Here is a 115,343-nt window from a genome sequence, read left to right on the forward strand (position 1 = left end):
CTTTGGGGAGCTGGACTGTCAACTTAAGCACAATTGTAAAGAAAATTCAACAAACTTGCCATCACCGGGAATCAAAGGACTGGGTTAGGATTGGGGGAGAGGGGAGTATTTTCTCCCTAGTCACTGATTTTTCGGCTTCAACCGCAGGCCCAAGCTATTTCCTATGTCCCCTGTTTATCTTTGGATTGTAGCAGGCACCATACTCTGCCTTGTGGAAGTTATTTTCCCGGTGGATTTTGTCGCCGTTGTGATGGGATTAAGCGCTGTGGCTACCGCTGGGGTGGCCCTGCTGGTACCCGGCAGTTTTGCCCTCCAGTCCCTTTGTTGGCTGGGGTTATCGGTGTTGTCAATTATTTTACTGCGGCGCTTTCTCCCCCATCCTCGGCAGAAAAGTATTTTGCGGGATGCGGTGGAAGGCCAATGTTTAATGGCTATTTTACCGGGGGAAACCGGTCGAGTGCTCTATGAGGGCAACTCCTGGCGAGCGGAATGTCAGGATCCAGATGTGGCGATCGCCATTGATGAAAAGGTTTATGTGGTGGGGCGCAGTGGTAATACGCTATTGGTCTATCCGGCCAATGCTCTCCAAGGGCGATCGGACATCCAAGACCAGAATTTTTGATGAGAATTTAAGTCTGCCCTAACTAAAACATTGGCAATGGATGTCAACTTCTGCTTTAACGGCATTCAATTTATTTGGAATGATGAGAAAGCAAGAATTAACCCACTCAAACATGATGGAATTACTTTTGAGCAAGCCGTAGAAGCTTTCTTTGACCCTATGCTTGTGGTAGTTGATGTCAGTCGCAATTAATGAAGCAAGGGATTCTGTGATTGGCTTAGATCGACGTTGGAACTTGTTGTATGTTGTTTTCATTGAACGCGAGAATGACACTATAAGAATCATTTCAGCCCGCAAAGCGACACGTGAGGAGAGAAATCTTTATGAAGGCTGAGACATTAAAGAAGCGGGTAGACAAAAATCGTCCCATGACGACCATTACAGTCCGCATACCAGAAGACGTAATGGAAGATTTGAAGAGAGTTGCACCTTCCCTTGGCTTTTTTGGTCATCAACCTCTAGCAAGAGCTTATATTGGGCAAGGTTTACGGGCCGACTTGGAACTCTTAGAAAATGACACGGTGTTGGCGTTGATTGCTAGCCTGAAGCGCCATGGTGTCACTGAGCAATTAATTCAAGAAGCTTTGGTTGACATTGCCCAACGCTAGATTGGCCTTAATTTAGGGACAATGTTAAATAAATATTGGCGTGAATTTTGGTGATCAACCCAGCCCCCATGACCTGTTTACCCCCCTGGATAATTATTGACCCTTGGCTCCAGCAATGGTTGGCAGAGGACATTGGCCGGGGAGATTGGTCTACCCAGGGTCTTGGTTTACAGCATCGGGGCCAGGCCCGCTGGGTGGCGAAGGAAAATGGCGCGATGGCGGGATTACCCATGGCCGCTCGGATTTTTCAGCTTTTGGATCCCTCCATAGAGTTCCAAGTTTTAGTTGGGGAGGGGCAAACGGTAACGGCAGGCACTGTGGTGGCCACCATGGCCGGAGATTTGGGCAGTTTACTGACTGGGGAAAGGGTGGCCCTTAATTTGGTAATGGGTTTGAGCGGCATTGCCACTATGACCAGACAATACGTCCAGGCGATTGCCGACTATCCCACCCGTTTTGTGGACACTAGAAAAACCACCCCAGGCTTGAGGGTATTGGAAAAATATGCCAGTCGTTTGGGGGGAGCCATGAACCATCGCCTCGGCTTGGATGATGCTGTGATGGTCAAGGATAACCATATTCAAGCGGCGGGAAGCATTACTAAAGCAGTGCAGACCCTACGGCAAAATTTGCCCTATCCCCTGGCCATTGAGGTGGAAACCAGCAACTTGGGGGAAGTAGAAGAGGCGATCGCCGCCCAGGTGGAAATTATCATGCTGGATAACATGGACACTGAAACCATGGCCACTGCGGTCAAATTAATCCGCCAAGCCAATCCCCTCATTCGCATTGAAGCTTCCGGCAACGTTACCCTGGCCAATCTCACGGCGATCGCCAGCACTGGGGTGGACTTTATCTCCAGCAGTGCCCCCATCACCCGTTCCCCCTGGTTAGACTTGAGTATGCAAATTGTGCAAAATTGAGCAAATCTGGCTAATTTATGCCCAGCCTTGGAAACTTAAACCGGAGTCGAGCCATCTTCAATAGGCAGTGACGGCTTACCCCCGGCCCATAGCCATTGTCTTCTGCTTTCCCCCAGCCCTAAGTTTTATGAATAATTCCGATTTCTTGTCTTTTTTCCCTGAGCCTGACAATAATGGCACGGCGGACGTCAACGCCGAAGAACTGGCCCTACTATTCAATGGGATAAGCGGAGAGGTGCAGGCGCAGGCAAATCCCTCTGACCAGGAGCACTTGGGCACCATACTAGACGGCATCGAAATGTTAGAAGAAATGCTCGTGGAAACAGAAGTAGCTGGGGAAGCGGCCCTGCAGGAAATGACCCTCTTGGAGCAGGAAACGTCCGTTATGTTTGAGGGAGACGATTTGCAGTACGAAGAGGTGGACGACCACAACCCTGTGACCCTAATTCCACCCTTTCTTCGGGCCCATGAAGCCTTACAGGAGCAGGTTATTAGTCTGGGAAATCGTCTAGCTTCCACGGAACAGGAACTCCTGGGGCACCAGCGTCGGGCTTCCAGTGCCGAAAATTTAATTCAAGACCAGGCGATCTCCCTCACCCAGGCCCAAGAACAATTAGCCCATACGGTGGCGGAACTGCAAGTTTACCAAGAAGCTTGTAAGCAACAACAGTTACAGGTGGAAACCCTGACGGAACAATTGGCCGCCAGCCAGGATTTGATCATTGCCCAACAAAATCAGTTGCACAGTGGGGAGCATAGCAATAGCAGTAATACCAATGAGATAGAAATTCAAGGACTTCGCACCGAGGTTAATAGTTTGAAGGCGGAAAATGAACAATTAAAAGGGCAGATCGGCCGCCATGACTCGGAAGTAGCCCGCTTTGAGCAACAACTCCAGGAACTAAGTGCCCGTCTGCAACGGCAACAACGCTACACCCTCCAATATAAGTCTGCCCTAGAACAATACCTGGCCCAACCCGATCTGCTTCCCTCAGAGGATGTGGGTGAGGTGGTGGCCAAGGTGACGGCCCAGTCCAAGGAAGTGAAACCCTGGGCCAGCGTCGGTGATGTGTTAGCTTCATTCTCCAGTGTGAACAATGAACCGCCCAGTGCTCCTGTGGCCGACCTAACACCGGGCTTGGTAAACTTTTCCCCTTCCCCGGATAGAGAACCTGCTAACCGGCCATCGGTAAGCAAGAAGGAGCAAAAAGAGCAAAAGAATCAAGCAGAAGAAGTTCCTTGCTCCCCTCCCTTGGAGCCGGCTAAAACCGTTGCCCCCATCTCCGCCATTGACCGACTCAGTTTTGCAGTTAAGGAGCCAAAACCTTCCCGTCGCCCCATTGATTTACCCGGCTTTTTACCCCGCTCCACGCCGATGGGGTAATCTTCAGCGGTAATCTTGAACAAATACGGTAGAGATTGATTTTCTTACTGTTGCTTGGGGGCAGTTTATTTTTCTTAGATATTCATGAGTAATCTTTCGATCGCCGATGGGATACGCCTCGGTATTGCAGTGGGGGTGGCCAAGATTGTTACGGCCGTGGTTAAAGCTCTTCGGCTGGGGGCTGCCAGTGTGTTACCGGGGGAGATTGCCCGTCGTTTACATCCCAAGATGCTGGGGCTGTTAGCTCAACAAGTGTCCCAAGGGGTGATTTTAGTGGTGGGTACCAATGGCAAAACCACCACCTCATTGCTGTTACGGAAAATTTTGGTGGACCAGGGTTATCGGGTGACCCACAATGCCACCGGCGCCAACTTAATCAATGGTTTAATTACTGCTCTGCTGGCCGATGCCAACCTATTTGGGCGTTTATCCACCGATTTTGCCATTTTGGAAGTGGATGAAAATGTGCTTCCTTTGGTGCTAAAAGATTGTCAACCCAGGGCAATTTTGGCCTTGAATCTTTTCCGGGATCAACTAGACCGCTATGGGGAAGTGGATAGCATTAGTCAGCGCTGGCAAAAGGCGATCGCCTCCCTGGCGGAAGATACCATCATTGCTGTCAATGCCGATGATCCCACCCTTTCCCATCTGGGGCAAAAGTTGGCCCAACAGGTTTGTTACTTTGGCTTGAGCGAACCAGATTTATATCTGGAGGAAATTCCCCATGCGGTGGATTCCATTTACTGTCCCCAGTGCGGTACGTCCCTAGATTATCAAGGGGTTTACCTTTCTCATTTGGGGGATTTTCAATGTCCTAGCTGTGGATTTCACAAAAGCCAGCCTGCTTTCCATAGCAGTGAATGGCCGCAAATTCTCATCGGTGTTTATAACAAATACAACACCCTGGCCGCCGGTCTGGTAGCTCAACAGTTGGGCATCAACACAGAGAAAATTTTCAACAACATCCGCAGTTTCAAGGCGGCTTTTGGTCGGGCAGAGGAGTTAGACGTGGAGGGCAAACATGTCCGCATTCTCCTGTCAAAAAATCCGGTGGGCTTAAATGAAACTATTCGGGCCGTCAATGACCTTAAACTGCAGGGACAATGCTCCACTACCCTGTTGGTGCTCAATGACCGCATTGCCGATGGCACCGATGTTTCTTGGATTTGGGATGTGGATACGGAACCTCTGGTGGCTTCCGGGGGTACTTTTATTGTTAGTGGCGATCGCCTTTATGACATGGCCCTGCGTTTGCAATATAGCCAGGAAAATTTAGTGCAACCTAGCCAGGGTGAGGAGCCGTGGGATAGGCAGACCGCAAGGCTGATTTTGGAGGAGAATCTTGAAAAAGCGGTGCAAATTGCCTTGGAACTCACCCCGGCCGAAGAGACTCTCCATATTATCCCCACCTATACTGCCATGTTAGAAGTGCGGGGTATCCTAACGGGCCGAAAAATTCTCTAGGAGCCGGCTGGAAGCGTCCCCCTGGCCCCCCAATTATGGGGGGACTTTCTTCAGGTTTCTTGCCAGGCCAACATCAGTAACGCATTGATAATGCCAGCGGCCACAGGGGAACCGCCCTTATTGCCTTCCACCCTAATTTGGGGACAGGGCAAGGTAGATAACGCTTCTTTGGCTTCTAGCACCCCAATGAAGCCCACCGGCACTCCGATCACTAAGGCTGGTCTGGCCTCACCGACGGCGATCGCCTGAGAGAGGGTTAAAAGAGCGGTGGGAGCATTGCCAACAACGTAGATAGCTTCTGGAAATTGGGCAATACAGTGGTCCATGCCAGTTTCAGTGAGGGTTTTGCCAGGGGCGGCTGTGGGGGCAAAATCAATCGCCGTTTGGATGGGGTTCTGGAAAGTGCGTTGCACTAAACCTTGAATGCCCTGTTTGACCATATTCACATCCACCACAATGGTCTGACCATTCCGTAAACTCTCCATCCCCCTGGTGATCGCCCGATTGGCCAGCAAATCTGGATCAAATTCAGCCTTGGCTAAAGCCGGGGTAAAACGGATCAGGTGGAGAAAATCAAAGTCGGCGGTGCTGTGGATCACCCGACGAGCAATGGCATATTCCTGGCCAGAAAGATTATGGCCCCCCACAGAACGGTCGATATGGGCAAAGCTTGCCAGCAAAATTGGATGCTCTAAGGGAATCATGGGTTTGTAGATTCCGGCAAAATTCGACCGATGGTACTGTTCTCCGGGCGGAAAGTTTCTTGGGCCACCCGTTGAATGTCCTCCGGAGTCACAGCGGCGATCGCCCCTAGCTGGGCAAAGAGATTGCGCCAATCCCCCGTGCGGACGTTATATTTCACTAACAGTTGGGCCATGCCCATATTGGAATTAAGGGATTGCAGAGCAGAAATTTGCAGTAAATTTTGGGCCCGTTCCAGTTCTTCCTGGGTCACAGGCTCCGTTTTTAGCCGTTCAATTTCCCCATGTAACGCTTGGCTAAGTTCATCTAAACTGCGACCGGGGACACTCTGGGCATAGAACATTAACAGGTTGGGAAATTTATCGGCCGGAAAACCGTTAAAACCTTGGGCCATCAACGCCAACTGTTGTTCCTCCACCAAGGATTGATATAAACGGGAAGTGCGGCCACTGCTGAGAATAGTCGTCATCACATCAAACACCGCACTATCGGGGTCATCAAAGGCCGGGCTGTGGTAACCCTCGAAATACCATGGCTGGGAAGGTAGGGTTAAATTAATTTCCTTCTGCTGTGTCTGGGGGGGCTCCACCACCGTTACCTGGGGCGTAGGGGGGCGCTTGGGGAAACGACCAAAATATTTCTGCGCCAAATTTTTCACTTGGTCAGCCTTCACATCCCCCACTACCGCAATGGTCATATTGCCAGGGGTGTAATATTTTTCGTAAAAATCCGTCACATCTTGGCGGGAAAGGTTGCGGATATCCTCGTCATAGCCAATCACCGGGCGACGGTAGGGATGTTTAGTAAAAGCCGTGTCTAAAAATTCCTCTACCATTTGCCCCACCGGGTTATTTTCCGTACGCATGCGCCGCTCTTCTAGAATTACCTCCTGTTCCTGGTAAAATTCCCGAAATACTGGTTCCAAAAACCGCTCCGACTCTAAGGACATCCACAGTTCCAATTTGTTGGCCGGCAAACTGTAGAAATAAAACGTGGCATCGGCACTGGTGGCTGCATTTAAGCCCACTCCCCCGGCCATCTGGATGATTTGCCCAAATTCATTCTGTTGGACTAAGCTCTGGGCCTGTTGTTGGATTTGCTCAAATTTCTGTTGTAACTTTTCCTCCGTCGTTTTATCTCCCTTGGCCCTGGCCTGGGTGATTTGTCCAAACACTTCGTCCAATTGGTCTAGTAGCTTTTGTTCCTGGGCAAAATCCTTGGTGCCAATGCGTTCTGTGCCCTTAAAAGCCATGTGCTCCAGAAAGTGGGCCACGCCGGTTTTTCCCACCGGTTCATCCACTCCCCCCACATCAAAATAGGTGTAAAAGGAGACCACTGGAGCCTCATTATTCTCCATAACGATAAATTTCAAACCATTATCCAGTTGAAACTCCGTTACCCGCTCGATCGCCTGGTCGAGGTAGGGTTTGAGGGTTTGGCTATTTCTTTCCCTAACGAGGCTGAGGTCAGCGGCGATCGCCTGGGTGGGCAACAGCAAAGGACTGTGCAGAGCTAACAGTAACACCAGGGCACAAAGGGAATGGGGCAAGGAACTCAAGACCGGCAGGGGCATGGGGAGCAATAAACTATGAACGCAAACTACTTCTACCCATCACTTTAGACTATCGCGGCGGAGAACTTGGGCGCTTGCCGGGAGGGTTTAAGGAAGATTAAAATTTGTAACAGTGCTAATTTATCTGGCAAAGTTCAATCATAGGGTGAAGCCGAAATGCGTGTTGCAATTGTAGGAGCGGGATTGGCGGGGATGGCCACCGCAGTGGAATTGGTGGATGCGGGCCACGAAGTTGAACTTTACGAAGCCAGGAGTTTCATCGGCGGCAAAGTGGGCAGTTGGGTGGACGGCGACGGCAACCACATCGAAATGGGCTTGCATGTCTTTTTCGGCTGTTACTACAATCTTTTCAACTTGATGGAAAAGGTGGGGGCTAAGCAAAATTTGCGGCTCAAGCAACATACCCACACCTTCATTAACCAAGGAGGACGCATTGGCGAATTGGATTTTCGCTTCTTCACCGGCGCTCCATTCAATGGCTTAAAGGCATTTTTCACCACTTCCCAACTGGATACCCAGGATAAAATTGCCAACTCCATTGCCCTGGCCACCAGTCCCATTGTGCGGGGCTTAGTGGACTTTGACGGCGCCATGAAAACCATCCGGGATTTAGACAGGATTAGCTTTGCAGAATGGTTCCTCAGCAAAGGGGGTAACGAAGGTAGTTTGAAAAAAATGTGGGACCCGATCGCCTATGCATTGGGTTTTATCGACACGGAAAACATTTCCGCCCGGTGCATGCTGACCATTTTCCAACTGTTTGCCGCCCGTACGGAAGCTTCGGTGTTGCGGATGTTGGAAGGCTCACCCCAGGAATATTTGCATAAACCCATTCAGGAATATTTGGAAAAACGGGGGGCCAAGTTTTACACCAGGCATCGAGTCAAGGAAATTCACACCAAGGTATTTGACGGAGAAACTAAAGTAACCGGCTTAGTGATCAACGATGGCTCTGACACCAAAACCGTAATCGCCGATGCCTATGTGGCCGCCTGTGACGTGCCGGGCATTAAAAACCTGTTGCCGGAAAGCTGGCGTACCCAATGGGACTTTTTCAACAAAATTTACTACCTGGATACTGTTCCCGTGGCCACAGTGCAACTGCGCTTTGACGGCTGGGTAACGGAAATGAATGACCCCGCTAAACGCAAACAGCTAGAACAAGCCTTTGGCTTGGACAACCTGCTCTATACCAGCGATGCCGAATTTTCCTGTTTTGCCGATTTGGCCCTCACTAGTCCCGCTGATTATCACCGACCCGGGGAAGGTTCCCTCCTGCAACTAGTGCTTACCCCCGGTGATCCCTTCATGAAAGAGTCCAACGAGGCGATCGCCTATCGGGTACTGAAACAGGTTAAAGCTCTGTTCCCTTCGGCGGCGGATTTGAACATGACTTGGTACAGCGTGGTTAAATTAGCCCAATCCCTATACCGGGAATCTCCGGGCATGGATCTTTTCCGCCCCAGCCAAACAACCCCCATCGCCAACTTCTTTTTAGCTGGCAGCTACACCCAACAGGATTACATCGATAGTATGGAGGGGGCCACCCTTTCCGGTCGCCAGGCCGCCCAGGCCGTTTTGGCTAACCAAGCCCGTTTACAAATCCCTGTCCCTTCCCCCCAATAATTTTTCTGAAATCCCATGGCTAATTGGCTAGAACATAGTGTGCAGGTGGAAGTGGATGCTCCCATTGAATTGGTGTGGCAACTGTGGTCTGACCTGGAGCAGATGCCCCGCTGGATGAAATGGATCGATTCTGTCAAAGTACTTGAGGATAATCCCGACCTTTCCCGCTGGAAGCTGGCCAGTGGTAGTTTGGAGTTCACCTGGTTATCACGAATTACTAAATTAATTTCCCAGCAAATTATCCAATGGGAATCAGTGGACGGTTTACCCAATCGGGGCGCTGTGCGCTTTTACGATCGCCAAGGGAAAAGTATTGTCCGCCTCACCATTGCCTATAACGTACCAGGCTGGTTGGCATTGCTAATGGATAATCTCTTCCTCGGTCGGGTGGTGGAATCTACCATCCAAGCAGACTTGGAACGCTTCCGGGAATACATCAATAAGTTACAGGCTTCCTGAGCTAAGTTTAATCTTTATCTTTGGACCTGATATTTTAGGATGAAGTAGATGGGGCACAAATACCGGGAATACTAGTTTTGATTTCTACTTCTGTGTAGCCTGTTCCCCTAAGTAGGCCACCCACGGCAATTTCTGCTTGTTCATTGGCCTGGTCTAAAATGCCTTGGTCACAGGCAGCAGCGGTGATTTTAGCCAGGGTTTGTCGTTGGGCTAAACTTTGTAACTCCGGAGCGGTGTCGGGGCCCAAATTAAGAAATCCCCGGTCATACTGGTAGATACGGGAGCGTTCCACGTCAATTTTTTGGTCTAGGATTTTGGGCGCAGGCAGGGTAACAATCAGCTTTCCACTCTTTTGTTCAATGTTTTGTTCACTTAACTGTTCCAGGTCGATGCCGGCCCGAACCTCCCCATAACCGATATAGAGCAAATCGGTACGCCCCAGGGTGAAATTGCCCCATTGCCGTTCCTGACTGGTGGGTATCACCGTTTCCATGGCAAAAATAGTGGTGCTTAATTCACTGACCGCCCGGATTTGTTGCACCACGAGGGTAGAAATTTCCCCTTTGGCTTCACTATTGCCGATGCGGAGCCAAGGGCTAATGGTACGCAATCCCTGGCCAATGAACATAACGGCGATCGCCATGGTTAGAACTATGCCCCCAGCCCCTAGAAGGGGAAGCCACTGAAAATTTTTGCGGGCTGGTTGTAAAGAAGATAGTTTTTCGGCCATGGTGCAAGGAATCTTTGAAGAAGGAATAACTTAATTGTAGTAGCTGGGGATCGCTATTTTAATGAATACTATTGCCGTGGCTGTATGGGACAATGGGAGCATCTCCATCGTCGTCTAGCTCGTAAATTAAACCAAACAAGGGAGTGGGTTAAATTCCGCAATCCTTGGTTAGGGACTTGCTGGTGTTGGAGTTAATCTTTAGTTCGGCCGTTAACGGTGATTGGAGTAGCCATGCCCACGGCGTAGTCATTGGTCAACCTAGGCAGGGTATTGCCAATATTCTGAGGACAAAATTACGACATAGATTTAAACGCCATTGCTTAATGCTTGCAAGCAAATTTAATAATTTCCAAAAATTTAAAGATTAATTTTCATTAGCATTATTCCTATTAATTGATAAATTAATTTTACTTGGTTTCATAAAAATTATGACAGATAGCAGTCAGAGTCTGACCCTAATTAAGTGCCCCACTGGAATCCAAGGTTTTGATGAAATTACCAACGGTGGTTTACCCCAGGGACGGCCAACCCTCATTTGTGGCTCAGCCGGTTGTGGTAAAACTCTGTTTGGAGTGGAATTTTTAGTGCGGGGAGTAGTGGAATATGGAGAGCCAGGGGTTTTAGTTTCCTTTGAAGAAAGTTCCAAAGAAATCATTCAAAATGTGGCTTCTTTAGGTTGGGATTTACAGGATTTAGTTGCCAAGGAAAAAATTTTTATTGATCACATTTACGTTGAAGCTAGCGAAATTGAAGAAACGGGAGAATATGACCTAGAAGCCCTCTTTATTCGGTTGGGTTACGCCATTAATAAAATTGGTGCAAAACGGGTCTTGTTAGATACAATTGAAGTCCTTTTTTCTGGTTTAAATAATGCCAATATTGTCCGAGCAGAATTACGACGTTTATTCCGTTGGTTAAAAGAAAAGGGCGTTACTGTCATCATCACTGGTGAAAGAGGCGACAAGAATTTAACCAGGCAAGGCTTGGAAGAGTATGTGTCTGATTGTGTTATCAAACTTGATCAAAAAACAGTAGAAGAAGTTGCCACCAGAACTATTCAAGTGGTCAAATATCGAGGCTCACGCCATAGCAATAATGAATATCCTTTTTTAATTGAAGAAAATGGTATTTCAGTGTTGCCCATCACCTCCCTTGTGCTTAATCACACTGTTTCCCAAGAGCGAATTTCCACAGGCATTCCCCAGTTAGATGAAATGTTTGGCGGGCAAGGTTATTACCGGGGTAGTAGTATTTTAGCAACGGGCAAGGCTGGCACCGGAAAAACTACCCTGGCGGCATTTTTTGCCCAAGCCACTTGTCTGAGGGGAGAACGGTGTTTGTATCTCGCAACGGAAGAATCCCCCCAACAAATTTGCCGTAATTTACGATCCATCGGTTTGGATTTATCTCCCTATTTGGAAAGTGAACTACTACAATTTGATGCTATTCGCCCCACTAATTACAATTTGGAAATGCGACTCTTTAAGATCCATAGTTGGATCAAGAATTTTAAACCGAGTTTAGTAATTGTGGATCCCATGAGTAATTTGATTACGAGTGGAAGCTTAAATCAAGCAAAAAATTTTTTTATGCGCTTAATTGATTACTTAAAAAGCCAACAAATTACCGTTTTTTTAACTGATTTGACTGGAGGAAATGTGGACTATGATAATGAACAAACAGAGATTGGAGTGTCCTCTTTAATGGATACCTGGCTGGAGCTGCAGACCCTGAAAGTAAATGGAGAACGAAATCGCATTCTCTATATTTTGAAATCCAGGGGAATGGTCCACTCCAACCAAGTGCGGGAATTCATTCTGAGCAGTGATGGAGTAGATTTAATCGAAGCTTATATTGGCGAAGGGCAGGTGCTAACAGGTACCCAAAGGATTAATCAGATGCTACAAGAAGAGGTGATCGCCAAAAAGCACCAACAGACCCTTGGTTTGAAAAAACGCAATTTTGAGCGAAAAAAATATTTACTACAAGCCGAGATCGATGCCCTGCAAATGCAATTAAATAGCCAAGATGAAGAACTAGAACTATTAGCGTTAGAAGAAGAAGAAACTAAGCGAGCGATTTTAGCCAATCGTAATCTGATCCAAAAATCTCGTCACATTCACCAGACCCTCTGAGGACTAAGGAGCCGTCCACTATGACAAATTCAAACGATTCACTTGATAATCAAAACCCAGAGATTTGGCAAATGCGCCTGTACGTAGCGGGACAAACCCCCAAATCCCTCACCGCTTTTGCGAATTTAAAAAAGATTTGTGAGGAATATTTAAACGGCAAATACCAAATTGAAATCATCGATTTGACCCAACACCCCGAGTTGGCGATCGAGGACAGCATCCTTGCGTTGCCTACTTTGGTGAGAAAGTTGCCCGAACCGATCAAGAAAATTATTGGTGATTTATCCAACACGGAAAAAGTATTAGTGGGGCTACAAATTTTTTCTGGCATGGATTAAAAATTTGGAATTTTTAGGTTATCAAAATCTGGAATGACATCATACCGAGGTCTCCCCCTGAAAAAAGAATGAGCGCCACATTACAAAACCATATTTAGACAAATGTTTTCCCTGGTCTACCCCAGGCGATCGCCAATGGTAGGTAGGACTGGAAACTATTGGGCATCTAGCTTCAACACAGCCATAAAAGCTTCCTGGGGCACATCCACCGTCCCGATCGCCTTCATGCGTTTTTTACCTTTGGCTTGTTTTTGTAACAGCTTTTTCTTACGGGAAATATCGCCGCCGTAGCACTTAGCCAACACATCTTTCCGTAGGGCAGGAATATGCTCACTGGCAATGACCTTGGCCCCGATCGCCGCTTGGATGGGTACTTTGAATTGATGGCGGGGAATTAATTCTTTTAACTTACTAACCATGGCCCGCCCCACATAATAGGCCTTATCCCGGTGGACAATCATGGCCAGGGCGTCCACCCCATCCCCATTCACTAAAATATCCAATTTAACTAAGGGATTTTCCCGGTAGCCAATTAATTGATATTCCATGCTGGCATAGCCCTTGGTGCGGGATTTAAGCTGATCAAAAAAGTCTGTCACCACCTCCGCCAGGGGTAATTCATAGATCAATGCGGTACGGGTTTGGGTGAAAAATTTCATATCCTTGAATACCCCCCGCCGACTTTGACAAAGCTCCATCAAAGTACCCACATAGGTTTCCGGGGTAATCATTTCCACCTTGATGAACGGTTCTTCCACCTTCAATCGTTTTTGAATGGGGGGCAATAGACTGGGATTATCCACCTCAATCACTTCCTCCTCGGTGGTGGTGACTCGGTAAATTACCGACGGGGCAGTGGTGATCAAATCCAGGTTATATTCCCGTTCCAACCGTTCTTGGACAATTTCCATGTGCAGTAAACCAAGAAATCCGCAACGGAAGCCAAAACCCATGGCGCTGGATGTTTCCGGTTCATAGGACAGGGCCGCATCATTGAGTTTTAACTTTTCCAACGCATCCTTTAAATCGGGATACTGATCCGCATCAATGGGGAATAACCCACAAAAAACCATGGGGTTGGCTTCGGTATAGCCCGGTAAGGGTGCCGCCGCCGGACTGTTGGCCATGGTAATGGTGTCCCCTACCCTGGCATCGGCCACCGCCTTAATGGCCGCCGCAAAATAGCCCACTTCTCCGGCGTGTAGTGCTTCCACCTGCACCTGGGTGGGGGATAAAACCCCCAATTCATCAATGACATATTCCTTATCAGAGGCCATTAGGCGCACCTTATCGCCCTTTTTAACCTGACCGTCCATCACCCGGAAATAGACTATTACCCCCCGATAAGCATCGTAATAACTGTCAAAAATTAAGGCCCGCAGGGGTTGGTCCACTGTATCGGCCGGCGGAGGAACCTGTTGGACGATCGCCTCGAGGATGTCGTTCACCCCAATGCCTGCCTTGGCGGAAGCTTGGATGATATCAGTGCAATCTAGCCCCACCACTTCTTCGATTTCCGCCGCTACCCGGTCTGGCTCTGCACTGGGCAAATCAATTTTGTTTAACACCGGAATAATTTCCAGGTTATTGTCCAACGCCAGGTAAACGTTGGCTAAGGTTTGGGCTTCCACCCCCTGGGACGCATCCACCACCAGCAACGCCCCTTCACAGGCGGCCAGGGACCGGGACACTTCGTAGGAAAAGTCCACATGGCCCGGGGTGTCGATGAGATTCAGCACGTAATCCTGGCCGTCCTTCGCTTTGTAATTCATGCGGGCGGCTTGGAGCTTGATGGTGATGCCCCGCTCCCGTTCTAAATCCATATTGTCCAGGAACTGCTCCTTCATTTCCCGTTGTTGCACCGTATCTGTCACCTGCAACAGGCGATCGGCCAAGGTAGATTTACCGTGGTCAATGTGGGCAATGATGGAAAAATTGCGAATGCGGCTAACGGGGACGTCGGTCATGGGGGCAGGACAATGGGAGTGTGATCAATTAAATCGCCTTCACATTGTAATCCCTTCCTCGGTTAGAATTGCGGACTCCATCCTTGCAGTAATTTCGCATCGGGCATTTGTGCTTCAAATAGGGACGCAGTTTCGTACAGAATATTTATGTGATTCTCCCAGCGTTAAGCAATGGAGAGGGAAGACCATGACTGTCAAGGGCTTCTTCAGTTTGCTCAACATTGGCCAAAGTTAGCAAGTCCAGTTGCTTGGCAAAAATTTCTTCGATCGCCAACAGTTGATAATCGGTGGTTAAAAAGCGGTGATCAGGGGTGGCTCGGATCACAGAACCATCGGCTAATTCATATTCAAACACTTCCTGCTCTCCCCGGTCATGCCATTGGGCGATCGCCTGGGTGTAAACTCTCCCCTCCGAATCAACGCTATACACAGAGCAATTAATTTCCTGCTCGACAATTTGGCCGATTGGTAAAGGCCCATATTCCACCGTTAAAATTTCGGTATCAAAGCTGAGGCAATATTCTGCAAACTTAACCATCTGGTCAAATAAGTTTTCCGCCGTGCGGGAAGGTACTCCGTTTTTAGCAGAGCCATCAACAAATTTAGCCCGATGTTTTTGCATTTCTTCAGCTTTCTTTTTGCCCATAGCCCGCCGCAATAAATCCGCTTCCCCTAGGGAATATCCCGCTAAATCTTGGGCCATTTTCATGATCTGTTCTTGGTACACGAGCACCCCATAGGTCTCGTTAAGAATGGGTTCCAAAAGTTTATGTTGATAGGAAATTTCTTCCCGGCCGTGTTTACGGTTAATAAAAATAGGAATTAACCCCGCATCCAATGGCCCAGGACGGTACAAAGCCAAAATAGATGAAATATCCTCAATGCCGGAAGGTTTTAGATCCCGCACAATCTGTTTCATTCCCTGGGATTCCAATTGAAAAATGCCTTCTAAATCCCCTGCTTCTAATAATTTGTGGGTATTTTTAACGTCATCGGGTAACTTTTTTAAACCGGTGCGGGCACGAATTTGTAAGGCTTTTCGTTCCTGTAAGGGTAAGTCATCTAAATCTAATTGGACGCCCTTAGTTTCTGCTACTAACTCCACTGCTCGCTGTAGGGTAGTTAGATTTTTCAAGCCCAAAAAATCCATTTTCAACAGACCCATGGCTTCTACATCTTCCATGTAATACTGGGTAATTACAGCTCCATCATTATTTTTTTGCAACGGTACAATTTGATCCAATGGTTCGGAAGAAATTACTACCCCAGCCGCATGGACACCAAAGGTTTTGTTAGTTCCTTCAATGCGAATGGCCATATCGATCCATTTTTTTACCCAAGGTTCGTTATCATAGCGGGCTTTAAATTGGGGCTCAGGGGTTTGATCGGAAATCATCACCTTTAATTTAGCCGGTTTACCCCGGGAAACAGGGATCATTTTCGCCATTTTGTCCGATTCTGCATAGGGAATATCCAGCACCCTAGCCACGTCCTTGAGCACTGCTTTGGAAGTCATGCGGTTAAAAGTAATAATTTGGGCAACTTTATCTTCCCCATACTTTTGGGTCACATACTCAATCATTTCATCTCGGCGATCAATGCAAAAATCCGTATCCACATCGGGCATCGATTTTCGTTCTGGGTTCAGGAAACGTTCAAAAATTAGTCCATGATGTACCGGGTCAATGTTGGTAATTTTCATGCAATAGGCCACCAAAGAACCCGCCGCTGACCCCCGTCCTGGCCCCACAGGAATACCATGGTCTCGGGCATATTTAATGTAATCCCAGACCACCAGAAAATAGGTACAAAAACCCATTTTTTCTAGCATTCTTAATTCATATTCCAAACGCTCTTTATACGCCGCAGGAATGTCAGCCCTTTCGCGACATTTCAACCGTTCCAACAGACCATCCCAAGCAATGTCTTCCACATAGGTTTCGGGGGTATGGTTGGGGGGAATGGGATAATGGGGGATGCGGGGTTCCCCTAAAATGCTGTAGGCTTCAATTTTGTCGGCCACTTCCACTGTGTTGGCGATCGCCGTTTCGATGATATCGTCCGGTAAATGATCCCGAAAGAGCAAACGCATTTCCTCAGCGGATTTAAGATATTCTGTGCCGCTGTAACGTAATCTTTTTTCTTCAGTAATTAACTTACCGGTTTGAATACAAAGGAGGGCGTCATGGGCTTCCACATCGTTGCAAGAAATAAAATGGGAATCGTTAGTGGCAACAATTTTAATATCTAATTCCTGGGCAATTTTGACCAAGTTAATGTTAACTAAGCGGTCTTCCACAGAACCGTGGTCTTGGATTTCTAAATAGTAGTCATCGCCAAATAAATCTTTATACCATTTGGCTACTTTTCTGGCTTGGTCTAAATCGCCTTTTAAAATGGCCTGGGGCACTTCTCCTCCCAGGCAAGCACTGGTAACTATCAACCCTTCCTTGTATTGCTCTAGCAACTCTTTATTAATGCAAGGACGGGCAAAAATGCCGCTACCCTGGATTCCTTTCAAGTTAGAAATGGTGGTGAGTTTAACTAAATTTCTGTAACCCTGATTATTTTTTGCTAAAACTACTTGGTGGAAACGGCGGTGACGCTTATTAATTTCAATGTCACCATTAATCACATACATTTCGTTGCCGATGATGGGTTTAATCGGTTTGCCCCGGCAGACTTTCAGCAACTCCACCGCCCCATACATCACCCCATGATCCGTCAAGGCGATCGCCGGCATCCCCAACTCAATGGCCCGGTCAATCAGGGCGGGTAATTGGGAAGCCCCATCCAGGAGGCTATAGTCACTGTGGATATGGAGACCGACGAAGGACATGGCTAGAAATATAACAATAGACCCCCATGATAAACCTTTTACAATGGGAACCATCGCCGGAATGCTTAATTAAGCTCATTCAAGGGCAAGAATATTGTTAAGATTTCCTCGATTATATTCTGAAGTAATATACAAAAAAATATCTCATTTTATGTCAACCCTACTTACCGACCCCCATTTAAAACGTAGACAAATTTTCCTTTCCTTAATTAAAAAAAAGGGTTAAACCTGGTACTGGTAGTAGCCTCATTTTTTCAAATATTAAGGCTAACTTCCTATTGGGGCACCACCAGCATTTGTTCCAATTGGTGAAACAGTTCGGGATTCCTTTGTAAATAATCGATGATGCCGGCCCCTTGGCGAGCCATCTCATTCATCAGCCCTGGCATGGCTTGGATTTCTTGAATGAGGGTGGGATTATTCCTCAATATTTGCTCCATGGTTTTAACCACCAAGTCCGGATTTTCCCGCAACAATTGCTCTGCCTGTTGAACCAATTGGGGATTTTGCTCCAGTTGCCGTTGCACTTCGTTGAGGTTGATCGCCTGGGCCTGGAGCGTGGGGATATTAAGTTGAATCGTTGGCCCCGGATCTCCAGCTTCCACGGGAAAAATGGCCAGAGCGAGGGTTAAACCACCGGAAACAAGGGAGGAGAACATGGAACTTGGGAAACGGTGAAAAAGCTTCCCCAATTCTAGCTTGAGTGATTAGTGATTGCTGTGATCCATGGGTTGCTCCATGGGCTTTTCCATCACAGGCATGTCCTGGGCTGGCACTGCTCCATGACCCTTACCCCCTTTGTGGCCACCAAAATAGGACATACTTACGTCGCCAAAAGCTACCATTCCCATGGTGACAAATCCAGCGGCGATCGCCCCCATGCCCACCATGCCGACGGAAATTACCCCCATCGGAACAATGCCAATGGCCACTACCCCCATGGGAGCCACCCCCACCGCCACATAACCCGTTGGAGTGATGCCAAAGGAAAACAGGCGGGCTTGGTACCATTTACGGGAAGGGTCAACATTGCCGCAATCCATAGACTGATTGTCCTTTGGCGGCTTGGTTTCAAGGGGACTTTCCATAGGGAGGGGGAACTCAGTAAATTACTTCTAAAAGAATGTTCCCCATCCTAGGCAAAGTATTGGCCAAGGGTCAAAAGACAGCCTGTCAAACTTGCTTTTTGATTAATGAATCCATTTGCGGGGTTCACTGGCCCGGCGGATATTGCGCCAAATTTGGGTAGCGGCCAGGGTGCCATCGGCCACTGCCACGGACACCTGATTTAAGCCCTTTTTCAAATCTCCCAGGGCAAAAATGCGCGGATGGCTAGTTTGGGCCATGTCATTGGTAACCAAATTTTCCCCGTCCCATTCCAGGCCCTCTATACCCTTAAGGTAATGGTTGTGGTACACAGAACCCATATTGATCAAACCTGTTGTCGCTTCCACCACAGTGCCATCCACCAATTGCACCCCGCTCATTTTGTGGTCCTCCCCTAAAAACTTGGCGATCGCCGCTTCGTAGAGGGGATAACCATGGTCTGCTAACTTGGCTTTCATTTCATCACTGACAGTGCAAAGTCCGTGGGTCAACACGGAAATATAGGGGGTAAACCAATTCAAAACAAAGGCGGCATTAATTTGCCCTTCGGTACCCGCAATCAAGACAGCCTTTTGATCCCACATATCAAAGCCGTCACAAATCATGCAAACATGCAGGGTATAACCAGCATAGTCATAGACATTTTGCATATTTTCCAACTGGGGCAGATTGTCGATAATGCCCGTGGCGGCGATCACATATCTAGCCCGAAAAATTGGGTACTGACTATCTTTTTTGCCCACCTTCACCTTTACTGCGAGGTTATCTCCCTCATCGGTCACATCTTCCACATAACCCCGCAACAAATCTGCGCCCCAGTGAAGAGCTTGTTGGGTGCTGTGGGTGATAATGTCCCGCCCTGGGGTATCAGGGTCTAGCCCCACATAGTTGCGTAAATCTTGCATCCAGAAGGATCGGCCCCGCCCTTTTTCCACCACCAGACATTTCAGACCATAGCGGGCTAGATATATGGCCGCAGACAGCCCCCCCATGCCTCCCCCTAAAACGATGGCATCGTAAACCGTGTCGAGACGGGCATCTATGTTTTTGCTGGATAATTTCATGGGGCGTCTCCTCGGCTTAATGTTGGCTAATTATTGACAGAGTGAACGAAACGACGGACATGGAGCTAGGTTTTCGCTCGCCCATAGTTTCCATTTTTAGTATAAATCCCTAATTTTGCTCGGGGTCGATGGGCTTTTCCGCCGCTGGGGGGGCCGGCAGGTTGGGCTGAGTCCCGGTACTGGGATTTTCCGGTGGGGGGATCACTGGCACCGTATTGCCGGGCTGGGGAGTGGGGGCAATCTGGGGAGGAGTGGTCGGCTTGGGGGTGGGAGAAGGACTGGGTTTTGGTGTAGGAGCAGGGGTAACGGGAATAGAAATAGTTGGTGATGGTTGGGGGCTAATGGTAGGGGATGGACTAGGCTTGGGCTCGGGTATGGGGGCAGGATTGTCCAAACTAGGTTCCGGCTCCATGGGAGTCAGTTTATCTTCTGTCGGAGTTGGAGTCGGTTCTGGGGTGAGACTGGGAGTTGGCTCCGGGCTGGGGGTTGCTGGAGTGGGAATAGGGCTAGGGGTTTCAAATAAATTGGGTCTGGGTTCCAAAGAGGGCAGTGGAATGGGAGTTTCCTCTGTGGGTTCTTCCACCGCTGGAGGAGGATTATTGCGCCGTTGACTGGTTACCCAAAACCCCGCCGCCATGCCACCGCCAATAACTAGCAGTACGACAAGGGGCATAACAACCCATTTCATCAGTGGTGAACCCTCCTGGGTTTCGGTATATCCAGTAAATTCCTGACTGTAAACTTTAGTGGCTTGGGTGTCGTTGGCATTGTAGGGGGTGCCCACCACTAGGGTTGGGGCAGTGGGTTGGTGGCTAGGTTTGGCCTTGCCATTGGCAACGGTATTTCCCTGGCGATCGCCTTTGGTCATGGGCACAGTACTAAAATTGCCCTGGAGGGCCTGGGCCATGGCGGTAGCGGAACTAAATCTTTCCCTGGGATGGTAGCGCACTGCCTGGTCTATGACCTTAGCCAGGGTAGGGCTGACTTGGGGCGCTCCCTGTCGCCAAAGAATTTCTCCAGTGCGACTGTCACTGGTCAAATATTGGGGGGTTTTACCCGTAAGCAAAAAAATAGCCGTTAGGCCCAAACTGTACAGATCGCTGGAAAAAACGGGCCGTCCAGCGGCTTGCTCTGAAGCCATGTAACCGGGGGTACCCAACGCCACGGAATAGGCACTGCGGCCATCGGGATTGACCAATGTGCCCATGGTTTCTTTAATAATGCCAAAATCAATCAAAATTGGCTTACCATCGGTTTCCCGCAGGATAATATTGTCGGGCTTGATATCCCGGTGGATAATGCGCCGTTGATGGATAAACTGCAACACCGGCAAAATGCCTAGTAGCAATTCCTCCACCGCTGTGCTGGAAAAATTCCCCCTTTGGACATGGGCTTGGGTGAGGGTCAGCCCAGGAATCCACTCCTGCACAAGGTAGAAATCTTCCCCTTCACTGAAATAGGCATATAGTTGGGGAATCTGTCCATGGTTCTCTCCCAATTCTTCTAAGATGGCCGCTTCTCGGTGGAATCTGTCCCTTAACCATGAAGGAATTTCCGGATTTTCCAGCACCGGCTTCAGGTGTTTGATCACACACTTCCGGGCCGAGGGCATGTGGGTATCCCGGGCTAAAAAAGTTTCCCCAAACCCCCCTCTTCCTAGGGTTTCAATAATTCGGTAGCGATTGTTGAGTAGCTTTAGTGGGGTAACCATAGCAATGCCCTATGCTCCTAGCTTGTCCAGCTTTCAAATAAACCATTCTGCGGCCCTGGCCCCAAGTTCCAGGGGAATACTAACTGCTTTACCTAGGCGGGGTTTTTCTTTGGTTTGGGCGATGAACTGTTGCACCTGTTCCCCCCCTCCCCAGGCCTGGAGATACTGGGCGATCGCCTCTAGGTTAGCGAAATAATCCTCTTCGGAGAGGGGAAAGGAGGCCTGTTCGAGGTACCGCCACATAATCTGTAGAAAAATGCGGTCTTTGATGCGTCGCAATTGCACATCGAAGGAATAACCCCATTTGTCCACAATCAACTGGTGTAACTGTTTACCGGTCATGGCTCAACACCGAAATTGCCCTAGGCGATCGCCGCTTGATGCCCATGCCTAGACAGGTTTGGATTTTTCAGCGACAATTTTCCCTAGTCCCATTAAAGCATTCCATGACTGTCAGCACCGCCACCCCTGCCCCCACTGCCATGAGTCATGTCGTCAATGGCCTATTGGCCGTCAAGCCCCTGTGGAACGTGGCCAAATGGCAAGCCCGCTCCATGATGATCAAGCGGGCGGAGCGACTCGGCATCCCCTGGCGGGAGACGGTGAAACAATACCAACAGCAGGATTGGCAAGGGGATTGGGGATCAGTCGTTAACCAAGACCTCACCTATCCCGACTATTACAACGCCTCTTTCCATGGCTATGACCAGGGCCACATGTGTTGGGATGCGGCTTTTGAATTTGAAGTGGCCGCCAATGCGGTTCATTCCAGTCTTTATCCAGAAGCAGGGGCCCAGGGGGACGCTCAGTTACGGCGTAGTTACCACGATGTTTTACTGGCTCAATTGCCCCAGGCTCCCCAAACCATTCTTGATTTGCATTGCACTGTGGGCCTGAGTAGCTTCACTTTGCAAGCCTGTTACCCGAAAGCGGCATTAACCGGGTTGGACTTTTCCCCCTACTACGTCACCCTTGCCCATCATCATGGCCAGGAAAAAGGAGCCGACATTAATTGGGTGCATGCTCTACCGGAAGCCACTGGACTACAGGCTCAAAGTTTTGACCTAGTTTCCGCTTTTCTGCTGTTCCACGAAATGCCCCAGGAACCCACCCGGCGCATTTTTCGCGAAGCCCGGCGCTTAGTAAAAACCGGCGGCCATTTCACTTTTATGGATATGAATCCCCGCTCCCAGGCTTATCTGACCATGCCGGCCCATATTATGACCCTGCTGAAAAGCACAGAACCTTTTATGGACCAGTATTTTGCTTTGGATGTGGAGCAGGAATTATTGGAAGCCGGTTTTGACCAGGTAAGTATTCAGTCCAATAGTCCCCGGCACCGCACTGTCATCGCTTCCGTACAACCTTAGTGGCCATTTCTGACTTTGACCCGTCGTAACTTGCTATGGAAGAAACTTTTGTCGCACCGAACGGAGATAGTGATAGCAATTTTGGCTTAGCCCTGGCCGCCCTGACCCAGGCTTTGCAAAAACTGCAAACCCGTTACGATGAGGTTCAATCCCAGAGAGCCAAGCAACAACAAATTCAGGAATATCGTGCCGATGTGGAAACCAGGCTCCAGGGGGAAGCCCAGGCGGAATTGGAGCAGGAATTGGCCCGTATTCGCTCGGAGTTGGAGGCTTTGTCCCTGGAATTGGAGAGTGAATTATTGACCGATCGCCAGTTGCAAAAAATGTTTTGGGATGGTCTACGGCGGGGCTTGATGGGGGATGTGTTTTGGCAAATAATCCGCTTTGGTGGCCTGGGTTTGATACTGGGTTGGGCCCTAAAAAGTTGGGTTGGGTAAACAATCTGTCAAGAATTGAGGCTAGCATCGGCCAAGTCCGGGAAAGTTTTGCTAAGGGTGAATTGTGTCTCCCAATGAAGTCGCTGAGTCTCGAGGGTTCTAGGGTTTGTCTTGGTTTCCCCTAACTTCAAAGTCGTTGTGAAGCTAGGGGACTTTTCAAACACAGTCTAGTGGAGGAAATGGCGTAGGCCAGTGAAAATCATCACTAAGCCCAATTCGTTGGCCGCTTGGATGGAATCCTGATCCCGCATAGAACCTCCTGGTTGGATGATTGTGGTAATGCCCGCCGCCGCGGCGGTGCGGACAGAATCGTCAAAGGGAAAGAAGGCATCACTGGCCAGGCAAGCTCCCTGGGCTTCTGATCCCGCTTGTTTCAGGGCAATTTCCACAGAGCCAACTCGGTTCATTTGCCCTGCTCCCACCCCCAGGGTAGTTTTATTTTTGGTAATGGTGATGGCGTTGGATTTAACGTGTTTGCACACTTTCCAGGCAAAGGCCAATTCCGCCAACTCTGCCGCACTGGGTTGTTTTTCCGTCACCACCTGCCAGGTACTGGGATCTTCCCGTTCATCGTCCGATGATTGTACTAAAAATCCTCCGGCGATCGCCTTAATAGTTTGACTGGGGCCGGTGGCCAGATCGGGGAGAATTAAGACCCGCAAATTATTTTTCTTCGCTAAGATTTCCCTGGCTTCAGCATTACAACTGGGGGCGACAATACATTCCAAAAAGGTTTTGACCATTGCCGCCGCCGTTGGGCCGTCCAGGGGTTGATTCAGGGCCACAATGCCCCCAAACGCGGAGGTGGCATCGGCATCAAAAGCCTTTTGATATGCTCCTACCAAGGTGGGAGCCAAGGCCACGCCACAGGGATTGGTATGTTTTAAAATCACCGCCGCCGGTTCACTGGAGTCAAATTCGTTAATGATGCGCCGGGCCGCTTCCAAATCCACCAAATTGTTATAGCTCAGTTCTTTGCCCTGGAGTTTCTCGGCCTTAGCCCACCCCGTCGCCTCTCGTCCTGTTTGATACCAGCCAGCACTCTGGTGGGGATTTTCCCCGTACCGCAACGGCTGGCGCAATGTACCACTAATGCCGAATCTGGCCGCCCCATCCCCAGCTAAACTGCTGAAATAATTGGCGATCGCCTGGTCGTAGGCATTGGTGAGGGCAAAGGCTTCTCCGGCAAATTGTTGGCGCAAAGCTAAGGGAATTTCCCCCTGTTCTCGCAAAGTAGTCAAATAAGCTTCGTACTGGCTGGGGTTGGTGAGGACGGTGGTATGGGCAAAATTTTTGGCGGTGGCTCGAATCATAGCAGGGCCACCGATGTCAATCTGTTCCACCGCTTCGGCCACCGTTACCCCCGATTTAGCAATGGTCTGCTCAAAAGGATAAAGATTAACCACCACCAAATCCAAAGGACGAATATCGTTGGCTTGTAAATCCGCCTGGTCGCTGGCTAAATCTCGCCGGGCCAAAATGCCCCCATGGATGCGGGGATGCAATGTTTTCACCCGACCGCCCAAAATTTCCGGTGCCCCAGTGTAATCACTCACCTTAGTGACAGGAACCCCGGCTTCTTGGAGGGTTTTGGCGGTACCACCACTACTGATCAGGTCAAACTGAAATTCATTCACTAGCCGTTGGGCCAGTTCCACAATGCCACTTTTGTCGGACACACTCAGCAGGGCTAAACGGGCCATTGCCTTCTCCTCTTGGTAATTTTTCCGTCCCCCATTATCCCCCAGGAGTTGGTCTCCCTTAACCTTTTCTGTTTCTGTTCAGACTAGGGGGTTGGAAGTGATACACCGCCTCGATCGCCTGACGACAACCATCGGCCAGACAATCCAACAAAACTTCCCCTTTCTCTTTGGTGGCTACAGTGGCATCCCCCATCACCCCACTGCAACTCACTTCCTTAGTTAGCCAAGCAAAGGGCAAACTTCCTTCCATGCTCAACAGTTCACCGTCGGCGGGAATCCCCTGGGGAAATTCTTTTACTAAGCGATCTTCTCGCACAAGCTCCGGCCAGATGGCCATCATCAAGCTGGTTTCCCCATCCCCCGCATGGATGCCGTGGGCCATCTCCTTGGGAGTAAGCAAATCCGCCGCACAATGGGGCATGCGCCAAGTAAAGAAAGGGAAAATTTGCAAATCTGGGTAAGTTTGATGCAGATCCCGAGCCGCAATTTCCAACACCTGAATCTGACCGCCGTGGGAGTTGAGCAAAATCCATTTCCGGAAGCCCGATTGATACAAACTAGCCGCCACTTCCTTAAGAATAGCCAACAAAGTTTCTGCACTGAGGGTAATGACCCCAGGGAAACCAATATGTTCGTTGGACTTGCCATAGTACAAAGTTGGGAGGACATAGGCCGGAATTTCTGCCCCCAAAGTTTGCAGAGCCTTACCCAAAACCCCCTCCGAAATGGCCGCATCCACCACCAATGGCAAATGGGGGCCGTGCTGTTCAATGGAACCCAGGGGCTGAATAATAATGGTTTTATCCTTATCCGGCAGAGCCTCAATGTCCGTCCAAGTCAGGTATGCAAAATAACGCTGGGGAGGAATGACGGCGGAATGTAACATGGTCAGACTTTTAGAAGGGGAAACATAAATGAAACTTTTTATGGGATCTATTCTCAATAAGATTCCACTATTGCAACTACCGAGGCTAGCGACTATGATGGATCCCATCGCCCAGACTGCTTCTAAGCGCCCCCATAGAACATGTCCTACACCGCCGATTCCCTCAAAGCCGAACTCAATGCCCGTGGCTGGCGACTGACTCCCCAGCGGGAAAAAATCCTCAATATTTTTCAAAATCTACCAGAAGGGGAACACCTCAGTGCCGAGGAGTTACACCACCGTCTGGAAGAAGAAAAGGAAAAGATTAGCCTTTCCACAGTTTATCGCAGTGTTAAGTTGATGTCCCGCATGGGCATTCTGCGGGAGTTGGAATTGGCGGAGGGGCACAAGCACTACGAACTACAACAAGCTTCGCCCCATCACCATCACCATGTGGTCTGTGTGCAATGTAACCGCACCATTGAATTTAAGAACGATTCCATCCTCAAGCAGAGTTTGAAGCAGTGCGAAAAAGAGGGCTTTCAGTTGATTGATTGTCAGTTAACCGTTACCACCATCTGTCCCGAAGCCATTCGCATGGGTTGGCCTTCCACTTTGCCCAGCAATTGGGCTTGCACCCGCAGTATTTCCCTAGCCTAGGGCCGGGTTTTGGCGGTAATCCAAGGTGTTGTTTTCCCACTGAGTAGGTAGGTGTAATTAAACTAAGCATAAGTTTTGCACTCTATCCCCCCAACCCCCCTTGATAAGGGGGGATTCCGTAGGACGGGGAGATTTTGTAAATATTTAGATTTAGCCTCACCTACTTAGTTCAATAACTAAATAGATTCTCCTAGGCATTACGCAAGGCCACAATGGGGTCTAATTTCGCCGCTTGACGGGCGGGGACAACGCCAAAAAAGAGACCAATGCTGCCGGAAATGGTCAGGGACACTACCACAGCGGTGGGGGAAATAATGGTGATTAGGGGGGAAAGGGCCCCAACGATCGCCACAATGGCCATGCCTAATACGACACCAATTACCCCGCCACTGGCGGAAACGATCACTGCTTCAATGAGAAACTGACTGAGAATGTCCTGTTCCCCGGCCCCGAGGGCTTTACGCAGGCCAATTTCCTGGGTGCGTTCTGTCACGGACACCAACATAATATTCATCACGCCAATGCCCCCCACAATCAGGGAAATACCGGCGATCGCCGCCAGGAGAATGGTCAATCCCCCGGTGATAGTGTTGACAATATCTAGCATTTGTTTAGCAGAACTAACGCCAAAGTCATCTTCTCCGTTTTGGATATTGTGGCGCAAACGTAGGAGGTTTTCCATTTGGAAAGTGGCCGCCCGCACGGAATCCCCATCCTGGGCTTTAACGTTGATCCAACTTAATTCGATACCGTAGGGGGAAGTCCGGCCCACCAGTTGGGCCACCATGGTATCCAGGGGAATGAAAATAAATTCATCTTGGTTACTACCCAAAGAAGAACCCTTGGTTTCCATGACGCCAATGACTTCAAAGGTAATATTGTTGATGCGAATATTCTGACCGAGGGGAGTTTGGGTTTGATAAAGGCGATCGGTAATTTCACTCCCCAGTACGGCCACCCGGCGATGGCGCTCCAGATCCAGAATATTGAGAAAGCGGCCCTGGGCCACGGAAAAATTACGGATAGCGGGATATTCAGGGGTAGTGCCCACCACCGTTGCATTAGTGTTCAAGCTCCGATGGGACACCAATAATCTGCGGTTAATTTCCGGGGCCACCCCGGCCACACTGGGTACTTGAGCGGCGATCGCCTCTGCGTCACTCAAAACCAAAGTTTTCGGTAAATTGAAACTAGCTCGACGGTTACGTTGGGAACCGGGCAATACAAACAACACATTGGGGCCCAAATCTTCCAACTGGGAAGTGGCCAACTCCTGGGCTCCCTGGCCAATGCCCAACATGGCCACCACGGACGCATTGCCAATGACAATGCCCAACATAGTCAAACTGCTACGAAGCTTATTGGCCAGCAACATGCTAGTGGCCATTTTGAGACTTTCCCGAAATTCAATCACCGTTACCTCGGTTCTAGGATCTTCAGCTAGTCTATTTTATCGATTCGCCCAATTTGACCGCCCCTAGGCCTAGGATTAAGTTAGAATTTTTTCCCGAGCATCTAAGATAGAATCTCCTTCTGTAATCCCCATACATCCATGGCTAGCACCAATATTTCCGACCGTGAAAAAGCCCTCAACGCCGCCCTAGCTCAGATTGAGCGGAGCTTCGGCAAGGGAGCCATTATGCGCTTGGGGGATGCCACCCAAATGCGGGTTGAAACCATTTCCACCGGCGCCCTAACTCTGGATTTGGCCCTGGGAGGGGGGTTGCCCAAGGGTAGGATTGTGGAAATTTACGGCCCGGAAAGTTCGGGAAAAACCACCTTGGCCCTCCATGCGGTGGCGGCCACCCAACAGGCAGGGGGAGTCGCGGCCTTTGTGGATGCAGAACATGCCCTTGACCCCGTTTATTCCAAAGCCTTGGGGGTGGACATTGATAACCTCTTAGTGGCCCAGCCCGATAACGGCGAGTCGGCCCTGGAAATTGTTGACCAGTTAGTGCGTTCCACTGCGGTGGATATCATTGTGGTGGATTCGGTGGCGGCCCTGGTACCCCGGGCGGAAATTGAAGGGGAAATGGGGGATACGTCGGTGGGTTCCCAAGCTCGCTTGATGAGTAAGGCCATGCGGAAAATTGCTGGTAACATCGGGCGATCGGGCTGTTTGGTGATTTTCCTCAACCAGTTAAGACAAAAAATTGGCGTCACCTACGGCAGTCCTGAAGTAACCACCGGAGGTAATGCGTTGAAATTCTACGCCTCCGTCCGTTTAGACATTCGCCGTATTCAAACCCTGAAAAAAGGCACCGAAGGGGAATACGGTATCCGGGCCAAGGTAAAAGTGGCCAAAAATAAGGTGGCTCCCCCCTTCCGCATTGCTGAATTTGACATTATCTTTGGCCAGGGCATTTCCCGCATGGGTTGCACCATTGACCTAGCGGAAAAATGTGATGTGATTACCCGCAAAGGGGCTTGGTATAGCTACAACGGCGAAAACATCGCCCAGGGTCGGGATAATGCCATCAAATATCTAGAGGAAAATCCGGAAATCGCCGCCACCATCGACCAACAGGTGCGGGAAAAATTGTCGTTGATCAATGCCGTTTTTCCGGTGGAAACGGAGGATGGGGCGGAAGAACACGGGGAAGAGGGGGATTTTTAGGGGAAAGAACCCAAGGAATCTATAGATGGGAAGCAGAAATCAGAAACCCTGCTAAAAACCCAATAATGGTGGCATAGGCCACGGAACTGCCCCCTAATTCGTAGGCTTCCGGCATCATGGTGCTGGCCAACATGGCTAAAATTCCCCCGCCGGCGATCGCCTGGGCCACGGCCACCAGTAATAGGGTGCCACTCTGGCCAATGGAGTAGCCCACGATGGCAATGAGACCACTGGCCACCACCGCCCCAAACCAGAGAGTTAAAATTCTGCGGTTGGAAATGCCGGCCTGCTTCATGCCAAAGGAACTGGAAAGGGCTTCGGGAAAATTAGAAATAAACACAGCAAACAAAAAAGCGCCCCCCCAGGGAGTGATATGGGTATTCATGCCGATCACCATGGATTCCGGAATGTTATCAAACAGTGTGCCCACCAAAATTGCCATGGGGGCAGAACTTTGGGCCAATTTGGCCAACACCTGGCGATCGCCTTCTGCCAATGGTTCCAACACCGAAACCGTATCTGTGGGAGGAACAATTTCTTCAAAGTCCGTGGCCAACTGCAAACGGCGGGCGAGCTTGCGACTCAGGGCCAGGGCCAGATGGGGAGACTGGCTGAGAATATGGGCAAAATTTTCCTTGTCCAACTGATACAGTTCCATGGGAGTGACGGCCACCACCGTGGCGGATCGGGGCTCCCCAGTGAGTAAAGACATTTCCCCAAAAATATCGCCGGATTTCAGTCGATTAACCCAGGTTGTCCCCTTATACACGTCCGCTTCACCGCCACCGATCAAATAAAAATAATCCCCCTGGTCTCCTTCTCGGCAGAGTGGTTCCCCCGGTGGGGCGTGGTGGGGAGTCAGTAGGGCCGCTAGCTGATGCTTTTCCTCCTCGGGCAAGGCGTTCATCACCTCACTATGGGCAAGGTGGTCCACCAGCTCATGGGATTCAATAATTTGGTGTTCTACCACATAGCGACGACTAACGGCGGGTTTGCGTAAAAATCCCCCATGTTCATCAATGTATTTACTTAAACTAATAAACAACACTCCCCCGAACAAAAAACCTCCCACCAAGACCACCACGTTGGCACTACGGTAAACAGAACTGGCAATTTCCAAGGCGATCGCCGCCATCAAAGTACCACTGCCAAAGGCCATCACCGCCGCTAGAAATTTTCGTCCCGGTTGCCAAGCCACAGCAATTAAAGCCCCCAAGGCCATGCTAGAAGCGCCCAAAATACCCTGAAAGAAAGCGGTCAAAGCAAGGTTTTCCACTGTTCTAAGCAAATTTATGGTTATCGGACTGAATCTTTCCCAGTTCCATTAACTGCTAGAGAGTGGGCTAGAGGCAAGGGCCATGGGGCATGGGCAACCAGGACAATGCTAATACCAATCTATGGGAATGGAGTCGTCCAAAACTGGTTCCGGTGCAAAACCCCCCGGTTCCTGGGGAACTGGGGTTGGTGGAGGTGGATTAGGAGTCACAGGGTTATTCGTCGGGGCTGGAGCGCCTGGCATTTGGACGGGGATGGGAATGCCCTGCAAAGGAGGGGCAGGGGTACCTTGGGAAGTGGGGGGCGGATTGCTGGGGGGAGCAGAAGGAACAGGGGTTGCCGGTGGGGGCGGGGCAATTCTAGCTAAACTGCGGGGGGCTGGGGAGGCAAATAGACGACGAAAGGACTGAATACGATAATCCTTTTCCTCTGGTGCAACGTCCCAGAGGGTTTGGTAATAGAAAAAAGAAGCCCCCATGCCCTGGGCCCGGGCCGCATAAACCTTGTCATTCACCAGGGGCATGGAAATTTGCTTAGTGGGCAATCCAGTGAGGATGCCGACCGCGGTGGGAATCAGGGTTTTAGCTTCGCGAAATTCGGGGCGTTGAATCGGTTCGGTGAAGTTGGGCAAGCTTGTGCGGTAAACCTGAACTATCACTTCGTCAACAATGCCTTTGCGGATCCAATCCAACCAATCCTGCAAAAAAGTGTTGTAAGCCAAGTTGTAAGTGGCGGGGGAAACGGATAGGAGAATGTTTGGTTTAGCGGCTTTTATGCGAGCATTTAACTGCACCATGAAGGCAGTAATTTTATCGGCTCGCCAGCGAATCCAGGCTGGATCTTTGGGGTTGCTTGGGGGCGCTTTTTTCATTTCCTGTTGGTATAAGGAAACGGTGTAATTATCATAGCCAAATTCGTTGGGCAGGGCGGTGTGATCGTCGAACTGAACTCCGTCCAAATCGTATTTATTGACCGCATCCATCACCAGTTGGGTAATAAAAGCCTGTACCTGGGGGTGAAAAGGATTCATCCACATCACTTCTCCGGCGGCGCTCACAGACGTTTTACTGCCATCTCGCTTTTGGGTAAACCACCAAGGATGGCGTTTGACCAGTTCCGACATCGGGGGAGCCTTAAAGCCAAATTCAAACCAGGGCAAAACCAACATATTGCGGCGGTGGGCTTTGGCGATGATATCTGCTAGCACGTCCTGACCTTGATCTCCCCTGGGGCTAAAGGGTTGCAATCCTTCCCTTTTGGCAAATTCGCTTTCGTAGAGCACATAGCCGGAGTTCCAGACTACGGGGTAGATGGTGTTGAAGTTTAAGTCCGCCAACAGGTTGATGGATTCCTGGGTGCGGCCCTCGTCTAAAAATCTAACAGTGTCGTTATTGGTGATCCATACCCCCCGGATTTCTGGAAAGACGTTTTGGGCTTGGAGTTGGCTAAACAGGGGAAAAGGGTGAACGATCGCCAAACTTACCAGCAGACCTAAAAGGAAATTGCGCCAAAATGGTTTCTTGTAATAGGGCAAAATCCCTTGAAAGATTGAGGCGATCGCCATGGTGCAATGGTGGGGGGAGTAAATTAAAAAAGGTTGAGTAAAAGACAAAGTTAGGGTTGTCTTAAATTTGCCCTATCCTAGCGGTTTTTCTTGGTCAAAATGGGCAATTTTAGAGCTGAACCAAGGTTGGGGAGAAGTTTCCTAGGCAAAGTATTGTAACAAGGGTTCTGGGGATAATCCCGTTGGTGTTTATCATAAAAGGTAGAAAAGCAACCGGGGATCAATGCAGAGCAGGGATAAAAACGCGGTAAAACTGCCCGGTTAATCATATTTTGAGCTGGTGTCTGAGCTCGATAAGTTCATCAATCAAACGGACGTTGCCTTGGTCGGAATGGTGACGGCGTAGTCCATTGTCCGGAGGAAAGGGGTTTATGGTTACAAATGGAATTACTGACAACCGTCGGCGAGTAGTGATTTTAGGGGCTGCAGGGCGGGATTTTCACAATTTCAATCAAGTTTATCGTGATAATTCCCAGTACGAAGTGGTGGCTTTCACTGCCACCCAGATTGTGGGCATTGCCGATCGCCGTTATCCGCCTGGTTTAGCGGGGGCACTGTATCCCCAGGGCATTCCCATTATTGAGGAAGAAGAGTTAGAACATTTTTGCCGGGAAAATCGAGTTGATCAGATAGTGTTTGCTTACAGCGATGTGTCCCACCAACAGGTAATGCATCTCGCCTCCCGGGCCTTGGCGATCGGAGCGGATTTTGTCCTCCTGGGGCCCGCTCAAACCATGATCAAAGCCACATTGCCGGTGATTGCGGTGTCGGCGGTGCGTACCGGCTGCGGCAAATCCCAGGTGAGTCGCTGGTTATCCCAACGTTTACGCCAACTGGGTTTAAGGGTCTGCGCCATTCGCCATCCCATGCCCTATGGAAATCTAGAAAAGCAGACGGTGCAAAGGTTTGCCACCCTAGAAGATTTAGACCGGGCAAACTGTACCGTGGAAGAAAGGGAAGAATACGAACCCCATATTTTGGCAGGCCATGTGGTCTATGCCGGGGTGGATTACGGTTTAATTGTCGAGAAAGCCTCCTTGGAAAGTGATGTCATTCTCTGGGACGGGGGCAACAACGATTTTCCCTTTGTGCAACCAGATTTACACATTGTGTTGGTGGACCCTCTCCGACCTGGGGATGAGAACCTATACCATCCAGGGGAAACGGCGCTCAGGATGGCAGATATTGTCCTAATTCCAAAAACCGATGTGGCCACGACAGCCCACATTGCCCAGGTGCGGGACTCCATCGCCCAGTTGAACCCCAGTGCCAAAATTATTCCAGGGCGATCGCCATTACGCCTAGAGCCTCCCTTGGATCTGCGGAGCAAACGGGTCATTGTCGTGGAAGACGGTCCCACTACCACCCACGGAGGCATGGGCTATGGTGCAGGCTACCAGGCAGTTAAGGACATTGAAAACATTGCAATAGTAGACCCCAGACCCTATGCTGTGCCGGAAATCGCGGCGGTTTACGCTAAATTTCCCCATTTGAGCCAAATTTTACCTGCTATGGGCTACTTTCCTGCCCAATTAAAAGCTTTGGCCGATACACTCAATGCTGCTACGGTGGATGTGGTGGTATCCGGCACTCCCAGTGATCTGGGTCGTTTAATTGCATTGAATAAACCATTGGTGAGGGTTTTCTACGATTATGCTGAGGCTGAAGAACCAGGTTTAGGTGAGGTTGTTGATACGTTTTTGGCCCATTGGGGGCTAGGGGGCAAAACCCATGAATTCTCCTAATAAACACTCCAACCCCAAACCTGTGATCATTGCCCTCGGGGGAAATGCCCTACTGCAAAGGAATCAACCCCCGGAAGTGGAAATTCAAAAGGCTAATATCCACATTGCCGCCCTGGCGATCGCCAAAGTGGTGCAAAAATATTCCGTAGTAGTCACCCATGGCAATGGCCCCCAGGTCGGTTTACTGGCCCTGCAAGGGGAATGTGAAAAATCCTGTAAGCCCTACCCCCTAGACGTTTTAGGGGCGGAAACCGAAGGCATGATCGGTTATCTATTGGAGCAGGAATTACGGAACCAGTTACCGAGTCGAGATGTGGTGACGTTATTGACCCAAATCACTGTTGATCCCCAGGATCCTGCTTTTCTTAAACCCACTAAGCCCATTGGCCCGGTTTATCCCCTGGAGCAAGCGCAACAGTTAGTGCAGGAAATGGGTTGGGCGATCGCCGCTGACGGCCAAGGTTATCGTCGGGTGGTGGCTTCTCCGGAACCACAACGGATCATCGAACTACCCACCATCCAATTGTTGGTCAACAGTGGTGCTCTGGTGGTCTGTGCCGGGGGCGGGGGCATTCCCATTGTGGTGGATGAAGCTGGGGGAATGCAGGGGGTAGAAGCTGTGATTGACAAAGACTTGGCCGCCGCTCTGTTGGCCAAAAATCTCCAAGCCCAAGGGTTACTACTCCTCACCGATACCGATGGCGTGTACAAAAACTGGGGTACTAACTACGCCCACCGTTTTGACCAAACTACTCCGAAAAATCTGCGCCGTTACCGTTTTGCGGAGGGTTCCATGGGGCCAAAGGTGGAAGCGGCCTGTCGCTTTGTGGAAAGCACTGGACAGTGGTGTGGCATTGGCAAACTCGACCAAGCCCTAGAAATTATTGATCTAAAAGCAGGGACAGTGGTGATGCCCCAGATTACCGAGGAAAAAAAATAGCAGTTTCCTAATACCAAATCTCAAAATAATAGATAAGTATTATCATGTCCTCCTGTCCATCGGCTTCCCCCCTTGAGAAGGGGGGCTAGAGGGGATATCTCTTAATTTGTCGCTAGAATTTAACGAATTGCTGACATCCTCCCGAGACTGATTGCAAGCAATACAGTGCGGATTTCCCAAATCAACCACCAAACTTATCAAGCAGGCTGTCGCTTACGTAAACTCTCTAGCAATATTTCAGGCATCTGTTTTGCCCCAAAAGTCGAAGCATTTGGGGAGACCACCAGAACCCAACTAGATTTCATCCCAACCAGCTACCCCAGAAGACATCACATAGCTAGTCACCGTTGCTTCAAAGAAATTCGCCTTAGTGTGGGCCTCTTTTTTCGTATCGGAAAAGCGTTCCAAGTGGGTGTAGGGACTTTTGCCATAGCGGGGTTCAGTGTAAAGAGGATCCAAACCGATCGCCCGTAGACGGCTGTTAGCCAGGTATTTGGTGTACTGTTCCGTACTAGATTCTGTAATGCCGAGGATATTATTGCCCACAATATGGTTAGTCCAACGACATTCAAACTCCACCGCCTTATCAAACATTTCATAAATTTGATCTGTGGAGTGGGTGAATACCTGCATCGCTTCGGGAATTAGCTTTTGGTAGAGACGCACGTGGCTCAACTCATCCCGGTTGATCATTTTAAAAATGTCGGCGGAACCGGGCATTAACATGCGGGAAGCCAGATTGTAAAAGTAAATGAAACCATTGTAGAAATATAATCCTTCCAACAAATAGTCCGCCATTAAGGCGACAAAATAATTTTCCTGGGTGGGATGATCGACATATTTTTGGTAGAGCATGGCGATGTACTCGCACCGTTCTTTTAACACCCGGTCTGTGCGCCAAAATTCGTACACTGTATCCCGCTTTTCTGTGGGAATAATCGTCTCGATCATGTACTGGTAGCTCTGGTTGTGCATGCCCTCCTGGGAAATTTGCTCCGCCATACAAAGGCTAATTTCTGGAGCGGTAACGCTACTTTTCAAATGGGGAATGTTACAAGTTTGGACAGAATCTAGAAAGGTCAAATAAGACAAAATCCCGTCGAAAGCATACCGTTCTTCGTTAGTTAAGTTCCAGTAATCTGTAACATCCTGGGTAATATCTAGTCTTTGAGGTCATTCCTGTTCAATTAGGGTCGCTACACCTAATCCGCTTTATTCAAGCTGCCCCATGTCGCCATAGGGATCGGACTATATCATCATCCTTATAATTAAGGAGTCCCCCGCTTCGACAGTCAATGGCTTACTGCCTACTCTACTTGGTCAAACAATTGATGTTTGCCTTTCGATAGTCTCTACACCTTCTGCTGTTTTTCCAGCAGCTTGGCACGGTATTGTCTGTGGTGCAAAATTCTATGAGAGTTGGAGCATAAAAGTACACACTTATCCAATTCTTTAAAAACTTTATCTTTCCTCAACATCAACATATCCGAAGGTGTATATTCCTTTTCAGATGGGTTAATGTGATGAAAGTCAAAGGCAGCAATTGTGTCTTCTGTCGCCTCAAAACCACACTCAGAACAAAATCCTCCTTTATAAAGACAAAATTCAAGTTTGCGCTGATTCTTGAATTGAGAGTCCCGATATTTTTGGGAATAGAGTCTGCTATATTCTGATCTTCTCTTTGCATTCCTTTGATTGTAAGCCTTAACCTTTGCTTTACCTTCTTCAGATTCGTAGTACGCTCGCTTGTATTCACAAGTACAAACTTTACATCTGGAAGTAAATCCGGTCTTTAGCCTAGCATCTCTATGAAACTCAAAGATTGGTTTGGTTTTGTGACACTTTGTACAGGTTTTGCTGTCCATTTGTCATCTTGTTTAATTTCTTTTGATGACAACAAGCATTTTTAGAAATGGAATGCAGAGTTTCACCGTTTTCAAGGGATTTAATCTGGACTACCTATTTAATCCAGAAGTTTTCACGCATTTGCTGATAAAGGCCAACGGCCCAGTTATAGCGCACGTCATTCAACTGCATTAAGTTGGTCGTGTTACCAAACCAAATAGTACGGTTCTCGACGGAATCGTTGCCGGTGGGATTGAAAATGGGGGTCACAGGCATGGGCGCTGTGGGATTAACGGTGCTGACAACCATGAAATTTGGGCAGGGAGATTTGTGAACTGGCCTATTCTAACCTCGCTAGCAGATTTTTTCGAGCGCTTGAATTAATGGTGGTTGCAAAAATCAGCACACTGTTTTCCCATTGGTTCAGAGAAGCCTGATTAGTTCACACGATCCAACTATCTCGACAAAGGCCACACAACTCTATACAATTCTTGTTTAGCTCGGCGCCGCCCCGCAATTTTTTAGAATTTTTTATGGCTCTTTCGCTACCGACAAGGGTGAACTGGTCCCCCATTCAGCGCTACTTGGAACTTTTACAGATATTAGTGGAGCGCAACCTGAAAGGCCGTTACCGGGGTTCCTTTTTAGGGGTTTACTGGTCTTTGCTAAACCCCCTAATTATGACGGGGATTTATGCGGCAATTTTCGGCGCGGCCTTTGCCTCCTTTTATGGTTCCGCCCTGAACTATGTCCTGGCGGCCTTTACGGGGCTGTTGGTGATTAACTTTTTTTCCGCTTCCACCAGTCAAGCTCTGTCCAGTGTGGTGGCCAGTGGGGGGCTAATGAACAAGATCAAACTGCCCATCAGCGTCTTTCCCCTGTCCATGATCATTGCCAACGTTTTCCAATTTGTGGTGGGACCACTCCCCCTATTGGCGATCGTCACCATTTATAAGTCTTGGGAATCTGGCTGGTGGTTTGTCAATGCCCTTTCTCTCTTTTTTCCCCTCTTGGCCCTGAGCCTAGTGTGCACTGGAGTGGGCTTTTTTGTCAGTGCCCTTTATGTATTTTTCCGAGATTTGCCCTACTTCTATGAGCTAGTTACCTTCATGCTCTGGATTGGCTCGCCTATTTTTTATCCATCGGAAATTGTGCCGGAACAAGTGCGTCGCTTTTTGGTCATCAACCCCCTGTTACCGATCATTGACAGTATTCGTCAAATTTCCCTGTCAGGGGATTTGCCTGAGTCTGGTTTGATCGTCCATGGACTATTAAATGGTTTAATCTTATTGGCCTTGGGTTGGTTATGCTTTCGCTCCTGGCAAAAGAATTTCATGGATCTGTTGTAAAGCTAATTTTAGATGTCTGAAGTTATTCGTCTTGATAAGGTTTCTTTGTACCGTCGAACCCAGGAGGAGTTTTCCTACGACCTGAAGCGCACCGTACTATCTTTTATTGAAGGTAAGTATCGTAAGCCTTCCCGTAAGCTGATCCTAGACAACATAGATTTTACGGTAGTGACGGGGGAAAAAATTGGCATCATCGGCTCCAATGGTTCGGGGAAGTCCACCCTGCTTAAGGTGATTTGCGGTATTTTGGAACCTTCTGCCGGCAGTTTACGGGTGAGGGGAGAAATTGCCCCCTTAATTGAGTTGGGAGCTGGTTTTGATCCGGATTTATGTGTGCGGGATAACATCATCCTCTACGGCGTCATGTTGGGATTTTCCCGCCAGGAAATGTTGGACAGGGTAGATTCCATCCTTGATTTTGCTGAGCTACAAACCCTGGGCGATATGCCAGTGAAGTCCCTTTCTTCAGGGATGTCGGCCCGGTTGGGCTTTGCCATTGCCACTGATGTGAAGCCGGATATTCTAATTTTGGATGAAGTTTTATCGGTGGGGGATGAGAGTTTTAAGCATAAGTCCCAGGCCCGCATGGATAAGCTCTGGGGGCACAACACCACTATTCTGGTGGTTTCCCATAGCCTAGGTTTTATCCAAGATGCCTGTCCTACTACCATCTGGCTGGACCGGGGGGTGGTGCGTTATATGGGCAAAACCTCCGAGGCGATCGGGCAATACCTGGAGGAGGTCAAACGCCACGATGCCCTCACCATTCCCCAATAATTCTGGCAAGTTGCCCTTTTTTTGCTTTACTGGGAACGGATATTTTTTGCTCAAAAATAGTTAAAGAGAACATGGAGGAGTGATTATGAAAATTTTGATTACCGGTGGCGGTGGCTACATTGGTTCTGTCCTAACCCCCACTTTGTTGGCGGTGGGTTATGAGGTAACGGTGATAGACAACTTCATGTTCCAGCAAAATAGCTTGGCGGAATGCTGTCAGTATGAAACTTTTAGCGTTATCCGGGGGGATTGCCGCAAGGAAGACCTGATTAAAGAACAACTAAAAACCGCCGATGTGATTATTCCTCTGGCGGCCCTAGTGGGAGCTCCCCTGTGCAGTCGGGATCAAATTGGGACTAAAACCACTAATCAGACGGCAGTGGAAATGATCTGTCAACTGGCCAGCCCCCAACAGCGGATTTTGATGCCAGTTACCAACAGTGGCTACGGCATTGGGGAAAAGGGTAAATTTTGTACCGAAGAAAGTCCCCTGCGACCCATTTCCCTCTATGGGGTGACAAAGGTGGAAGCGGAAAAAGCGGTGTTAGCCCGAGATAACAGTATGACTTTTCGCCTAGCGACGGTATTTGGTATGGCTCCCCGCATGCGGGTGGATTTGTTGGTTAATGATTTTGTGTACCGTGCTTTTTATGACCGAGCAGTGGTGATTTTTGAAGGCCATTTCAAACGCAATTATATTCATATCCGGGATGTGGCTAAGGTATTTCTCCATGGCTTGGAAAATTTTGAATCCATGAAGGGTAAGCCCTATAACGTTGGTTTGGAAGATGCCAATTTATCTAAACTGGAGCTTTGTGCAGAAATTCGCAAATATCTGCCTAATTTTGTTTATCTAGAAGCGCCCATCGGGGAGGATCCGGATAAGCGGGATTATATTGTTTCTAACCAAAGAATTTTGAGCACTGGCTTTACTCCTGACTGGTCTTTGGGACGGGGTATTCAAGAGTTAATTAAGGGTTACACCATCCTAAGGAATAGCGTTTATTCCAACGTGTAGAAAGTGTTTAAAAACCCCCCGGATCCCCCAAGTTGAGGGAATTTAGGGGGCAAATTACAATTCCACCGGCTGATTACCCTTGCTCATCACCCGCCCCAGATAACCTTTGCATCACAACTGATCACACTTCAGTGGTCGGCGTGCATGGGCGTTGCTAGGCTGCGATGAATTGTTTCAAACATCTACCACGCCTCGTCTTTTATGGCAACATCAATTCTTGCACGTGCAACACAAATACCATTTTTGACCACATAGCATTCTACATAGTGTGGGCCGTGGAAATCGCTAGTTTCCTCTTTCCTTTGCTTTCCCGTATCCTCAACAATTTTTCCCCGAATGCAATTTCTTCGAATTGCCTCATCACCTACGTTTCGGACTTTCCATTTTACAGTATATGGCTTGGGGACATTGCAATCAGATATAAAAAACTCTAGCTTCTTCTGAGTTGGCACAAGAAGGTTTCTTGCAATCAATTCATGCAACAACCTAGTTCTCCATCCATTCTGATGAACCCTGCAATTAATTCTTAAGTAGTACTGTAAATGAATAGGATATTGATCCTCAATAAATTCTTCAGTGTTGTCATATGAGCCAAGGCTTACACTACTGTCAACATAATCGCGATTGAAAACAGATTCACTAAAATAAATGTTTTTTGTTTGCTTAGCAACGCCGAGGGGAAATCTCTCTTTACCAAAGTGATATCGCCAACACTTGCTAGCATCCTCTTCATTTGTATCTTCATCCAAGGCTTCTTCTGCCGAAGCCACAAAATTACTCAGTTGACTCATGAAGTATGCTTTATTTGTTTTACTATAGTCTTCTAGTAAGTTTTCATGGGTAGGTGTTGTTGGACGATAACACGCAAAGTTTAAGTTCAAACTATATTTAATATTGCGTAGAGTTTGATAGAATGCCACATCATCTCTTTCATCATGTGCGATGTTATTCGCTGCTAAAATCGAAAAGATGAGACCGCTTGGCAACTCCCCTTTTCTGTAATCACTCCATGCCTTTAGATAGCGCACTATCCTTTTTAATTGACCATCTGAATCTGCCTTCTGATTAAACCAACGAATAAACTCTCTCGGATCGCTTGTTATCCATCCCTTTCCTTTATGCGCTAAGTACGGAGATGCGCCTTCAAGAATGTAGTAGACAGGAAGATCAAGGTGATATTTTTTAGTGTAGATTAGTCTTACGCATGTTTGCTTGTCAACAGGTTTTTCCGCAGTATGACCATCTACTGCTTCACATATCCATCGATGAAAAGTATGAACAGTTACTGATGGTTCTTTTTCTACTTGGAAATAGATCCCATCATCAATATCATACTCTCCATCAAGGGGTTCAATGATGGTATGCATCATAAATGAACCTTGCCCATGAAATTTTGGAGTAAGTCCGTTATTTTTGTTTTTGAAGTATGCTTTTATCTTGTTGCGGACAGCATCACGGGACTGGCGCAAAGATTTTTTGTGTTCCGAATCTAAAGCAATTGATTCGTTGAAATCTTGGAAAAGCTGATGACAGTTAGCCATACTAATACTTGGTAATGTACTGTTTACGAGTTTCAAAGAACTGAACAACCTCATCCTTCCTACCCCAGAAGAGAGCTTGATCTTTTCCTTTCTGCGAAATGATGTCTAATGCCTCACGAGAAGTATTATCTAAGTTAATGATTCGAGCTTGCGCAGGGGATAGATCGGCACTTGGAATACGAACATAATCAAATGGTGAATCACAGTATCGGGCTAATGTATCTACAAAATACTGTGTTTGGTAAGCTTGGCCTTCAAAAAAAGTAGCAATCAAATCTTTACTACACATCCAGTCAACTACAGATCGATTATGCTTAGTAATGAATCTTCGACCAGGATTAGTTTCAAGAGAGCTAATTGACAATACTTGTAACCTCTGAAATTTTTTGTTCTTACCAACAAAGTAGCGGAGCGCTTCTATAACTCCAACAAGAGTAGGATTATTGGCATATATTCCGCCATCCACAAACTGCTTGTTGTCATAGGTATCTATCGTAATGATTGGTAAGTATGTAGGAGCCGCACTTGTTGCAAGCGCAATGTCAATATATTTGGTTTTGTTGTCACGAACGAGATCACCTTCTGCGTGATCGTATTTGAAAATGAATGGCCTGCCATCAGTTAAGGAAAATGCAGGGATACAGAGCAAGGCTTTTGAATCTGAAAGTGTTTTATCGCCAAAGATTTCTTCTAATGCCTGCCTTAGCTCTTTGTTGTCATATTTGCTGCCAAAAACAAGCTGTATTAAAGACCGAAGTAAGCCAAGACTTTGAGGAAATATTTTCTTTCCTCTTTTGTAATATAGGTTGCTAATCAAGCCAACCGGAATATTTAGCGAGAGTCCCAAAGCAATTAAGCCGCCAGTTGAGGTACCGCAGATTAGATCAAAGTAATTAGCAATATTGCAATTAAATTTTTGCTCGAAATGCTCAATAATCCTAGCTGAGAATAGCCCTTTAATACCTCCTCCATCTATTGATAGGATTTTGAATGTTTTTATTTCAGAAGCAGGATCACAAGTCAGATTCATATGACAGTCGTTTCTCAATCAATTTCTACATATAGCGTCTAGGCAAGGATAGATACCCTACCGATTGCGTCTTAGTAATGATAACGTCAAAAACTGGAGTCGTGTGTTACTTGTATAGTAGTGATATCCGAACTTAGCTTAAAAACTAAGGTTCAATTTGACTATTCCGTAATTGAATTGGAAATATAAAGGCCGATTAATGCTTGTGATATGAGGAGGACTGTGACTATCATGGGAGTCACCAATAACCTAACAAGGTTCAAGGGCGGATTAATACTCGACCAAGGCAGAAAAGCTCGCCATTGTTTAGATCGAGGGATTCAAGATCCACATCTTCCCCTAAATCAACGGTCAAACGCTCTAAGTTTCGGTTGGCGATCGCCGGTAGTCCTAGTAGGGTAATGTCTTCTAGATGCAGGGTTTTGGGACTGGCCAATTGGAGGCGAGCCTGCACTAAAAGATCATGGCTTTGACCCTGGGGGTCTTGTACTTCACCCTTGAGCTGAAAAGATTGATTCTCCAAGGCGATCGCCTGCCAAAGGAAAGTGTAATTTTCTAACTGGCCCTGGGGATCTGTCACCCCCTGTTCCGCTAATAAAGCCACCAACAATTCCCAAAAAGCACTGGCTAATAGGGTAGATGTCAGGGATGCCTGGAGGTGGCTTTGAGAAATTTGTAACTCCCCACTAACCCGAATTGGTTCCAATAATGTTAGGGGTTTTCCCTTGATTACTTGACCAATGTTAATGCGAATATTTTCCCCCCGGAGTAGCACCCGTCCTAGTTGTAGGCCTTGATAAATGGCCCTATCGCTACTAAGGGCAACCCTGGGCACATAGCCCCGTAAAATTTGTCGGTCTTTGCCGTCAATTTCCAACTCTAAACTTTCCACCGTTTCCACCTGGGAGCGGAGCCAGAGCCTCAGGGCAGGGGTTAAAATTTTACCAATCAAATTACTGTCAATGGCTAAGCCCATGGGTTTGAAATTTAGTTGTTAGCAAGCAAAGTTAACGGTACAAAAGTTGAAAAAATAAATAAGCTCGTCTGGACAAATTCCCCAAAAATACAGCAAATTTTGAATCAGCTTAATTGCCATAAAACAGTCATAATCCCTACGCTTTAAAGGCTTTACTGCATTAGTTAAATACCGTAAACGCTGTATCACTCATATTAATGAGAACTCCCTCCTTGCCAATCGAGAGGAAATTGGGCCTGTAATTCTCGTAACTCATCCCGGTGGGCGGTGATGGTCAAAGGATATTGCCCTGGATGGGAGGGTTGATCCGGGTCCCCCAATTCCAACGTAATCGCTTCTACCCTGGCCGCTTTTTGCCAGTAAAAAGTGCCCGCTAGGGGAGCTAACCAAAGTAGGAAGAAAAAGAGAAAACCCCGTTGGGGCCAAAATACGGCTAACACCAAAGCAAGGCAGAGCAGTCCTAGGGCCGCCAACAAACTCAAAAACACCGCTAAAAATGGACTAGCCTTTACATTCCCCTCAAAGGCGATCGCCTGTTGAACCGGGTCAATGTTGGTAATGCGATAGGCGCGGTTATTGAAATAGGTTTTAATCTCATCCAATATGCCCGCCTCGGGATTATCGATCCAAGCCCGGATTTTTTGGGTTCGGTCTTTAACCGAAGAACGGATAAAAAATACTAAGCCAATCAGGGAAAAAATGGTAAAAAATAGGGTGGAGCCGAGAACAGGTAAATCCATAATATCCATAACAAAATTGTGGCAAACCTTCTCGTTAATTAGAATATATCTAAGTCAATAGCCGCAGATCCACCGCTTTTTAATTGTTTAAGCAAGCTATCCAATTGTCGCCATACCAACGCTGCGATAAAAATGGTAATAGGCAAAGAAATGGCATAGGAAATCCAACCATTACCCAGGAAAATTTGCACTCCAGAAGCTAAAAATACACAAACTCCCACACAGATACCGATAAAAGGCAGTTGTAAATCCAGGTCTGCCAAGGTACTGGCGGGGGTATTGAGCCAAAGCTTCACTTTCTGTTTCAAGGTGGCTTCAAAGGCCGCGCCACAGGAAATCCCAACAAAAAGCCCTACCGCAATTAAAAAATAGGGAGGCTGGGGCAAATAGTACATATTCAATAAAAAAGGATAAAAGACATCCCTGATCATAGCAAGGTCAGACTTAATTTACCGGCACTAATTGTGAGGTAAATTGCTTATCGCCCCAGTTGACCAGTAAATTCCCGCCAACCAAGGAAATGGGCAGAATATAATCTCTCCCTGTTGTTGGGGGTATGCCCGCGCCTTGATTGCTGATAATCTAGTTGGTGTCTACATCTCACCGCCGCCCTGAATTCAGGTCATCGCTTCCCCAATGCTGAAAGTGTTTCGTCAGTCCTTCCTTGTTGTGCTCACCGTGGCCTGTTTGATCTGGTCTGCCCCGGCGATCGCCGCTAGCTCTTCTTCCGTGACCGGGGGAGCTTCAGCTTTTGAAAATATGGTGTTGGCGGAAACGGATTTTCGGGACCAAGACCTGCTTACTGCCCAGTTTACCAATGTGGACTTGACCAGCAGTATTTTTGAAGCCATGGATTTGCGGGGCTCTGTATTTAACGGGGCTAACCTCACCGATGCCAACCTCAAGGGGGCGGATCTGACCAATGGCTTGGCTTATTTGACCAGTTTCAACGGGGCCAATTTGGAAAACGCCATTTTAGCCGAGGCAATTATGCTCCGGACTTCCTTTAAAAATGCCAAAATCCAGGGTGCTGACTTTACCCTAGCGGTATTGGATTCAGAACAAGTGGCGGCCCTATGTGAAGTAGCGGATGGGGTTAACCCCAAAACCGGCAACAGCACCAGGGAATCCCTGGGTTGTTCCTAATAAAACCATTGGGTTAAATCAAACTTGTCAAAAGTTAGAGTCTGTTGGCACAATCCTGCCCGGTTCCTAGTTAGAGTAGATCTCGTAATGGTTGTTCAAATTTCCCCCATTTGTCGGAGCTTGTCGGGGAAAGGATGGGGGATGGATTAAGTAGACATAAATACTACAAAGTAAACTCTTAGGCGACAGTAGATAGTTCGATGGAAAAACAATTAACCACAGTGGGGGTAGTTGGTGGTGGACAGTTAGCCTGGATGATGGCCCAGGAGGCCCCCCGATTAGGGCTCAAATTAGCGGTGCAAACCCCTGAAGAAACCGATCCGGCTGTGGTATTGGCAGACAAAGTGGTGTTGGCGGCGATCGCCGATGGAGAGGGTACCAAGGCATTGGCTGAACACTGTGGGGTAATCACCTTTGAAAATGAATTTGTCGATTTGCCCAGCTTGGAAAAGTTAGCTGAACAAGGAGTTACTTTTTATCCCCGGCTCGATTCCCTCGCTCCTTTGTTGGATAAATGGGAACAACGCCATTTTTTGCAAAACCTCGGTGTACCTGTGCCGGACTTTTGGGCTCTGGAATCATTGCCTTCCCAGTTGCCCGCTTTTCCTTGGGTGTTAAAGGCACGTCGCCACGGCTATGACGGCCAAGGAACCCAAATTATTAATTCCCCGGCGGATCTACCAGATTTGAGTCAAGACCACCCCGGTAGTTGGATGGTGGAAAGTTTTGTCCCCTACGAAAGGGAATTGGCCGTCCTTGGGGCCCGCAATGCCAAGGGAGAAGTGGAAATCTACCCGGTGGTGGAAACCCATCAAATTGACCAGGTTTGCCGTTGGGTGGTGGCCCCCGCCCCCATTGATGCCGCCATTGCCGCCACGGCCCAGGATTACTGCCGCCGCATTCTCAACCATTTGGATTACGTCGGCATCCTGGCGATCGAATTTTTCCTGTTACCAAAGTCTAACCAAACCCATACCCCAGAGCAACGGTTACTGATCAACGAATTGGCCCCCCGCACCCACAATTCCGGCCATTTCAGCTTAGACGCCTGCCACACTTCCCAATTTGCTTTGCAACTACAAGCGGTGACTGGACAAACATTGGGGTCGTCGGCTTTGCATTGCGGCCAAGCGGTGATGGTCAATTTATTGGGCTATGAAGTATCCGCAGGGGATTATCAACAACAGTTGGCTAAACTGGACGCTCTCCCCCATAGCCACGTCCATTGGTACGGTAAGGGGGAATGTCGTCCTGGTCGCAAGCTGGGCCATGTGACTTTATTAAATCCTCGTGTTGAATCGGAACCTTCCACCGTCTGGGCAGAAGATCTAGTGAAACAGGTGGAAAATATTTGGTATCCTGCCGCTACTTAGGGCACTGTGATGGGTTGACCAACCCCAGGGACTTTGATAGTTAAAAGCTAGTTAAAAACTACCAATGCCGAGGCGGAGTTGGGAACTTTCCAATAATTGTTGTTGCTCTATGTCCGTCAGTAACCCATTTAATTGGTCTGAGCGAATTTCGTAGGGATTGTAGTTTCCTTCTGCATCGATATCCCCCTCTCCCCCGACGCCCCCCAGCCAGAGGGCACTATCCTTGGGCAAAATACCGGCTAAATCCGCCGCACTGCCTTCCGATTGGGGCAAGGCATTAAGATTTTCTTCTGTCATCATTTGGGCTTGAACCGGGAACGCAGAACCAAAGGCGATCGCCGTTAGCCCGAGGGCTATAGTAATTTTTCGTCCGACGCTAATCATATTTTGCTCCTATGGTTTCAACTCGGTGCTTTGCTGTTATTAATTTCCACTCCTCAATGGGGCCTTAGTCAGCCCCTAGCATTCAGTATGGACGATTTGCCAACTGGATTTCCAGCGGTTGGCACAAAACTTATTCAACTCCTATTCCACCCCGTGGTGTTGGTAAAACAAATTCACTGCTTCGGCTAAATTGTTCACAATAAAATCCGGTTGATAACGTTCCAATTGTTCTCGATTACGAATGCCAGACAAAACGGCGATCGCCGGCATATTACCCCGCTGGGCCGCCAAAATATCCGCTTCAGTGTCCCCCACCATCCACACACTATCCGCCGGAAGTAATTCAGCCAGGGCCCGTTCCATCAATAGGGGTTTATCGTTAGTGTCGCCGGTTTTCACATAACCATCCGCTAAACAATAACGGCGATCGATCGGGAAAAAATGGTTAAAGTGATTGCGGTCTAGGGCTTCCTGCAGTTCACTTTCCCGCCGCATGGTCATTAGCACCAGATCAATACCCCGGTCTTTGATGCCCTGTAAAATTCCCTCCACTCCAGGCAGGGGTAGATCATAGGGCAAATAGGGCTGGCTATGGACGGTGCGATTGCGGATGGCGACAAATTCTTCCGTTTGCTCCGGGGTCAAACCAGAGTCAACACCAATCTGTGCCTTGGGCACCTTGCTCCGTTTCCTTTGCCAAAATTCCGCTTTGCTCAGTATGTTCAGATTTTGCCCAGGCAATTTAACCTGCTCCAGACAGTATTGATAAACCTGATAATACCGCTCAGAAACATCCATAATCGGGCCATCACAGTCGGTAATCAGTCTCAGCATGGGGAAGAAAGGAAAAGGAACAGTCCAAATTTTAACCGTAATTCGTTCCACCGTCCCAAGCTTCTACACCATATTACCCACAGCAAAAACCCCGACATTACCCACAGCAAAAACCCCGACGGCCCAAGGTTCATATCCCTGGCGATCGGGGTCTAGCAATATTTAGCTAATTAAACTGGGCAATCCGGCAAAACGATTGAGTTTGGAACCTAACCCCGCATTTTCTGAGCCCAAACCTTGGTGGGTAAACCCCAAATGTAGATGAAGCCTTCCGCTGCTTTATGGTCAAATTGGTCTTCCATGCCATAGGTAGCTAATTCCGCATCATAGATGGAGTAATCGGACTTGCGCCCAGCCACGTTGGCATTACCCTTAAAGAACTTCACCCGTACCATGCCCGTTACCCGTTCCTGGGTTTGAACAATGAAGGCATCCAAGGCTTCCTTGAGGGGGCTGTACCATAATCCCCGGTAAATCAACTGGCTATAAATTTCCTCGACGGTGTTTTTATAGTGGGTGACGTCGGCGGTTTGGGTCAAACTTTCCAGATCCCGGTGGGCATCGATCAGTACCAATAGAGCCGGAGCTTCGTAAATCTCCCGGGATTTAATCCCCACCACCCGGTTTTCCACCATGTCCAAACGGCCCACTCCGTGGTTACCGGCAATTTCATTCAGCCGTTCCACTAGAACAACAGGGTCAAGTATCACCCCATTTAAACTGACGGGAATGCCCTTTTCAAAACCGATGTCCACATACTCTGGCTCATCCGGGGTATCGGCGATCGCCTTGGTCATCAAATAAATTTCTTCCGTCGGTTCGGTCATGGGGTCTTCCAGGGGCCCCGCTTCGATGCTACGGCCGAGGATATTACGGTCAATGCTGTAGGGGGAAGACTTTTTCACGGGGGACTCCACGCCATATCTTTCGCCGTAGGCAATGGTTTCTTCCCGGCTCATTTTCCATTCCCGGGCCGGTGCCAACACCTTCAAATTGGGGTTGAGAGCCATAATGCTAATGTCAAACCGTACTTGGTCATTGCCTTTGCCAGTACAACCATGGGCCACCGCATCAGCACCGTATTTCTCTGCCGCTTCTACCAACATTTTGGCAATGAGGGGGCGGGCCAAGGCTGTGGAGAGGGGATAACGGTTTTCGTAGAGGGCATTGGCCTGGATGGAGCGGAAAGCATATTCTTTGACAAATTCTTCCTTACCGTCGATAACTAAGGATTCCACCGCACCACAGCGGAGGGCTTTTTCCTGAATCGGCCCCAGTTCATCCCCCTGGCCTAAATCCGCCGCGAGGGTAATAACTTCCTCTACTCCCCATTCGTGCATTAAATAGGGAATACAAACCGATGTATCTACCCCACCGGAATAGGCGAGAACGACTTTTTTGGCGCGACCCATACTGCTTTTACCTGAAGAACTGATTCAATGTGCCATTCTAGCAGTAATGTCTTGGTCAAAATTGTTTGTTTTAACACCGCCGAGATCCTTGCCCTCGGCTATCCGTAAGGAGTTTTGCCTAGCTTGTTGAATCTCGACCGCCGGCAAATGTCAGGCTTTCCAGATAGAGCGTATCAAAGCCGAGATCGACTCCGTTTGACCATTCCACGGAACCAGAAGCAACCTTTGCAGAGCTAAACAGAGAAATATTTTTGAGTTGACTGAAAAGATTTCTGTCAGGTCAGAGTTTTAGAGTTGGCTTTCAAAGCAAAGATAAAGATTAAAAAGTCGGGAACCATGCCGGTGAGAACCACTAACATTAACCCTTAGTAAAATTCGGGTGACAGTTGGGAACTGTGTATAAAATATTTGTAAACAAAAGCTATCAAACTTCCCTTTTGTGACAGTGATCAACTATGGATAATTTTTTTGACTTTAACACACCGATCGCCGGCCGTTTTTCCCATGAGATGGACTGATTAATTATCTTGCGTCATAATTTCAGAAAACTATATTTTCGTAAATATCTTCGCACTTAGCTACGTTCTGAAAAAGTAATCTTAGGTAGCTCCCCGCGTACTTTTGCTCACAGTAGATAAAGACTTTGTCAACAGCATCCTCCAAAATAGTATCAAAAATACTCCATTGGAATTGTTGCAAACTATCAACTAGTTCTTGATCCCACCCAATTTTTCTTACGGCAATTTGTGTTACCAGAAGACTTCCATTCAGCATTATCTGGGCTCTCCTACCTGATCGGTCTTGTTCAGGTAATTTTTCTCTCAATATTTCCAGGAAATTAGTGGCGTGACGCTTGATCATAACAGCGTTGATTACAAAGAAGCCGGTTGTGGAAGGATTAAACAAAATCTTATAGGGAGCCTTATCATATATGTGAAATCTACCAACCTCTTTGCGGAAAACGGCGGTCAGATTCGGCTGTTTTGAAAGTATAACCATTGATTCAATCGCCTCGTCGAGTCCAAATGACTTTTCAGATGGAATAAATAAGGTATCCCGTTTAATTTGGTATTGAAATCCTTGCAAGCGTATCTGCCGCTGAAGATCGTCCTGAATTGGATCTTGGGATATAAAATCCTTAGCCAATATCTCGTTCTGCGTATTGTTGGTTCGTGTGATTTCTTTTTTCAGAGATTCCGTATCTCCAGACACTACTATTATTCTGATTGGAACCTCAATTGTTGAAAGATCAACCCGTGATTTAAATAACTCACCCAATACACTTACTGTTTGTGCTCCATTAACAACAGTTGCACCTTCTGCTTTAAAGTAACCAAAATCACGATTATCTCGGTTCTCCCTAGTCTTCTCTACCGATTCAGCAAGAAGAGTAATACCGTTGTTGAAATACCAAAAGTATTCCGGGCGCGTTTTTGCGGTATCTGCGATTTGGTCGTTTACTGGAGTTGCGCCGAGCATTTTTCTAATATTAGACTCAAGAAGTCGGTCACCATGTATCTGCCACCACTCGCCAACTTTAACACCATTAATTCTCCCGAAATAAGACTTGAGTGGCTCCGCTACTTGTCCCCATTCTTTTAAATGAAACTCTAGATTAAGTGAGGTTGCAGTGCTGTCACTTGAAAGTATAGAGAAAATTGTTGACCGACTAAGGATATGGAACCGAAACACAGGGTTTTGGTTAGAATCATCATCGTCATTCAATCCAGCCATCATTTCCTCTACGATTTGTTGTCCATGGTTGGCTAATTTTGTTTTTCCTGTGTGCGCGAGAACGATATCAAATTTCACACCAAAAGTGCTTACAGCAGATATCTCCGTGTTCTTTTCCTGAACTTTAGAATTAAACTTGTTTACTTTTCCATCAAGAAAATCATGGATTCCATCCCGAAATGCGCGCAGCTCGTTAGCAGATGGTTCACCGGTGCCATCCTGGATAAATTTCGATTGAACTATGGTGAGGCGTTTAGTGTTTGGGTTGTAGTAAACAGCATCTAAACCGTTATCATCACCTCTGTCAACTACAGCTTTCCCGGCAAGTTCTTCCGTGCATTCGCCAAAATGGTGTGCAGCGAAGGCTGCGATACACCGTGTAGAAAGCTTTGTCTCGAACTCTTTATCAGAACTACTGAGGTCGGAAGTATCGATGTGGGTTGCGTACAACTCACGTAGTCTTGATGCGATTTGTTTAACTATAACCCTGCTCATTTTATTTCCTTTCTGTATTAATTTATGTATTTGCAATGCCACCAAAAACTTTGGATATGGTTTATCACAGTAGTGTTGTGAGAATAGTGCAAGAGTGACTGTGAATTTTCTATTTTAGTTAGACCCATGACTCAGCACCACTCGGTAATGGGCTTTGCCGCTTTCTAGATGGGCGATCGCCTCGTTAATTTGCTCAAAACTGAACTGCTCCACCACGGGTTTAATGTCATGGCGCACAGCAAAGTCCAACATGGTGGCAATGGTGGCGGGACTCCCCACTGGGGAAGCAGCGATGGATCGTTGCCCCATCAAGAGAGGGAAAAGGTTCAGATCCAAAGGCTCCAATACTACCCCAACAAAATGGAAATGGCCCTGGGGCGCCAGGGTATTGATGTATAAATTCCAGTCCAGCTTCAGATTCACAGTGGAGATAATGTAGTCAAATTTACCTTCCGCACTGGCGATCGCCTCCGGATTAGTGGAATCGAGTATATGGTGAGCCCCCAACTCCAACGCTTCCGTTTGTTTTCTGGCACTAGAGGTAAAAGCGGTCACTTCACAGCCCCAGGCCCGGAGAAATTGCACAGCTAAATGTCCCAAGCCACCAATACCGATGACGGCTACCTTCGCAGTGGGTTTTAAACCCAATTCCACCATGGGGCTAAACACTGTGATGCCGCCACAAAAAAGCGGTCCCGCACTGGCTAGATCAATATCTTTGGGTAATTTCACCACACTTACCCCCTTAGCCCGCACCCGATCGCCAAAACCACCGTAATGACCCACAATGGTCGACTCCGCCGTGGCACAAAGATTGTGATCACCCGATAAACAAGTATGGCAGGTCATGCAATAGCCCGCATGCCAACCCAGCCCCACCAGATCTCCCACCTCCACATGGTTTACCCCTTCACCAATGGCGGCCACGGTACCCACCACTTCATGGCCCGGCACTAGCGGATAACTGGAAATGCCCCATTCGTTATTAATCATGGACAAATCACTGTGGCAAACTCCACAATATTGCACCTCAATCTCCACCTCATTAGCCCCCAAAGCACCGGGGTCATATTCAAAGGGCTGGAGTTTTCCGTGGGCTTCCAGGGCGGCGTAGGCTTTAATCATGGACAATAAAGGGGTACTATCAAAATTTCATGGGACGGATGGGGAGGCTCCGCCATCGAGTTTCCCAAATTGTAGTTGATTGTCCAGGGGGAGGGCTAGTTGTGTATTGGCGGTTACCCCAACTTTCAATATCGAACACAACTGCTACCATGGAGCCTAGTAATCACCAATTATTTTCAGTAAGGTTTTATGAGCGACTTAATTGTTATCGGCTACGAAGATGAGTACAAGGCAGAAGAAGTACGCCTTGCCCTCGCCAAACTCCAAGTGGAGCATTTGATTGAAATGGAAGATGCCGCCGTTGTGGTCAAAGATGAAAAGGGCAAAGTCAAGCTCAAACAAGCGATTAACCTCACCAGTTCCGGCGCCGTTAGTGGTGGTTTTTGGGGTTTATTGATCGGCGTTTTATTTTTCAATCCTCTGCTAGGGGCGGCGGTGGGGGCGGCCAGTGGAGCCTTGGCCGGCGCTCTCAGTGACATTGGTGTGGATGACAATTTCATGCGGGAATTAGGGGAAACCATGTGCCCCGGTAGTTCTGCTCTATTTGTTCTGGTCAAGAAAGTGACCCCCGACAAAGTGCTGGCCGATGTGAGCAAATACGGCGGTAAGGTGCTGAGAACGTCTTTGTCCCAGGATGAAGAGTCCCAACTGCAAGCAGTGCTCGATCGCCATGGTTTATTGGACAGTGTTCCGGCGGTGGAATAGTCATCAGTAGCTAGAGCTATTCCCTTGACCCTAGTAATTGATTCCAAATATGGAATTTCGCAGGGATTCAGGTTGCCCAAAAGCTAAATTTTGACTAATCCTAATAAAAATTTCATAGTCATATTCTCTTGATTCCCCATTTTAGCCGGCCTTAGTGGGGAATTTAATTGTGCTTAGATTTGCTTAAAATTGTGTGGGATCATTATTGGGAATTGCGTTGCCGAGAAAATTATGATCAACATTTTTAGGATTTGGGCGATCGCCGCCAATGGTTTTCGAGAGGTTATCCGGGACCGGATTCTTTATGTGATCGGCTTTTTTGCTATTTTGATGGCCCTGGCTCTGCGTATACTGCCAGAAATTTCCGTCGGGGCGGACGGCAAAATTTTCCTCGACCTAGGTTTAGCTGCCACTTCCCTATTGGGGGCGATCGTGGCGATTTTTGTTGGTACGGGTCTGATCAACAAAGAAATCGAGAAACGGACCGTGTTGGTGCTCATTCCCAAGCCCCTCAGCCGCAGTGAACTTATTATCGGCAAACATTTGGGTTTATCGGGGGTGCTGGCTGCCATGTTGGTGATTATGACCAGCATTTATTTGGCCATGTTGGCCTGGGCTAAAATTCCCTTTTCCCCCACTGCCATTCTCATTTCCCAGGGTTTTCTGTTATTAGAACTAGCAGTTCTCACGGCGATCGCCATTTTATTTGGGGTGTTTACCAGTTCTATTTTGGCCACCCTGCTCAGTTTTGGAGTGTACTTTATGGGGCATATCAGCCGGGATTTGCTCAAGTTGGGGGAAATTACCAAAAATGCCAACATCGAAACCTTGACCAAATATCTTTACTTGGTATTGCCCAACCTGGAAAGATTTAATCTCAAGAATGAGGCGGTGTACGGAATTTTGCCCGCCAGCGGCGAACTCTGGGCCAACTTACTCTACGGCATTCTCTACATCACCTTGATGCTCACCCTAGCAAACTTGATTTTTACCCGCAGACAATTCTAGGCGTTTGACATTTTTTCGTCAAAGACATCGGCGATCGCCCGAATATGGCGGAGGTCGGAACCACAACAGGTTCCAAACACATTGGCTGAAGGGACTTTTTGTTTCAGTGTCCAATAGGAGTGGGCGAGTTCCACTGGGTTACCAATGTCGAGAAAATCTGCTTGATCTAACTGGGCGTGACTACGGCGGGAAGGGTTACAGCGAAATCCCCCCAAGCGACTCAACCAAGCTTCTTCTGTGATCACGGAACAGAAATGGTCTGGATGGGCACAATTGACCATAAAATAAGCCGCTCTCTGATGGGTAGCCTCATCAACCCTGGCGATCGCCTCGGACAGGGCAGTGCCCGTGGGCAAATGACCATCCGTTTCCACCGTGAAAGAAATGGATACGGGTAAGGAAAATTCTTGACTAGCCCGGACAATGCCGATCGCCTCATTAACGCTGGTGAGGGTAAATGCCCCCAATAGATCAATCCCAGCCGCCGCTAACCAGCTAATTTGTTGCCGGTGATAGGCTTGGGCTTCTTCTGCATCACTGAAATGTTCACCGCCATAGGCGTCGCCACAGGGGCCAATCAAGCCGTTGATCAGTAGGGGCTTAATTTGAGCGACGTAAGCCTGTTTCAAAGTTTTGGCAAATTCCACTGCTCGAAAATTTGCTTGCCGAATTTCTTCCACACTCACCCCCAATTCTTCTGCAAAAAATGGTTGAGCCCGCCAGGTGGGAGCATCAATTAAAAAGCCAAATTGTTTTTCTTTGGCCAGATCCAAAAAACCATGGAAGTAGTTCTTTAAGGCTTCCCGCCCCAAGGGATCAGATAGTAGGGTATGGGCGGCAAAGGCTGGTAGCTCAAAGCCTCGGTTAAAGATCATTTCTGTCTCCAAGCCACCGTCCAACAGAAAAAGCTGCTCACATTCGTGGGGAAGGTTGGTCATTTTGAGGGCTAACTCGCAGTTAGCAGTTACATTTTTCCATGGCAATCTCAGTAACCCATTCAAGGGGGAGGCAGGGGGCGTCGAGCTTTCATCGCCGCTAGGGTTGCTTCCACGGCCTGTTGTTCTTCCCACTGCTCAAATTTTTTATCCAGCGGGGATGGAGGAGGATTGAGCAATTCCCGTTCGGCTTCCAACTCCAGGATTTTGGTTTCGATTCTTTCAAATAAACTGCTGGCGCTGGCATTGTCCAAATTACCCGCAATCTCTTCAATTTTTTGGGCGGCGATCGCTGATTTTAAGCGAGCCAGATAGAGACTTTTCTGACTTTTAAGCTCCAGGTATTTGCGCTCCAGCTTTTGTAATTGTCCCCGTACCCGTTCCACCACTGCCCGTTGTTCCCCGAGGGATTTTTCTAGGGCTTCTGTATGATTCTGATAGGATTGTCTTTGCTCAAGGGCTCCCCTAGCCAGGGTCTCACTACCTCCATCCAGGGCAGCCTGGGCTTTTTCGTACCAGCGCTGGGCGATTAACTTCTGGGCATCTCTCTGGCGTTCCGTACTTTTAAAAGTGGCAATGGTCTGGGCCAGGGCCCGCCGCAATTCAATCAACTCCAACTCCATCTCCCCCAATAGACGTTCGAGGAGTTCTTCCGGCGCTTCCTGTTGTTGCTGCCAATGGGTTAACTGGGACTTTAATACCCGTCCAACCCGATTAAAAAGTTCCATGACAAAGAGGGCATACCCTAATAGGGAGCTTGGTTAAGACTTTCTAGTTCCTGCACCAACTGTTGGGTAGCGGGGTTAGTTGCCCGATCAGTGGCACCTCCTGCCTGATTATAGGTTCTAGTCAACTGCTGACGGGTTTTTTGATTGAAAGATTGATCCCCACCACTGGCAACGGTACTAGGGGAAGTTCCACTGGGCAATTGTTGATGCATCTGCGATTCCACACTGGTCTCACTGGCGGAGGGTGAACTAGGGGAGGCACTAACTTGATTACCATAATCGGCCCTGGCCACCGGAGGGGAGATAACAACGCCATTCCCAATGCCCGTATTAATAGGCGGGGGAGGAGGAGGGGGTAAGGGAGGGGTAGGAGCCTGACGGATGGGTTGAATAGCAATGGTGGGCAATGGCTGACCCGACTGATTGGGGCGGGGGGGGGTGACATTACCGGGGGCGGCGGCCACATACCCAGGATCGTTTAAGTAGGGACTATAGCCGGCCATGGGCACCGGCTGGGCTGGGGGAACCATTGTTGACGGGGGGGCACTGGGAACATTGGCAACATTCTGATTGGCGATCGCCTGGGGAGCAGAGGGAGCCATCGATTGGGGATCATGCACTACAGCCATTTCGCTGAGCTTCTGTAGATTAAGGCCAGTCCCCGCATCGGCCACCGGATCTAAACCAGGGGCAATGGGGGGCAAACCGTCAAAATTGGCCACCGCCATTGTTGGAGCCGGCGATCGAGCAGTCAAACTATAAACCGTTAATAACCCATTGGCCGCCACCAACATCAACAGTCCCGCCAAACTCCAGGGCGTAAATAGACGGGTCAGAATTTCCTCAGTGAGATCAGTGTTCTGTACCTCTTCCTGGGGCACCGGGCAGTCAATGAAATTAAATTCAAAACTTTCCGTTGCTTCCAGGGGCTGGTCTAGGGGCGCCAGGCTAGACTCTCCTGGGTCATAGCTCACCCTAGGCCTAGTTTCTTCCTCGGCCATCAGCTCTGCTTGAATGTAGTCGGACTCACTGGAGGCAAAGGACGATTTATCAACGGCGGAGTGGTCAATCATGGCAGGGCCACCAAGCAACGGCGGTTTATTCAGGTTAGGGCAAAATCAAACAAGCTTAGAACTAGGGAGGTGTGAGTCTGAGCGATATTCTAGCCCAGGGGGGACTTAATCGCCATGGTTTCATTGACCCAGGGGCAAAAGCCAGGTTCCATGGAGCCAAGTTCTTTGGTGGTTATTAGTCAGAAAATTCAAAAAATATTTCATGCGGGTGTTTGAACTTCCCATAAAATCCAGCCTCAACCGACCCGTTTTTTTGATTTTTTAACCGAATCAGACCGACCAAAAGCTTTATCTATCAGGAATTTATTAGTTATGATTTTAAATCGATCTGACTAAAATAAAAATATTATATGTAAATTCAATCACAAAATAAAAACATTCAATCTATTTGATGTGTATTGTGTACGATAATGTACGGCAATTGAAAGGACAATGAGATTAGAATAGCGGCAGACTGCAAAAATAGTTTCACTACCAGACCAATTAAGAGATTTCGTTCCGAATAATCGTTCAAGTTGATGACTTCAGCTTTGGTGGATTGGGTGCCCTTAAAAATTTTGTAATTGTTTATACTTTTTATGGTGATTTCGAATGCATGTAATATACTAAATCCTTGTATATCAAGCATTTTAGACTTACTAAGCTGACTTCAGTAAATCAAAAACCACTATCTAGAAATCTCTGCTAAAAAAATACTTTCGATGGATTTTGACATCTTGAATTATTGACCAGTTGTAAAAACGAGGTGCATCTGGTCAACTTGTTGCTCTAGAGAGTCAATTTTCTCCAGTTTTACTTTTCAAATTTTAGGTCTAAATTAAAACTTTAAGAGGTGTACATAATGGATACAGCAAATATCCTAATTTTAGTGATTGAAGATGATGAAAGCATCCGAGAAAATATTGCAGAAATGCTCACGGATGAGGGATGTACAGTATTGGTAGCCGAGAACGGTATTTCTGGCTTAAAAATTGCCCAGGATAATCATCCCAATTTAATTTTGTGCGATATTATGATGCCCCAATTAGATGGTTACGGAGTGTTAACCGCATTGCGACAAAAGCCAGACACCGAAATGATCCCCTTTATTTTTCTCACGGCCCGAGCGGAGCGGACTGACCAACGCACCGGCATGAAATTGGGAGCAGATGACTATGTCACCAAACCTTTTAGTCGGGCAGATCTCCTCGAAGCTATTTCAACTCGTTTAGCCAAGGCTAATTCTCAAGAGCAGTACATTGACAGCAAGGTGGCGCGGGAACGGGAAAAGTTAGAGCAAATTTATCATTACGACCCGGACTCTGGCCTGCCAAACCGCTTCTTGTTACGGCAAAAATTCAATGAGACGGTAGCTACCCGCAACACATTGGAGGAATTAGTTGGGATTCTCTCGCTTCAGATTTTACAACTGCGCCAGGTGGAAATAATACTTAACCCGAAGGAGCGGCAAGAACTGATTCTGGAGTTAACCCGTCGCCTCAGGAGTCAGTTGGAACAAGAGGATGCTCTTTTCTTAATGGATCATGACCGTTATCTGATTATTGCGACGATCCCCAAGACTCGGGCAGAAATTCAACACTTGGTTGAATTAATTCATGGGGTAATGGCTAAACCCATTCAGATCGGGACTTTTCGCACCCGTTTATCAATACTCACGGGAATCAGTTGTTTTCCGGAAGATGATGTTTGCTTGGAGGGCCTGGTGGAAAAAGCTGATTTTGCGGCTAGTCAAGTATCCCAGGAAATAGCCTACGAATTTTATTCGTCCCATCACCGGGAACAAAACCTAGAGAAATTAGTTTTGGAAGATGAGTTGAGCCAAGCCCTGGAAGAATCTTGGTTTCGGGTATTTTATCAGCCGAAAATTGATGGTAATACCGGAGAAATTGTCGGGGCCGAAGCCTTAGTCCGCTGTCGACATCCCCAAAAAGGCCTTTTACCGCCAGCACAATTCATTCCCATTGCCGAAGCTACTGGTCTAATTGTTCTCATTGGCTTAAAGGTCTTAGAACAGGTCTGTAAGGATCAAAAACGATGGAACAATCTGGGCTTACCGCCCTTAAAAATTGCGGTGAATCTGTCCCCTCTGCAATTTCGTCAGGCTAATTTAGACCAAACTATTGCCAACTTGCTTTACACCCATGGACTTATGCTACGGCCAAACTTCCTGGAATTAGAAATTACGGAATCCTGCTTAATTGCTAATGTCCCACGGACCTGTGAAATCTTAACTTCCCTGGCAAATCTGGGGATCACCCTGGCGGTCGATGATTTTGGTACCGGTTATTCCTCTTTAGAATACTTGCAAGTGCTTCCGGTAAATGTGGTCAAAATTGATCAGTGCTTTGTCCGGGGTCTGGATACCAATCCTAGGAATGCCAGCATTGTTAAGGCGGTAATTCAATTGTGCCATGAACTGAATTTGCGAGTAGTTGCAGAAGGAGTCGAAACCGTTACTGAGGCTCGGTTTTTACAAAATCTAGGCTGTGATCAACTCCAAGGCTATTTATTTAGTCAACCTGTGCCAGAGCCAGAGTTTTATCAATTTTGTCTAAACTGGACAGCCTCGGAAGTACCGGATCTATCCCAGCTATTACCAGACTTTATAGTTTAGGAAGACCAATGTACGAAAAAACCGATACCTACGAAGAGAAACGCCTGGAAATCCTAAAAAGTTGTCGTCTCTTAGATACGATTCCCGACTATTCCTTTGACCAAATTGTCTTAACCCTGAAGGAAGTTTGTCAGGTGCCGATTGCTCTATTTGGACTAATGGATCAGGATCGATTATGGTTTAAATCCCAAGTTGGTTGTGATTTAACAGAAGCTCCACGGGAAACCTCTTACTGTAATATCGCCTTGAAACGGCAGCAGATACTGATCGTTCCCGACACGCTCCAAGACCCGGTGTTTAAGGATCAGCCGAGGTATCTCAAGGAGCAATTGATTCGGTTTTATGCAGGAGTCCCTCTAATAACCCCCGATGGTTATGAACTAGGGGTATTGTGTATTATTGATTTTCTGCCCCGAGAATTAACACCGGGCCAAATGTTAATGATGGCGAAATTAGCACGGCAAGTGATGATTGAAATTCAAAAACGGCGGGTGACCGAAAATATTAGTCGACAGACCCAGGAGCGCATCAGTCAACAGCACAAAGATCGATTTTTTTGGAAATTGAGCCTGGCTTTTAGCCTAGTGATTGCCCTGAGAATTGTTTCAGTATTTCCAACTCTGTGGACAGTCTCTAATTCTGATAAGCTCTCAAGATCAGTAATTTATACCCAAGAGGTCTTGAGTTAAATTAATGGATTAAGGTTATCTCTCCGTGAAACTCAGTTAGATGTCCGAGACTATAGCATTTCTAATAAAAGTACCACTATTTTAAATAGTTATGATCTTCACATCAAGAATATTTATCAAAACTTAGACCAATTAAGTATTTTGATAGAGGGTAACTCAAAACAACAGGTAGATATCAGGCAATTAAAATTATTAATAGATAAAAATAGTAAAATTCTCAATCAACTAATTAATGATACTAATCGTCAAAGCCTTAGTTACATTAGACAAACTTATATCAGACAACAATCTAACTCTATAGTTGCGGATTTGCTTAAGCTCCTAGAGAGAATTGAAGACCGAGAATTGCTTTTATTGGAGCAACTGCAACAGGCTTTTGGGGATTCACGAGAGTCAAGCCCACTCATAATTTGGACTAATCTTGGCATTACCCTATTAATTTTGATTGTGATTTTGGTTTGGGTTTACCATGAAGTCAGACTGCGTTATCGTGGGGAATCTCAAGCCAATCAACAGGAAGAATTTTTAGAAGTAACCCTAGCTAGTATTGGGGACGCTGTCATAATGACTGATGCCAACGAAACGATTATCCTAATGAATCCGGTGGCGGAGATTTTAACTGATTGGCCTCATCAAGAAGGCGTGGGACAAAAATTTTCGACGGTTCTGAATCTGATTAACACTAAAACTCAAGCCCCTTATTCCTCACCCGTTAGTGCCGCGATTAGTTCTCAGGTGAATCAGTCCTTACATGATGCAGTAGCCCTAGTCCGGCGCAATGGGGAAACCATTGATATTGATGATAGTTGTGCTCCGATTATTGGTGTAGATGGACTAGTTGCTGGATGTGTGATGGTATTTCGAGATGTTTCCGAGCAACGCCGTCACGAGGAGCAAGTGGCCCAAACACTCCAACGAGAACAAGAAATTAATAGCTTAAAAACTAGTTTTGTTTCGATGGTATCCCATGAGTTTAGAACTCCTTTAACAAGTATTTTTTCCTCAACTGAATTATTAGCATCGTTTGATGGACGGACTAACCCAGAACGACAAGATAAACATTTGCAACGGATTTACACATCTATTCGTCGTTTAGAACAAATGCTGGATGATGTTTTGCTGATTGGCCGGGTTGAGTCGGGTCGGCTACAGTTTCAGCCAGAACTGATGAATCTGGGATTGGTAATAAAAGATATTGTTGAAGCAATTCAAGCAGGTATTGGCCGCCATCATCAAATTAACGTTAGCTTCGACAAAGTGGCTGAGCCGGTGTTTATGGACGCTAAGCTGATCAAGTTTATCTTTACCAATTTACTATCCAACGCCGTCAAATATTCGTTACCCATACATCCCGTCGAAGTTAGTGTCGCAGTTGTCAATGCCGGGGTTCAAGTCCAAGTGACTGATCAGGGGATTGGTATTCCTGTCAAAGATTTACCAAAACTGTTTCGGACCTTTCAACGGGCTAGTAATGTTGGCAATATCCACGGTACGGGTCTGGGGTTAAGTATTGTCAAAACCTGTGTGGATTTACATAGGGGCTCAATTCAGGTGGAAAGTGTCTTAGATCAGGGCACTCGGTTCAAGGTGTGGCTCCCAAATCAACTCACTGTTCCACCCAAGGTCGCCCACCCAGAATTGATCAATACAGCGGAGGAAATTGAAGGTCTCGAACACCTAAAGATTCTAAAAGCCCCTAGCCAGTAGGGCCGCGGTGAAGGGAATCAAGGCCAGTCCGACCAATTCTCCCCTAATCAACCATTGCAACACAGATACTTTGCCCTCCTCCAGCACAGGAGCCTGGCGATCGCGCAGGGTTTTAATCCACATTAAAAACGAGAAAGTGGGATAGAGGGAAAGCAACCCCACCAAGATAAATAGCCCCACCTTGGCAAAGAAAATATGATGACTCAGGTAGTAATCAGTGCCTTTGCCAAAATACATCACCCGTAAAACCCCTGTAACCAGCACCGCCGTGGCGGACAAGCCATAGATACTGTCAGCAATGACCAATCGCCAAGACTCCTCCAGGGTAGGTTCTTTTTTCAAGGTCAGACCCTCTGTGACCAAAGCGCCGAAGGCAACCATGAAACTGAGGTAATGAATATACGCAACGGTGGCACTAATCCACATATGTTAATAAAACCAAAATAGTTTAGCTTTTGAAGATTGTTGGCCAAAAATCAAAAATTATCAAACCCACCAGGGTTTTTCCCCTGTGCGAGGATCCAATGCAGTCCAGGGGGAAATCAAAATGTGATCATCTACCACAGCCACTTGCACTATTTTCAGTGGTAAAGGAGCGGGCCCCCGGGCCACAGAGCCGTCGGGATGGTAGCGGGAACCATGGCAGGGACACTGAAATTCTTGATCGTTGCTATTCCAGGGGAAAGTACAGCCCAGGTGGGTGCAGACATCCACAATGCCGATGCTGTCAAGGCTACCGTCTTCTTTGACAATTAGATAGGTGGGGTCACCGGCTAGACCAGCCACCAAAGCCCTGGTACCGGGAGCTTCCGCCAAAATTTGGGAAGCGGGAATGGCTTTGCCCAAAACATCCTTAGCGATAATGCCCCCTCCAGCCCCAGTTTTTTCGGCGGGGGGAACGAGGAATTTTCCCACGGTGTACAGTCCCGCACTGGCCGTAACGGCAACGGTGGTGCCGGTGAGAAAATTTAGTAATTGACGACGGGAAAAAGAGGGGGAGTCGATGGCGGAGGAGTTGTTCATAATTTAAATTAATCCAAATGAATGGTAAAAATTGGTGAGAAAATACAGCGGATACCACCAGAATCATTCACCTTGCAAGTGCCCATTGTTATATTCAGGACTTTATTGAGCCAACTAAAAGGGGTAACCACTGTATCCCTCTTTCATCAATCTAGGCAGAAGAAGAATAGAATGTATTCCATGAATTTAGCAAATACTTTAATCGATCTAGCTTATCAACCTTGTTGTAAAGTTTAGTTAACTCATCCAAAACATGGGCAAATGGAAATACTTTTAACCACTTTTTGATAAGATTTATTGCATTAAATACAGAGATCACTAATCGTAGGTTGTTTAGCCATTTTTTCCACCCTTCTTCTTTATCCCATTTTTCATGCTTTTGATGATACTTTGACGTTGAATTTAGAGTCGAATTAAAATTCTCATCATAAAAACAAATCATACAATATGCACACATCACTAATTCCCACCATTTTTGAATTTGCTCATAATGAGTTACCCTAAAATCTGCCCATCCTAATTCACTTTTGCATTGCTTAAATCCATATTCTATCCATGACCTTACCCCATATATTCTGCCAACTTCTTTATATTTAATATCTGGTATTCGAGTCATTACAAACCATCCTGCTTTTTCCTCCTCTTTTTCTGTTTCTGTTTTAATTTCCCAATATCTTATTGCGTTTTTTTTGCCATAAACTATTTCTCTGATATGCCTATCTTCCTGTTTTCCATCCCATCTTATATGTTCAAACCTCCTCCACTTATTTGCCCTTATTTTAGCTTCCTTTGGAAGCCAGACCCCATGATTGCTCCGGATTCCCACTGCATATTCTATTTTTAATTCCTCTACGGCACTGATAAAATTGCTATGGCTTTCTCCATATAAGCTATCTGACACTACTCTTTTTATTTTAAAACCACTTTCTTCTAGTTCTTTTATTATCTCTACTGCTAATTCCGGCTTTGTTTTATACTTATCTCCCTCTTTTAATCTTTCTTTTGGTTTAAATACTTTTGATTCTAGAGGAAACGTTACTCCATTGCAGTAACCATAGGCATTTACTGACACTATACCGCTTTCTATTTTTCCTAAATTTCCAATATATTGTCTTTTTACATAATCTGTTGTTTTCCCTTTTTTGAGGTCTCCTGTTTCATCTATTATTACTATTATTTCTCTTCCTTCTAAAACTTCTAAGATAATATTTAATCTTCTTTTTTCTAATTCTTTTAATTCCCAAGGAGAATCTGTCATGAAATGCAGTAATCCCTGTTCATTTTTCAATCCTAGTGATGATGCTATTGCAGGTAAACTCTTTCTTTTTATATCACTTAATATTCCCACAATGATATATTTAAATGACTCATAAGACCTCACTTCTGGAAATATATCTTTATACAGTTCACTATATGTGTCTACACACTGTACTGTCTTTTTCGCCTCTCTTGTCTTTGTCATTCTCCCTCCGCGCTTTTCAGCCTTTTATCTCCATTTTAATTCCCTCAGTCTGACGGAAGAGGGGTATTGAGATGATTGGGTTTACTTGAGCTTACTTACTTGGTATTGATACCGAGTAATTTGTACAGCCCACAGAAGCCAAAAGTAGCGGAAAATAGCATCAATCCCCCTCCGGCAGTAAGACCCAAACCTAAGCTGGTGCCGGAGTAGAGAAATAAGCCTAAATAGAGTAATGCGGAAGCAACAACTAAACGAATCAAACGATCAATGGAGCCCATATTGGTAACCATGGCATAAATCTCCTATGGAAAAATTGATAATACTAGTAAAATTTCTGTCAGCTTTATTTGCTGGTTTAAGGGGGATGAGCAAGATTTAAAATCCCTTCCCTTTACTTTTCTTATTATAACAATAAATTTTTGTTAAGAGTATGGTTTTGGTTATGCAAAAAGGCATATTTTTTGAGTTTGATTGGTCAAGTTTTTACAATTACTTCCCCCGCCGCTTGCCAGCCAGTAAAACTAGGAGGAAAACCGAGAACATTTTCATAACCTAAAAGGTTTAAAGTCATTATCGCCATAGCTGAACGATAGACAGTGGAGCAGTAGACAATAACTTTGCTATCCGGAAGAATCTGGGCTAGATTATGGGTTAAAGTTCGTAGGGGAATATTAATGATTCCGGGAATATGACCAGCTTGATATTCTTTAACTTCTCTAACATCCACTAGGATAATTTGGGCTTTACCTAACTGTTTTTTCAGGGCTGCCGGTGTCCGAATTGTGTAATAGTTTGCCGGCAGAGAATTTAAAAACTGCTCGATCGCCAAGTCTACCGTTTCGGTCTGGGGACTGAGTTCAGAATTGAAGGAGGGGGGTAAACTTGCGGCCAGGGTAGGTTGGAAATTAAAACCCATTAAGCAGAAAGTTAAAAAGAAAACAGTAAGGCAACGAACAATAATTAATTGCATAGAAATGGTCTGGTTAAATCAGGATTACTTTTTTGCCAATACTTGGATTAGAGCCGCTTTGCCTTGGTGGTAAATACCTTCGTTTAAATGCCGCTCTAAAGTGTGGCCCGTTAAATAAGTAAAACTGGACAATTCTTCCTGTAAAGCCGTCAAGGCTGGGAGTAGATCTAAATCCTTGGGACCACCGGTTGTATATTGCAATTGCTCCGGGGCAAAACCTTCTAAAATGAACACCCCGCCGGATTTTAAGCCTTGATAAACCCGTGGATAAAGTTGTTTTCGTAAACTGGAAGGTAAATGGCAGAAAACAGAAACAATACCTTCCCAGGCATCGGCAACAATTTCAAAATTGGCTAAATTAATCTGAATGGTGGTAATTTCTACCCCTTTTGCCTGGGCTAACTTTTGCGCCTTAGCTAAACCAACGGCGGATTGATCTACCGCTGTTACTTGGTAACCCAAACTTGCTAAAAAACAAGCATTGCGCCCTTCCCCTTCCGCTAGGCAAAGAACTTTGCCCGGGGAAATTTGCTCCGCCACACTGACTAAAAACTCATTGGGCTCCGTACCGTAAACGTATTCTGACTGCTTAAATCTTTCGTCCCACATAATTTTTCTTCGTCATTTTCCTTGATATTCCCTTAATAAAGCCAAGGAATCAATTTTTTTACCCGGCCTCGGTAATTGCCATAGTCGCTGAATTTGTTTTCTAGCCAAATTTCTTCCCGGTTAGCTTTGAGATTAAAAAATACAAATAACACCACTGCCCCAATTAAATGGGCCAAACTCCATTGCCAAAACCCATAGGCGATCGCCAGAAAAATCACACCACCGTAGAGGGGATGGCGCACAATGCCGTAAATCCCAGTGGTAACCAATTGACTATCTTGTTTGGGATGGGGTAAAGGAGTCAAATTTTCACCCAAATGCAGACCGCCACCAATGAGGAGAACTGCCGCAATCGCGCCAAAAACTAAAGTTCCGCCCCAGAGAATTAACTGATTTTTTTCAGCCAACAAGGGAAAATTAGTGGGAGTATAAACCGGCAAAAGTACAAACCCGAGGGAGAGAATTGTTTGTCCCAGTACCCAATATTCCCCCTTTTTTCCTTGCCACCAATCAGAGGAAAAACCCCAGTTTTTAAGTTGATTCATTGCGTTTCACCCTGAAAATAGACCTAAACTTTACTGACTTAACTTTAACCTTGGAAGAAAAAAGGCACTCCATTCCGAGAGTGCCCTTGATTAACCAAATGAAACGAAATTCAACGGTCAACTATGGCAATGGCATTAGCTTTGAATGACGGGGGCGCTGAGGGCCACCATTTGGGCATCACCAGCAGCTAAATCCAAGGGGAAATTATGAACGTTACGTTCGTGCATCACCTCAAAACCGATATTGGCTCGATTGATGACATCGGCCCAGGTACCAACGGGACGACCTTGGGCATCCAGAATTGACTGGTTGAAGTTAAAACCGTTGAGATTGAAGGCAAAGCAACAAACGGCAAGGGCAGCAAACCAAATCCCAATCACGGGCCAAGCACCAAGGAAAAAGTGGAGGGCACGGCTATTGTTAAAGGAAGCATATTGGAAAATCAAACGGCCAAAGTAACCATGGGCGGCGACGATGTTATAGGTTTCTTCCTCTTGACCAAATTTATAACCTTGGTTTTGGGATTCAACTTCAGTGGTTTCCCTAGTTAACGAAGAAGTTACCAAGGAACCGTGCATGGCGGAAAACAAAGCTCCACCGAACACTCCAGCTACGCCCAACATGTGGAAAGGATGCATCAAGACATTATGTTCCGCTTGCAGCACCAACATGAAATTAAAAGTGCCACTGATGCCCAGGGGTAAACCATCAGAGAAAGAACCTTGACCAATGGAATAGATCAATAACGTAGCGGTAGCCGCAGCAACGGGGGCGCTATAGGCGACACAAATCCAAGGGCGCATTCCCAAACGGTAGGACAATTCTCATTGGCGACCGAGATAACAGAAAATTCCGATCAAAAAGTGGAAAATAATCAGTTGATAAGGGCCACCGTTATAGAGCCATTCATCGAGACTAGAGGCTTCCCAAATGGGATAAAAGTGCAAACCAATAGCATTGGAACTGGGTACTACGGCGGCAGTAATAATGTTATTACCATACAGTAAAGAACCGGCAATGGGCTCCCGAATACCATCAATATCCACCGGTGGAGCGGCGACAAAAGCGATAATGAAACAGGTGGTTGCGGTCAGCAAAGTGGGAATCATTAACACCCCAAACCAACCGATGTAGAGGCGATTAGAAGTGCTAGTAATCCAACGGCAGAACCGTGACCACAGGCTTTGTTCCTGTAATCCTAATTGGGTAGTAGTCATGGCGAATAATTACGAAGTAAGATTTTGGTTTTAAGCTTGAATTTAATTTTTGCTGGTTATTTTGACAATAACGACCAGTCAAATCCAATTAAACCAGATATATAAAGGAGGATTAATAATGCGAGATAATAATTGGCGTTGATTAACCTCCCTTGAATTTCAGATTAATAATATTTCTTAAAAAAAACAAGACAGTTTCTCAGATTACGGTTGGTTTCCAAAGGTAAAAAAAAGGTTTTATTGGGAAAAATAAACCATTAAAAAAGAAAAATTTTTTCTTGTGAAAGCAGGATTAGTCCATTTGGGACCGATCACCCCATTGGTCAAAGGAACAAAATACTTCCCAGTTATGGCCCCAGGGAGCCAAGGAGTTAGCTGGCAATAATCGGAGCTTAAGCGGGACATAGCCTGATATCGTTAAGGCTGAAAGGCACAATCTCGATTCTTTGGTGTCCCATGACCCCATCCCCGGTCCTCAATCTCCTCGTCAGTAACGATGACGGTATTTTTTCCCAAGGGGTACGTACCTTGGCCAACACCCTGGCCGCCGCCGGGCATCAAGTCACAGTGGTCTGTCCTGACCGGGAAAGATCGGCCACAGGCCATGGCCTGACCCTCCATCGACCAATTCGAGCGGGCATGGTGGAGGATGTGTTTGATCCCCGCATCAAGGCTTGGTCCTGTTCTGGCACCCCTGCTGATTGTGTAAAGTTTGCTCTCCATGCGGTGATGCCCCGCTATCCAGATTTTGTCCTTTCCGGAGTTAACCACGGTGCTAACCTCGGCACTGATGTTTTATATTCCGGTACGGTTTCCGCCGCCATGGAAGGATTGATCGAGGGCATTCCCAGCATTGCTTTGAGTTTGGTCAGTTTTACCGCCACGGATTTCCAGCCCGCCGCTGATTTTGCCAACTGCTTTGTCCAACATCTCTGGCGATCGCCATTGACGGAACCGACTTTATTTAGCATCAATATTCCGGCGGTGCCAGCGGCTCAGATTGCCGGAGTTAAGCTCACTCGCCAGGGATTACAGCGCTATAGCGAAACCTTCGAAGAAAGGTACGATCCCCGGGGAAAACGCTACTACTGGCTAGCCGGGGAAAGGGTAAAGGAAATTCCCCAACCGGACTATCTCCGCCTCAACCGTCGCATTCCCACCGACGTGCAGGCCAGCCAAGATAACTTCATCACCATTACCCCATTGCAATATAATCTTACGGATATCAACGGAGTTAACACTATTGAAAAAAGCAATTGGCTAGATCACCTAAACTTTAATTAAGCTCCCTTCTTAAATATCTGCTTCTTCCGTGATACTCTTAATACTCAATAATATTATTAAGTTATATGTCTGCTTATCTGTTTAATCAAGAAAATGAACCGGATGAAAGCGATAGCATAACGCTCTACGATGAAGCGGGGCGGGCCTTAGATTGCTACGTGGAAAATTCCCTTGAAGAAGAAGAAGCTCAATATTTATTATTGATGCCCGTTGATATCCCAGTGGTGATTATTGCCTGGGAAGATGATGATGAAGAAACAGAAGATGCCGAGGCAATTTTACTAGAGGATCAAGAAGAAATTAGCCGTATTTTTGCCGATGCCAAGGCTGTACTAGCGGAATTGGATTTGTCATTGAAGTACACTGCTTACACCCTCACTGTTAGCGGTGAATTGCCCCCCATTGAAGACGAAGATATTCTCACCCTAGAAATTGAGGGTAACGATGCCGCCGCTGAAATGGAAGAGGAAGAGTTGCAGTTCTTGGCTAGTTTTTACCACGAGGAAGAACGCTATAGCATTTACACTCCCCTCGCCCCTTTGTTGTTCCTTGCTAAAGCCGTTAGTGAAACGGAAATTGAGTTGGTACACCCCGACAATGACGAACTAAAACATATCCTGGAAGAGCTTTTATTTGAAGATGCGGACTGATTAGTGGGCGGTCAATACAGCGGGAGAAAGCAGGGGGGTCTTGGGGGAGTTAGAATAGAAGACTGAGCATTTTGACCCAAGGCAGACCATGGCGGAAACGTACCTCTTAGACAAACTAGCTTCTGTGGAGCAGACCTATCAGGAATTGACTAGGATGCTGGCGGATCCGGACATTGCCACCAACCCCGATGAATTGCAACGGGTGGCCAAAGCCCGCTCATCATTGGAAGAAACCGTTGATACCTACGACACTTGGAAAAGAAGCCAAGAGGATTTAAAAGGGGCTCGGCAAATTGTCAAAGAATCCGGCAATGACCCAGAAATGCGGGAAATGGCCCAGTTGGAGGTGGAGGAGTTGGAAAATGCCATTGGGGAGTTGGAAAAACGTCTAACTATCCTGCTTTTGCCCAAGGATCCCAACGATGAAAAAAATATCATGTTGGAAATCCGGGCTGGCACTGGCGGCGATGAAGCTAGTATCTGGGCTGGAGATTTGGTGCGAATGTACACAAGATATGCCGAAAGTCAGGGGTGGAAGGTCAGTTTACTAAGTGAGTCCTTGGCGGATATGGGGGGCTTTAAGGAAGCAATTCTTGAAGTGAAGGGAGAAAGGGTTTACAGCCAATTGAAATTTGAAGCGGGGGTACATCGGGTGCAACGGGTGCCAGTGACGGAAGCTGGAGGGCGGGTGCATACCTCCACCGCTACGGTGGCCATCATGCCTGAAGTGGATGATGTGGAAGTAAAGATTGATCCCAAAGACATTGAAATGAGTACGGCTCGTTCCGGTGGGGCCGGCGGACAAAACGTTAACAAGGTGGAGACGGCGGTGGATCTGTTCCATAAACCCACAGGCATTCGGATTTTTTGCACCGAGGAACGTTCCCAACTCCAAAACCGTGAACGGGCCATGCAAATTCTCCGGGCGAAACTCTATGACATGATGCTCCAGGAACAACAGGATGCCATCAGTTCCAATCGGCGATCACAGGTGGGGACGGGTTCCCGTTCCGAAAAAATTCGCACCTATAACTATAAAGATAACCGGGTCACTGACCACCGTTTGGGACGCAACTTTGATTTGAACACGGCCCTGGAAGGCGAAATTCACACCATTATTGAGTCCTGTATTTCCCAGGATCAACAGGAACGGCTAGCGGAATTGGCCGAAGCTACCAATAATTAATCAAATCGATTGCGGGCTGGCGCAAGGTGAATATCCCCCAACAGACAATCCTGGTTAGCGCCGGTGACCAAAGGAACATTGCCCGAAAACTGGTCTTGAAAACGCCAATAGGCCAACACTGCAAAGGCGATCGCCTCTTTGAAATCGCTGTTCAGACCAACATCATCGGTGCGCTGAATTATGGTGTTGGGGCCAAGATTATCTTGGAGCCGCTCCCTGAGATAGATGTTATGGGCACCACCGCCACATAGCAACAGACGATCAGGTAATTGGGGTAAAAAGCGTTGGTATTCCGTTACCACAGAGCGGGCCGTAAATTCCGTCAGAGTGGCCAAAAAATCAGTTTCATTCAGGCCATGGCGCTGGGCTTCAATCCAGCAATTGTCCAGGTACAATGCCCCAAACAACTCCCGCCCGGTGGATTTAGGAGGGTATTGCTGAAAAAAGGGCTCTTGTAACCATTCGTCCACCAATGCTTGACAAGGCGTACCTTGGGCCGCCCATTGCCCCCCTTGGTCATAGGTTTTTTCCCCATGGGTAAATTTTTGCACTGCAAGGTCAACTAAGACGTTGGCGGGACCCGTGTCCCAGCCACAAATTTTTTCCTGCCAATGGGCCTGACTGCGGGGAGGAAGATAGGTCACATTGCCAATGCCCCCCAAATTCTGCACACAGCGGTGTTCATCCTGATCGCTCAATAGGCAGATGTCAATTTTGGAAACCAAGGGCGCTCCTTGGCCCCCCGCCGCAATATCCGCCGCCCGAAAATTACTCACTGTGGTCATCCCCGTCAAACTGGCGATCGCCTCTCCTCGGCCTAACTGCCAACTGTAACCGAGGGAAGGGGAATGGGCAGGATTGGGGGGACGATGGAAAATAGTTTGACCATGGGAACCAATTAACTCCGCCGGAGGCAAAGATTGTTGAATTTTCTGGGCCGCCTGGGCAAATTCCTTGGCAATACTGTCATCTAAAAAGGCGATCGCCTCTGGGCTAGTGGGCTTGCCGCCGCATAAGTCTAAAATTTGCTGACGTAACCCAGTGGGGTAGCCGTAGGTTTCTCCCCGCAGAAAATCAACTCTGAGATCTAACCCAGACCCGGTAATTTTCACCAAACAGGCATCAATGCCATCCACGGAAGTGCCACTAATCAAACCAATGCAATACAAGGTCCTGCTCCTAGCTGTTGTGCTTAAGGTACATACTCATTTATGGCTTTTGCCATGGAGATCCATTTGGGGAATGGGAAGCCGATGCTGTAGCTTTGAACAAACCTGGGGAGTTTAGCAATAAACCTTATGCAAAGATTACTAAGGGGTTGCCAATTTTTCCAGATTGCCCGATCGCACCCATCCCTCGGTACCCTCCACCCGTAACTTCGACCACTCTCCCTGGGTGGTCAACACCACCACTTCATCGCTGTAGTTGATGGTAACAAGGGCATCAGAATTAGAATCAGGCTCAGTACGCACATTTAAGCCCCCATTCCAAATGACCTTCGCTTTATAAGCACCAGAGGGAAGCTCCTCGGTGGGGGAAGGGGAAGGACTCGGTTTCGGTGATGCTTGAGGCGACGCTGTCCCCGTGGGGGAGGGCTTGTCATCTTTGGGCTGACTTTGTTCTTCAGGAAATAATGGTTTTTCTGGGTTAGCCGCAAAACGGTTGAAAATCAAATAGCTTGCCAGGGAAATCCCCCCCACAAACATGGCCACCCCCAGGATAAAGCCGATGAAAAACTGTAACAGCCCGGACAAACCTTTCATACTGGTCAATGAATTTGCACAATAATGCTGGGTTATTTTAGCGAATAGCCAATCTTCACCAAGGGAACCTCTGCCTTCGTATCGATGGATTTGAGCCAGATTAGGTTCCGTTCCCCATTGCTCAATCCGCGTAACTATAGGGATCTGCCGGAGTTGGCACCACTTCCACCGACTGGGCTTCCACCACCACCTGGCGCTTTTCTCCCCCTTGTCTACCTTGATCCGGTGAGCTAGGTAAGGTTGCGGCTACCATTTGCCCTTGAATGGTCAACCAAGTATCGGGAGGGTACTGGCTACGGGAACCTTCTAAACGGACAGTCAAAGCCACAGGGTAGGCATCCACTGCACAGCAGGTCAGAATAAAGCGGCTGATGAGGAGATAATTGTCTGGCAAATAGTCGGGGTGAACGACAAAGCCCGTTACATTAACCTTTTGACCGGCGTAAACGTCCGGCTCTGGATAGGCGCTGATGGTGCGGACCCAATCCACCAGGGTGCGGTCTTCCGGCTTGATCTGGGAGGCAAAGCTGGATATCTGGGTTTGGGTGGGTGGCAAAGTGGTACTAATACCCCGTTGAATGGCCAATTGGCTGCTGAAGACAGAGGGAGTGATAAAAAGCCCCATCACGGCGGTAACCAACAACAGAGCGGTGCCCATGCCCAGGGGTAAAACCGCTACGTGGGTGACACTATCTTGGTTGCCATTACCACTGCGACGGGCCCTTTTTAACCAACGTCTTCCAGTTTGGAACAACCGTAGGCCGCCCAAAAACAGTAGGACAAAGCCCGTTACTGTCACCAGTCCAAAGTAGTTGGGGTGAATTAGTAGCCTCAGTTCCCCAGAGACAGAATACTTAAGCATCAACACCCCCCAGGCAAGAATGCCCAGGCCGTCCAATTGGTCTAGGACAGACCGGAGAGGGGCAAACTTTTGGGTTAGGGATTTCACTGCTTTAACAGGAGCGGTCATGGCCATGGTGCAAGGAAAGGAACTGGCCCTAGATTACCGTGCCATCGGCGATCGTCACATTTTTGATTACCACCACAATGCCATTGCGGATGTAAAAGCCCAACTCTTCCCGGTTAGCTTCCTGGACATTTTCCTTGTTGACAATCATGACATTTTTGCCGATGCGGGCATTTTTATCAATGATGGCGCGTCGAATGGTGGTGTTGGGGCCAATACCGGCGGGACATTTACCGTTACTTTCCAAAGATTCCCGTTCCGGGGAAGATTCGTAAAAGTCATTGCCCATCAACAGGGTATCTTCGATAGTGCAACCGGACTCAATGCGGCTACGGATGCCTAAAACAGAGTGGTGAATGCGGCAATCTTTGACAATACAGCCTTCCCCAATCATGGATTCGGTCACGGTGGCATTCAGCATTTTGGTGGGCGGCAAATAGCGACCTCTGGTGTAGATGGGAGCATCTTCGTTGTAGAAGCTGAAGTCAGGATGGGGTTGTTTAGTTAGGGCCAGGTTAGCTTCATAGAAAGCTTCAATGGTACCAATATCTTCCCAGTAATCATCAAACAAATAGGCTTGGAGATTATAGTCCTTGGCGGAATCGGGAATGATTTCTTTGCCAAAGTCCGTGGCGTTCTCGTATTTCTCCAGTAGGTTGTGCAGTACTTCTTTTTTAAAGACGTAAATGCCCATGGAGGCAATGTAGGGATTGAGCTTAGCTTTTTCCGGGCTTAAGCCCAGGAGGGTGGTGTCCACTTGCATCTGGCGCAGGGCATCCCCTTTGGGTTTTTCGGAAAAATCAACGACCCGCCCTTGGGCGTCTATTTTCATCAGACCTAGTTCGGGAGCCTTTTTGTCATCTACAGGCACAACGGAAAGGGTGATGTCGGCCTTGGTTTCCCGGTGGCGGCGGATAAACTGGGCATAGTCCATGCGGTAAAGATGATCGCCGGAGAGAATAAGATATTCATCCACGTCCCATTCCCCCAGCAACCAAAGATATTGACGCACCGCATCAGCCGTGCCTTGGAACCATTCGGGACTGTCCTTGGTTTGTTGGGCGGCTAGCACCTCCACAAAGCCTTCCTGGAAACCGGCAAAATTGTATGCCCTAGTCAAATGGCGGTTTAGGGAGGCGGAATTAAACTGGGTGAGGACGTAGATTTTAACGATTTCTGAGTTGATGCAATTACTGACGGGGATATCAATGAGGCGATACTTTCCGGCCAAGGGGACTGCGGGTTTGGCTCTGAGTTTGGTTAAAGGATAGAGGCGGGTCCCGGCCCCACCGCCCAGGATAATCGCTAAGACACGTTTCACAAGCAGACCTCTCGATTGCCAACAACACACTTCGAAGTCAAGTGTAGAACCGACGGGGACATCTGGAAAGGGAATCTGGACGGAAATTCCTGCTAGCCAGCGGGTTTTAATGCCCCTAATCCCAATGGCGATCGCCATTGGGATTAGGGGCAGAGTTGGGAGATCACTTTTGGGGTACGGATAACCGAAATGGCAAAGGTCGGAAACTGCCGCTGAGTAAACTGTCCCTGGCTTCGTATGATGATGGGGTTACCCCCATTGCTGGGGAACAGGGCAAATCTGGGGAGCTGAACGGGTTCCTGGAAGTTTTGCCAGTCTACTAAATTTCCTAAAAATCCTAAACATTAAATCTAAGGACCTATGGCAGTACTCGAAAAAGGCAATATCACGATCCACACTGAGAATATTTTCCCGATTATTAAAAAGTCTCTCTACACTGACCATGAAATCTTTTTGCGGGAACTGATCTCCAACGCCGTTGATGCCATCAGCAAACGGAAAATGGCGGCCTTCGCCAGTGATGGGGCCCAGGAAGTGCCGGATCCCCAAATCAGCTTGGTGGTAGACAAAGCCAATAAGACCCTTTCCATTACCGATAACGGCATTGGCATGACCGCCGATGAGGTGAAAAAATACATCAACCAAGTGGCCTTTTCCAGTGCGGAGGAGTTCATCGAAAAGTTTCAAAAGTCCGCCAATGATCTGATCGGTCACTTTGGTTTGGGTTTTTATTCCGCTTTCATGGTGTCTCAAAAAGTGGAAATTGATACCCTTTCCTACCAAGAAGGAGCTCAGGCGGTGCATTGGAGTTGTGATGGTTCACCGGAGTTTGAACTAACTGATTCCGATCGCCAACAGGTGGGAACCACCGTTACCCTAACCCTATTGGATGATGAACAGGAATATTTAGAAACTGGTCGCATCCGCCAACTGGTAAAAACTTACTCGGACTTTATGGCGGTGCCCATCCGCTTTGAAGGGGAAACGTTAAATAAACAACGGGCCATCTGGAAGGAATCCCCCCAGAATTTAACCAAGGAAGATTACCTGGAGTTTTATCGCTACCTTTATCCTTTCCAGGAAGATCCTCTACTGTGGGTGCACCTCAACACCGACTATCCTTTTTTGCTCAATGGTATTCTTTATTTTCCCAAATTGCGTCCCGATGTGGATGTGTCCAAGGGGCAAATTAAACTGTTTTGTAACCAGGTTTTTGTCAGTGACCATTGCGAAGAAGTCATTCCCGAATTTTTGATGCCGCTCCGGGGGGTCATTGACAGTCCCGATATTCCCCTCAATGTGTCCCGCAGTGCCCTCACCAACCACCGCACCGTGCGTCGCATTGCCGACTACATTGCCAAAAAAGTAGGCGATCGCCTCAAATCTTTGTACGACGAAAATCCCGAAGAATATTTGAAATGTTGGGAAGACATTGGTACCTTTGTCAAGTTCGGCTCCCTGCGAGAAGATAAGTTCAAACAACAGGTGGAAGATTTGTTGCTCTACCGCACCACCTACCAAGCGGAAGTTACTGAGCCTAAAGTGGAGGTTTTAACCGAAGATGGCGATGCTTGGTCCGATGCCCAACAGGATGATGGCGTTAATCCCTACGAAGAAGAGGGCTACACCAGCCTAAAACGTTACTTGGCCAGGAATAAAGAGCGCCACGAAAATCGGGTTTTCTATTGCACTGACCAGAGCACCCAAGCCACCTATGTGGAACTATATAAAAACCAGGGCATTGAAGTCCTGTTTATGGATTCCTTCATTGATACCAATTACTTCATTCCCTTCTTGGAAAAAGAGTACAGTGACGTCAAATTTTCCCGGGTAGATTCAGAACTGGATCAAAGTCTGATTGAAGAGGACAAAGCCAGCGACATTGTCGACCCTGCCACCAATAAATCCCGCAGTGAGCAAATTAAGGAAATTTTTGAAAAAGCCCTCAACAATCCCAACATCAACATCAAAACCCAATCCCTAAAATCCGAAGATCCCCAATCTACGCCCCCCGCCATGGTGTTGTTACCGGAAGCAATGCGCCGCCTCCAGGAAATGACCGCCATGATGCAACAGCAAGCGATGGCTTTCCCAGAGCAACACGTGCTGGCAATTAACACCAATCATCCTCTGATTCAAAATATCCTTTCCCTCAGCCAAGGAAGTATTGTCACCGGCAGTGGAGAATCCCCCTCAGCGGAATTGGCCAAGTCCCTTTGTCAGCACGTTTATGACCTGGCATTAATGGCCCAAAAAGGTTTTGATGCGGAGGGCATGAAGGGTTTCATTGAACGTTCTAATGCGGTGTTAACCCGTCTGACCAAACAGTAAGTTGTCCATCAAAACAACATCGGTAAACTTTAGGGTAGAAGTCAGTTAATCCCATTTACTCCGGGGTTCTCTCTTCTACCTTTTTTCAGCACTTTTTTCTTCCCGAACCCAAGTTAAAATCGGCAACGATCAAATTGGGGGCCCTAGGCAGATTACTCCAATAATTTAGGAGCAAGCTTATCCGGTACCTCCTGGAGATGATCAAATTGCCAAGTGAAGGTCCCTACCCCAACGGTCAAGGAACGCAGTTCGATAATGAAATTTTGTATTTCTGCTTGGGGTAAATGGGCTGCTACCTGGTCCCAACTTTTCCAATCGGAGCGGGCTTCGTAACCCAAAATTTGGCCCCGGTGCCCACTGACTAATTGCAACACCCGGGCGGTGAAATCCGCAGGGGCCACCACTTCTACTTGTAAAATTGGCTCCAGCAACACCGGTTGACATTGGGGCATTCCTTCCGTCATGGCTAGGCGGGCCGCCTGTTTAAAAGCCTGTTCAGAACTGTCAACGTTGTGGTAGGAACCGTCAGTTAGAGTAACGGCTATATCCACCACCGGGTAGCCAAGGGGCCCCTTAGCCAGATACTCCCGCACCCCCATTTCCACCCCAGGAATATATTGTTTGGGCACCACTCCCCCCACAATGGTTTCAGTGAAGCTAAAGCCACTACCCCGTTCCAGGGGTTTGATGGTGAGGTACACATCCCCAAAGGCTCCATGGCCACCGGTTTGATGTTTATAGCGGCCATGAACTTGGGTGTCCTTACGGATGGTTTCTTTGTAGGGAACTTGGGGCTGGCTGGACACCATGGGCAGTTTATATTGCCTTTCCAACCTTTCCAACGCCACTTTGAGATGAATTTCCCCTTGGCCCCAAAGGATTACTTCCTGGGTTTCAGTATTTTGCTCCCAGGTGAGGGAAGGGTCTTCCTCCACCAATTTTCCTAGGGCAGTGCTGAGTTTAACTTCATCTTTCCTCTGCTCCGGGGCGATCGCCAGACCATAGACCGGGGACAGGGGCTCAACGAAGGGGAGGGGTTTAACTTCGGCGGTGGAGAGGGTGGCCCCAGTGTTAATGTTTTCCAACCGAGCTAGGCCGACTATTTCCCCCACTGTGGCGGTTTGCGCTGACGTTTGCTGACTGCCAAAAAGACGATAAATTCCCCCCAACCGTTGACCGTTAAGGGTGTCGGCCTCCCGTAAGGTGCCCTGCCAAATGCGGGCCAAGGATAACCGACCCTGGGGAGTGAAATAGGTTTTTAATACCTGGGCAATGACCGGCCCGGAGCCATCGGTACTTAAACCCCGGCGGGCCGCCGTCACACTGGGATCCGGTGCTTCCTTAATCAACACATCCAGCAATGGTCGCACGCCAAAATCCTGCTCTGCCACCCCCAGCACTACCGGCACGATTAAATCTGCCCCCAACTCCTGTTTGAAATCCGCTTCAATTTCCGCCTGGGGTGGTTCCACTTCCTCCAACAATTCCTCCAACAGGCGATCGTCAAAGTCCGCCAACGCTTCCAACATTTCCTGGCGGGCCTGGTGTTCTGCTCCAGCCAATTCCGCTGGCAAGGCAATGGGATCTGCCGCACTACCACTGTGGTACTTATAGGCCTGCTCCGTAATTAAGTCGATGTAGCCCTGCAACTCCTCCCCTTTGTAAATGGGATACTGCTGGGGAATCAGGGGGCGGGAAGAAACACTTTTTAGGGCCTGTAATACCTCCCCAAAGGGCTGTTTAGCCCGGTCCATTTTGTTGATAAATACCAGATGGGGAATAGCCCAATCGTCCAAAAATTTAAATAAAGGGGCGAGGGTCAAAACCCGGCTCACATCTGCCTCACAAACGATGACCGCAGTGCCGGCCCCCATCAAAGCGCCATAGGTTTCCTGGACAAATTCGATGGAGCCTGGGCAATCGAGGAAATTTAAGCGTAAATTTTCATAGTCAATCCCCGCCACGCTCACTTCCAAGCTCATTTTACGGGCCTTGGCTTCGGGGCTACTATCGCTCACCGTGTTGCTATCTTTGATATTCCCTTTACGACTGATACTGCCACTGACCCACAAAACACTTTCGAGTAAGGTGGTTTTACCGCTGCCATAGGGGCCAACAATGGCCACGTTGCGGAGGGATTCATTGGTGGGGTTGTTCATAAAAAAATACCTGAAAGGCTCTTATTGCTGAGCCTAACCTAGAATTCCCGGCCTCAAACCTCTCCGCAATCTCTTGTAAAATTCGGGCAGGAGATTGTTAACTCTGGTTAAGTTTCAGTGAGTAAAAAACGACATGGATTATCGGCAAGCGGGCGTGGATGTGGAAGCAGGAAGGGAATTTGTCAGCCGCATTCGGCAACAGGTGGAAAGTACCTTTCGCCCGGAAGTGATGGGGGGCATCGGTGGTTTCGCCGGGCTGTTTGAAATTCCCCCTGGCTATAAAGCCCCTGTGTTAGTGTCGGGCACAGACGGGGTGGGCACCAAGCTAAAAATTGCCCAGGCCATGGATCAGCACCACACCATTGGCATTGATTTGGTGGCCATGTGTGTAAATGATATTTTGACCACTGGGGCAGAACCGCTATATTTCCTCGATTATTTAGCCACAGGAAAACTGGAGCCAGCCCAGTTGGCAGACGTGGTGACGGGCATTGTGACGGGCTGTAAACAGAGTGGCTGTGCCCTATTGGGGGGGGAAACGGCCGAAATGCCTGGTTTTTATGGAGCGGGAGAATATGATGCGGCGGGTTTTGCGGTGGGCATTGTGGAAAAGTCCGCGTTACTCAACGGCTCCCAGGTGGATATTGGCGATGTGGCGATCGCCGTGGAGAGTTCTGGGGTCCACAGTAATGGCTTTAGTTTGGTGCGAAAAATCATTGAGAGTAAAGGTTGGCAATGGTCTGATTGTTTGCCGGAGTGGGGGGGCAAGTCCTTGGGAGAAATCTTTTTAGAACCCACCAGGATCTACGTGCAACCGATCCAAGCGTTATTAAAGTCGGGCATTAATATCCACGGCATGGCCCATATTACCGGCGGCGGGCTACCGGAAAATCTCCCCCGCTGTTTGGGCCCGGGACAATCTATCCAGGTCAAGGCCCATAGTTGGTCTCCTCTGCCAGTGTTTAACTGGTTAGCAGACAAAGGTCAAGTTAACGTCACCGCCATGCTGGAAACCTTTAATTTGGGAGTGGGTTTTGTGGTGCTCATATCCCCAGACCAGGGACAGGCGACCCTAGACTTTTTCTCCAACCAAGGTCTGGTAGCCAATCAAATTGGGCAAGTAATAGAAGGAAACGGTTCCTTCGTCTGGCTAGATTAAATCTGGGCTAGAAAATCCTCCCCCAAAGAGTATTTTTAGCCAAACATCTTTTTCAATGTCCATTAAGAAAGAGACCGTGGTCAAGACTCTTTTCCCAGTGGAAGAGAGACTGATCGCCATTTGCAGATTTTTCTGAACTCTCCTAATTCGCCCTAGCCTGAATTACCTGTAAACTACCCCCCGCATAAAGACGTTGATGGTTAATAGAGAAACCAGCTTGGTCTAGCAACGCTTCTAAATCAGTGTTGATTAACTGCCAGGCGGTTTCAGTTTCAAACAGGGCCATAAAAATTGCCAAGGGGGGCCAAAATAGCCAATTACTGGGACGGTGTAAATCCACCAAAGTAAAAATCCCCCCTGGTTTAAGCACACGATGTACGCCGCCGATAATGCTTTGCAGTTGTGCTGGAGTCATTTCGTGCAGGGCGACGCTGGTGTGGACTAGGTCGAATTCCCTATCTCCGAAGGGTAAATCTTCGGCTAAACCCTGGACGTAGGTCGCTTGGGGCACATTAATTTTTGCCCTTGCCAGGGCCTTGGGAGAAGCATCCAGCCCCACCACTGTGGCTCCGGTTTGGGCTAAATAAGTAGTGGCTTGGCCACCCCCACAACATAAATCCAGCACCTTCTGTCCTGGGGAGATGGCTAAATTCTCTAAAGGCAATTGGTGGAAGCGCTCTTCTCCCCCCACGTTCAAAGTCGCCAGGCGGGAAACCAGGGCGTAAACCCAGGGATATTGATAACTCCAAGTGCGGAAAATAGTTGACATGACCTAGAAAGAAATTGGAACGACGTTTGTAGGCTGGGATTCTTTCCTTTTCGCCATCTATTGTTACACTTGGTAAAGAAACTGAAAAATTATTCTACTAAGCTTAACAATTATGGGTCGTGTTGGGGTCTTACTGCTAAATCTTGGCGGACCGGAGAAGTTAGAGGATGTACGCCCCTTCCTTTTTAACCTGTTTGCGGATCCGGAAATCATTCGTCTGCCCTTTCCTTGGTTGCAAAAACCCTTGGCATGGCTGATTTCCACCCTGCGGGCGAAGAAGTCCCAGGCTAACTACGCTGAAATAGGTGGTGGTTCCCCCCTGTTGCAGATTACCGAAGCCCAAGCTGCTGCCCTAACGACCCGCCTCGAACGCCTTGGTCAGGATGCAAAGGTGTACATTGGTATGCGATACTGGCACCCCTTCACCGAAGAGGCCGTGGAAAAAATTAAAGGCGATCGCCTGCAACGTTTGGTGATTTTGCCTCTGTATCCTCATTTTTCCATTAGTACCAGCGGCTCCAGTTTCCGGGTGTTGGAAGAAATGTGGCGCAATGATCCTAGTTTGCGGCAGTTGGACTATAGCCTGATCCCCTCTTGGTACGACCATCCGCGCTATCTCCAGGCCATGGCGGATTTGATTGCGGAAGAGTTAAAGAAATTTCCCAATCCAGACCAAGCCCATATTTTCTTCAGTGCCCATGGTGTGCCCCAAAGCTATGTGGATGAAGCGGGGGACCCCTACCAGGCCGAAATTGAAGCCTGCACCCGTTTGATTATGCGAACCCTCGATCGCCCAAATCAATATACATTGGCCTACCAGAGTCGGGTGGGGCCGGTGGAATGGCTCAAGCCCTACACGGAAGAGGCTCTGCAGGCATTAGGGGCGGAGGGCATTGATGACCTCTTGGTGGTGCCCATCAGCTTTGTGTCAGAACACATTGAAACCCTGCAAGAAATTGACATTGAGTACCGGGAAATTGCCGAGGAAGCAGGCATTGATAATTTTCAGCGGGTGCCCGCCCTCAATACCCATCCACTTTTCATCGATGCCCTGGCTGAGATGGTAATGGATTCCCTCAACGATCCCCCCTGTACCTTTGAAACGGTGCCCCATCCCAAAAAGAATATGAAGATGTATCCCCAGGAACGATGGGAATGGGGTTTGACGACGGCGGCGGAGGTGTGGAATGGTCGCCTGGCCATGTTGGGTTTCATTGCCCTGTTGGTGGAGTTGATCAGTGGCCAAGGCCCCTTACATTTTGTGGGACTACTTTAGAAAACATTTGAAAGCCCCCTAACCTCCAATGCTGGGGGAATTGGATGATTGCAACCAATCTTGACACTGCTTTAGGGCATAAATTGGGTCGGCAGTTGCCTCGGCCCATTGCCCTGCAATTGTTGCTCTAATTGATAAGCCAGAGCTAACACCGTGGCATCGGCGGCGGGCTTACCAATAATTTGCACACTAAGGGGTAAACCCTGGTCATCAAATCCCACCGGAATGGCGATCGCTGGTAGGCCGGCCGCATTAGCGGGAGGGCAGGGGGCAATCCATTCAATAATTTTTTGCACCACATCCGGGGGGGACAAATGGGCCCATTCCCCTACTTTGGGGGGCTGGTGGTTAAAAACGGGCAAAATCAGAGCGTCATACTGTTCCATAAAGCCGACAATGTGGCGGGAAATCACCTGCATATCCCTTACTCCCCGCAAATAGTTCCCCGCTGTGCCGCTGGTTTCCCCTAACCACTGATTAACCGTCTCCAATAGGGGCAAAGGAATGCCAGAGGCCCCCACCCCAGCTTTCCAAATTTGAGCGAACGGTTCAATTAATTTGGTGACGTCAAAACAGGTTTCTTCCAATTGATGCCCCAATTCCCCAGCGGCGGCGATCGCCTTGGCCACAGCCCCTTGAATAGCTTCAGTACTAGTAAAGGGAGGTAGGGAAAAAGCATAGGCCAGCCGTAGTTGGCCAGGAGTTTCCCCAGTGGTCTCTAAAAAAGGGCGATCGGGAGAAGGTAACCAATAGGGATCCCCGGTTATGTAACCTTCCATCACATCCAACAGGGCCGCCGCCTCCAACACCTTCCGACTGAGGGGGCCATGGCAAGCAATGCCACTCTGGTAATCCCCCACTGGAGCCTGGGATACCCGGCCGCGACTAGGTTTAAAGCCCACTAAGCCGCAACAGGCCGCTGGTGTTCTGACGGAGCCCCCCCCATCGGAACCCTGGGCAATGGGTACTAATCCCGCTGCCACCGCTGCCGCACTACCGCCACTGGAGCCTCCGGCATTGTGGTCCAAATGCCACGGATTCCGCACCGGCAAAAACCCTGGGGGTTCGGTGTAGGGAAATGATCCCAGTTGGGAAGTGACAGTTTTGCCCACAATGGTGAATCCCGCCGCCTTCATTTTTGCTACCACGCCATCATCATAGGTGGCTAAATTTTCCTTCAGGGCCGCCACCCCATAGCTCACTGGCATACCAGCGACGCAGTTTAAATCCTTAACCGCAATGGGGACACCAAAAAATGGTGGCAAGGGCTCAGAATTACCCAGGCTCACTAAATACTCGGTTTTTTGCTTAGCATCGGCGATCGCCGACTCCCAAGCCACGTGGGCAAAACTGCCTACTGTTTGATCATATTTCCCCAGGCGATCGAGATAATACTGGGTGATTTCCAAAGGAGAAACCTGGCGAGTGCGGACTAGTTGGGCTAGGTCCAGGGCGGTGAGCAGGCAAAAATCGGTCATATTCAGAGTAGAAAATAATTGGTGATTAAAAAAATAAAAAGGCCAAGGCTGTAAGACATTAACGTAATTTGACAGAGTTAGCTCCTTCTATAGCCTGCACCCAGACAGTTAACTAACTGTATTACCCAAAATTCGTTCAATGTCAGCTTCGGAAAGTTTTTGCAGATAATTAATCTTGAATTCTTCCAGGAAATCGATTAATAATTCTTCAATATCTTCTAGGTGGTGGTTTTGATTAAGTTCCAAGTTAAGTTCCGTGGTCAGCTTAGTGAGCAAATTTTCTAGGAGTTGGTCAAACTCCTTATCCTGTTCCAGAAAGCTTTGGAGAAGGGTCAGTATACGTTGATAAAACATTGCGATCATATTGGCCATCATTTCCCGCTGCATATTTTTTACCCCAGGTAGACTTTGTAACTGGCTATAGCCCTGAATTTGACCTAGGGAAGATTGCATATTATAGAGCATAAAATCCTGCACTTCTGGCTCTATTTCTGGCAGTACTTTTTGCAACAAAATCTGAGAAACAATCCTAATAATTTCCACCAGTTCATTGCGGTTATTAAGATTAATATATTGGGTGGTTTTGGCTCGGTCTAAAATTTTTCGCAACGCTCCTTCCCGCACCAACTCCTGCATTTGTTCCACTAACCGCACCACAATTACCTCTGTCATATCTTCAGCAATGATGGCAACGAAACCCTGAGTAGCCTGGCCCTTGACCTTATTCAAATCCATCAATTTGGCCTTATCGAGCCTTACGGTGAGGGGGATAATTCGCAACCAACGGAAAAATGGCAAAAACAAAAACAAGTCGTACCAACGCCACAGCATGGCATCAACCCAACTTACTCCCCGGTAACGCAAGCTGATTAAACGGGTACGCCCTAAAAAATCTATTAAGAAAATGAAGAAAAAGGGAAAATCAATTAAGCCAAAATTGTCCACTGGCTGGCCATTTTCGCCAATTTCACGGAAATAGTTGGTGGCTATCAACGGTCTAATTTCCCGGTCAAAAAATAGTAGCTGGCTAGTTAGTCCATTTTTTAACAGGTATTTCTTAGACCAAAAAGTTTCAAAAGATTCGGTGGCGGAGGCATCGGTGGAACCAAAAACATGGAGCCGCATACGATTTTTAATCCGCTCAAAGGTGCCAGTTTTATTGGCAATTTGGAAGGGATTTTCTATAATCATTTGGGCGCTGTCTTGGCGTAATTCCGCCAGAATATTATCAATTTCTTGCGCCTGTTGGACATTACCAGCTCCATCCAAGGCCTGTTCATCCAGTTTGCTATTTAATTCATCTACCAGTTCTAAATAGGCGGTGGTGGAACGGTAAGGCTCAATACCTTTTACCCAGTCGTAGTAGGGAGTAATATTGAAGGGAAAAATTCGCACGGGCTGTTTGGGAAATACCCGCTGGAAAGGGCCGACTTTAACTGAAAGTTGTACTGTCCCCTGTAACCAAAAATCCCGCAGCGGGATATAGGTCAAATCAAACAGAACTAAACCGTAATTAGCCAGTAAAATTAGAGCTAATATACGCTCATACCAAAGGGGTACTGCTAGACGTTTTTTGGATCGGTCGAAGGGACGAGGCATAGTTAGAAATGGCGAAATGCTTGGTTGACGGCCGATCGCCAGATTTGAAGATTAGGCATGGAAAGCCTCCTTGTCCAAAGTTTTGGCGAGATTAACCCGGAGTCCCCACCGTTGGAGAGGAAAAATTAAGGTTTCAGGAACGGATGCTAATGGCAGAGGCAAAAACAATTAGGAAACTGTTCCGTCCCAATTCTAGGGAAGAAATCGTCAATGGTAAAATCATGGGGACATAGATATCTTGTTTTTTAGCTAATTGCAACACTGTAACCATGCGTTTGAACTTTTCCCAGATTTTCTTTTTCGCTACCATTATGGGCGGATTGGCATTGGGGATTATCGATAAAACCCTACCCCTTTTGTCTACCAATTCCGTTCAGGCCATGGAAGCTTCTAACTCTTCATCTCTCCAGGGTACTACTTGGTATATCAGTGGGTGGTCTGGCTCTCCAGTGCCGGGCAGCGCTCCGATTACGTTGCAATTCAAGGACAATCGCCTGATGGGAACAGCGGGTTGCAATAGTTTTAATGGTGCCTACACTAGTGGTGACAGTAACTTAACTATTGGCCAAGCTTTGGCCACTACCCGTAAAGCTTGTGCCGCCGAGGTTATGGCCCAGGAGCAGAAATTTTTGCAACTTCTTACCCAGGTAACGGCCTATAGCATCGGCAATGATGGCCAACTGACATTAACTTACTTGAAGAATAGGGAACAGGGTAGTGTCACTTTTATTCCGGCTAGTCAGTACAGTGTCCTCCACAACAGTCAATGGCAACTGGTGGCCATGGCCGGTGTGGAACCCATCACCAACGAAGAAAATTCCCAAGGGATACCCCAGGTTCAATTCCTTGGCGATCGCCTGGCCGGGACTGGGGGATGTAATCGTCTTATGGGGCAGTTCACCATTGACGGGGAAAATTTAACCATCGATGAGCGCATGGCTTCCACCATGATGGCCTGCCCTGAACCCCTGATGAACCAGGAACAACAATTCATTAAAGCCCTAGTCAATGCCCAAAAATACCAGATTCTCACCAGCGGTGAATTGGTGATCGACTACCTAACGGCAGATAAAACTGAACAATTAGTTTTCTTGCCCCTAACAGTAGATCCGCAGACCCAAGGATAGTGCCTCTAAACTAGACACAAAGTACTTGCCAGGGAGACAATCTACTAGTCCACCACTGGGGCGGGAGAGGAAAATGTTCAGTCCATGTGGAAAGCGAACCACACCGACCAGACAAGAATTCCGATAAAGAGAACCGTCCCCACCACAAAGGCGGCATTATGGAGACTGTTGGTGTCGATGAGCGTCATACAATCAAGGAAGTGTTAGGGGTTTAGGGCTTTCAGAGCCATTTAAATCCGTTAACCATTACCAGGGGGCAAAGCAACAAGCCTTCCAAGTTTAGCCTCTGTTTGTCCAGGAACATTACCTTGGAGGGCAAAGGTCACAATTTTTGACAATTGCCCCATGGGAAAGCGTTAATTTAGCTTGATTACAGACGAATCGCACAATTTCATTGCCAAATCCCTAACCACCATGACCCACCCCAATGCCCTACTTACAACCCGTCATTACCGGGCTGGTGATCCCATTTTCAGTGAGGGAGACTGGGGAAATTTTGCCTACATTATCGAAGAGGGACAAGTAGAAATTTGGACAGAAATCCAGGGCGATCGCCGGGTGTTGAATGTACTCCAACCGGGCAGTTTATTTGGGGAATTGGCCCTAGTAGATGCCAACCCCCGTTCTGCTTCCGCTTCAGCCCTGACAGACTGCATTCTTTCCCTAGTGACCCCCGATCAGGTCAATCAACGCATTGATAGCGCCGACCCAATTTTGCGTCTGTTGTTATTGGTGGTGATCGGTCATTTTCGCTCCGAAAGTAATAATTTTCGGGGGACCAACGAGCCTTCCCCCGAATTAGATGCCGCCCTCACCAAAGCCAAGCTTTCCCTCAAAGAACGCATCACCGGCGCCGTGGACATGATCCGTTTAGAAGGGGAAATGCAAGAGGCGATCGCCAAAGAACAATTCCATCTGGTGTACCAACCCATTGTGTTCATGGACGATCTGCGTATCGAAGGTTTTGAAGCCTTGATTCGATGGGAAAGTCCCAAGCGGGGTTTTGTCCGTCCAGACGTTTTCATTGAGGTGGCCGAAGCAACGGATTTGATTATTCCCATCGGCCAATGGGTCATCGAACAAGGATTAAAGGACTTGAAAAGTCTGCAGACAAAATTCAACTCTAATCTGTTAATGAGTTTTAATATTGTCGGCCGACAGACTAATAACGAAGACTTCATCCCTTGGCTATTGGACAGGGTGGATCACCATGGTCTAACCCCCAATAAAGTAAAGCTAGAAATCATTGAACGTACCCTTTTTAGCGGCGACAGTTCTGCTCCCTGGATTGAAAATTGTCGCTCCCGAGGGTTTGCCCTAGTGCTGGATGACTTTGGTACTGGATATTCCAGTCTGCAATACCTCAATGAGTATAAAATTGACCGGGTAAAAATTGATAAATCCTTTGTGGACGGCCTGGGTACGAACCAAAACAGTGAAAGTATTTGTTCCGCTATTTTGCAACTCTCCCATGCCCTGGGCATGACAGTGGTAGCCGAAGGTATTGAAACCCAAGCACAATTGGAAGTTTTGCAGTCCCTAGGATGCGACTATGGCCAAGGTTATCTATTTTCCCGACCCCTACCCTTTGATCAGGTCATGGCCCTACCAATGGACTCCTTCCGTTAGGGGAAATTTGTTAACCCTGACGCAAAAAAGTGAGTTAATCCATAATGGTGGTAGAGGTAATCACTATGGAATCGACAGCTTCAAAAGAAATTATTTTTGGATTTGATGATGTCAAGGCAACCCAAGCAGCGGCTCATTTGCTAAAGCTTCATGGCGAGGCTGACGCTATGAGCTATTTAGGTTTGTTGAAATTGCTCTATATTGGCGATCGCCGTTCGTTGGAGAAAAGGGGTTATCCGATTACGGGCGACAATTTTGTAGCGATGAAATATGGCCCAGTTTTAAGTCATGTTTATGATTATGTGAAGCCCAATGGAGGTTATGCAAGTTCCGATTATTGGAATCGGCATATTGAAACAATTGCTACGACAAGGGCATCCCATAAAAAAGTTTATGTCACTTTGATTGATGATCCAGGAGATGATGAATTATCTATTGTAGAGGAAAAAATTTTGCAAGGAGTTTACCAAGAGTTTGGACATAAAGATCCTTTTGCCGTAGCAGAATGGACTCATTATTTACCAGAGTGGCAAGATCCGGCTAATTTTGGCAAAAAAGTGATGCCGATTGATGTCCAAGAACTTCTAAGTTACTTACACAAATCAGATCAAGATATTATCCTCATTAAGGAAATAGCAGAAAGAGAACGATTCCTTAATCAAGCTAATGGCTAGTTTTTCGATTACGTTAGGGGATGTTTATTTGTTGGATACTGGTGGGACTAAAAATCACTGGTATATTGCTTTAGTTCCCTTTGGCGATCAAGCTTTTCTGTTTGTTAATATTTCGACATGGTATGAAGGTTCAACGCTGAACGATGGAACCTGCATTTTAAGACCAGGCGGATCGATGCCAGGCTTTATCAAAAGTAAGTCATTTATTGCCTATGAATATGCAAAGGACTTTACGGTTCAAAGACTAGAGCAATTAATAGCCCCTAATTCTGATATTCCTTATGCAAAACTTCAACCGCAGGATTTGAGAAGAATCCAGAAGGAAAGCCTAAAGTCAGAGAACCTGGCGAAAAAGTATCTCAAGGCAGTTAAAGTTCATTTAGATAGGCCTTAAAACTCTGCCATCACTGATTCTAAGAGTTGGGTTTGTTTGGCGTTTTGTTGGTCAATTTGGGTTTCTAGGCGATCGCACAATGTCATTAATGCGTCCACTTTTGCGACGATGCGGTGTTGTTCGGGCAGTGGGGGAAGGGGGATGAGAATAGGGTATATTTTACTGCCTGATATAACAGGTTGAGCGGTTGCGCTTTTGTCAGTCTGAAGATTAATTGTCTTAAAAAGCCAAATAACAAAATTTTGATAAATTCTTTCCTCATCGTAAATTGTAAAAAAAGCATTATCAGTTACCCATGCTTTTTCGGGAGTTAAATGAATACTTCCACAGTAATACCCAACTCGTCCAATTACAATAGTTGATTTTTCAGTATTAAATTCATCATGATATCCAGTCACGCCATTTCCACCATAAACAGGAATTTTACCATCCTTCATCTTTTCTTTTGTTAAATTTGTCCCAGAAGTAACTCGGAATAGGCTTCCAAGCCTAACCCATTCCCAACTATCGGGTAAATCATAGGGAATTTCATCGGCTGTAATTTCAGGTAGGGGCTTTTGCTTTTTAAGTTTACCCTCTTTAATTAACCGTTGCTTCTCTACTTCAATTTCCTTTAACAAATGACTGGCAGGTGGATCGCCGGGATCTTGGGGGACGAGTTTGCCCATTACTGCCAATTGCAAAATGGCTTGGCGGAGACTGGTGACGTTTTCCTTAACTGCGTACAAGTCGCCAAAGTTTTCCTTGATAAAATCCCAAGCCTGGCCAAAGGTTTCCTGATCCGAGGCTTTTAATAGTTTTTCCCGTGCCGCTGTATGAATCAGGATGCGTTTCTGTTCCCGTTCTCGCTGGAGTTGCTCTAATTGGTCACATTGGGCCATCAGGCGATCAACTTTTTCGACAATGCGCTTTTGTTGGGCTATTGGAGGTAGACCTAAAACTATTAAACCAATTGTTCCTTGACTAATTGCAGGGACTGAAGTTCCAGATTGATATTGAGAAAAATCAAAAGATTCTAACAGTTTATACATCCATTCTATATAAATCTTTTTATGAGGTTTTATGCCAAGACAATTATTATCAATAGCAGTCCTTTTTATTAAAATCCTTCTTTTGTTTGTTGCAATTGCTCCGCCAATTTTTGGAAAAATTATAGTATTGGGTTCATGAATATTTGTTTTCTTTTGTAATGCTAACTCTTCTGAAATAGTATTATTTGCTATGCGAATAAACTTTTCATTTCCAATAATATTCATATCACTTACCTTACACATAAGAATTTCTTGCGAGGTATCTCCTTGAATATTATTCGAAAAACCCGAACCAGTCGCCCAAAAACCAAGTTCTATTAGTCTCACCCATTCCCAACTCTCAGGCAACTCATAGGGAATTTCTTCTGCTGTAATCTCCGGTAAAGGCTTCTGCTTCTTAATTTTTCCCGCCTTAATTAATGCCTGCTTTTCCGCCTCAATTTCCTTTAACAACTCCCCAGCCGATTGATCACTGGGATCTTGCGGCACTAACTTCCCCTGCATTGCCAAAGTGAGAATCAATTCCCGTAACCGCTTAATGCCATCAGGAGCAGAAAACGCCGTTTCAAAATACCTATCTAGTAAAACATCAGCAGTAAAAATCATTAGAAAGTTTGAAAATTAATAAACATCATCATGGGAACCAACATTTAACAAAACAATTAATTCTTGTCCGGTATCCATGTCAATTTCAATCGTAAAAATAATACGGCAATCATAGCCACAAGAACAAGCCTTAAAACCCTCTAAATTACCTTTTAAACGATGGGTAGCTAGATTTGGAGCATAAACATCATTAGCCATTACTGATAATGATTCTTCAATTTGTCGTTCTAGGCGCTGATTTCCCTTAACAAATTTTCACAATGACCGCTTAAAGCGAGATGTGATAACAATTTTTCGTTTCATTCTGGCTCTGCTAAAAAATTATGTAAATCGGCGATTGCCTCCTCTGCCGTCATGCGTTTTAATTGACCTGAACGAAACTCTACTAAACCTTCTTGACACTCTTGGGCTAATTGCTGGCGACGTTTGTCAGCTAACCGATGGGAGACAATATTCATTAATAATTCTTGCTGATCAATCGGTAAATCTTCTATGTTATCTAACAGTTTTTCAAACGTTAACATTGCTTTCACTTCTTGATTAAGATTAATTGTTCTTTTAGACAGTACCATTGAGCGGTAAAGACTTTGGCAGATTTTGAAGTATTGGAAAATTAGGAGTAAGCATAAAATAGGTTATTAATTTTGGGCAATTCCTGATTTCATCATAGCTTTAGTTCATAATTTCTAAAAGGCATAAATCACGTCCTCTAAAACAGGTTTTCTCAAATGTTCTCGCAAAGACTGTTCCATTCCTAGATCAACCTTGCATTGAAATAAATCTTCCAAAAAGTGTTGCACCTTAAGTAATTCAAACAAAGAAGGTGTTTCAAAAAAATCTACTAAGAAATCAAGGTCACTTTTTTCCGTTGCCTCATTTCTTGCCACTGAACCAAAAAGACGTAAAAATTTAACTCCCATTCTTTCCAATTCAGAACGATGGATCTTTAAACAGTCAAGTACCGCTTCACGAGTAATCATTTTTACCTCTTAATTGAATTTAGAAAAACACATCAAAAAATCTATAAATCTTTGCTAGTTAATCAACAATCAACTTAAGAACACTGACAACCTGATCCACAAAAGAAGCCGCCATAATCTCCCCCGTATCGCGCCACCAACGTAAACTTAAATCCACCGTTCGCACCTGTTCCGCGATCACAGATCCCTTAATCCGATAGTCGGCAGGAATCGGGATTAACGTCTGAATTTCTGGCTTCAGGGTACTGGTAATCGGGGCAACGATCGCCAAGCCATTACGCGCCTGATTAAAAGCCGTATGACTCAACACCAAACAAGGTCGGGCTTCCCCCTCTTGTTCCCGTCCCTCTGTGGGGTTCAAATTTAGGCGAATGACCATTCCCCGCTCTGGAAAAGACTGATCGCTCATAGTACCTCTTGCCCTTGGGGAGCACTAGCCACAAAATCCACCACATCATCAGGATAGGTAAAATCCGGGGGAATAGAGGCCAACAACGATGTCAGATTGGGGGGAGATAGCTTTTTCTGAATCATTAACCCCTGCTCTGTCTCTACCAAATCCACCACTGTCTGGTCATTTAATTCCCAACTGACAGCCAACTTATGGGGAATCCGTAGCCCTAGACTATTGCCCCATTTCCTTAACTCAACTTCCATCTTATCCCCTATAATTATACAAAAGATAATTATATCAGATTAACCCAACGCCTGCACTAATTCCGATTTCAACAATCCTTGAATCTCCTTAACCTGTTGGGAAATTTCCAAAAATTCTGCCATCAAATCCGCTGGATCGCCATGATCAATAGTTTCTTGATGGGGATTTTTGCAGTCGAGATTATAGTTACGGTCTGCAATCTCCTTAGCCGACATCGGCCAAGCATACTCATTTTGCTCTCGGTTATTCCACCAAGCCTTTTCCCGGTCAAACTCCTGAATAGTCAACGGCTTAGAACGGGAGTAAGACTTATAGCCCGGTGGGTAGGGATGTTCAAAAAACCAAACTGTTTCCGTGGGTTTTTCCTTCTCAAAAAACAAAATATTGGTGGAAATACTGGTGTAGGGACTAAATACACCCTTTGGTAAACGGACAATAGTGTGCAGATTAAACCCCGCCAACAACTCCTGTTTGAGGGTTGTTTTTACCCCTTCCCCAAATAAAAAGCCATCGGGCAAAACAACTCCGGCCCTTCCCCCCTCATTTTTGAGCAGGTGCATGATCAAACCCATAAATAGGTCTGCCGTTTCCCTGGTGCGGTACTTAGTTGGAAAATTTTCCTCAATGCCATCCTCCTCCATACCCCCAAAGGGTGGGTTTGTGATGATGAGATCTACCCGTTCTGCTGGCTTGTAATCCCGTAATGGCTTGGCCAAGGTATTGTCATGGCGGATATTGGTGGGCACATCAATCCCGTGCAACATCATATTGGTCATCGCTAGCATGTGGGGCAAAGGCTTTTTCTCAATGCCATGCACTGTCGCCTGCAATAGGTTGCTATCGTCGGCGGTCTTCACCTGTTGCCGTAAATACTCGATTGCACAGGTCAAAAAGCCCCCCGTGCCACAGGCCGGATCGAGAATAGACTCCCCCAATTGGGGGTTGAGAATATCCACCATAAATTGGGTCACGGCCCTGGGGGTGTAATATTCCCCCGCATTGCCCGCCGATTGCAGATCCGCCAGAATTTTCTCGTAAATATCGTTAAACAAATGGCGATCTTCCGAGGAATTAAAATCCACATCCTGCTCAATGACGTTAATCACCTGGCGCAACAATGTCCCCGACTTCATATAGTTGTAGGCATCCTCAAACACGGAGCCAATTACCTTGCCCTGATTGGATACCCCCGCCGCCGTCGCTAATCCTTTCAAGGTGGGAAATAGATCGTTATTAACAAACTCGACCAACTCCTCCCCGGTCATGCCTTCTTGATTCTTAGCCCAGCTTGACCAGCGGTACTTTACCGCCAGGGGGGACTGATAACCCGGCACTAAAAATTCCCACTCCTGCTCCTTATCATCAAAGATTTTCAGGAATAACAACCAAGTTAACTGGCTAATACGTTGGGCATCCCCGTCCACCCCCGTATCCTTGCGCATAATGTCTTGAATGCTTTTAACCAAAGTGGCGATCGCCATATTTATCCCTTGATAAGCTTTTGCCAAGTAGCTTGCTGTCGTCTATTATGGGCCTAGCACGAAACTTATATCTAGCACCTTTAGGCTGGATTTATAGTTACCAAACAATCACTGCCCATTTTGAATATCGCTGATAGCCATGTCGCTAAAAACTAATTTACGCTACAGAATGCCATCAATGAAAGAAGGAATTACCCGCCTCTTTGATGTTAGCGGTGCTATGCGAGATGATTTTTCAGTTAGTTCCGTGAGAAAAAAATCTGGCAAAGTTATTGTTGTTAGCAGTCGTTCATTCAATATTGCGGCGACAAAAATTAATCAGAAAATGATCGATGTAGAGACGAAACACCCTAGTCTTGTTTAACAAAAATAGTGCTCGGCTATTATGGAAAATCCTGGCAAATACCAAGCAGAGCCTAAAAATTTAGACTTGTCTTATCCCCAAAAATTGATTGATGATAAGCATGGTATTCAACAAATCACCTACCGTCAAGGACCAATAGAAGCTAGTGAGCTAGAAGCTTATAATAAATTAGTGCCAGGGTTTGCGGAAAAGTATCTAACTGAGCTTTTTGTCGGAGCTGAACATCAGCGAAAAATTGAATTATTAGAAATAGAGCAAGAAAAATCTATCTTGGAAACCCAAAAAGAAATATTTAACAAAAACCATCGTAGATCATTGTTGGCTTCTAAACTTGGTAAGTTGGTTATTTTAGTGGCAATATTAACTGCTGGCGGACTTGCCTATTTTGGCAAAGAAAAAACGGCTGTGGCAATTGTTGCTTCCTTGGCTGGTGTATCAACCATTATTTACGGCACAGATGCTTACAACAGAATTAAGGAAAAGCAAACCGAAGCATCGAACAGAGACAGTGAACAAGAAGAAGACTAAATTTTTATAAAAACAAAAACATGCTTGTATTTTAATTATTTTAAGCCCGATACAGTTCCCGCTCTAACTCCCGTATTGCCTGCTGATAACCCTTAATGCCGCCAAAGGCCTTGACCAATTCCATGGCAGTTCCCATTTCCGTAAAGGGGTTGATGTTGAGAATTTGTGGTTCCTCCACCGCTTCAATGCCTTCATCGGCATACTTATCCAATAACGCCTCTAACACCCTTCGGGCCTGGTCTCCATATTTGGCAAAGTAATTACGCTTTTTAACTTCCCTGGCCCTTTCCTGGCGAGTCAAAGGGGGTTCATCCCAGACCACATGGCAGATTAAATCAAACGGGTCATAATCTTTGCCCACCTCTTCCGCTAGGGCTTCAAAAAAGACCCCTTGCTTTGCTAATTCCTCAATGACTGTCTGCTTTTTATCCGCTGTACTCCAGCGTCGGAGAAATTCATCTAGGCATTGATAGTTTTGGCTGAGGGCATTGCGAGTGTAATCCTTGAGGGATTCCGTGATTAACTTACCCTCAACGTCGTAATATTGCACCCGCTCCGATGCCACCCTGACTTTGACGTTATCGTTAAACTTTGGCTCAGGGGGAACCCCTCTCCCCGTACCGTCTTCCCCATCATTCGGCAGAAATTGATCGTTATCTTCTGTTTTTTGATCCGGTTCTTTCCCCTCTCCTGTCACTTCTGGCGGCACGACCGGGTCATCTTTTCCTGGTTCATAAACCCGTACAGGATCACCATCAAAGTCGGGGTCGGCAAACAGTTTAGTTGCTTGTTTAAAGTCCATAATGGTGAAGGATAATTTACCGTAATCCTCATCAATGCGGGTTCCCCGCCCAATAATTTGCTTGAATTCCGTCATGGATTGAATGCGCTGATCCAACACAATCAATTTACAAGTTTTGGCATCAACCCCAGTGGTCATTAATTTGGAAGTGGTGACAATGACAGGATAAACACTTTCAGGAAAAATAAAGTTATCTAATTCAGCTTTTCCTTCCTTATTATCCCCAGTGATTTGCATAACATATTTATAGTTTTCTGCGGCTAAGTCACTGTTGGCATTAGTTAATGCTTGCCGCATTCGTCTAGCGTGGTCAATGTTTTCACAAAATACAATGGTCTTGTCAAAGCGATTGGTGACTTTTAAATATTCGGTGATTTTAGCGGCAACCAAATCTGTGCGCCGATTTAAAATCAGTACTTTATCAAAGTCTCGCTGGTTATAGACTCGATCTTCAATTTTTTGACCGTATTTATCCTTCATTCCCTTGGAAGGTCGCCAGCCAAAAACATCTTTGTCAATATCAATACGAATTACTTTATAGGGAGCAAGAAAGCCGTCATTAATACCTTCACGGAGGGAATAAGTATAAATTGATTCACCAAAATAATCAATGTTAGAAACATTTTTTGTTTCTTTTGGGGTTGCTGTTAGTCCAATTTGGGTTGCCCTAGAAAAATATTCTAAGATACTACGCCAAGCAGAATCCTCTGAGGCACTGCCCCGATGACATTCATCAATAATGATTAGGTCAAAAAGTTGGGGACTAAATTGCCTATAAATATTTTTTTCTGCTTCGTTACTTGTGACGGCTTGATACAGACAAAGATAAATTTCATAAGACTTATCTGCCTGCCGCTTTTTTATCTTAGTCATGGCAGAGCCAAAGGGTTTGAAGTCATTGGTCATGGTCTGATCCACTAAGATATTCCGATCCGCTAAAAATAAGATCCGCTTTTTGGTTTTCGACTTCCACAACCGCCAAATAATTTGAAATGCAGTGAAGGTCTTGCCGGTTCCCGTAGCCATTACCAATAAAATTCGATTTTGCCCCTTGGCGATCGCCTCAATAGTTTTATTAATGGCTAGTAGTTGGTAATAGCGGGGGGTTTTGCCAGTGCCATCGCTGTAATAGTCTTGGGTGATAATTTTGGTCTGGTCTTCCGTTAATCCCTGATGATCTGACCACCATCGCCACAGGGTATCAGGGGAGGGCATGGCTTCAAATTCTAGTTCTCTTTCTAAAATCCCGTCGGTGTTGATCTTGTTGTGAAATAACAGGCGATCGCCATTGGAGCTAAACACAAAGGGCACTTGCAACAATTCCCCATAAGCTAACGCCTGTTGAATCCCATCCCCGACGGTGTGGTTATTATCCTTGGCTTCCAAAACGGCGATCGGGATATTGGGCTTGTAAAACAACACGTAATCCGCTCGCTTATTTTTTGCCCTGGTGTGGAGGCGCCCCCGCACAATGATGCGCCCATCCGTGAGGGAAAATTCCTCCCTGATCTGCGTTTGAAGATTCCACCCCGCTTTTTCTAGGGCTGGCGTAATAAACTTTGTGCAAATATCCCGTTCCGAGAGCAACTTTTTGTCCATACTTTGGCAAAGATTCATTAAATAAATCTTAGGGAACAAACATTTCTTCTACTATAGTCTAGACAATTGTAAATTTGTAAAACCGGATGAAAATTTTTAAAGCGTGTTTGAAAAATCTAAAAATGCTCACTAATTCTACCTGTCCTGCCTTGGCAAGGGGGTAAATGGTCAAAAGTCCCCCTTAAAAAGGGAGATTCAGGGAGATTCTTTGCCGAAAATGCGATTTTTCAAACGCTTCCTTACCGCCACTGAGGATAAAGAAAAAACAGGAATAAGCAAAAGCAAAAAGTCATTTACCTTGCAACCTATTACCTATTGTGGTGAGTCCTATCAAGCGGTGTTAGCTGATAAATCTCCGAGCTGAACTATCCTAATGCCAATTCCACGATGGAATCTTTATCTGTTTTTATATACTCACACGGAGAGGCAAATTTAATTTTTATTTACAACTCTCCTTTAACAAATTATAGTAATTCCTACTCAAAGAAATGGATAATTTAGAGAGTCTTATTTTAAAAAATGACTATACTTTTCTGATAGAAGCGCTATAGTCACTCTTATGTTCCAGAGACTTGTCAAGAACTTTTTAAACATTGTCTCAGTTCTTGGACATACATTAACGCTTCGTGTTCGTCACTAATTTTCCCTTCGATGTGGGCAATGTTAATTTCCGTCAGCAGTTGGCCAATCAAAGGACTGGGTTTAATGTACAACTTGTCAATTAAATCCTTACCAGTAATTAACGGTTGGGGATGGGCCAGGCGATCGCCGGGGTCGAGGTAGTGGGCTAAAAGTTCAAAGATAAAACTGTGGTAATCGTGGGGGCAGTGGGCCAGGGCATAGAGAACAAAATGGGGGAGATATTTGCCCAATTCAGCAAAGAAAAAGTAGAGTTGCCGCACGGTGGGGCTAGCTTCTAAACAACCTAACTGGGGATAGGTCTGCAAAATGGCCTGCACGGAGCGCAGTTCATGGCGGGAATATTTCAACCGTTGCAATTCCCCTTCAGCGGTTTTCGCATCGGCGCAGACCAAACTGGCCAACTTAGCAATGGCAATGCCCTTTTTACCCAATGCTTGAAAAAATTGTTGACGTTCTAGTAAAGTTAACTGGTTTTTGATGGCGGCGATCGCCAAATCAATGCAACCCACAGCGTTGAGAGAACTGAGGTTAGCGTGGGGAAACCAATGGGCTAACATGCCATCCTGCCAAGCAGCCAGTAACCACTGACTACCCCGGGGACTGCCGAGTAAATAATTAAATTCTGCTTGTACTCTCTCCGCCGCCACTGTTTTAATCCGGGGCGCTAACTGTTGTAAAACGATTCTAGTCGCTGGTTCGAGGGCAAATTGCAACTGGGCCGCCTGACGATAGGCCCGCAGTAACCGCAAAGGATCATCAGCTAAATTTACCGCCGCCACCATTTTTAGCTCGCCCCGTTGTAAATCCCCCACCCCCGCCAACGGATCAATGAGTCGATTTTGCTGGAAGTTATAGGCGATGGCATTAACGGTGAAATCCCTGCGGGCCAAATCCTGTTCTAAACTTTTTCCTTCCTGTTGGGCAAAATCCACCGTGCCATGGGCAAACACCACCCGAGCGATCTGTCGGGCCTTATCCAACACCACAAAACCAGCTCGATATTGACTGGCGATCGCCGAGGCCGTTTCAATGGCCCCACTGGGTACCACAAAATCCCAATCCAAATATTCCCGCCGTCTACCCAGTAGGGCATCCCGCACTGCACCACCGACCAAACAAGCCTGGGAAGGAAGTAGAGCCAGATCAAAGGGAACCTGTTGACGTAAATCAGCCAGGTGGCTCACAGGACAAAGCATAATCAATAACCGTTACCCCAGGACAGTTTTCAATGGCGGCACAATCCATCAGTCTAAGCTAGAGTAGCGAAAAATAGGCAAAAATTGAGGTTTACCATGTGTATTTGTGTGAACTGCCATTACGTAGACCGCTGTGTAACCTACCATGCAGTGGAACATCAACATCAACAACCCCATTTGAGCGATCGCCCGGATTTTGATCCGGTCAACCCTTCTATCAACGTCAATATTCGTACCCCCGACCATGGCATCGAAATGGAATGGGATGTGGTAGGTTGCGACAGTTTTTTACAAGAAATGGGTAAATGGAGCCGTTTGCGCCCCAATGAATTAGTCCCAACCTAACTTTTTTGAGTGAAAACTAGCTTACCCTGACAGCGAAATGCGGCAAAAATAACGCTCCGTGCAACAATGAACGCGGTATCAATAACATATAGGCAACTTCGTTAACCAAGGTTTCAAGATGGAACTACTCTATCAATTAGCCTGGCTAATTCCCGTCCTGCCCCTATTTGGCGCAACGGTAGTTGGCATTGGCCTCATTTCTTTCAATCAAGCAACCAATAAACTACGGCAAATCAACGCTGTTTTCATCATTTCCTGTTTAGGGGCTGCATTGGTAATGTCTGGGGCTTTGCTCTGGGATCAAATCCAAGGCCATGCCAGCTATTCCCAAATGATCGAATGGGCATCGGCGGGGAGTTTCCATTTGGAAATGGGTTATGTGATCGATCACCTCAGTGCTTTAATGCTGGTGATTGTAACCTCCGTGGCCCTGCTGGTGATGATCTACACCGATGGCTACATGGCCCACGATCCGGGTTATGTGAGGTTTTATGCCTATCTCAGCCTTTTTGCCTCCTCCATGCTGGGGTTGGTGATTAGCCCCAATTTGGTGCAGGTTTATATTTTTTGGGAATTGGTGGGGATGTGTTCCTATCTGCTGATCGGTTTTTGGTATGACCGCAAAGCCGCTGCTGACGCTTGTCAAAAAGCTTTTGTCACCAACCGAGTGGGGGATTTTGGCCTATTACTAGGTATCCTTGGGCTCTACTGGGCCACCGGCAGTTTTGACTTTGGCACCATTGGGGAACACCTGGAAAGTTTAGTTTCCTCCGGTGTGCTCAGCGGGGCGATCGCCGCCATTCTGGCCATTTTGGTTTTCCTCGGCCCCGTGGCCAAATCGGCCCAATTTCCTCTCCATGTCTGGTTACCGGACGCCATGGAAGGGCCCACCCCCATTTCTGCTTTGATCCATGCGGCCACCATGGTAGCGGCGGGAGTATTTCTCGTTGCCCGCATGTATCCAGTGTTTGAACCGATTCCGGTAGTGATGAATACCATTGCCTTCACCGGTTGTTTCACCGCCTTCCTGGGGGCCACCATTGCTTTAACCCAGAACGACATCAAAAAGGGCTTAGCCTATTCCACCATTTCCCAGTTGGGTTATATGGTTATGGCCATGGGCATTGGGGCCTATTCCGCCGGGTTATTCCACCTCATGACCCACGCCTATTTCAAAGCGATGCTGTTCCTCTGCTCCGGTTCCGTCATTCACGGCATGGAAGGGGTAGTGGGCCACGATCCAATTCTGGCCCAGGATATGCGCATTATGGGAGGGTTAAGGAAATATATGCCCATCACAGCCACCTGTTTCCTGATTGGAACTTTGGCTATTTGTGGCATTCCTCCCTTTGCGGGCTTCTGGTCTAAGGACGAAATTCTCGGCCTCGCTTTCCAAGCCAATCCTCTGCTCTGGTTTGTGGGTTGGGCCACCGCCGGCATGACCGCTTTTTACATGTTCCGGATGTATTTCATGACCTTTGAAGGGGGTTTTCGGGGCAATGACCAGGAAGCCAAAGATGGGGTTCTACGCTTTTACGGTTTACTGCCCAACTTTGGGCCGGGAGCCATGAACGTGAAGGAATTAGACCATGAGGCAGGGCATGACGACCATGGGCACAGCAGTGACCCCCATGAATCTCCCCTGACCATGACCTTTCCCCTGATGGCCTTGGCTGTTCCTTCAGTCCTCATTGGTCTCTTGGGACGACCCTGGGCCAACCAATTTGAAGCCTTTATCCATGCACCGGGAGAAGTGGTGAAACACGCCGCTGAATTTGAATGGGGCGAATTTTACATCATGGCCGGCAATTCCATTGGTATTGCTTTAATTGGTATCACCGTGGCTTCCCTAATGTATTGGAAACACAAACTCGACCCCAAAGTGTTGGCAGAAAAGTTTCCCTCTTTGTACCAACTATCTCTAAACAAATGGTACTTCGACGACTTTTACGACAAATTGTTTGTCCAAGGTTCCCGTCGGTTAGCCCGCCAAATTATGGAGGTGGACTACAAAGTAATTGACGGGGCAGTCAACCTCACTGGTCTGGTTACCCTGGTTAGTGGGGAGGGTTTAAAGTATCTGGAAAATGGTCGGGCCCAATTCTATGCCCTCATTGTGTTCGGAGCGGTGTTGGGCTTTGTGATCGTTTTTAGCCTCACCTAGGCCTACCACCGGGGAGAGAGTTTTTTCCTGTCTCCCCCAGAAAATGGGGTAAGTCTTCCGGGACAATCTTGCCTCTACCATTTGGTTGCCATGACCAGATGGTTTTTTCTGGCCTAAAATTCGGCAGGCAAACCTAGGGTTCCTAAGCGAAAACCTGAAATTTTTAGTAGCTGTCTTCCCCTTGGACAGTTTTGAGCACTAAACGTTGATTGGCCTGCATCAACAGATCGGCGATCGCCGTTTTGAGCCGTAGGGCGACGGAAGAATTAGCCAAGAAAGCCTGGGCTTGTTCCCGGTATTCTGCTCCTTGCACCGTTTCCGCTTGGTCTAGGGTTTCCAACGCTTGGCAGAGGTCATTGATCTGGGCGGTATGGTCAGACACGGTTTTGTTGCTCCAACGCAGTTTCCGCCATGGTAACCCAGCTATCTAAAAACAGAACCTTGCTTAATAAAACTTTTGTCTTGTTGCCGTTCCCACTTCTGTCATTGCAAAGCTTAGTCCAAAAGTTAGCTGCGCTACTCAACCCATAGGGCGGCAACTAACCACCGTTAAAATGGGGTAAGCCGAGATTCTAAACAGGAGGTGTTGATTCCGTGTCCGGTAAAAAAAATGATTACGATGCCCTCTTAGCAGATTTCACCGATAGGGAAGGGGCGATCGCCCTGTTGCGCCAATATCGACCCTACCTGGAAAAATTGCCCAGTTTACGGCGACCCGAACAAAGTATTATCACCATTCCCTTGCCCATTGTTCGTTTGCGTTATCTGCCCCTCAATGATGCTCACCAAGGAGGCCGACAAACCACTCCCTTAGCGAAGGTAATTCCCTGTGACCTGGCGATTTTAATGTGTGATCCAGAATGGCAGGTGAAATTAGGCTCAGAAATCTTGGTTTTCATTCACCGCCCAGAAGAAAATTTTTCCGATCTGCTCAGTCGTTGGCGCCGGAGTCAAATTTACCTAGACCAGGACTATGAATGGCTGATGCCCCCCCAGGAAAAACACATGTTCAGCGAAGCGGCAGAGGAAATTTGTCCCCTATTCATTATTTTTGGGCAGACTCCCAATCACATCCAAAAGGGTCTGGCTGGGGCGGGTTTACCCTTTGTGCTCCACGGTGAAGACTATGCACCGGTAACAGAAACCCCCGAACTAATTTCTGAATAGCGCTTGGGGATTACTGTGTCTTAAAGATGATCCATGAGGTCAAATAAACGAACTTTTAAAGCTTCAATTTGGGAAAGGGGAGCCACTCCGGTGGGGCAAGAATCACTACACATCCGACAGTTGTTACACCCCCACACCCCTTGTTTATCTTTTCCTAGGGCTTCAAGCCGGGCCTTACTGGCCATATCCCGATTATCCAAAACTAAACGGTGGGCCTTGGCCAAGGCATGGGGGCCAACAAAATTGTCATTTTTCTTTTTGGCGTCGCAGTCAGAATAGCAAACCCCACAAAGCACACAGTTACTCACATCATTGAGGGCGGCCCGTTGCTCCGGTGACTGGCGAAATTCCGAGTCGTTTTCCCCTTGACGCTTATTGATTAGGTAGGGATAAACCGCATCCAAGCCGGCAAAAAATTCGTCCATATTCACCACCAAATCCTTAATGACAGGTAAATTCCCCAGGGGACTAATGGTGAAAATGCCGGTATTTTCCTGGTTACTATCGGTGAGCCACTGTTCTAAATTTTTAATGCTTTCTTTACAGGCCAATACTGGGCGATCATTAACCCGCAGAGTACAGCTACCACAGATGGTATTGCGACAGTTTTTGCGAAAGGCGAGACTACCATCCTGTTGCCATTTAATTTGATTCAAACAGTCTAGGACGGTGGTCTGGGCATCAACCTCCAATGCATAATTCTGCCAATGGCGATCGCCGTTGCCCTGCTGTCGTTGCACTTTAAAAGTAATTTTCATGGTAAGGGAGGTTAACTTAGCAAAAGGGGCATGAACTTCCCATTACCAAAGGGCCACTGACAATAATTTTTCTGCCTGGCCCCTGCAAATGCCCGCAAGTTAATGGGGAATTACAGGAAGATGTCCTCCTTAAATTCTACCCCCCATTAGCTCCAGGAAATTAACCTTACTCTTCCTCGTCGTCGGCCCCTACCTGCTTGAGGTGAATATGTTTGCGGCCGAGGGTAATTTCAAATTCATCTCCTACGTTGAGACTCATTTTTTTAGTGTAGGCGGCGCCAATGAGAAGATTGCCATTGGATTGCACGCTAATGCGGTAACTGGCGGAACGCCCTCCCCGACCTTGGCCAGAGGAAGAACTATCTAAATCAATGCCTTGGGCATCCATTAAGGCGTTGTAGAACTTCATCATATTGACCCGAGGCAGGCCTTTTTTGGTGGAAGTTACATAACCGCAGATTTTGGCTTTCTCTTCTTTGGGAAGATCTCCTAATTCTTTAACTTTCTCGAGCAATGCTTCGCCGGTTAAGGGCTTGGTTGCGTTTGATTTAGCCATTAAAGTTTTCAGTGATTGAGATTGATCAGGGTTGGGAAGCAAGGTGAGATTAGTCGAGGGAATAATGGACTCTTTTTCCCCTTGCTACCCTGCTTATATTACACGTTTCTAGCAATAATTATCTAATTTATTTAAATAAATAGTTAATTTAATGGGATAGTTGATGGGCAAGGATGGCTTCTATACTAAAGGGATGAAGTTGACAACAAAAAGCCATTACAGTGTTAAAGCCTTGCTGGATTTAGCTCTACAACCAGACTACGGTCCTGCTTCGGTGAAGGCGATCGCCGAGCGACAGAATATTCCTGGGCCCTATTTGGAAAAACTGTTGATTACCTTACGACGGGCGGGCATAGTTAATGCCTATCGGGGGGTGAGGGGAGGTTATCAATTGGCCCAGGCCCCGGACCAAATTTCCCTGGGGCAAATATTAGCAGCTCTAGAAGAAAGTTTGGAACCATTTCCCCAATATAGGAATGACCAAACTTTGGCAGAGGATTGGGTCACCCTGAGTGTGTGGCGACAATTGCACCAAAAATTCATCAAAGCTCTCTATTCGATCACTTTGGCCGACCTCTATTACGATGCCCGCAGTTGGCAGGCGGCCCAGGGGGAAGGGATTAATTTTATTGTTTGATGGCTTCGGCAAGCAGGTCAGTTATGGTTGGTTACACTTCTGCCTCAACCGGGGGTAATTGGGCCTCCTCGTAGGTCCGCCATTGATTTCGACCATTGGCCTTCGCTTCATAGAGGACTAAATCCGCCGCTTTGACCAGGGCGTGGGGACTGCCATGGCGATCGGGCAAGCAGACAGCAATGCCAATACTGAGGGTGACATAGCCGGTGTCGGATTCAGTGTGAGGAATGGCCAAGTTAGCCACTTCTGTTTGGAGGGCTTCCGCCACATGAATAGCTCCCTGGAGTTCGGTTTGGGAAAGGATGATGCCAAATTCTTCTCCCCCGTAGCGGGCAACTAAATCCGTTGGTCTTTTGGCCACTTTGGCCATAACACTAGCAATTTTTTTCAGGCATCGATCGCCGGCGGGATGGCCGTAATTGTCATTAAAACCTTTGAAAAAATCCACGTCACAAAGTAGCAGGGCTAAGGGCTCCTTAACCCGTTGTAATCTTTGCCATTCCCGTTCCAGGGTGGAATTAAATAGATAGCGATTAGCCACCTGGGTGAGGGCATCCAAGGAAGAAATTTGTTGCAATCTGATGTTGGCGGTTTCCAGTTGTTCATACAACTCTCCCTGATGAATGGCGATCGCCACCTGGGTTGCCAACTCCATCAACAGTTGCAGATCCTCTTCTTGCCAATAACGGGGGGCTTTGCATTCGTGGGCAATGAGCAAACCCCAAAGATTTTCATTAAAAACCACCGGCACCACCAAATTAGCCTTGACCTGATAATGGCGCAGTAACTCCTTGTGACATTCCGCCAAGTCAGCCTTTTCAATGTCAGACACGGCCCTTACTCTACCTTCCCGGTAAAGCCGCAGATAATGGCCCTTAAAACAGGGGTCGTCAATTTCCTCATTAATGATCGATTGGCAAAAATCATTCCGGGATTCCATCACCACCCGCCCCGACCACCGGGAATTAAATTTAAATAACAGCACCCGGTCAGTGTTTAAGAATTGCCTCACTTCAGTGACAGTGGAATCCAAAATATCGTTGATATTAAGGGAAGAACGGATCTTATTAGCGATTTTCAGCACCAATTTTTCCTTGGTATTGCGCTGTTGTAGGCGTTCCTTGAGGGAAACGTAGTCGTGCAGTTTTTCCGTCCAAGGATTTTCTCGGTTGAGGGAATTGGGTAAAGGGAGATCTTTGGCGTCCATACTTCCCTGACCCTGGGCCGAATCCGATTCTGGTGGGGATGCGGACGTTTGCGGCGCCGCTGGAGTGGGGCCAAAATCAAGAATTTGGGGATAAAACAGATAGGTCATCATGGCCTCTGCCGGCAGGGGTCTGGTAACAAAATAGCCCTGGCCCAGGTGACAGCCCATTTTGCGGAGACGTTGCAGTTGGGCTTCCGATTCAATGCCTTCGGCCACAATTTCTAAATTTAGACCCTTAGCCAAATCGATCACATATTGAACAATGGCAGTGTCGGCCCCCTCATTAAGTAAATCGTCCACAAAGGATTTATCGATTTTGAGACGGTGAATGGGCAGTTGCTTGAGCATACTCAGGGAAGAATAGCCGGTGCCAAAATCATCGATCGCCACTTGTACCCCCTCTTCCCGCAGACGATGGAGTAGTTTCACCGTCCCCTTAATGTCCTCCATCATCAAGCTTTCGGTAATTTCTAACTCCAGATCCTCCGGTGGCATGGCCGTGTGTTCCAAACAATCCAAAACTGAATTGAGCCATTTATCGTCCTGGAACTGGCGGGCTGAAATATTGACCGCCATGCGTAACCGCCTTCCCGTTTCTCGGTAAAAATGCTGGTGGGTGGCACAGGCCATTTCCAGCACCCATTGTCCAAGGTTATGAATTAAGCCCAACTCCTCCGCCAACGGAATAAATACATCGGGGGCCACCTGGCCCAGACGGGGATGTTGCCAACGCACCAACGCTTCCATGCCCATCAATTTGCCCGTATCCAGGGCCACCTGGGGCTGAAAATAGAGCACAAATTCCCCATTTACCAATGCCCGTCGCAGGTCTGATTCCAAGGTCAGGCGATCAAGCGTCGGCGAAGAATCCTGGGGCAGATAAAACTGATAGGTATTTTTTCCCTGGCATTTAGCTCTAGTCAGGGCAATCTCAGCAAACTTGAGCAAAGATTCAGCAGTTTCGCCATCGTAGGGAGCCATGCTGATGCCCGTGCTAGCGGTGAGGTAAATGGGTTGTCCTTCAATGAAAAACGGCTCTTGGAAGGTGCCCAGTAGGGTTTCGCACAGGGGAATAATTTCTTGCTTATCACTAATTTTGGTCAGCAGAACCGTAAAACCGTCCCCGTGCCAACGGGACAATAGTGGGGTGTAGGCGCTCAGAGGAGCTACTTTTTGTTTAAGGCGATCGGCCACCTCCTGCAACAGGCTATCGCCAATTTTATGACCAAAGCTTTCGTTAATGCGTTTGAATCTATCCATGGCAATGACCAAAACCCCTACCATTTTGCCTTCGTAGAGGGCATCGAGCAGGGCCAGGGTTAGTTGCCGGTTGAAAATAATCCAATTGGGCAATTGGGTGAGGGGATCGTAGGCCGTTTGTTGGGTAATTAATCTGGTGACAAACTGTTGGGTAATGGCCATATAAAGCTGGGTGCCGGCCACCTGGGCTAGTTTGCGCTCTGCTTCTTCCCAAATGGGCATTAGCCTTTGGGTTTCCTGCCAGGCTTCAAAGGAAAGGCGAGGCAACATATTGCGGCGATCAACTATTCTTTTCCCGGCCCAATTTTTCACCAGAGATTGTTCTTTGCGTAGAAAGATTAGTCCCCCCACCCATTGCTGATCCGCCGTCAGGGGCACCACCAAAAAAGATTGAAAATCTTCCGCACCCAATGCCTCCGCCGGAGCGTCCCAATTGCCCTTTTGGCCCAATTCACTGAGGGTGTAGCCCTGGGGGACACAATTGTTGGTATGGGAGGGTTTCACACTAGTGAAAAATTTTGGTTTTTCCCAAAGAGACTGCACTGGAGTGGGGCGCTCCGCCGCCATTGGTTTTCCCCGCATCAACTCCTGCCAGAGGGCAGTTTCCAGCCATTCTCCCCAATCAAAATTGAGATTCCATTGGTAATACTGGGCCGAAGCCCCTGTGAGATCCGGGGCAATGTAGAGCACTGCTCCATCCGCTTCCATGGCTTTCCCCACTATCTGCAGCGCATACTGCCATGTTTCCGGGCGATCGCCATACTGGGCCACAGTGCTTTCTAGGCGTTGGACTAGAGCTTCTTGGATTTGTTGCTGATGGACTCGCTCACTGAGTTGGGACTGGGTGATGGCCAGGGAAATCTCCTTACTGAGGAGAGCCATGGTTTCCCATTCCTGCTCTGTGAAACGCCGGGGCTTACTGTGGTGTATGGCCATAATGCCCCACAGTTGTTGATCCTGCATGATGGGCACCGTGAGGGAAGATAGCACCCCCATGGCCAGAAGATATTGAATATGGCAACTATCCACTTCCATATAACGGGTGTTCAGGTAGTCCATGGTGCTGATGCTGATGTGACCAGACAAATCATGGGACCTTTTACGACGGTGGGCCACATCCACTGCAATCATTTTTCGTTGCACACCCAACTCCTCCCTGGCGTGGGGGGGAATGTCGTCTGCAGGGAAATGGAGCCCCAATAGGGAAGGCAAAATGGCTTTGTCCACCGCCTCTGCTAGTACTTCACCACTACCGTCAGTTGCAAATTGATAAACTTTTACCCGGTCCACCCCTAAAAATAGCTGAGCTTCCTCCGCAATCACCTGGAGGGTTTCCCGCAACGTCAAAGCCCGATGAAATTTATTAATGACATTGCGGAGAAAATTTTCTAGGGAGTGGTTAGAATCCATGTTTTGACTCGACGGAGATTGGGCGGAAGTAAAGAGATTGTCACAACAATCAACGGCAAAACTAGCCAAGGTAATAGGTTATGCTCCCCACGGGAAAAAAATTCACCCTGGAAACCTTGATTGTTTAAACCGTTTATGTTTGCCCTCAGCCGTTGGTGATTATCCCCTTGCCAGTTTTAATATCCAGGAAAGGATGACAAAACTTAAGCCAATAAAATTAAGGTAATAAAAGAGAGGGAAAACTAAATTGAATTTTCTCTGTATCTTAACAAAATTGGGGGAGACACCATGGTGATTCTGGTGGCTATTGCGCGGAAAGAGTTGCATGTTTGCCGGCCACCCTCCACAATGAAGCCAATTTGCCCAGGGTTTTCCCCTTACTTGATCGGCGATTTTTCTTGATTTAATTTACTTTTTTTCCAACAATTTTTGCTGTGATCGCTATTTATCCTGGTAGTTTTGACCCTATTACCCTCGGTCATCTGGACATTATTGAGCGGGGTAGTGGTTTGTTTGAGCAAATCATTGTCGCCGTGCTCTGTAATCCCAGCAAGCAACCCTTATTTTCGGTGGAAAAGCGACTGGAGCAGATCCGCCACTGCACCCAACACCTGGCTAATGTGACCGTTGATAGTTTCAATGGACTGACGGTGGACTACGCCAAGCAAAAACAAGCAACGGTGCTATTGCGGGGTCTGCGGGTCCTGTCGGACTTTGAGAAGGAGTTACAAATGGCCCACACCAACCAAACCCTTTGGGACGGAGTAGAAACCGTATTTTTGGCCACTGCCAAGGAATATAGCTTTTTAAGTAGTAGTATTGTCAAAGAAATTGCCAAGTTCGGTGGTAGTGTGGATCATCTCGTTCCTCCCTCGATTTTGGCCGATATTTGTTCTTCCTACCCATCCCCCTAGATAAATTGCCTTAAAACTGTCTTAAATTTTGTTCTATTTGCCCCGTCAAGCGCCTAGATAACCCTATGACCCGCCGAGAGAGTGCCAATCCCGAAGTAACTGAGAATAGCGCCGTTGTGCCCGGTCAGACGGTGGATTTCGATATTCAACAACAATTAGCTGAACTCCAAGAATTACTCTACGACAGCTTCCATATCCCCCTAACGGCCTGGAGTGTGGTGGATGAGGAGAAAATCCTGGACCAAATTGATGTCATTGCTGAATTTATTCCAGGGGCGGTGCACCGGGCGATCGCCATTTTGGAAAGGGAACAGCAAATTTTGCAGGGGGCGGAGGCAGAGGCCCAGCGAATGATTGAGATGGCCCACCAGGAGGCCCAGCGCATTAAGGACGAATCGGGCATTATCCAAAAGGCCCAATACGAAGCGGATCAATACAAAGCCCAAATACAACAGGATTGCGATGCCCTCCAGCGCCAGGTGCAACAGGAATGTGAAGCTCTGCAAAGGCAAACCCAGCAAGAATGCGACACCCTCCGGCGCCAAACCATGGGGGAACTAGATCAAATCAAACAGGTTACCCACCAGGAAATCCAACAGTTTCGCCAGCAAACGGTGCAGGAATGTGAAGTCCTGCAAAAACAAACAGAACAGGAAGCCACTGAGATGCAGAGGGACGTGGACACTTACGCCGATCGCCTGTTGAGCCGCCTGGAAGGGGAATTGGGGCAAATGATGCGCAGTGTCAGCCAGAGCCGTCAGATCCTGTACGAAAACTCCGCTGAGCATAATGCCACTATCACCAACCGCCCCCCCGTGGCCACACCGACACCGACAGTGCCGCCTTCCCCTGGCCCCAAAACTCCCCGAGGCGATCGCCCCCGCCGTCGTTCCCGTTAAGCTGGGGGAAGTTACTGTGTCATTGAATCTAGACAAAAATAACCCCGATTTATCATCAGATCTGGGGGATTTAGAAGAGTTTCGGCGGGGGTTGGAAGGTTGGCCCCCAGGCCTGGCTTGGCAACCCGACGGAGAGCAAATTCAGGCCCTGGTCAAGCTCTACCAAGGGGTTTTGGCCGGTAATGCTCGCTTGAATTTGACCCGCATCACCGCTCCCCTAGACTTTTTGGAAAAACATCTTTGGGACTCCCTGGCGGGGGTTTTATTGTCGGATCATTGTCGTGCCTATCCCCAAGCAAGGGTAGTTGACATTGGCACCGGAGGAGGATTCCCTGGATTACCCGTGGCCCTGGTGTGGCCTCAGTGGTCCGTGGCTCTGTTGGATTCCACCCGCAAGAAAATTAATTATCTGGAAGAGTTGGGGCACCGTTTGGGTTTAACCAATTTGACCTATCTGGTGGCTAGGGCAGAAGCGGTGGGAAACCAATCCCAGCATCGTGCCCAGTACGATTTGGCCTTAATCCGGGCTGTGGGGGAAGGGGCTGTCTGTGCGGAATATGCTCTCCCCCTGGTGAAGGTAGGGGGCACAGTGGTGCTTTACCGGGGTCAATGGTCTGCGGCGGAAGCGGCACAGCTAGAGCAGGCCAGCGCCTTGTTAGGGGGCAAGGTCACTGCTACGGTGGCGGTTGTCACCCCATGGAGTGGGGCCCAACGACATTTCATTTATCTGACTAAGGAGAAATCCACTCCCAATGATTTTCCTCGGGCGATCGGGGTGCCCTGTCAACATCCCCTCGGCGTCGTGGATTGATGGCGGCTCTCCGTTGGACTAATTTAGACGAAATTGTTGTAAGTTGTTGACAAAAAACTTTTCCCACAGACAAACACCGTTGGGGCTAAAATTTGCTCTAGCCGTATAAGATATAAATCATCTTACTCAGACGATCTCCTGAGTCGTTTTTTGGACTAAAGTTAACGCTTACTAAGTTCGTTGTTTTATTTAGTCTATGGGCGGTATGCTAAGGGGATGGCCATCCAAATTTGAGGGTACGACCTTGGATCAGCAGAAAATCCTCGGCTATTTTATCGAAGAAGCTCAGGAACATTTGGAAACCCTAGAACGGGGCATCCTTGACCTGGGTAAGGTGGTGCGGGACTCGGAACAGGTCAACGAGATGTTTCGGGCGGCCCATTCCGTTAAGGGGGGAGCGGCTATGTTGGGCTACACCAGCATTCAAAAAACTGCCCACCGCCTGGAAGATGCATTCAAGGTGTTGAAGGAACATCAATTACCTGTAGACCAAAAGTTGGAGTCCCTATTTCTCAACGGCTACGATGTCTTGCAGGACTTGGTGGAAAAGCTCCAAAGTCCCACCGGGCTCCAACCTGAGGAGGCCGATTCCATTGTGGATGGAGCTTCCCACCAGTTTGAAGAGTTACAGAATTATCTCAATTATCTCCTCACCCAGGGTAGTGCCACGGCCACCTCAACCCAGACCATGGCGGCTAAGTCCACCAATGCGGGTACATTTAATGAGAGCGATGTACCGGAAGAAATTAAAGCCCTGTTGCACAAAATGTTGCAGTTGTTTAAGCAGGAGCCATCGGCCACTTCCCGGGAGAAACTGCAAGAATATTGCACCCGTTTGGGTCGCTTAGCTCCCAAGCAGGAAAATTGGCAACATTTGCTCTCCCTCAGTAAACAGGCGATCGCCAATCCATTGCATTCCTACCGCACTTTGGCCCCGGTGGTGTTAAAGGATCTGAAACAGGGCTATGACTGTTTTACGTTGGCCAAACCAGAAAACATCCGGGTCAGCGATGGTCTTAAACAATTGGCCTCTAGCCACGTGGCCCAAGTTCTCATTCCAGCGGAACCGACGGCGGCGGCCAACATCCTGATGAAGGTGTTTAATGAAAGTCAACTGCGCCAACTAATCAAAAATCTTTCTGCCTCCCATTAATCCAGGACTTTAGACTCGATCAAATAGCCACAGGTGTGTTCCCCGTCATTGAGCCAATGGGTTCTTTCGATGGCACAGTCCGGCAGAATAGCGGCAAACATTTCCAACTCATGACCACAAACGGTGGGATAGGATTCGGCCACGTCAGCGATCGCACAGTGATGCTCAGACAAAATGAATTTTTCCGACTGCTCCACCGAGAGGGGATGGAGTTCCGCCATATAACCTTCCTGACGCCGTAGCTCCACCAGTTTATGTACCCTTTTGGCCAAGGAACCCTGGCCAATTTGTTGACGGTAGGCTTCCGCTTTCCGTTGCCATTGTTTTTTCAACACTGCCCCCAACTGCTCTTCCCCCACTGTTTCCACCAGGGAGTCGATAAAAGAAAGGGCAAATTCTCCGTAACGTTGGGGAAATTGTTCCCGTCCCTGCTTGCTTAGTTGGTAGAGGAATTGGGGTCTGCCCATGCCCTGTCTTTCCTGTTGATGCTCAATTAAGCCATCACTTTCCAAATCCTTTAGGTGCTTACGCATGGCCTGGGGACTAATGCCCAACTCTTCCGCCATGGCGATCGCCGATCCTTGCCCTTCTTTGAGGAGATAGCGCAGAATATCTTCTTTGGTGGAGTGGGAAGAACTGATGGTCATGGTCAACAACAGGAGAGGGAAATTTTGAAACCGATGCGGTGGCAGTCCAGTAAACTAAATGGACAACCCCATCCTAAGCATGATTGCTCAAATTAACTGTCGGGTAGTTGTCAATTGGTTAACCCTGGCCCATGGCCAAGGGACTTCCCGCAGGATCACCGACCTTGGTCTTGGTACTTTGACAACAGTTGGGTTGCTAATCTATTCTAGAATAGACTAAAACAACAAATAAGTTGTTTAAGGTTCATTCCTTGAGATTTATTCCGTTCCACTGCCAATCTACCTTGCCCTAGGCAGTTACCTATCTGAATTCCCCGGAGAACACTGCATTCGATGAGTTCCACCACCGTTAAAAACCTGGTCAACCAACCCTACAAATATGGCTTTATCACCGACATTGAAGCGGATGCTATCCCCCGTGGTCTGAGTGAAGACGTGGTGCGACTCATTTCTGCTAAGAAAAATGAGCCAGAATTCATGTTGGATTTTCGCCTGCGGGCCTACCGTCATTGGTTGACCATGGCGGAACCCACTTGGCCAGCGGTGAGCTATCCCTCCATTGATTACCAAAATATTATTTACTACTCCGCCCCTAAGCAAAGTAAGAAAAAACTAGAAAGCTTAGACGAGGTGGACCCCGTTTTGTTGGAAACTTTTGAGAAGTTGGGCATTCCCCTATCGGAGCAAAAACGTTTAAGTAACGTGGCGGTGGATGCCATTTTTGACAGTGTTTCCATTGGAACAACTTTTAAGGAAAAGCTAGCGGAAGATGGGGTAATTTTCTGTTCCATTTCTGAAGCATTACAGGAGTACCCTGATCTGGTGCAGAAATATTTGGGCAGTGTGGTACCCACCGCCGATAATTTCTTTGCCGCCTTAAATGCCGCTATATTTAGTGATGGCTCCTTTGTCTTTATTCCCAAAGGCGTGAAATGTCCCATGGAATTATCCACCTATTTCCGCATTAATAATGGGGATACAGGGCAGTTTGAACGGACATTAATTATTGCCGAAGAAGGGGCTTCCGTTAGCTATTTGGAAGGTTGTACAGCGCCCATGTACGATAGCAACCAACTCCATGCCGCCGTCGTGGAGTTAGTGGCCCTGGATAATGCTGATATTAAGTATTCCACTGTGCAAAACTGGTATGCCGGCGATGAAAACGGCAAAGGGGGAATTTACAACTTTGTGACTAAGCGGGGTCTATGCAAAGGCGTTAATTCAAAGATTTCCTGGACCCAGGTGGAAACTGGTTCTGCCATCACCTGGAAATATCCCAGCTGTGTACTGGTGGGTGATAATTCCGTTGGGGAATTTTATTCCATTGCTTTAACTAACAACAAGCAACAAGCTGATACGGGCACCAAGATGATTCACATCGGCAAAAACACCCGTAGCACCATTATTTCCAAAGGTATTTCTGCTGGTAATTCCGCCAACAGTTATCGGGGTTTGGTGAAAATGGGACCCAAAGCCCAGGGCGCTCGCAATTACTCCCAATGCGATTCCATGCTCATTGGCGATCGGGCGGCGGCTAACACTTTCCCCTACATCCAGGTGGATAATAACACCGCTAAGGTGGAACATGAAGCCTCCACTTCCAAAATTGGTGAGGATCAACTCTTCTACTTTGCCCAACGGGGGATTTCTGAGGAAGATGCAGTGTCCATGCTAGTCAGCGGCTTCTGCAAAGATGTGCTCAACGAACTACCGATGGAGTTTGCAGCGGAAGCCGACAAATTATTGAGCCTCAAACTAGAAGGTACTGTGGGTTAAACAAGTCTTTTGGTTAGGGACAGTTAATACCAAATTGTCCCGGCCAAGACCCCCGGTTCTGACCCATTGTTTTAATCAAAAAAACAAACTTTCTTTGCCCCCAATCTATTTTTACCACTCAACTACTTAACCAAATTAATTCATGAGCCAGACTGTTCTTTCCATTAAAAATTTGGCTGCCTCCGTTGATGGAAATCAAATTCTCAAGGGAGTTAACTTAGAAATTAAAGCAGGGGAAGTCCACGCCATCATGGGGCGCAACGGTTCCGGCAAAAGTACCCTTTCCAAGGTAATTACTGGGCATCCCGACTATGAAATCACCGACGGTGAAGTTATTTATCAAGGGCAAGATTTGTCAGCCTTAGAACCCCACGAAAGGGCTTTGGCTGGTATTTTTCTTGCCTTTCAATATCCTTTGGAAATTCCCGGCGTCAGTAATTTAGATTTTCTCCGCATTGCCTATAACGCCAAACGTAAACATTTGGGTTTGGAA

The 115,343-nt window shown here is 47.3% G+C and carries 107 protein-coding genes and 5 pseudogenes (1 of these 112 cut by a window edge); 50 read left to right on the top strand and 62 right to left on the bottom strand.

What is annotated here, in order from left to right:
* Positions 1-163: 163 nt before the first annotated feature.
* From IQE94_RS16950 to IQE94_RS16980, 7 genes are all read left to right on the top strand, one after another.
* Positions 164-622: an NfeD family protein gene (locus IQE94_RS16950; protein WP_212719610.1), complete on the top strand. Its 459-nt coding sequence runs from the start codon at positions 164-166 to the stop codon at positions 620-622.
* A gap of 36 nt (positions 623-658) precedes the next feature.
* On the top strand, positions 659-814 hold the full coding sequence (locus IQE94_RS16955) for a hypothetical protein (protein ID WP_223342376.1): 156 nt from the start codon (positions 659-661) through the stop codon (positions 812-814).
* Positions 798-956, top strand: coding sequence for a BrnT family toxin (locus IQE94_RS16960; protein WP_223342377.1), 159 nt, complete (start codon positions 798-800; stop codon positions 954-956). The genes IQE94_RS16955 and IQE94_RS16960 overlap by 17 nt, the downstream gene beginning before the upstream one ends.
* Positions 946-1,230: a hypothetical protein gene (locus IQE94_RS16965; RefSeq protein WP_212719607.1), complete on the top strand. Its 285-nt coding sequence runs from the start codon at positions 946-948 to the stop codon at positions 1,228-1,230. Before IQE94_RS16960 ends, IQE94_RS16965 begins: the two co-directional genes overlap by 11 nt.
* 68 nt (positions 1,231-1,298) lie before the next feature.
* Positions 1,299-2,153 carry a carboxylating nicotinate-nucleotide diphosphorylase gene (nadC, locus tag IQE94_RS16970; protein WP_212719604.1) on the top strand — a complete coding sequence of 285 codons (855 nt, stop codon included), beginning with the start codon at positions 1,299-1,301 and terminating at the stop codon, positions 2,151-2,153.
* 127 nt (positions 2,154-2,280) lie between these two features.
* Positions 2,281-3,537 carry a hypothetical protein gene (locus tag IQE94_RS16975; RefSeq protein WP_212719601.1) on the top strand — a complete coding sequence of 419 codons (1,257 nt, stop codon included), beginning with the start codon at positions 2,281-2,283 and terminating at the stop codon, positions 3,535-3,537.
* Positions 3,538-3,621: 84 nt separating this feature from the next.
* On the top strand, positions 3,622-5,001 hold the full coding sequence (locus tag IQE94_RS16980) for a Mur ligase family protein (protein WP_212719598.1): 1,380 nt from the start codon (positions 3,622-3,624) through the stop codon (positions 4,999-5,001).
* A 50-nt stretch (positions 5,002-5,051) separates the two neighbouring features.
* On the opposite strand, the gene IQE94_RS16985 is transcribed toward IQE94_RS16980, so the two are convergent.
* Both IQE94_RS16985 and IQE94_RS16990 read right to left on the bottom strand, forming a co-directional pair.
* A complete protein-coding gene (locus IQE94_RS16985; RefSeq protein ID WP_223342378.1) occupies positions 5,052-5,705 on the bottom strand; it encodes a cobalt-precorrin-8X methylmutase in 654 nt (217 codons plus the stop codon).
* Positions 5,702-7,276, bottom strand: a complete 1,575-nt coding sequence (locus IQE94_RS16990) for a pitrilysin family protein (RefSeq protein WP_223342379.1) — start codon at positions 7,274-7,276, stop codon at positions 5,702-5,704. The genes IQE94_RS16985 and IQE94_RS16990 overlap by 4 nt, the downstream gene beginning before the upstream one ends.
* 156 nt (positions 7,277-7,432) lie before the next feature.
* Between IQE94_RS16990 and zds the strand changes: the two genes are divergently transcribed.
* Positions 7,433-8,902 (top strand): 9,9'-di-cis-zeta-carotene desaturase, encoded by a 1,470-nt coding sequence (gene zds / locus IQE94_RS16995; RefSeq protein WP_212719578.1) that lies wholly within the window; start codon positions 7,433-7,435, stop codon positions 8,900-8,902.
* A gap of 15 nt (positions 8,903-8,917) precedes the next feature.
* A complete protein-coding gene (locus tag IQE94_RS17000; RefSeq protein WP_194015279.1) occupies positions 8,918-9,361 on the top strand; it encodes an SRPBCC family protein in 444 nt (147 codons plus the stop codon).
* Between the two features lie 34 nt (positions 9,362-9,395).
* Here IQE94_RS17000 and IQE94_RS17005 read toward each other — a convergent pair whose 3' ends face one another.
* Positions 9,396-10,091 carry a DUF4230 domain-containing protein gene (locus IQE94_RS17005; protein WP_212719575.1) on the bottom strand — a complete coding sequence of 232 codons (696 nt, stop codon included), beginning with the start codon at positions 10,089-10,091 and terminating at the stop codon, positions 9,396-9,398.
* Positions 10,092-10,519: 428 nt separating this feature from the next.
* On the opposite strand from IQE94_RS17005, the gene kaiC reads away from it, so the two are divergent.
* Both kaiC and IQE94_RS17015 read left to right on the top strand, forming a co-directional pair.
* Positions 10,520-12,226 (top strand): circadian clock protein KaiC, encoded by a 1,707-nt coding sequence (gene kaiC, locus IQE94_RS17010; protein ID WP_223342380.1) that lies wholly within the window; start codon positions 10,520-10,522, stop codon positions 12,224-12,226.
* A gap of 20 nt (positions 12,227-12,246) precedes the next feature.
* Positions 12,247-12,564 (top strand): circadian clock KaiB family protein, encoded by a 318-nt coding sequence (locus tag IQE94_RS17015; RefSeq protein WP_223342381.1) that lies wholly within the window; start codon positions 12,247-12,249, stop codon positions 12,562-12,564.
* Positions 12,565-12,719: 155 nt separating this feature from the next.
* Here the strand turns inward: IQE94_RS17015 and lepA are convergent, their stop codons facing one another.
* The 7 genes from lepA to IQE94_RS17050 form a co-directional block, all read right to left on the bottom strand.
* A complete protein-coding gene (gene lepA, locus IQE94_RS17020; protein WP_212719532.1) occupies positions 12,720-14,531 on the bottom strand; it encodes a translation elongation factor 4 in 1,812 nt (603 codons plus the stop codon).
* A 145-nt stretch (positions 14,532-14,676) separates the two neighbouring features.
* A complete protein-coding gene (locus IQE94_RS17025) occupies positions 14,677-17,370 on the bottom strand; it encodes a DNA polymerase III subunit alpha (RefSeq protein WP_212719529.1) in 2,694 nt (897 codons plus the stop codon).
* Between the two features lie 275 nt (positions 17,371-17,645).
* Positions 17,646-18,029, bottom strand: a complete 384-nt coding sequence (locus tag IQE94_RS17030; RefSeq protein WP_212719527.1) for a hypothetical protein — start codon at positions 18,027-18,029, stop codon at positions 17,646-17,648.
* 48 nt (positions 18,030-18,077) lie between these two features.
* Positions 18,078-18,458 (bottom strand): hypothetical protein, encoded by a 381-nt coding sequence (locus tag IQE94_RS17035; RefSeq protein ID WP_212719524.1) that lies wholly within the window; start codon positions 18,456-18,458, stop codon positions 18,078-18,080.
* 102 nt (positions 18,459-18,560) lie between these two features.
* Positions 18,561-19,541, bottom strand: coding sequence for an NAD(P)/FAD-dependent oxidoreductase (locus tag IQE94_RS17040; protein ID WP_223342382.1), 981 nt, complete (start codon positions 19,539-19,541; stop codon positions 18,561-18,563).
* 109 nt (positions 19,542-19,650) lie between these two features.
* The gene (locus IQE94_RS17045) at positions 19,651-21,252 is read right to left on the bottom strand and encodes a serine/threonine-protein kinase (RefSeq protein WP_223342383.1); all 1,602 of its coding nucleotides are present in this window, start codon (positions 21,250-21,252) and stop codon (positions 19,651-19,653) included.
* Positions 21,253-21,285: 33 nt separating this feature from the next.
* Entirely contained in the window at positions 21,286-21,594 is a 309-nt protein-coding gene (locus IQE94_RS17050) for a DUF3067 family protein (RefSeq protein WP_010874344.1), read from the bottom strand.
* Between the two features lie 44 nt (positions 21,595-21,638).
* Here IQE94_RS17050 and IQE94_RS17055 point away from each other — a divergent pair, with 44 nt between their 5' ends.
* On the top strand, positions 21,639-22,622 hold the full coding sequence (locus IQE94_RS17055; RefSeq protein ID WP_212719491.1) for a class I SAM-dependent methyltransferase: 984 nt from the start codon (positions 21,639-21,641) through the stop codon (positions 22,620-22,622).
* Between the two features lie 35 nt (positions 22,623-22,657).
* Positions 22,658-23,059 carry a hypothetical protein gene (locus IQE94_RS17060; protein WP_223342384.1) on the top strand — a complete coding sequence of 134 codons (402 nt, stop codon included), beginning with the start codon at positions 22,658-22,660 and terminating at the stop codon, positions 23,057-23,059.
* Positions 23,060-23,226: 167 nt separating this feature from the next.
* Here the strand turns inward: IQE94_RS17060 and purH are convergent, their stop codons facing one another.
* Complete coding sequence (gene purH, locus IQE94_RS17065; RefSeq protein ID WP_223342385.1) at positions 23,227-24,762, bottom strand: bifunctional phosphoribosylaminoimidazolecarboxamide formyltransferase/IMP cyclohydrolase; 1,536 nt, start codon at positions 24,760-24,762, stop codon at positions 23,227-23,229.
* Between the two features lie 58 nt (positions 24,763-24,820).
* On the bottom strand, positions 24,821-25,648 hold the full coding sequence (locus IQE94_RS17070) for a creatininase family protein (RefSeq protein WP_212719482.1): 828 nt from the start codon (positions 25,646-25,648) through the stop codon (positions 24,821-24,823).
* A 141-nt stretch (positions 25,649-25,789) separates the two neighbouring features.
* Here IQE94_RS17070 and IQE94_RS17075 point away from each other — a divergent pair, with 141 nt between their 5' ends.
* The gene (locus IQE94_RS17075) at positions 25,790-26,287 is read left to right on the top strand and encodes a transcriptional repressor (protein WP_190599169.1); all 498 of its coding nucleotides are present in this window, start codon (positions 25,790-25,792) and stop codon (positions 26,285-26,287) included.
* Between the two features lie 190 nt (positions 26,288-26,477).
* Here IQE94_RS17075 and IQE94_RS17080 read toward each other — a convergent pair whose 3' ends face one another.
* On the bottom strand, positions 26,478-27,701 hold the full coding sequence (locus tag IQE94_RS17080) for an ABC transporter permease (protein ID WP_223342386.1): 1,224 nt from the start codon (positions 27,699-27,701) through the stop codon (positions 26,478-26,480).
* 138 nt (positions 27,702-27,839) lie between these two features.
* Between IQE94_RS17080 and recA the strand changes: the two genes are divergently transcribed.
* Positions 27,840-28,904: a recombinase RecA gene (gene recA / locus IQE94_RS17085; protein WP_212719479.1), complete on the top strand. Its 1,065-nt coding sequence runs from the start codon at positions 27,840-27,842 to the stop codon at positions 28,902-28,904.
* A gap of 19 nt (positions 28,905-28,923) precedes the next feature.
* Here the strand turns inward: recA and IQE94_RS17090 are convergent, their stop codons facing one another.
* Together IQE94_RS17090 and IQE94_RS17095 are read right to left on the bottom strand one after the other, a co-directional pair.
* Positions 28,924-30,180, bottom strand: a complete 1,257-nt coding sequence (locus tag IQE94_RS17090; RefSeq protein ID WP_223342387.1) for a cyclic nucleotide-binding domain-containing protein — start codon at positions 30,178-30,180, stop codon at positions 28,924-28,926.
* A gap of 108 nt (positions 30,181-30,288) precedes the next feature.
* Complete coding sequence (locus IQE94_RS17095) at positions 30,289-31,791, bottom strand: family 10 glycosylhydrolase (protein WP_223342388.1); 1,503 nt, start codon at positions 31,789-31,791, stop codon at positions 30,289-30,291.
* 323 nt (positions 31,792-32,114) lie between these two features.
* Between IQE94_RS17095 and IQE94_RS17100 the strand changes: the two genes are divergently transcribed.
* On the top strand, positions 32,115-33,488 hold the full coding sequence (locus IQE94_RS17100; protein ID WP_223342389.1) for a cyclic 2,3-diphosphoglycerate synthase: 1,374 nt from the start codon (positions 32,115-32,117) through the stop codon (positions 33,486-33,488).
* On the top strand, positions 33,475-34,428 hold the full coding sequence (arcC, locus tag IQE94_RS17105) for a carbamate kinase (RefSeq protein ID WP_223342390.1): 954 nt from the start codon (positions 33,475-33,477) through the stop codon (positions 34,426-34,428). The genes IQE94_RS17100 and arcC overlap by 14 nt, the downstream gene beginning before the upstream one ends.
* A 294-nt stretch (positions 34,429-34,722) precedes the next feature.
* On the opposite strand, the pseudogene IQE94_RS17110 reads toward arcC, so the two are convergent.
* The 3 genes and pseudogenes from IQE94_RS17110 to IQE94_RS17120 form a co-directional block, all read right to left on the bottom strand.
* Positions 34,723-35,589 (bottom strand): annotated as a pseudogene (locus IQE94_RS17110) (ribonucleotide-diphosphate reductase subunit beta); the annotation flags it as partial.
* 191 nt (positions 35,590-35,780) lie between these two features.
* Positions 35,781-36,293, bottom strand: coding sequence for a hypothetical protein (locus IQE94_RS17115; RefSeq protein ID WP_212719453.1), 513 nt, complete (start codon positions 36,291-36,293; stop codon positions 35,781-35,783).
* A gap of 94 nt (positions 36,294-36,387) precedes the next feature.
* The gene (locus IQE94_RS17120; RefSeq protein ID WP_028947337.1) at positions 36,388-36,582 is read right to left on the bottom strand and encodes a ribonucleoside-diphosphate reductase; all 195 of its coding nucleotides are present in this window, start codon (positions 36,580-36,582) and stop codon (positions 36,388-36,390) included.
* Between the two features lie 224 nt (positions 36,583-36,806).
* Here IQE94_RS17120 and IQE94_RS17125 point away from each other — a divergent pair, with 224 nt between their 5' ends.
* The 3 genes from IQE94_RS17125 to IQE94_RS17135 all read left to right on the top strand — a co-directional run bounded on the left by IQE94_RS17125 (position 36,807) and on the right by IQE94_RS17135 (position 39,417).
* Complete coding sequence (locus IQE94_RS17125; RefSeq protein WP_212719451.1) at positions 36,807-37,622, top strand: ABC transporter permease; 816 nt, start codon at positions 36,807-36,809, stop codon at positions 37,620-37,622.
* 12 nt (positions 37,623-37,634) lie between these two features.
* Positions 37,635-38,399: an ABC transporter ATP-binding protein gene (locus tag IQE94_RS17130; RefSeq protein WP_223342391.1), complete on the top strand. Its 765-nt coding sequence runs from the start codon at positions 37,635-37,637 to the stop codon at positions 38,397-38,399.
* Between the two features lie 85 nt (positions 38,400-38,484).
* On the top strand, positions 38,485-39,417 hold the full coding sequence (locus IQE94_RS17135; protein WP_223342392.1) for an NAD(P)-dependent oxidoreductase: 933 nt from the start codon (positions 38,485-38,487) through the stop codon (positions 39,415-39,417).
* Positions 39,418-39,599: 182 nt separating this feature from the next.
* Here the strand turns inward: IQE94_RS17135 and IQE94_RS17140 are convergent, their stop codons facing one another.
* The 5 genes from IQE94_RS17140 to IQE94_RS17160 form a co-directional block, all read right to left on the bottom strand.
* Entirely contained in the window at positions 39,600-40,958 is a 1,359-nt protein-coding gene (locus IQE94_RS17140) for a cyclic GMP-AMP synthase DncV-like nucleotidyltransferase (protein WP_223342393.1), read from the bottom strand.
* Between the two features lies 1 nt (position 40,959).
* Positions 40,960-41,988, bottom strand: a complete 1,029-nt coding sequence (locus IQE94_RS17145) for a CBASS cGAMP-activated phospholipase (RefSeq protein ID WP_223342394.1) — start codon at positions 41,986-41,988, stop codon at positions 40,960-40,962.
* Between the two features lie 259 nt (positions 41,989-42,247).
* Entirely contained in the window at positions 42,248-42,964 is a 717-nt protein-coding gene (locus tag IQE94_RS17150; protein WP_223342395.1) for a DUF2993 domain-containing protein, read from the bottom strand.
* 194 nt (positions 42,965-43,158) lie between these two features.
* Positions 43,159-43,713, bottom strand: a complete 555-nt coding sequence (locus tag IQE94_RS17155; RefSeq protein ID WP_223342396.1) for a cofactor assembly of complex C subunit B — start codon at positions 43,711-43,713, stop codon at positions 43,159-43,161.
* Between the two features lie 29 nt (positions 43,714-43,742).
* A complete protein-coding gene (locus IQE94_RS17160) occupies positions 43,743-44,099 on the bottom strand; it encodes a hypothetical protein (RefSeq protein ID WP_223342397.1) in 357 nt (118 codons plus the stop codon).
* 241 nt (positions 44,100-44,340) lie between these two features.
* Between IQE94_RS17160 and IQE94_RS17165 the strand changes: the two genes are divergently transcribed.
* Together IQE94_RS17165 and purK are read left to right on the top strand one after the other, a co-directional pair.
* Positions 44,341-44,850 (top strand): pentapeptide repeat-containing protein, encoded by a 510-nt coding sequence (locus IQE94_RS17165; RefSeq protein WP_194017909.1) that lies wholly within the window; start codon positions 44,341-44,343, stop codon positions 44,848-44,850.
* 200 nt (positions 44,851-45,050) lie between these two features.
* Entirely contained in the window at positions 45,051-46,223 is a 1,173-nt protein-coding gene (gene purK / locus IQE94_RS17170) for a 5-(carboxyamino)imidazole ribonucleotide synthase (protein ID WP_223342398.1), read from the top strand.
* A 51-nt stretch (positions 46,224-46,274) separates the two neighbouring features.
* Here the strand turns inward: purK and IQE94_RS17175 are convergent, their stop codons facing one another.
* The 5 genes from IQE94_RS17175 to IQE94_RS17200 all read right to left on the bottom strand — a co-directional run bounded on the left by IQE94_RS17175 (position 46,275) and on the right by IQE94_RS17200 (position 52,207).
* Complete coding sequence (locus IQE94_RS17175; protein WP_212719430.1) at positions 46,275-46,607, bottom strand: hypothetical protein; 333 nt, start codon at positions 46,605-46,607, stop codon at positions 46,275-46,277.
* A gap of 141 nt (positions 46,608-46,748) precedes the next feature.
* A complete protein-coding gene (locus tag IQE94_RS17180; RefSeq protein ID WP_223342399.1) occupies positions 46,749-47,441 on the bottom strand; it encodes an HAD family hydrolase in 693 nt (230 codons plus the stop codon).
* Between the two features lie 209 nt (positions 47,442-47,650).
* Complete coding sequence (gene argG, locus IQE94_RS17185) at positions 47,651-48,853, bottom strand: argininosuccinate synthase (protein WP_223342400.1); 1,203 nt, start codon at positions 48,851-48,853, stop codon at positions 47,651-47,653.
* 540 nt (positions 48,854-49,393) lie between these two features.
* Positions 49,394-51,124 carry an AIPR family protein gene (locus IQE94_RS17195; RefSeq protein ID WP_223343250.1) on the bottom strand — a complete coding sequence of 577 codons (1,731 nt, stop codon included), beginning with the start codon at positions 51,122-51,124 and terminating at the stop codon, positions 49,394-49,396.
* 72 nt (positions 51,125-51,196) lie between these two features.
* Positions 51,197-52,207, bottom strand: a complete 1,011-nt coding sequence (locus IQE94_RS17200; RefSeq protein WP_223342401.1) for an NAD(P)-dependent alcohol dehydrogenase — start codon at positions 52,205-52,207, stop codon at positions 51,197-51,199.
* Positions 52,208-52,396: 189 nt separating this feature from the next.
* On the opposite strand from IQE94_RS17200, the gene IQE94_RS17205 reads away from it, so the two are divergent.
* A complete protein-coding gene (locus IQE94_RS17205; RefSeq protein WP_212719401.1) occupies positions 52,397-52,912 on the top strand; it encodes a DUF1269 domain-containing protein in 516 nt (171 codons plus the stop codon).
* A 231-nt stretch (positions 52,913-53,143) separates the two neighbouring features.
* Positions 53,144-53,920 (top strand): ABC transporter permease, encoded by a 777-nt coding sequence (locus tag IQE94_RS17210; protein ID WP_212719398.1) that lies wholly within the window; start codon positions 53,144-53,146, stop codon positions 53,918-53,920.
* Here the strand turns inward: IQE94_RS17210 and IQE94_RS17215 are convergent.
* Genes IQE94_RS17215 through IQE94_RS17225 form a run of 3 tightly spaced genes read right to left on the bottom strand, consistent with a single transcriptional unit; the run spans position 53,917 to position 56,656 of the window.
* Positions 53,917-54,858, bottom strand: coding sequence for a homocysteine S-methyltransferase family protein (locus IQE94_RS17215; protein ID WP_223342402.1), 942 nt, complete (start codon positions 54,856-54,858; stop codon positions 53,917-53,919). The two genes, IQE94_RS17210 and IQE94_RS17215, sit on opposite strands and share 4 nt — an antisense overlap.
* 59 nt (positions 54,859-54,917) lie before the next feature.
* On the bottom strand, positions 54,918-55,583 hold the full coding sequence (locus IQE94_RS17220; protein ID WP_223342403.1) for a PspA/IM30 family protein: 666 nt from the start codon (positions 55,581-55,583) through the stop codon (positions 54,918-54,920).
* Positions 55,584-55,600: 17 nt separating this feature from the next.
* Positions 55,601-56,656: a hypothetical protein gene (locus tag IQE94_RS17225; protein ID WP_223342404.1), complete on the bottom strand. Its 1,056-nt coding sequence runs from the start codon at positions 56,654-56,656 to the stop codon at positions 55,601-55,603.
* Between the two features lie 841 nt (positions 56,657-57,497).
* Between IQE94_RS17225 and IQE94_RS17230 the strand changes: the two genes are divergently transcribed.
* The 4 genes and pseudogenes from IQE94_RS17230 to IQE94_RS17245 all read left to right on the top strand — a co-directional run bounded on the left by IQE94_RS17230 (position 57,498) and on the right by IQE94_RS17245 (position 61,666).
* On the top strand, positions 57,498-59,270 hold the full coding sequence (locus IQE94_RS17230) for an EAL domain-containing protein (RefSeq protein ID WP_223342405.1): 1,773 nt from the start codon (positions 57,498-57,500) through the stop codon (positions 59,268-59,270).
* A gap of 8 nt (positions 59,271-59,278) precedes the next feature.
* The gene (locus IQE94_RS17235) at positions 59,279-59,959 is read left to right on the top strand and encodes a GAF domain-containing protein (protein WP_223342406.1); all 681 of its coding nucleotides are present in this window, start codon (positions 59,279-59,281) and stop codon (positions 59,957-59,959) included.
* Positions 59,960-60,319, top strand: a pseudogene (locus IQE94_RS18935) (CHASE3 domain-containing protein); the annotation flags it as partial.
* An 87-nt stretch (positions 60,320-60,406) separates the two neighbouring features.
* On the top strand, positions 60,407-61,666 hold the full coding sequence (locus tag IQE94_RS17245; RefSeq protein ID WP_223342407.1) for a sensor histidine kinase KdpD: 1,260 nt from the start codon (positions 60,407-60,409) through the stop codon (positions 61,664-61,666).
* Here the strand turns inward: IQE94_RS17245 and IQE94_RS17250 are convergent.
* From IQE94_RS17250 to psbA, 8 genes and pseudogenes are all read right to left on the bottom strand, one after another.
* Positions 61,646-62,092, bottom strand: coding sequence for a DUF2214 family protein (locus IQE94_RS17250; protein ID WP_212719356.1), 447 nt, complete (start codon positions 62,090-62,092; stop codon positions 61,646-61,648). The genes IQE94_RS17245 and IQE94_RS17250 overlap by 21 nt on opposite strands.
* Positions 62,093-62,152: 60 nt before the next feature.
* Positions 62,153-62,689 (bottom strand): cytochrome b6-f complex iron-sulfur subunit, encoded by a 537-nt coding sequence (gene petC, locus IQE94_RS17255; protein ID WP_223342408.1) that lies wholly within the window; start codon positions 62,687-62,689, stop codon positions 62,153-62,155.
* Positions 62,690-63,023: 334 nt separating this feature from the next.
* A pseudogene (locus IQE94_RS17260) lies at positions 63,024-64,151 on the bottom strand (IS701 family transposase); the annotation flags it as partial.
* A gap of 95 nt (positions 64,152-64,246) precedes the next feature.
* Positions 64,247-64,441, bottom strand: coding sequence for a DUF2892 domain-containing protein (locus IQE94_RS17265; RefSeq protein WP_212719339.1), 195 nt, complete (start codon positions 64,439-64,441; stop codon positions 64,247-64,249).
* 185 nt (positions 64,442-64,626) lie between these two features.
* Entirely contained in the window at positions 64,627-65,121 is a 495-nt protein-coding gene (locus IQE94_RS17270; protein ID WP_212719336.1) for a rhodanese-like domain-containing protein, read from the bottom strand.
* A gap of 24 nt (positions 65,122-65,145) precedes the next feature.
* Entirely contained in the window at positions 65,146-65,730 is a 585-nt protein-coding gene (locus tag IQE94_RS17275; protein ID WP_212719333.1) for a class I SAM-dependent methyltransferase, read from the bottom strand.
* A 32-nt stretch (positions 65,731-65,762) separates the two neighbouring features.
* A complete protein-coding gene (locus IQE94_RS17280; protein WP_212719330.1) occupies positions 65,763-66,275 on the bottom strand; it encodes an isoprenylcysteine carboxylmethyltransferase family protein in 513 nt (170 codons plus the stop codon).
* 135 nt (positions 66,276-66,410) lie between these two features.
* Positions 66,411-67,493 (bottom strand): annotated as a pseudogene (gene psbA / locus IQE94_RS17285) (photosystem II q(b) protein).
* 456 nt (positions 67,494-67,949) lie between these two features.
* Between psbA and surE the strand changes: the two are divergent.
* The 3 genes from surE to prfA all read left to right on the top strand — a co-directional run bounded on the left by surE (position 67,950) and on the right by prfA (position 70,613).
* Complete coding sequence (surE, locus tag IQE94_RS17290) at positions 67,950-68,777, top strand: 5'/3'-nucleotidase SurE (protein WP_212719324.1); 828 nt, start codon at positions 67,950-67,952, stop codon at positions 68,775-68,777.
* A gap of 65 nt (positions 68,778-68,842) precedes the next feature.
* Entirely contained in the window at positions 68,843-69,427 is a 585-nt protein-coding gene (locus tag IQE94_RS17295) for a DUF3727 domain-containing protein (protein ID WP_212719321.1), read from the top strand.
* Positions 69,428-69,515: 88 nt separating this feature from the next.
* Positions 69,516-70,613: a peptide chain release factor 1 gene (gene prfA / locus IQE94_RS17300; RefSeq protein ID WP_194020484.1), complete on the top strand. Its 1,098-nt coding sequence runs from the start codon at positions 69,516-69,518 to the stop codon at positions 70,611-70,613.
* On the opposite strand, the pseudogene IQE94_RS17305 reads toward prfA, so the two are convergent.
* From IQE94_RS17305 to IQE94_RS17320, 4 genes and pseudogenes are all read right to left on the bottom strand, one after another.
* Positions 70,610-71,803 (bottom strand): annotated as a pseudogene (locus IQE94_RS17305) (anhydro-N-acetylmuramic acid kinase); the annotation flags it as partial. The gene prfA and the pseudogene IQE94_RS17305 overlap by 4 nt on opposite strands.
* Before the next feature lie 120 nt (positions 71,804-71,923).
* Positions 71,924-72,376 (bottom strand): SH3 domain-containing protein, encoded by a 453-nt coding sequence (locus tag IQE94_RS17310; protein WP_223342411.1) that lies wholly within the window; start codon positions 72,374-72,376, stop codon positions 71,924-71,926.
* A 121-nt stretch (positions 72,377-72,497) separates the two neighbouring features.
* Positions 72,498-73,346, bottom strand: a complete 849-nt coding sequence (locus IQE94_RS17315) for a TIGR03943 family protein (protein ID WP_194019197.1) — start codon at positions 73,344-73,346, stop codon at positions 72,498-72,500.
* Between the two features lie 28 nt (positions 73,347-73,374).
* Positions 73,375-74,694 (bottom strand): glucose-1-phosphate adenylyltransferase, encoded by a 1,320-nt coding sequence (locus IQE94_RS17320; protein WP_370630546.1) that lies wholly within the window; start codon positions 74,692-74,694, stop codon positions 73,375-73,377.
* 330 nt (positions 74,695-75,024) lie between these two features.
* Here IQE94_RS17320 and htpG point away from each other — a divergent pair, with 330 nt between their 5' ends.
* A complete protein-coding gene (gene htpG / locus IQE94_RS17325; RefSeq protein WP_223342412.1) occupies positions 75,025-76,995 on the top strand; it encodes a molecular chaperone HtpG in 1,971 nt (656 codons plus the stop codon).
* Positions 76,996-77,147: 152 nt separating this feature from the next.
* Here htpG and IQE94_RS17330 read toward each other — a convergent pair whose 3' ends face one another.
* Positions 77,148-79,154 carry an elongation factor G gene (locus IQE94_RS17330; RefSeq protein WP_223342413.1) on the bottom strand — a complete coding sequence of 669 codons (2,007 nt, stop codon included), beginning with the start codon at positions 79,152-79,154 and terminating at the stop codon, positions 77,148-77,150.
* Positions 79,155-79,287: 133 nt separating this feature from the next.
* Here IQE94_RS17330 and purM point away from each other — a divergent pair, with 133 nt between their 5' ends.
* Positions 79,288-80,313, top strand: coding sequence for a phosphoribosylformylglycinamidine cyclo-ligase (purM, locus tag IQE94_RS17335; RefSeq protein ID WP_212719289.1), 1,026 nt, complete (start codon positions 79,288-79,290; stop codon positions 80,311-80,313).
* A gap of 142 nt (positions 80,314-80,455) precedes the next feature.
* Here purM and IQE94_RS17340 read toward each other — a convergent pair whose 3' ends face one another.
* The gene (locus IQE94_RS17340; RefSeq protein ID WP_223342414.1) at positions 80,456-81,082 is read right to left on the bottom strand and encodes a class I SAM-dependent methyltransferase; all 627 of its coding nucleotides are present in this window, start codon (positions 81,080-81,082) and stop codon (positions 80,456-80,458) included.
* Positions 81,083-81,194: 112 nt separating this feature from the next.
* On the opposite strand from IQE94_RS17340, the gene hemH reads away from it, so the two are divergent.
* Positions 81,195-82,358 (top strand): ferrochelatase, encoded by a 1,164-nt coding sequence (hemH, locus tag IQE94_RS17345; protein ID WP_223342415.1) that lies wholly within the window; start codon positions 81,195-81,197, stop codon positions 82,356-82,358.
* 71 nt (positions 82,359-82,429) lie between these two features.
* Here the strand turns inward: hemH and IQE94_RS17350 are convergent, their stop codons facing one another.
* The 3 genes from IQE94_RS17350 to IQE94_RS17360 all read right to left on the bottom strand — a co-directional run bounded on the left by IQE94_RS17350 (position 82,430) and on the right by IQE94_RS17360 (position 85,706).
* Positions 82,430-83,836, bottom strand: a complete 1,407-nt coding sequence (locus IQE94_RS17350) for an amidase (RefSeq protein ID WP_223342416.1) — start codon at positions 83,834-83,836, stop codon at positions 82,430-82,432.
* Between the two features lie 108 nt (positions 83,837-83,944).
* Positions 83,945-85,435 carry a hypothetical protein gene (locus tag IQE94_RS17355; RefSeq protein ID WP_212719279.1) on the bottom strand — a complete coding sequence of 497 codons (1,491 nt, stop codon included), beginning with the start codon at positions 85,433-85,435 and terminating at the stop codon, positions 83,945-83,947.
* 133 nt (positions 85,436-85,568) lie between these two features.
* The gene (locus IQE94_RS17360) at positions 85,569-85,706 is read right to left on the bottom strand and encodes a hypothetical protein (protein WP_223342417.1); all 138 of its coding nucleotides are present in this window, start codon (positions 85,704-85,706) and stop codon (positions 85,569-85,571) included.
* Between IQE94_RS17360 and IQE94_RS17365 the strand changes: the two genes are divergently transcribed.
* From IQE94_RS17365 to IQE94_RS17380, 4 genes are all read left to right on the top strand, one after another.
* Entirely contained in the window at positions 85,705-86,562 is an 858-nt protein-coding gene (locus IQE94_RS17365; RefSeq protein WP_212719276.1) for an META domain-containing protein, read from the top strand. The two genes, IQE94_RS17360 and IQE94_RS17365, sit on opposite strands and share 2 nt — an antisense overlap.
* A 414-nt stretch (positions 86,563-86,976) precedes the next feature.
* Positions 86,977-88,191 carry an EAL domain-containing protein gene (locus IQE94_RS17370; RefSeq protein WP_212719273.1) on the top strand — a complete coding sequence of 405 codons (1,215 nt, stop codon included), beginning with the start codon at positions 86,977-86,979 and terminating at the stop codon, positions 88,189-88,191.
* A gap of 65 nt (positions 88,192-88,256) precedes the next feature.
* Positions 88,257-88,865, top strand: coding sequence for a Panacea domain-containing protein (locus IQE94_RS17375; RefSeq protein ID WP_212719270.1), 609 nt, complete (start codon positions 88,257-88,259; stop codon positions 88,863-88,865).
* Positions 88,858-89,259 carry a hypothetical protein gene (locus IQE94_RS17380; RefSeq protein WP_223342418.1) on the top strand — a complete coding sequence of 134 codons (402 nt, stop codon included), beginning with the start codon at positions 88,858-88,860 and terminating at the stop codon, positions 89,257-89,259. Before IQE94_RS17375 ends, IQE94_RS17380 begins: the two co-directional genes overlap by 8 nt.
* On the opposite strand, the gene IQE94_RS17385 is transcribed toward IQE94_RS17380, so the two are convergent.
* From IQE94_RS17385 to IQE94_RS17415, 7 genes are all read right to left on the bottom strand, one after another.
* Positions 89,256-90,896, bottom strand: coding sequence for a restriction endonuclease subunit S (locus IQE94_RS17385; RefSeq protein WP_223342419.1), 1,641 nt, complete (start codon positions 90,894-90,896; stop codon positions 89,256-89,258). The genes IQE94_RS17380 and IQE94_RS17385 overlap by 4 nt on opposite strands.
* A gap of 15 nt (positions 90,897-90,911) precedes the next feature.
* The gene (locus IQE94_RS17390) at positions 90,912-91,094 is read right to left on the bottom strand and encodes a hypothetical protein (protein WP_212719262.1); all 183 of its coding nucleotides are present in this window, start codon (positions 91,092-91,094) and stop codon (positions 90,912-90,914) included.
* Positions 91,095-91,195: 101 nt separating this feature from the next.
* Positions 91,196-91,468 carry a hypothetical protein gene (locus IQE94_RS17395; RefSeq protein WP_212719260.1) on the bottom strand — a complete coding sequence of 91 codons (273 nt, stop codon included), beginning with the start codon at positions 91,466-91,468 and terminating at the stop codon, positions 91,196-91,198.
* 114 nt (positions 91,469-91,582) lie between these two features.
* A complete protein-coding gene (locus tag IQE94_RS17400) occupies positions 91,583-91,876 on the bottom strand; it encodes a nucleotidyltransferase family protein (protein WP_212719257.1) in 294 nt (97 codons plus the stop codon).
* 58 nt (positions 91,877-91,934) lie between these two features.
* The gene (locus IQE94_RS17405; RefSeq protein WP_212719254.1) at positions 91,935-92,285 is read right to left on the bottom strand and encodes a type II toxin-antitoxin system PemK/MazF family toxin; all 351 of its coding nucleotides are present in this window, start codon (positions 92,283-92,285) and stop codon (positions 91,935-91,937) included.
* Entirely contained in the window at positions 92,282-92,533 is a 252-nt protein-coding gene (locus tag IQE94_RS17410; RefSeq protein WP_212719238.1) for an AbrB/MazE/SpoVT family DNA-binding domain-containing protein, read from the bottom strand. Before IQE94_RS17410 ends, IQE94_RS17405 begins: the two co-directional genes overlap by 4 nt.
* A gap of 39 nt (positions 92,534-92,572) precedes the next feature.
* Positions 92,573-94,042 carry a class I SAM-dependent DNA methyltransferase gene (locus tag IQE94_RS17415; protein WP_249213980.1) on the bottom strand — a complete coding sequence of 490 codons (1,470 nt, stop codon included), beginning with the start codon at positions 94,040-94,042 and terminating at the stop codon, positions 92,573-92,575.
* A gap of 112 nt (positions 94,043-94,154) precedes the next feature.
* Here IQE94_RS17415 and IQE94_RS17420 point away from each other — a divergent pair, with 112 nt between their 5' ends.
* Both IQE94_RS17420 and IQE94_RS17425 read left to right on the top strand, forming a co-directional pair.
* Entirely contained in the window at positions 94,155-94,379 is a 225-nt protein-coding gene (locus IQE94_RS17420; protein WP_212719235.1) for a hypothetical protein, read from the top strand.
* Positions 94,380-94,400: 21 nt separating this feature from the next.
* Complete coding sequence (locus IQE94_RS17425) at positions 94,401-94,907, top strand: hypothetical protein (protein ID WP_212719232.1); 507 nt, start codon at positions 94,401-94,403, stop codon at positions 94,905-94,907.
* A gap of 40 nt (positions 94,908-94,947) precedes the next feature.
* On the opposite strand, the gene hsdR is transcribed toward IQE94_RS17425, so the two are convergent.
* Positions 94,948-97,308 carry an EcoAI/FtnUII family type I restriction enzme subunit R gene (gene hsdR, locus IQE94_RS17430; protein WP_212721914.1) on the bottom strand — a complete coding sequence of 787 codons (2,361 nt, stop codon included), beginning with the start codon at positions 97,306-97,308 and terminating at the stop codon, positions 94,948-94,950.
* Between the two features lie 575 nt (positions 97,309-97,883).
* Complete coding sequence (locus tag IQE94_RS17435; RefSeq protein ID WP_212719229.1) at positions 97,884-99,146, bottom strand: CCA tRNA nucleotidyltransferase; 1,263 nt, start codon at positions 99,144-99,146, stop codon at positions 97,884-97,886.
* A gap of 96 nt (positions 99,147-99,242) precedes the next feature.
* Between IQE94_RS17435 and IQE94_RS17440 the strand changes: the two genes are divergently transcribed.
* A complete protein-coding gene (locus IQE94_RS17440) occupies positions 99,243-99,491 on the top strand; it encodes a Ycf34 family protein (protein ID WP_212719216.1) in 249 nt (82 codons plus the stop codon).
* A 118-nt stretch (positions 99,492-99,609) separates the two neighbouring features.
* Entirely contained in the window at positions 99,610-101,655 is a 2,046-nt protein-coding gene (locus IQE94_RS17445) for an NAD(P)H-quinone oxidoreductase subunit 5 (RefSeq protein WP_212719213.1), read from the top strand.
* A gap of 163 nt (positions 101,656-101,818) precedes the next feature.
* Here IQE94_RS17445 and IQE94_RS17450 read toward each other — a convergent pair whose 3' ends face one another.
* Complete coding sequence (locus IQE94_RS17450; protein WP_212719198.1) at positions 101,819-102,037, bottom strand: hypothetical protein; 219 nt, start codon at positions 102,035-102,037, stop codon at positions 101,819-101,821.
* A gap of 212 nt (positions 102,038-102,249) precedes the next feature.
* On the opposite strand from IQE94_RS17450, the gene IQE94_RS17455 reads away from it, so the two are divergent.
* A complete protein-coding gene (locus tag IQE94_RS17455; protein ID WP_212719195.1) occupies positions 102,250-102,822 on the top strand; it encodes a hypothetical protein in 573 nt (190 codons plus the stop codon).
* 20 nt (positions 102,823-102,842) lie between these two features.
* Here the strand turns inward: IQE94_RS17455 and sdhB are convergent, their stop codons facing one another.
* Both sdhB and IQE94_RS17465 read right to left on the bottom strand, forming a co-directional pair.
* Positions 102,843-103,580, bottom strand: coding sequence for a succinate dehydrogenase iron-sulfur subunit (gene sdhB, locus IQE94_RS17460; RefSeq protein WP_223342421.1), 738 nt, complete (start codon positions 103,578-103,580; stop codon positions 102,843-102,845).
* Between the two features lie 166 nt (positions 103,581-103,746).
* Positions 103,747-104,136, bottom strand: coding sequence for an AbrB family transcriptional regulator (locus tag IQE94_RS17465; protein WP_190597822.1), 390 nt, complete (start codon positions 104,134-104,136; stop codon positions 103,747-103,749).
* A gap of 163 nt (positions 104,137-104,299) precedes the next feature.
* Here IQE94_RS17465 and IQE94_RS17470 point away from each other — a divergent pair, with 163 nt between their 5' ends.
* Positions 104,300-104,773: an RrF2 family transcriptional regulator gene (locus tag IQE94_RS17470; RefSeq protein WP_223342422.1), complete on the top strand. Its 474-nt coding sequence runs from the start codon at positions 104,300-104,302 to the stop codon at positions 104,771-104,773.
* 31 nt (positions 104,774-104,804) lie between these two features.
* Here the strand turns inward: IQE94_RS17470 and IQE94_RS17475 are convergent, their stop codons facing one another.
* The gene (locus IQE94_RS17475) at positions 104,805-108,650 is read right to left on the bottom strand and encodes a diguanylate cyclase domain-containing protein (RefSeq protein ID WP_223343254.1); all 3,846 of its coding nucleotides are present in this window, start codon (positions 108,648-108,650) and stop codon (positions 104,805-104,807) included.
* 434 nt (positions 108,651-109,084) lie between these two features.
* Here IQE94_RS17475 and coaD point away from each other — a divergent pair, with 434 nt between their 5' ends.
* The 4 genes from coaD to IQE94_RS17495 all read left to right on the top strand — a co-directional run bounded on the left by coaD (position 109,085) and on the right by IQE94_RS17495 (position 112,427).
* Positions 109,085-109,564: a pantetheine-phosphate adenylyltransferase gene (gene coaD / locus IQE94_RS17480; protein ID WP_028948957.1), complete on the top strand. Its 480-nt coding sequence runs from the start codon at positions 109,085-109,087 to the stop codon at positions 109,562-109,564.
* Positions 109,565-109,629: 65 nt separating this feature from the next.
* Positions 109,630-110,463 (top strand): DivIVA domain-containing protein, encoded by an 834-nt coding sequence (locus IQE94_RS17485; protein ID WP_212719187.1) that lies wholly within the window; start codon positions 109,630-109,632, stop codon positions 110,461-110,463.
* Between the two features lie 16 nt (positions 110,464-110,479).
* Complete coding sequence (gene rsmG, locus IQE94_RS17490) at positions 110,480-111,274, top strand: 16S rRNA (guanine(527)-N(7))-methyltransferase RsmG (RefSeq protein ID WP_212721881.1); 795 nt, start codon at positions 110,480-110,482, stop codon at positions 111,272-111,274.
* A gap of 244 nt (positions 111,275-111,518) precedes the next feature.
* Complete coding sequence (locus IQE94_RS17495; RefSeq protein ID WP_212719184.1) at positions 111,519-112,427, top strand: Hpt domain-containing protein; 909 nt, start codon at positions 111,519-111,521, stop codon at positions 112,425-112,427.
* Here IQE94_RS17495 and sufR read toward each other — a convergent pair.
* The gene (gene sufR / locus IQE94_RS17500; protein WP_212719181.1) at positions 112,424-113,074 is read right to left on the bottom strand and encodes an iron-sulfur cluster biosynthesis transcriptional regulator SufR; all 651 of its coding nucleotides are present in this window, start codon (positions 113,072-113,074) and stop codon (positions 112,424-112,426) included. The genes IQE94_RS17495 and sufR overlap by 4 nt on opposite strands.
* A 333-nt stretch (positions 113,075-113,407) precedes the next feature.
* Between sufR and sufB the strand changes: the two genes are divergently transcribed.
* Both sufB and sufC read left to right on the top strand, forming a co-directional pair.
* On the top strand, positions 113,408-114,850 hold the full coding sequence (gene sufB, locus IQE94_RS17505) for a Fe-S cluster assembly protein SufB (protein ID WP_223342423.1): 1,443 nt from the start codon (positions 113,408-113,410) through the stop codon (positions 114,848-114,850).
* Between the two features lie 142 nt (positions 114,851-114,992).
* Positions 114,993-115,343, top strand: partial view of a Fe-S cluster assembly ATPase SufC gene (gene sufC / locus IQE94_RS17510; protein WP_212719175.1) — the start only. Its footprint extends 420 nt past the window's final position; the window shows 351 of its 771 coding nt (coding positions 1-351); it begins with the start codon at positions 114,993-114,995; its stop codon lies off the right edge, out of view.

This window comes from Synechocystis sp. PCC 7339, assembly GCF_019924095.1.
GTDB lineage: Bacteria > Cyanobacteriota > Cyanobacteriia > Cyanobacteriales > Microcystaceae > Synechocystis.

Excerpts from the sequence above, each read along its gene's own strand:
- IQE94_RS16950 (WP_212719610.1), top strand. The coding sequence starts at position 164 with ATGTCCCCTGTTTATCTTTGGATTGTAGCAGGCACCATACTCTGCCTT.
- IQE94_RS16955 (WP_223342376.1), top strand. The coding sequence starts at position 659 with ATGGATGTCAACTTCTGCTTTAACGGCATTCAATTTATTTGGAATGAT.
- IQE94_RS16960 (WP_223342377.1), top strand. The coding sequence starts at position 798 with ATGTCAGTCGCAATTAATGAAGCAAGGGATTCTGTGATTGGCTTAGAT.
- IQE94_RS16965 (WP_212719607.1), top strand. The coding sequence starts at position 946 with ATGAAGGCTGAGACATTAAAGAAGCGGGTAGACAAAAATCGTCCCATG.
- nadC (WP_212719604.1), top strand. The coding sequence starts at position 1,299 with ATGACCTGTTTACCCCCCTGGATAATTATTGACCCTTGGCTCCAGCAA.
- IQE94_RS16975 (WP_212719601.1), top strand. The coding sequence starts at position 2,281 with ATGAATAATTCCGATTTCTTGTCTTTTTTCCCTGAGCCTGACAATAAT.
- IQE94_RS16980 (WP_212719598.1), top strand. The coding sequence starts at position 3,622 with ATGAGTAATCTTTCGATCGCCGATGGGATACGCCTCGGTATTGCAGTG.
- IQE94_RS16985 (WP_223342378.1), bottom strand. The coding sequence starts at position 5,705 with ATGATTCCCTTAGAGCATCCAATTTTGCTGGCAAGCTTTGCCCATATC.
- IQE94_RS16990 (WP_223342379.1), bottom strand. The coding sequence starts at position 7,276 with ATGCCCCTGCCGGTCTTGAGTTCCTTGCCCCATTCCCTTTGTGCCCTG.
- zds (WP_212719578.1), top strand. The coding sequence starts at position 7,433 with ATGCGTGTTGCAATTGTAGGAGCGGGATTGGCGGGGATGGCCACCGCA.
- IQE94_RS17000 (WP_194015279.1), top strand. The coding sequence starts at position 8,918 with ATGGCTAATTGGCTAGAACATAGTGTGCAGGTGGAAGTGGATGCTCCC.
- IQE94_RS17005 (WP_212719575.1), bottom strand. The coding sequence starts at position 10,091 with ATGGCCGAAAAACTATCTTCTTTACAACCAGCCCGCAAAAATTTTCAG.
- kaiC (WP_223342380.1), top strand. The coding sequence starts at position 10,520 with ATGACAGATAGCAGTCAGAGTCTGACCCTAATTAAGTGCCCCACTGGA.
- IQE94_RS17015 (WP_223342381.1), top strand. The coding sequence starts at position 12,247 with ATGACAAATTCAAACGATTCACTTGATAATCAAAACCCAGAGATTTGG.
- lepA (WP_212719532.1), bottom strand. The coding sequence starts at position 14,531 with ATGACCGACGTCCCCGTTAGCCGCATTCGCAATTTTTCCATCATTGCC.
- IQE94_RS17025 (WP_212719529.1), bottom strand. The coding sequence starts at position 17,370 with ATGTCCTTCGTCGGTCTCCATATCCACAGTGACTATAGCCTCCTGGAT.
- IQE94_RS17030 (WP_212719527.1), bottom strand. The coding sequence starts at position 18,029 with ATGTTCTCCTCCCTTGTTTCCGGTGGTTTAACCCTCGCTCTGGCCATT.
- IQE94_RS17035 (WP_212719524.1), bottom strand. The coding sequence starts at position 18,458 with ATGGAAAGTCCCCTTGAAACCAAGCCGCCAAAGGACAATCAGTCTATG.
- IQE94_RS17040 (WP_223342382.1), bottom strand. The coding sequence starts at position 19,541 with ATGAAATTATCCAGCAAAAACATAGATGCCCGTCTCGACACGGTTTAC.
- IQE94_RS17045 (WP_223342383.1), bottom strand. The coding sequence starts at position 21,252 with ATGGTTACCCCACTAAAGCTACTCAACAATCGCTACCGAATTATTGAA.
- IQE94_RS17050 (WP_010874344.1), bottom strand. The coding sequence starts at position 21,594 with ATGACCGGTAAACAGTTACACCAGTTGATTGTGGACAAATGGGGTTAT.
- IQE94_RS17055 (WP_212719491.1), top strand. The coding sequence starts at position 21,639 with ATGCCTAGACAGGTTTGGATTTTTCAGCGACAATTTTCCCTAGTCCCA.
- IQE94_RS17060 (WP_223342384.1), top strand. The coding sequence starts at position 22,658 with ATGGAAGAAACTTTTGTCGCACCGAACGGAGATAGTGATAGCAATTTT.
- purH (WP_223342385.1), bottom strand. The coding sequence starts at position 24,762 with ATGGCCCGTTTAGCCCTGCTGAGTGTGTCCGACAAAAGTGGCATTGTG.
- IQE94_RS17070 (WP_212719482.1), bottom strand. The coding sequence starts at position 25,648 with ATGTTACATTCCGCCGTCATTCCTCCCCAGCGTTATTTTGCATACCTG.
- IQE94_RS17075 (WP_190599169.1), top strand. The coding sequence starts at position 25,790 with ATGTCCTACACCGCCGATTCCCTCAAAGCCGAACTCAATGCCCGTGGC.
- recA (WP_212719479.1), top strand. The coding sequence starts at position 27,840 with ATGGCTAGCACCAATATTTCCGACCGTGAAAAAGCCCTCAACGCCGCC.
- IQE94_RS17100 (WP_223342389.1), top strand. The coding sequence starts at position 32,115 with ATGGTTACAAATGGAATTACTGACAACCGTCGGCGAGTAGTGATTTTA.
- arcC (WP_223342390.1), top strand. The coding sequence starts at position 33,475 with ATGAATTCTCCTAATAAACACTCCAACCCCAAACCTGTGATCATTGCC.
- IQE94_RS17115 (WP_212719453.1), bottom strand. The coding sequence starts at position 36,293 with ATGGACAGCAAAACCTGTACAAAGTGTCACAAAACCAAACCAATCTTT.
- IQE94_RS17120 (WP_028947337.1), bottom strand. The coding sequence starts at position 36,582 with ATGGTTGTCAGCACCGTTAATCCCACAGCGCCCATGCCTGTGACCCCC.
- IQE94_RS17125 (WP_212719451.1), top strand. The coding sequence starts at position 36,807 with ATGGCTCTTTCGCTACCGACAAGGGTGAACTGGTCCCCCATTCAGCGC.
- IQE94_RS17130 (WP_223342391.1), top strand. The coding sequence starts at position 37,635 with ATGTCTGAAGTTATTCGTCTTGATAAGGTTTCTTTGTACCGTCGAACC.
- IQE94_RS17135 (WP_223342392.1), top strand. The coding sequence starts at position 38,485 with ATGAAAATTTTGATTACCGGTGGCGGTGGCTACATTGGTTCTGTCCTA.
- IQE94_RS17140 (WP_223342393.1), bottom strand. The coding sequence starts at position 40,958 with ATGGCTAACTGTCATCAGCTTTTCCAAGATTTCAACGAATCAATTGCT.
- IQE94_RS17145 (WP_223342394.1), bottom strand. The coding sequence starts at position 41,988 with ATGAATCTGACTTGTGATCCTGCTTCTGAAATAAAAACATTCAAAATC.
- IQE94_RS17150 (WP_223342395.1), bottom strand. The coding sequence starts at position 42,964 with ATGGGCTTAGCCATTGACAGTAATTTGATTGGTAAAATTTTAACCCCT.
- IQE94_RS17155 (WP_223342396.1), bottom strand. The coding sequence starts at position 43,713 with ATGGATATTATGGATTTACCTGTTCTCGGCTCCACCCTATTTTTTACC.
- IQE94_RS17160 (WP_223342397.1), bottom strand. The coding sequence starts at position 44,099 with ATGTACTATTTGCCCCAGCCTCCCTATTTTTTAATTGCGGTAGGGCTT.
- IQE94_RS17165 (WP_194017909.1), top strand. The coding sequence starts at position 44,341 with ATGCTGAAAGTGTTTCGTCAGTCCTTCCTTGTTGTGCTCACCGTGGCC.
- purK (WP_223342398.1), top strand. The coding sequence starts at position 45,051 with ATGGAAAAACAATTAACCACAGTGGGGGTAGTTGGTGGTGGACAGTTA.
- IQE94_RS17175 (WP_212719430.1), bottom strand. The coding sequence starts at position 46,607 with ATGATTAGCGTCGGACGAAAAATTACTATAGCCCTCGGGCTAACGGCG.
- IQE94_RS17180 (WP_223342399.1), bottom strand. The coding sequence starts at position 47,441 with ATGCTGAGACTGATTACCGACTGTGATGGCCCGATTATGGATGTTTCT.
- argG (WP_223342400.1), bottom strand. The coding sequence starts at position 48,853 with ATGGGTCGCGCCAAAAAAGTCGTTCTCGCCTATTCCGGTGGGGTAGAT.
- IQE94_RS17200 (WP_223342401.1), bottom strand. The coding sequence starts at position 52,207 with ATGATTAAAGCCTACGCCGCCCTGGAAGCCCACGGAAAACTCCAGCCC.
- IQE94_RS17205 (WP_212719401.1), top strand. The coding sequence starts at position 52,397 with ATGAGCGACTTAATTGTTATCGGCTACGAAGATGAGTACAAGGCAGAA.
- IQE94_RS17210 (WP_212719398.1), top strand. The coding sequence starts at position 53,144 with ATGATCAACATTTTTAGGATTTGGGCGATCGCCGCCAATGGTTTTCGA.
- IQE94_RS17215 (WP_223342402.1), bottom strand. The coding sequence starts at position 54,858 with ATGACCAACCTTCCCCACGAATGTGAGCAGCTTTTTCTGTTGGACGGT.
- IQE94_RS17220 (WP_223342403.1), bottom strand. The coding sequence starts at position 55,583 with ATGGAACTTTTTAATCGGGTTGGACGGGTATTAAAGTCCCAGTTAACC.
- IQE94_RS17225 (WP_223342404.1), bottom strand. The coding sequence starts at position 56,656 with ATGATTGACCACTCCGCCGTTGATAAATCGTCCTTTGCCTCCAGTGAG.
- IQE94_RS17230 (WP_223342405.1), top strand. The coding sequence starts at position 57,498 with ATGGATACAGCAAATATCCTAATTTTAGTGATTGAAGATGATGAAAGC.
- IQE94_RS17235 (WP_223342406.1), top strand. The coding sequence starts at position 59,279 with ATGTACGAAAAAACCGATACCTACGAAGAGAAACGCCTGGAAATCCTA.
- IQE94_RS17250 (WP_212719356.1), bottom strand. The coding sequence starts at position 62,092 with ATGTGGATTAGTGCCACCGTTGCGTATATTCATTACCTCAGTTTCATG.
- petC (WP_223342408.1), bottom strand. The coding sequence starts at position 62,689 with ATGAACAACTCCTCCGCCATCGACTCCCCCTCTTTTTCCCGTCGTCAA.
- IQE94_RS17265 (WP_212719339.1), bottom strand. The coding sequence starts at position 64,441 with ATGGTTACCAATATGGGCTCCATTGATCGTTTGATTCGTTTAGTTGTT.
- IQE94_RS17270 (WP_212719336.1), bottom strand. The coding sequence starts at position 65,121 with ATGCAATTAATTATTGTTCGTTGCCTTACTGTTTTCTTTTTAACTTTC.
- IQE94_RS17275 (WP_212719333.1), bottom strand. The coding sequence starts at position 65,730 with ATGTGGGACGAAAGATTTAAGCAGTCAGAATACGTTTACGGTACGGAG.
- IQE94_RS17280 (WP_212719330.1), bottom strand. The coding sequence starts at position 66,275 with ATGAATCAACTTAAAAACTGGGGTTTTTCCTCTGATTGGTGGCAAGGA.
- surE (WP_212719324.1), top strand. The coding sequence starts at position 67,950 with ATGACCCCATCCCCGGTCCTCAATCTCCTCGTCAGTAACGATGACGGT.
- IQE94_RS17295 (WP_212719321.1), top strand. The coding sequence starts at position 68,843 with ATGTCTGCTTATCTGTTTAATCAAGAAAATGAACCGGATGAAAGCGAT.
- prfA (WP_194020484.1), top strand. The coding sequence starts at position 69,516 with ATGGCGGAAACGTACCTCTTAGACAAACTAGCTTCTGTGGAGCAGACC.
- IQE94_RS17310 (WP_223342411.1), bottom strand. The coding sequence starts at position 72,376 with ATGAAAGGTTTGTCCGGGCTGTTACAGTTTTTCATCGGCTTTATCCTG.
- IQE94_RS17315 (WP_194019197.1), bottom strand. The coding sequence starts at position 73,346 with ATGACCGCTCCTGTTAAAGCAGTGAAATCCCTAACCCAAAAGTTTGCC.
- htpG (WP_223342412.1), top strand. The coding sequence starts at position 75,025 with ATGGCAGTACTCGAAAAAGGCAATATCACGATCCACACTGAGAATATT.
- IQE94_RS17330 (WP_223342413.1), bottom strand. The coding sequence starts at position 79,154 with ATGAACAACCCCACCAATGAATCCCTCCGCAACGTGGCCATTGTTGGC.
- purM (WP_212719289.1), top strand. The coding sequence starts at position 79,288 with ATGGATTATCGGCAAGCGGGCGTGGATGTGGAAGCAGGAAGGGAATTT.
- IQE94_RS17340 (WP_223342414.1), bottom strand. The coding sequence starts at position 81,082 with ATGTCAACTATTTTCCGCACTTGGAGTTATCAATATCCCTGGGTTTAC.
- hemH (WP_223342415.1), top strand. The coding sequence starts at position 81,195 with ATGGGTCGTGTTGGGGTCTTACTGCTAAATCTTGGCGGACCGGAGAAG.
- IQE94_RS17350 (WP_223342416.1), bottom strand. The coding sequence starts at position 83,836 with ATGACCGATTTTTGCCTGCTCACCGCCCTGGACCTAGCCCAACTAGTC.
- IQE94_RS17355 (WP_212719279.1), bottom strand. The coding sequence starts at position 85,435 with ATGCCTCGTCCCTTCGACCGATCCAAAAAACGTCTAGCAGTACCCCTT.
- IQE94_RS17365 (WP_212719276.1), top strand. The coding sequence starts at position 85,705 with ATGCGTTTGAACTTTTCCCAGATTTTCTTTTTCGCTACCATTATGGGC.
- IQE94_RS17360 (WP_223342417.1), bottom strand. The coding sequence starts at position 85,706 with ATGGTTACAGTGTTGCAATTAGCTAAAAAACAAGATATCTATGTCCCC.
- IQE94_RS17370 (WP_212719273.1), top strand. The coding sequence starts at position 86,977 with ATGACCCACCCCAATGCCCTACTTACAACCCGTCATTACCGGGCTGGT.
- IQE94_RS17375 (WP_212719270.1), top strand. The coding sequence starts at position 88,257 with ATGGAATCGACAGCTTCAAAAGAAATTATTTTTGGATTTGATGATGTC.
- IQE94_RS17380 (WP_223342418.1), top strand. The coding sequence starts at position 88,858 with ATGGCTAGTTTTTCGATTACGTTAGGGGATGTTTATTTGTTGGATACT.
- IQE94_RS17385 (WP_223342419.1), bottom strand. The coding sequence starts at position 90,896 with ATGATTTTTACTGCTGATGTTTTACTAGATAGGTATTTTGAAACGGCG.
- IQE94_RS17390 (WP_212719262.1), bottom strand. The coding sequence starts at position 91,094 with ATGGCTAATGATGTTTATGCTCCAAATCTAGCTACCCATCGTTTAAAA.
- IQE94_RS17395 (WP_212719260.1), bottom strand. The coding sequence starts at position 91,468 with ATGGTACTGTCTAAAAGAACAATTAATCTTAATCAAGAAGTGAAAGCA.
- IQE94_RS17400 (WP_212719257.1), bottom strand. The coding sequence starts at position 91,876 with ATGATTACTCGTGAAGCGGTACTTGACTGTTTAAAGATCCATCGTTCT.
- IQE94_RS17405 (WP_212719254.1), bottom strand. The coding sequence starts at position 92,285 with ATGAGCGATCAGTCTTTTCCAGAGCGGGGAATGGTCATTCGCCTAAAT.
- IQE94_RS17410 (WP_212719238.1), bottom strand. The coding sequence starts at position 92,533 with ATGGAAGTTGAGTTAAGGAAATGGGGCAATAGTCTAGGGCTACGGATT.
- IQE94_RS17420 (WP_212719235.1), top strand. The coding sequence starts at position 94,155 with ATGTCGCTAAAAACTAATTTACGCTACAGAATGCCATCAATGAAAGAA.
- IQE94_RS17425 (WP_212719232.1), top strand. The coding sequence starts at position 94,401 with ATGGAAAATCCTGGCAAATACCAAGCAGAGCCTAAAAATTTAGACTTG.
- hsdR (WP_212721914.1), bottom strand. The coding sequence starts at position 97,308 with ATGGACAAAAAGTTGCTCTCGGAACGGGATATTTGCACAAAGTTTATT.
- IQE94_RS17435 (WP_212719229.1), bottom strand. The coding sequence starts at position 99,146 with ATGCTTTGTCCTGTGAGCCACCTGGCTGATTTACGTCAACAGGTTCCC.
- IQE94_RS17440 (WP_212719216.1), top strand. The coding sequence starts at position 99,243 with ATGTGTATTTGTGTGAACTGCCATTACGTAGACCGCTGTGTAACCTAC.
- IQE94_RS17445 (WP_212719213.1), top strand. The coding sequence starts at position 99,610 with ATGGAACTACTCTATCAATTAGCCTGGCTAATTCCCGTCCTGCCCCTA.
- sdhB (WP_223342421.1), bottom strand. The coding sequence starts at position 103,580 with ATGAAAATTACTTTTAAAGTGCAACGACAGCAGGGCAACGGCGATCGC.
- IQE94_RS17465 (WP_190597822.1), bottom strand. The coding sequence starts at position 104,136 with ATGGCTAAATCAAACGCAACCAAGCCCTTAACCGGCGAAGCATTGCTC.
- IQE94_RS17470 (WP_223342422.1), top strand. The coding sequence starts at position 104,300 with ATGGGCAAGGATGGCTTCTATACTAAAGGGATGAAGTTGACAACAAAA.
- IQE94_RS17475 (WP_223343254.1), bottom strand. The coding sequence starts at position 108,650 with ATGGATTCTAACCACTCCCTAGAAAATTTTCTCCGCAATGTCATTAAT.
- IQE94_RS17485 (WP_212719187.1), top strand. The coding sequence starts at position 109,630 with ATGACCCGCCGAGAGAGTGCCAATCCCGAAGTAACTGAGAATAGCGCC.
- sufR (WP_212719181.1), bottom strand. The coding sequence starts at position 113,074 with ATGACCATCAGTTCTTCCCACTCCACCAAAGAAGATATTCTGCGCTAT.
- sufB (WP_223342423.1), top strand. The coding sequence starts at position 113,408 with ATGAGTTCCACCACCGTTAAAAACCTGGTCAACCAACCCTACAAATAT.